This is a genomic window from Streptosporangium canum, from assembly GCF_900113865.1.
Classification (GTDB): domain Bacteria; phylum Actinomycetota; class Actinomycetes; order Streptosporangiales; family Streptosporangiaceae; genus Streptosporangium; species Streptosporangium canum.
In genome coordinates, this window is the sequence record NZ_FOQY01000002.1 from 343,233 (window position 1) to 454,939 (window position 111,707).

Below are 111,707 nucleotides of genomic sequence, written 5' to 3' on the forward strand. Positions count from 1 at the left end.
CGGCCCGCCCCAGGCGGACCCGTGAGCCGGCCACCCGGGCGGCGCCACCGAACGGCGCCGCCCGGCCCGGACCACCACACCCCTCACCGGCCGCCGGACGGCCCGCGCAACAGCGGATGAGCCCGCATCGCCACCTCCAGCTCACCGGGCAACTCATCGCGGTAGCGGCCCAACGTCGCCAGATCACTGTGCCCCAGCACCCGCCGGACCGCGTCCATGTCGACCGCGTCGGCCAGCAGATGGGTGGCGGTGGTGTGCCGCAGGCCATGCGGGGTCACCGAACGCCGCCGGTCGGGATCCACCCGCCGCTGCACCCGGTCGATCACCGCCTGCACATCCCCCCGCGCCAGCCGCCTGCCCCGCCACGACAGCAGCAGCGCCTTCTCCGGCGCGTCGGCCCGGCCCCGCTCCAGCAGATAGGCCTCCAGCACACGGGCGACGTCACCCGGCAGCGGCACATCACGCGTCTTGCCGCCCTTGCCGAAGATCCGCCAGTAACGCACCCCGTCGTTGGTGTAGAAATCCTCTACATTCGCCCGTACCAGCTCCGAGACCCGCGGCCCCATCGTCGACAGCAGCAGCACGATCAGCGCGTCGCGCAGCTCGGTACGCTGGTCACGCCGCCGGCCGCGCTGCGCACCCGCCGCACCGTCCACCGGCACGGCCCCCGCACCGCCCGCAACCCCCGCATCACCCTGCGCGCCACCCTGCGCGCCACCCGGGCCGCCGCCGTCGCCACGGTGACCACTGAGATCACGCGCCGCACCGATCAGCCCCTGAGCCTGCTCACGGGTCAGCGCCCGCCGCTCCGGACGCAACCCCCCGCGATCCTTGGCCGTCACCGTCGCCAGCGCCATCGGATTGATCTGCACCCAGCCCGTCAGCGTCGCATGCTTGAACAACGCCGAGACCGACCGGCGAAAACGCGACTGGGAGGAGGCCGACTGCAGCCCGGCACCGGGCTCGGCCCGCCGCCCATCGGGCTTACGCGCGAAAGCCAGCAAAATCGCATCCACATCCTCGCCGGTCAAATCGTCCAGGACCTTCCCCTCACCCGCCAGCCGTACGAACGTGGCCACATCCCGCGCGTAGACCTCCGCCGTCGCCGGCGACAGCGCGCCCGTCAACGTCTTGGCCCGGATCAGCTCCACATAGCGATCGGCCGACTCCTGGACAGTGAGACGATTCAGATCCGCTGGCCGCATGGTTTCAAAGACACCCTTCCTCGAATGTGCCGACCGTAGCGGCCGCCACCGACAACAACCCACCCACCCGCACCGCTACGGGCGCTCACCCGCCTGCCCGCACCGCACTCGGACTCACCCCGCGCACCCGCTTGAAGGCCGCACTGAAACCGAACGCGTCGGCATAGCCCACCTGGCGGGCCGCCGCCGCCACCGTCGTGCCCGGCCGCGCCAGCGACTCGGCCGCCAACGCCATCCGCCACTCCGTCAGATACGCCAGCGGAGGACGGCCCACCAGCGCGGTGAACCTGCGCGCGAACGCCGCCCGCGACATCCCCGCCGCCCCGGCCAGCGACGCCACCGTCCAGCCCGCCGACGGGGCATCGTGGATCATCCGCAGCACCCGCCCGATCCGCGGGTCCTCCAGCGCCGTGTACCAGCCCGGCGCGTCCGCCTCCTGCCGCGCGAACCACGCCCGCACCGTCACCACCAGCAGCATCTCCAGCAGCCGCTCCAGCACCACCTGCCGGCCCGGCGCCACCCCGGCCACCTCCGCGCCCACCAGCTCCAGCACCGGCGCCAGCCGCGCGTCCCCACTCGGCACCACCAGCAGTTCGGGCAGTACGGCCAGCAGCCGCCCCGGCAACTCCCCGCCCACCTGGCAGTCACCGGTCACCAGCAGCGCGCCTCCCCGCGCCCAGCCGCCCGCACCGAGCTCACCCCGGCACTGCTCACCGTGGACGACGAACTGCGGCGGGGTCTGCGGCGAATCGGCGATCACGAACGGCCGCCCGCCACATGCCAGCGCCACATCGCCCGGCCCGAGCGCACGCGCCCGGCCGGCGGCCGGCACCACCCATGCCCGGCCGGCGACCATCGTCGCCAGCGACAGCCGGGCCGGCGCCACGAACCGCAGCGACCACGGGGGACAGGCCGGCGGCCGGCCGAACACCCCGCCCAGCGCCCGGACCCCATCCAGAAGATCACCGATCACATCCACCCGCTCAAAGTAGACGATCACACATGCCGCCGCCCGCAGCGCCTATAGGAAAGTCTCAACAAGGGGCGGCCGGCCCGCGAAAAAGAAAAGGGGGACAGGCAGCCGACCGGCGCACCCCCCACCCAGCCGACACGAAAACAATCACCGGCAACGACCCCGCCGAGCAGGAGAATCTGATTTCATCTGATTTCAGGGGTGACTTCCGACCCCACCCACGGGCTTGGGTTCCACAGGCGGTCGCACCGGCCGACCTCAGGAGGTGGCGCCATGACCACGCCGTTTCACCGGCCCGACAAGCACAGACACGGTCGATGAGGGAAACTCCGGCGCGGCGCCGAACCAACGGCCGCGCAGCGGCATCCAACAAGATCACAGCATCGGAAGGGACTCATGTGATCGTCTGGCTGAACGGCGCCTTCAAGGCAGGCGACCATGTCACCATGGCCGGGCCTTCCCAGAGGCGACCGGGGCCGCGCATGACGCAGGCTGCCCTCGCAGCCGTGAGCGTGTCCCCGGCATGGTGACCCGAAAACGCGCCCCACGCCCTGCACAGCGAATCGACGTGACCCACCTTCCCGAAGACGTCGTGGCACTCATCGACGCCCTCGAACCCGGTGAGAACCTGGTCCTCACGCGTGACGGCGCGCCGATCGCGACGATCTCCAGCACCGTTGACGTGGTCCAAGGCGCCATCGTCGATCGCGACACGCCGCAGGAGGCCGACGACCAACCACCGATCGACTACGACAACGTGACCGTCGTCGCCACCGCGATGAAGCTGTCAAAGGCGGCCCGAATGTCGCTGTCCACCCAACTGGGAGCCGACTACATCGTGCTCGACATGCTCGCGGCCCCCGCAACGACCGATGTGCTGCTGGCACCACCAGGCAGCCCGCAGCTGATCGGCAGTCTCCGATCGATGTTCCCGAAAGCTCGTGTCATCATCACCGAAATCGAGGACCACGAGCTCGGAGTCAACTACCAAGGCCCGATCCGACGCCTGCTCAACGCCGGCGCCGACGCCTACCTGCCCGCGACGAGCGTCCCTCGTCTGGCCAGGCAGCTCGACTACACGCTCACTCATGGGCTTCAACTCACCGGCCAGATCACCACGCCACGAGAGATCGCACCGGCCACGCAACCAACGCAACCACCAGATCCCGAAGATGACTGACCTCCTCGCGGCTGCCTCCTCAGCCCCCACCCGACAGACCCCACGGCGGACGACAGCGAAGAACCGGGCAGGCCCGGCACCCTCACCCCAGCCCACCCGCACCCATCGCCACCGGACAGAAGACAGCAGCCCCCACCCGCGAAAACCCGCAGGAGCGAGAACTCATATGTAGGGGCGGGTGACCGCGACCAGCTCCGCGACGGCGTCAGCGGTCCTGACCAGCAGCGCCGACGGGGGAGTCCGCTCGCGCACATCCTCGGTCCTGATCGCCATCACCGCCGGAGGACTACCCAGATCGCCGTACCGGACGGCGACGGCCTCAGTGATCGCCCCACTGGCATCGGCGACCACCTCCTTGACCGGCCTGCGCGGACCCGAGATGGACAGATAACCGATCAGCGCGGCGAATCGCAGCTCGTCGGCCGTCGACGGCGCCGGACCGCCATCGCGGGCAGGGGAGCCGGGCCGATCCAGCCAGAACACCCCGCCGTGCAGGAACCCCGCATAACAGACCTCGCCATGCTGGAGCGTCCGCACCGTGTCGGCCAGCAACCGCCCGAACTCAGCCAGATCCGCATCCGGCGGCAGATCGGTGGTGACCAGCAGCGGCACTATCAGCGAATCCAGCATCAGCAGCATCCCTCCACGAGTCGGCTCATCGTAGGGGGTGACACCGACAATCTCGGCGCGCACGTCCGCGCCCGGCGCGTCGGGCACCACCGCAGAGCCCACCGGCCCGCCAGAGCGAGCCGGCACAGACACCTCAGGCGGGACACCCGCCATGCCCGGCGGAACACGCCCCCCGGCGCAGCTCACCGCCCAGGGGAGCGCCTTTCCCCCCTTCGGACCCGCCCATCCGAGCGGCCCGCACCCGACCTCACATCCGCCCGCCCTCGGACGTTGACCAGGTATGAGCAGAAACCACCCGCCGGCACCCGTCCACGGGACAGGGCGGGGTCCCAGTAGTCCTGTCGAAGAATCCAACAGATATAGCTCTGACCTGTGGTGATACAGGGGTCAGTGTCGGAGTCTGAGATCGTTCCCGCTACGTTCTGTTCCGGTTTATCCGGTCTAGAGCGTGGGGTGGTGCGGTGTCGGAGAAGATGTTCTCTCGCGAGCAGTTGGAGCAGTTGCGGTCGTTCCCGGATATCGGCCGTGATGAGTTGATCACGCACCTCACGTTGACGCCCGCGGATGTGGCGTTCGTGGATCCGGGGCGAGGCCGAGGCCCGGCCGATCGGCTCGGGATGGCCGTGATGGTCGCGACGTTGCCCTGGTTTCTGAGGCTTGCTCGCCGTAGTCGAAGAAAGGTGGCCACGAGCTCACCTCGGCGCATCGCCGCCGGCACCAGCGGTCACGCGGCTGGTGCCGGCGGCGATGCGCGGCTGGTGCCGGCGCGCCCGCGACGATCACGACCGGTTCAGTGGCTGCCGGTGAGTTCGCCGCTGAGCGTGTCGTGCATTTTCGCGCTGTGGGTGTTGAGGCCGATGATCTCAACGGCTTTGCCGCGGGCGGCGTATTTGGTGGTGACGGCGTCCAGGGCGGCGACGGAGGAGGCGTCCCAGATGTGGGCGCCGGTCAGGTCGATGGTCACCTGGTCGGGGTCGGCGGCGTAGTCGAACTGGGAGACCAGGTCGTTGCTGGAGGCGAAGAACAGCTCCCCGGTGACCGCGTAGACCACGTGACCACCCTCGGGGTCGGCGACGGCGGTGACGTTGACGAGGTGGGCGACGCGCCTGGCGAAGATGACCATGGCGGTGAGGGAGCCGAGGACGACGCCGATGGCCAGGTTGTGGGTGGCGATGACCGCGGCGACGGTGACGACCATGACGGTGATCTCCCCGGCGGGCATCCGCTTGAGCGTGGCGGGGGCGATGGAATGCCAGTCGAAGGTGCCGAACGCGACCAGGACCATCACCGCGACCAGCGCCGCCATCGGAATCTGCGAGACGACCGGCCCGAACACGATGCACAACACCATCAGGAACACCCCGGCCAGGAACGTCGACAGCCGGGTACGGGCCCCGTTCTTCACGTTGATCATCGTCTGACCGATCATCGCGCAGCCGCCCATGCCGCCGAACAGGCCGGTGACGACGTTGGCGATGCCTTGGCCGATCGACTCGCGGGTTTTGTTGGAATGGGTGTCGGTGAGGTCGTCGACGAGCTTGGCGGTCATCAGCGACTCCATCAGCCCGACCAACGCCATCGCCAGCGCGTAGGGGGCGATGAGCTTCAGGGTGTCCAGGGTGAAGGGCACGTCGGGCAGGCCCGGAATCGGCAGTGAAGAGGGCAGCGCACCCTTGTCGCCGACGGTCGGCACAGCGATCCCCGCGGCCACGGTGATGACGGTCAAGATCGCGATGGACACCAGCGGCGCGGGAACCGCCTTGGTGATGCGCGGGAAGAACACCATGAGGGCCAGGCCGCCGATGACGAGGGGGTAGACGGCCCAGGGGACGTTCTCCATCTCCGGGATCTGCGCGGCGAAGATGAGGATGGCCAGGGCGTTGACGAAGCCGACCATCACCGAGCGCGGCACGAACCGCATCAGCTTGGCCACCCCCAGACCGCCGAGCACGATCTGGATGAGGCCGCCGAGGATGACGGCGGCGATGAGGTGGCCCAGGCCGTGTTCGCGGTTGAGGGGGGCGATGACCAGGGCGATCGCCCCGGTCGCCGCTGAGATCATCGCGGGGCGGCCGCCGACGATGGCGATGGTGACGGCCATGGTGAAGGAGGCGAACAGCCCGACGCTCGGGTCGACCCCGGCGATGATGGAAAACGAGATCGCCTCGGGGATCAGGGCCAGGGCGACGACCAGGCCGGCCAGCACCTCGGTGCGGGCCACCTTGGGTGAGAGCCAGGACGGGCGGAAGGCGCGCAGGCGCGCGGCCGCGGGCAGTGCGGAAGTCTGCAAGGCAAGAAGAACCTGTCGTGCTCGGGCGCGCCCCGCTCACGGGCGGGATGCGCGAGGACATACAGGCAGCCAAGGCGGCTGCCCGCGGATCGCCCGCTCACGGGCGGGCGGAAGATGGGGGGAGAGGGGGCCTACACCAGTCTCAGCGCGGGCCAGGCATCACGGCGGGCCGGCAGCGGCGCCTGCCATCATGAGAGTGCGCACGCTGGTCTCCTGCTCGGCATCGGTGCTCTCGGCCGGGCCGTCATCGGCCACAGCCCGGGGCGGGGTGGTGCGGCGCGGGTTCACACCCGCACCGGTGGGCAGGCGGCGCAACGCGGGCCGCTCTCACCGTATGCTGACTCTACCCTAACGTTAGAGTAGAGATGTTCCGGGGGGTTGCCCCGGGCAGGCCGACCAGCGAAAAGGACAAGGGGCATCAGGCGTGGAGGCATCGGGCATGCAGGCCGGGCACATGCAGATCGGCGAGGTCGCCGCCCGCACCGAGCTGTCCCTGCGGACGATCCGGCACTACGAGGAAGTCGGGCTCGTCATCCCTTCGGCCCGCTCGGCGGGCGGCTTTCGCCTCTACACCGAACGCGACGTCGCCCGCCTCATGGTCATCCGCCGGATGAAGCCGCTCGGCTTCACCCTGGAACAGATGGGTGACCTGCTGGAGGCCACCGACCGGCTGGATGACCCCGACCGCCTCGAACCCGACGAGCTCGACCAGCTCATGGAACGTGTGCGGGGCTATGAGCGCATAGCCCTCGACCGGATCGCCGACCTGCGGACCCAGCTGGAACGCGCCGAGGATTTCGCCGCCACTCTCCATGCCCGCCTGGACCAAGCCGCGCCCGCCGACGGCCGCCTCCCCGCCTGACCTCGGACGTCACCCGCTTGCTGCCGGACTGTCTCCATGACGAGCAGGAGCGTTCGGCGCTCTGGCTCCTCTGGCAGAGGCCCGGCGAGGGGGCCTACCGGTAGAGGTCGGCGACGGCCGCCAGCAGGAGCTCGCGTGCCGTGCCGGCGCAGGTGAGATCGATGAGCACGTAGGAGGCGAGCCCTTCGGCCAAGGCCACAAGGGCCAGCGCCGACTGGTGCGGGTCGAGGGCGGCGGTGATGCGACCGCTTCGCCGGCCTTCACCGATGAGGTCGGCCATCTGGCGGTGAAAGTCGTCATACAGCAGGCGCAGCCTGGCCGCGATGACCTCATCGGCGAGTGCGAGGGCGTGGAAGGCCTGGCGTACGCGCATGTGGGCCCGGGTGGCGGCGTCGTAGGGGATGAGCTCGGCGAGCACGGTGGTGAGCACCAGGCGCGCATCGGCCGCCTCCAGGTCGCGGCCAACCTGTTGCCTGATGCGGGCACTACTGAGGTGGTTGCCGCGTTCGAAGGCGGCTTCGATGAGCTGCTGCTTGGCCGGGAAGTAGTGCTGGACACGGCCGGCGGAGACGCCGGCCTGGGCGGCCACAGCGCTTTGGGACACCGCGGCCAGGCCACGCTCGGCGACGATGGCCAGCACCGCGTCGGCGATCTCGGTGCGCCGCTGCTCGTGCTGGGCTCCTACGCCTCGAATTCCACGGCTCATGGGCTCCCCTTCACCTCCAGGTGGTGCGGTCGCGTCCGTTTGACCTGCTACGAGTGACCGCGTACCGTCCCAAGCATAGCAAAGCGATGTGATCACATTGTTCTAATGCGGGGAGAGACGTTCATGGCGCGACAGGAGGCAGGAAATGTGCAGCCGACAGCGGCGCCTCGCCCGCCCCAAGGCGGCGCAGGGGCGGCGCGAGTGGTGCTGGCCCTGGCCTGCGCGGCGCAGTTCATGGTGGTGCTGGACGTGTCAGTGGTGAATGTCGCGCTGCCGTCGATCCAGCGGAGCCTGGGGTTCGCGGCAGCGGACCTGCAATGGGTAGCAGGCGCCTACGCCCTGATGTTCGGCGGGTTCCTGCTGCTGGGCGGGCGGCTGGCGGACTTGTACGGGCACAAGCGCGTCTTCCTCGCCGGGCTCACCCTGTTCACGGCGGCCAGCCTGGCCGGGGGCCTGGCGAACACGGCCGGACTGCTGGTCGCCGCCCGCGCACTGCAGGGGCTGGGCGCGGCCGTGCTGGCCCCGGCCACGCTGACGATCCTCACCGTCACCTTCCCCGAAGGAACGCGCCGCACCCGGGCCCTGGCGATCTGGACGGCGGTCGGTCTGGCGGGCGGCGCGGCCGGTAATCTCCTCAGCGGCGCCCTGACCCAATATCTGACCTGGCGCTCCACTTTGCTGATCAACGTGCCGATCGGCGCAGTGGCCGTGAGCCTGGCCGCCGTCTTCCTGACCAGCGGGCGGGCCACCACCAGGACCGCTCGCCTGGATGTCGGGGGCGCGGTGCTGGTGACATTCGCTCTGCTCACGCTGACCTACGGGGTCACCACGACGCAGACCCGCGGCTGGGGCGATGCGCTCACCGTCGCCGCGCTGGCGGCGGGGCTTGCCGCGCTGGCGGCGTTCGTCGTCGTCGAGGCGCGAGTGGCCCCGATACCGCTGATCTCGCCGCGGCTGTTTCGCACCCGCGCGATCTGGCTGGGCAACGCGGCGATAATGCTGACCGGCGCCGCCTTCCAAATCCCCCTGTGGTACTTCCTGACTCTCTACATGCAACAAGTCCTGCACTTCGGCGCACTCCAGACCGGTCTGGGCTTCCTGCCGCACACCGTGGTGATGCTTACCGTCGGCCTGTGCCTGACCCCGTGGCTGATGAACCGCCTCAGCGCCCGCACGCTGATCGTCGGCGGCGCGCTCATCGCCGCCGCGGGATTCGCCTGGCAGAGCCGCATCACGGCCGACAGCACCTACCTGACCGGCGTGCTCGGGCCCGGCATCCTGCTGTCGGTCGGTGGCGGCCTGTTCAACACCCCTCTCACCACCACCGTCACCTCCGGTGTCCCCGCCCATGACGCGGGCGCCGCCTCCGGGCTGATGAACACCTCCAAACAGATCGGCGGCGCACTCGGCCTGGCCATCCTGATCGCGCTGACCGTCCGGCAAGACGACTCGGCGCACGCCCTGGCCGCCGGGTACGGCCAGGCGTTCGCGATCACGGCGGCAGCCCTGGCCGGCGTCGCGGCCCTTGCCTTCGCACTACCTCGCGGGCGATAAGAGGCAGATCTTGTAGCTGTGTGTGCTGGCCGGCAACTCTTCCTGCTCTCACAAACGCCCCATTCCCGGAGGAAGATCAATCGGGTGTCCGGTGCCCGTCTGGATCACCGATTCCTTTCTCACAACTCGTTCTCACTCAAAGAGCGGGAGCCGCCTCTTGTGAGAAATGTTTGTGACACCACGCGAGGCGTGGCCGACCTCCCCGCATTCTCCGCGCCCTCTGCCGACCACGCCGCCGACGACGTCGAGCGCCACCCGTGCCCGCGCTGCGGCGTGGCGGCGGGCTCGCCGTGCCGATCCCGTTCCGGCGCCATCGCCGGGACCTACCACACCGGTCGCTTCACCAAGGTCGGCCGGCTGGCCAAGCTACTGCGGGTGCAAACCCCGGCCGACCGCGGACCGGGGCAGCCGTGGCGACCCGGCACCCAGCCGCCGGCCCCACTCACCGCGGATGCGCCGACATCAAGGCACACGCCCCGCACTGCCGCGTCATCCTCACCGTGGGCGACCTGATCATCCCCACCGGGAAACGCAAGGGCCGTAATCCGAGCCTGGCCAGCATCTACCGCGCCCTGGCCGAGCACGACAAGGCGCAGTCCTACCCCGACGCGGTCGCCCAGGCCCGCGCAGAGTTCGCCGAGCTCACAACAGAAACCTGACAGTATCACCGCAGGTCACAGCTATATCTGTTGGATTCTTCGACAGGACTACCGGGCCCCCGGGGCAGGGAAGCACCGAACAGCTCACCGAACACCCCGCCGCCCCGCGACAAGGACAACTCTTTTGACACCACCACCTCACATCCGACCCGCCCGCAACGTTTACCCGATGTGAGACAGCATCCCTTCGAAAAGATCGTGGCTGAGCACGGGCCGACGGTGCTGCGCGTGTGCCGCGCCGTCCTCGGCCCCACCACCGCCGCCGAAGACGCCTGGTCGGAGACGTTCCTTTCCGCGATGCAGGCCTACCCGGCCCTGCGAGCGGACAGCAACGTCGAAGCATGGCTGGTCACCATCGCCCACCGCAAAGCCGTCGACCAGCTACGCGCCGAGACCCGGCGGGCGATCCCCACCGACAACCTGCCCGAACGCCCAGCCACCGACGGCCTGCCCGGCGACGGCCTGCCCGGCGACGGGCAATCACAGCTGTGGAACGCACTGCACGCACTGCCCGTCAAACAACGCCAGACCATCGCCTACCACTACCTGGCCGGCCTGCCGTACGCCGAAGTCGCCCAGATCCTGGGCGGCAGCCCGCAGGCCGCCAGAAGAGCCGCCGCCGACGGCATCGCCACACTGCGCAAGACCTACCCCAAAGGAGAGGACCGATGACGACCACACCTCCCAACCCGGTCGACGGCGACGACCTGCTCGGCAGGCTGCCCGAGGCCGACCAGGCGACCCAGACCCGCCTGCACGCCCGCCTGGCCGCGGCCGCCGAACAGGCCGGGATCCTCGACGTCGCCTACCGCACCCTCGACACCCCCGTCGGGCCACTACTGCTGGCCGCGACCGAGCACGGCCTGGTACGCGTGGCCTACGCCAGCGAGGACCACGACAAGGTCCTGGACCGACTCGCCGAGACCGTCAGCTCCCGCCTGCTGCGCGCCCCGGCCCGCCTGGACGACGCCGCCCGCCAGCTGGGGGAGTACTTCACCGGCCGGCGCAGCCTGTTCGACCTGCCCCTGGACCTGCGCCTGGCCCACGGCTTCCGCCGCGAGGTCCTGTCACACCTGCGCGACATCGGCTACGGCACCACCGCCAGCTACGCCGCCGTCGCCACCGCCGCGGGCAGCCCCCGAGCGGTACGCGCCGTCGGCACCGCCTGCGCCACCAACCCGCTGCCGGTAGTCGTACCCTGCCACCGTGTCATCCGCAGCGACGGCACCATCGGCCACTACGTCGGAGGCGCCGAGGCCAAAAAGACCCTGCTGACCCTGGAGGCCACCCCGTGAACACCCCACCTGGGCGGGGGAGCGATCTTCAACCTCCGGCCTGACGCACTGCGGCTCCGGCCGTCCACGTGGGCTCCGGTTTCCCCAGCAGGGGACTGGCTGCCACACTCGTTAAGTGGATCATCGTTCCCGCGTCTGGGCCCAGCGACGGTTACGGTCGCTGATGTGGCTGGAGTTGCTCAACATCCCGCTGCAGGCGGTGATCTGGTTCGGCAAGGCGGGGTTTCCGGTGACCGCGGCAAACAGCGTCGGCTTCGCGTTGTTCGCCCTTCTCCTGCTGGAGGGAGCCGGGTATTGGGCAGCCAAGCTCCGCCAGATCGCCACGCGAAACAGGTCCCTCCCCGGAGCCGGTGTCTTCATGGTCGCCCGCAGGGGCAACGTCGCCGTGCTGGCCGCTGGATTGCCGTTCATCATCTGGGCGGTGGTGGTCGATCCGGGGACAGGAAGCTGGCCGGGCCTGGGGTTCGGGCTGTTCGCGGTGCTGGAGCAGGTGAATTACTTCCATGTCCAGCTCATGTACGACACCGCTGAGGATCTCCGCTACCTGCGCTCGCGTGGCCTGCGCCGCGCCCATCTGGCCCGCGATCTCGCAGTCCAGGCAAGAACGCGTTGCCTATCGCGCCCCTGATGACGACCGGCGGTCACCGCTGCGACCTCGGCAAGACCATCAAGCGACAGACCACCCTTGCTGCCCGGCCCGGACAGACAGGTTGAAGATCAAGCTCAGAAGGTGTCTTCAATCCCACTGACGAACTCCGGCAGAGTCGGAGATGGGCGGTGAGCCTCGGCGGTCCGAGGCGGACGAGTCCAGTTCGTCCGCTCGCCGGAGGTCCTTGGGGCGGCCTAGGGCGCGGCGCATCCGGATCAGGTCTTTTCGGGAGACGTAGTGAACCTCCAGGCCGCCCCGGTCGACCGCGGTGATCGCGCGCTCGAGGAACCCCCGCACCCGAAGATCGCCCCAGGGGAGCGCCGGGGTGCAGCAGTCGCCGCCGGCTCCGGGGGAGGTGAACTGCACTTTGGGGCGGAGAAAGAAATCCGGGCGAGTCGCTACAGGGTTGCCCTTTTCGTCAAAAAGTTGGGCGTTGACGGAGGTGAAGGCGGCCGCCAGGGCCGGGGCATGAGCCGGGGCGCCGTCCCAGAGCAGGTCCAGATCGCCGGTCAGTTCGGCCGATCCATGCATGATGCCGGCGACCTGCCCGATCACCACGGCCCGGACGCCGTTGTGATGGAGGGCTTCGAGCAGAGGGAACGGATCGAACCCGAGGGCGGCGTCCGTGCCGATCGTGCCGACGTCGTCGTCGGCGTCCTGGTGGCCCAGGCCGGTGCCCGCCCGGCTGAGGGCCAGTTCACGGGTACGCCGGGCGGCGGCGCGGAGTCGTTGCAGCGGTTCGTCGATCATCTGATTCATGTAACACCCGGTCGAGCTCATGGCGCACTCGAATTTTTATGATCATCGAAGGGGGCGAAGGCGACCTTCCTGGAGGTCTCGCTCACGTTGAAGCGACATGGCAACAGCAACGTCCAGGTTGTCTCATGCGATGGGGTCGGAGGCGTCGCGATGGTAATTCTTATACCAAACAGAATTCACCTTCTGTCTGGTTAAGGATTTCATTGTCCCGATAGGGGTGGTTGGGGCCGGATCGGTTGCGGGATCTTCCGGTTCGGCGCGCTCGGCGCGTGGACTCCGGAGTCGCCGGCGCACCGAGGGCGCCCGGGACGATCCGGAGCCGGCGGAGCCGGTGCGATCTCGGGCCGCCGGGTGGCGCGGGCACCGGCGGATCTGACGGTGGATTCGGCGGCTGAGGGCCGCCCGGCGGCCGGCGATCTTGATTTGGGGGCTTTTGGGGGTTTTCGGGGACGAACTGTTGTCCGGCGGCCCGGGGTGGCCGTGGGTCTCGCGTCGGCGCCGGCGGGCGCGGGCTGTGGAAGCCGGGGTGCGTGTTGCGGGGTCGATGGCGCCCGATGGCGCCCGATGCCGTGATGCGCGGCGGGCTCCGGCTCCCCTGTCTTTTTGATGCATAATTTTACTTATGCAGCGCTTGTGATCCTCCCGCTTCGCGCCGGGAATTCCCGTGTGATCGCCGTCTCGCCGTACAGCCCCGTCTCTTGGCGTCTCATGGTGTGCGCGTGCGGGGGGCGGCGCTGTCGCTGTGTGGTGAGGGGGTGGAGGGGGTGTGCCGGCCGCCCGCGGCCGGTTGTCGACGTTCGGTTCGGGTGAAGGGCCGCTCACCTTCTGTGGGCGGTGGTGGTACGGCGGGCCGCTTTCCCGATGTGCCGCTCCCCCGGCCCGGCGGGCCGCTCTGTGATGGGTTTTCGCGGGGGTGGCGTGCCGCACCGGTCTCCTGCCGCACCGGTCTCCTGCCGCGCCGGTTCTTCTGCCGTCCGGCCGCCGGCGCGGGTGCCCCTCCCCTGCCCCGGTGAGGTGTGGGCGGGGTGGCCTGCGGCGTCAGCGGGGTCTTTCGGCCTGGGCGCCGCTGTGTTCGTGCTGGGATGTGCGGTTCGGGCGGGCCGCGGTGGGCCGGTGGCGGTGGTGGTTATAGTTGCCTGTGATCACGGTGTCGGCCCCTTCCCGGTAGAGCGGGGTCTGGTTCGTTCGCGCGGGAGGCTGAGTTTGGCCGGCCATGGCAGGGGGCGTCCGGGCTGGTTGCATGTGGGGCCTTTGGAGGAGCGGCTGACGCGGGGCTGGGATCCGGGGGTCTTTCCCGATGCCGGTCTGTTGCTGGGGGTCATGACGCTGGCGGCGGTTCCGCGTGGGCTCGCCGTCCGGTTGGCCGCTCATCTGAGCGGTGGTATTTGTCTGGGCCCCGGAGCTGTGCCGGATTTGCGTGGTTTTGAGTCTCTCAGGGATGTGCGGCTGCCGGTGCAGGACGGGGGGTGGGATCGCAGCCCGGGGGTGTACGACCCGGTGGCCCGGCGGATCGGCGTGGGGACCGTCCCCTCCCCCAGTGTCAGTGTCTGTGGTCATGAGCTCGGCCATGCCTGTGACCATATGGACGGGTTCCCCTCGCGGGCGCAGTTGTGGGCCGGTCTTCACCGGCAGTGCGCGGATCATCTGGCGTCGCCCTATCGGGAGGATGCCGGGGAGTTGTTCGCCGAGTGTTTCGCCTGCGTGCTGACCAGACGTGTCACCCGCCTCATCCGGCTGCTGGGAGATGAGGCGCGGGCCGAGGGGGTCTACCACTGGTTGTCGGGCCGCTACGGGATCGGTTGAGCGGGTGGCCGGCAGGGGCGTCATGGCTGGCGGGGCGGTCGCGGGGCTATGCTGGCGGCGGGTGAACGGTGTCGGCGGGAGGGGGTTGCGTTGAACGTGATCATGCTGCCGGGTGGTGTGCTCCGCGTGCCGTGGGCCGTCACGTTGGCTGACGGCACGAAGGTGGACGGGACCCGTGATGTCCGGCCGGGTGAGTGTGACTATGAGCAGTGGCTGCCGTTGGCTCGGGCCGAAGACGACCTGTGGCGGCTGCAGGCGCTGGAGGCGGCGCGGGATGCGGAGATTTTGAGCCGGTGGCGGGCCCGTAAGAGCGCCTGACCGGCGGGCTGTGGTGCGGGTGGCGGCGTGTTTGCCGTTGTTGGGTTCCTGTGGTGCGTGATGCTGGTGTGTGCATGATGTGATCGTGCTGTATGTGATCGTGCTGTTCTGCGTTGCGGCGGGAGGGCCGTCATGAGCGGCGGTGGTCGGCCGGTGGTGGGTCTGCCTGAGGCTGTCGCGGAGTTTCTGTCGGCGTTGCGTGCCAGGAAGCTGTCGGTGCACACCGTCGCCGGCTACCGGCGTGAGCTGGAGCTGGTGGCGGGGGCGGCCGCGGTCGCGGCGGGTGTGGGGGTGGCCGATCTGCAGGTGCGGCTGCTGAGCGGCCGGTTGGTCCGTACGGCGTTCGCCGAGTTCTCCGGGCCTCGTTCGGCGGCCAGTGTCAACCGGGCCTGGAGTGCCTGGAACCAGTTCTTGTCTTTTTGTGTGGCCGAGGGGCTGCTGGAGGGCAATCCGATGGCGGCGGTGCCCCGGCCCAAGCAGCCGGCCAAGGCCCCCAAGCCTCTTTTGGGTGATGGGAGCGCTTCGGTGACGTTGCTGGAGCGTGTCGCCGCCGGGGCGCGCAGGGCCCGTGATCCGTGGGTGGAGCGTGATCTGGTGGTTTTGGCGCTGGCGCTGGTTACCGGGATGCGTTCGGCGGAGTTGCTGGGCCTGACGTTGGGGTCGATCGGCGGTTCCCCCGGTGATCGGCGTATCCAGGTGCTGGGTAAGGGGGGCAGGAGCCGTTCGCTTCCGATCGAGCCTCCGCTTGAGCGGCTGGTGGAGTGTTATCTGGACAGTCGTCTGGCCCGTTTCGGGTTGAGTGCGCTTGCCCGTTCGGCGGCGTTGCTGGTCGACACCGGCAACGAGCCGTTGCGGCGGGGTGGTCTGCAGTATCTGGTCCGTCAGTGTTATCGCCATGCCGGTGTGCACGATCGGGTGCAGAGGGGCACGCTGGTGCATGCGTTGCGTCACGAGTTCGCCACGCGGCTGGCCGAGCGGGGGGCTTCGGCGCATGAGTTGATGGAGTTGCTGGGGCATTCCTCCATCGTCACGGGGCAGGCTTACGTCGCTTCGACGGCGCGTGAGGTGCGCCGGGCGGCGCAGGGCAATCCCGCCTATGGCGTGTTGGAGCGGTTGGGGCCGCAGGGGGGTCCGGCGGGTTGAGGGGGCGGCCGGTGGTGGTTTGAGGGGGTCAGTCGCTGGTGTCGGTGCGCGGCCGTATCTGGTCGGCCAGGTGTCGCAGGCTCTCGTCGAGGGTGCGGTCGATGTCGTCGTCGGCGGGGGTGTGGTCGTCGTCGTGGAAGGACAGGTGGATGGTGGCCTGGCTGGTTGCGTCGCCGTTGTCGGTCACCTGGAGCCGGCCTGCGTAGCGGCTGTCGTCGCGGGTTGCCCATTCGATGCGCAGGTGTTCGGGGTCGGTTTGCAGGAGTGCGTGGGCGTCGCGGCCGGTGCTGTCTTCGTGGACGGTGACGGCGGGCAGGACCTCGGGCCGTATGTGCAGGTCCTGGGGTAGCCAGTGGTGGGGTGCGTCGAGGTCGTTGGCCTGGTCGAAGACGGTCTGCGGTGGTGCGGGCATGGTGCGGGAACGTTCGTGCTCGCTCATGGGTGATCACTCCTCGCTGTGGTCGCGTTGGGTGATCACTTACCCCTGTGGGGGTGGTCCATTCATGAAAGTGCAGGTCACGGGGGTGGTGGTGGGGTGGGGTGGATCTTCCTGACGAGGCGTGCGGCGGCTCGGTGGCTCATTCCGGTCTCGCCGCGTACGAGGAAGACGGCCTGGTCGAACTGGTCGGAGGCTTTGAGTTGGAGGATCTGTTCGATGAGTTCGGGGCCGATGCCGCCGCCGACGAGGGCGTTGCGGGGGCGTTGCGTCATCCGTACGGCGAGCACGATGAGGGCGATGATCACTATGGCGATGACTGCCGTCAAAAGGAGGGTGACGATCAGGTTCGGCATGGGGTGAGCGTACCCTCGCGGGGGTGTGGTGGGCAGGTGGGTCGTCTTCGTCTGTGGGGTTGTCGCTTACCGCGGGTGGCGGGGGTTACGCGCGGGGAGGTCTTGCGCTCCCCCGCTGACCTGGTCGTCCGGCCGGCCGGTTCCCGGTTCGGGTCGGGGGGTGTGGGGGCGTCGTGGGGCGGGGTTCAGCCGAGGGGGAAGGCGGTGGCGGAGACGACGGCGTGCAGTGGGAGCGGCTGGTAGATGTGGGGGAAGGTCTCGGTTGAGTCGGCGGGGGTCTCCATGCGCACGTCCAGGCCGGCCGGGTCGATGGTCAGCAGCACCAGGGCCTGGCCGACGTCGCGGTAGAAGCGGTGGATGACGCCCTGTAGCTGGGTGTGGTCGGCGCAGGCGTGGATGAAGCCCTCTTGTTCGAGGGTGCGGCCGAGGGTGGAGACGCGGTACTCCCCCGCGGTTTGGGCGGCTTCCCAGTCGGTGGCCAGGGCCAGGTGCAGGATGGTCATCGGGTCGGGGCCTCCACGGCGCGGTCGACGGTGGTGTGGGGGTGGAAGGGGGTGTGGGTTTCGCAGGCGGGGCGCGGGGACGGGGGCGTGGCCGGCGGTGTCGAGCCGGCCGGGGGCGGGGTTGCGCAGGGCCTGTGCCTGGGCGAGATCCATGACTGTACTTTATGGTCGGTGCGGTGTTTGGGGTCTTTTTCTCCGTGTGGGCCGTACCGCTGCCGGGTCGGTACGGCCCGCCGGGGTGGGGGCGGTCAGTGGCGGGCGCGCCATTCCCGTTGCAGGATCGCGTAGACCAGTTCGTCGGTCCATTCGCCCTTGACCATCTCGTTCTCCACCAGGTGGGCTTCGCGGCGCATTCCCAGCCGTTCCAGCAGGCGGGCCGAGGCGGTGTTGCGGCCGTCCAGGCGGCCGGTGATCCGGTGCAGGTCCAGGCCGTCGAAGCCCAGTTCCAGCAGGGCTTGGGCCACCTCGGTGGCGTATCCCTTGCCGTGGTGGCCGGGGTGGAAGACGTAGCCGATCTCTCCGCTGCGGTGCAGGCTGCTGTGCCAGAACAGCAGTCCGTCGCCGATCAGCTCGCCGGTGGCGGCCAGTTCCACCGCCAGGGTGAGTGCCTGGCCTTCCTCCAGCAGCGCCGACTGGGTGATCTTGGTGTTCAGTGCCTCCTGGACCTCCTTCAGGTCGCGGGGTCCCCAGTACAGGTAGCGGGCGACTTCGGGCAGCGACTGGATGGCGTGCAGTCCGTCGAGGTCGTCGGGGGTGAAGGGGCGCAGGATCAGCCGGTCGGTGCGGATCGGGTAGGAAGGCTTCAGCATCGGGTCAGACTAGGTGAGGCCGCGGGTGGTGGGCCATGTGTTTTCGCGGTGGCGGGCCGGTGGCGGTGGGGTGTGGCGGGAGCGTCGGGTCGGGTGTTTGGGGGGTGGCCTTCGTTGCCGGTGTGGTCGCTTCGGCCTGCGCAGGTGTGTGATCGGCCGGGGTGGCTTGGGTGCGGCCGGTTTCTACATCTGCATCTGGCGGTCGGCTGGGCCGTGCCATTCGGTCAGCAGCACGGTGGCGTCGTTCTGTAGGTGGCCGTCGTTGTAGTCCGGCACGCTGTGCACCAGGCGGCGCAGTGTCTCGGGTACCGGCAGGCCGTCGGCGGCACGGCGGATGATGAAGTCCGCAAATCGCGCCAGTCCGAACTCCTGTCCTTGGTGTCGCTGTAGGGGCGCTTGCTGACCATCAGCAACGCCAGCAGCGAGGCCAGGTGCCGCATGGCGTCGCCGGTGCGTTCGCCGGCGCCCGGGGCGCGGACGCGCAGTACGCCCAATCGCTCGGTGCCGTCCAGCAGTGGCACCCACCACCACTGCGCGTCTTCGCCGGCGTCCTGTTTGGCCAGGATCCGTACTTCCTGGAAGGCGCGGCCGGCCAGTGTCGTGTCGATGCGCAGTTGCTGCGGGTGGTCGGGCGTGCCGGGGGCGCCGGGTCCGGTCAGCAGGCGCAGCACGTTCTGTTGCAGGTCGGCCAGGTAGATCAGTACTTCTTGAAGGCCCGCGTGTCCGGCGTAGCGGCCGGCCCATGCCGGTATCTGTTCCAGGGCCATCAGGTGGCTTTGGGTCAGCAGGCCGGTGAGCATCCGTTCGGTGCCGCTCGGCGTGGCGCCGGGGGTGTCGGCCGCCGGGCCGCTCTGCGGGGCGGGGGGTCTGCGGCCGTTACCCGTTGACGCGCTCATCACTTCATGATTCACCGCGGGGCGGGTATTAGTCGGCAATGGTGGGGTGAAAGTGCTTTTGCCTGTTCAGGGCTCTGCCGTGTGGTCCCGGGTGTGGTTCCACTTGCGGGCGGTGTCGAAAACGTGTTCCACTGATCGGCATGCGATGGGATGCGCCTGCCCTGCTCGCCGGGCCGCCCGGGCCCCGGCCGCGGATCGAGCGCAGCTCGGTGACCCGGGTTCACGGAGCGCTGACCTGCTATGAGGTGCAGGCCCGTAGCGCGTTGGAGCGCACCGCCGACGGGTGGGCGGTCAGTCCCTACCGGGGGTGTGCCCAGGCTTGCCGCTACTGCGCGGTCCGGCGTGCTCACCGTTATCTGGGGTTGGACGCCGGCGCCGGTTTCGACTCCCAGATCGTGGTGCGCACCAACATCGCGCGGCGTCTGCGCGCCGATCTGGCGGCCAAATGGGACGGCGAGCCGATCAGTGTGGGTGCGGCCGGCGACTGCTACCAGGGGGCCGAGGACATCTACCGGCTGATGCCCGGGGTGGTGGCCGCCTTGCGTGAGGCTGGGGCGCCGTTCACCGTGCACACCAAGAGCACGTTGATTCTGCGTGACGCCGCTCTGCTGGCCGCCTGCCCGGGTGCGGGTGCGGTGGTCTCGATCGCCTTCGTCGACGACCAGATCCGCCGCACTGTGGAGCCCGGTGCGCCGAGTGCGCAAAAGCGCCTGGAGTTGGTGGCCGAGCTCAACGAGCGCGGTGTGCCGTGCGGGGTGGCGATGGCGCCGGTTCTGCCGCTGCTGACCGACTCTCCCGACCAGCTCGCCGCCACTGTGCGGCGGGCCGCCGGTGCCGGAGCCGTCAGTCTGACCCCGCATGTGCTGCGCCTGCCGCCTGGCGCGCGGGAGTGGTATCTGTCCTGGCTGGGTGATCACCATCCTGGGCTGGCCGCCCGCTACGGGGAGTTGTACGGCGGGGGGCCGGAGGCTGATCCGGCCTATGTGCGGGGGGTCACCGGTCAGGTTCTGCAGTTGGCCGCCCGCTATGGGATGAGCCCGACCCGGCCCGAGCAGCCGCTGCCGCTGGCTCTGCCCTCCCACCGGCAGCTCACCCTCATCTGAGAGCTTGGGGTGGTGCCGGTGGTGGTGGTGTCGCTGTGCTGGAGCCATCTGGTCTGAGGGTTTTGCGGGCTCCGAAGAGCGAGGCGGCGGCTGGGGTGGGGCGGCATGCGGGGCGGCCGGTCCGTGCGGTCTGTTCTGCCGCCTCGCTCTTCGTCGTGGGGAGCGGCGCGGGCGCTCCCCTTTTTTTCGTCGCCGTCAGGCCAGGGCGCTGCCCTTTTTCCACTGCTTGTAGGGCATCTGCCAAAAACCCCAGCCGTTGTTCCATTCCATCTCCCGGTTGGTGCCGGTGATGGTGATCACGTCGCCGCGCTGGACCTGGTCGTAGAACCACTTGGCCTGGTCGGGGCGGGAGTTGATGCAGCCGTGGCTGACGTTTTGGCGGCCTTGTGCCCAGACGTTGTTGAGTGCGTGGACGTACTCGCCGCTGTTGGAGAAGCGCACCGCGTGGTTGATCATCAGGTCGTAGTAGCCCGGGTCGCCCTTCTTGCGGCCGGGTGAGATCATGCGCTCGGGGTTGGCCTTGCCCATCGCCAGGTGCACGCCGCTGGTGGTGGTGTATTCGCGGGTGCTGGCGTTGCCGGCGCTGATGAGCATGGTCTGTACGACCTTGCCGTCCCGTTTGACGATCATCTTGTGCTTGCGGGTGTCGATGGTGGCGATCTGGGCCGCGCCGATTCGGATGCTTTTGGTGAAGTCCTCGACCCCGTACATGTCCTTGCCGCCCTGAACGCCGTTGAGGCGGGCGGTGAAGGTCACCTTCTGGTGGGGCTGCCAGAATTTGGCGGTCCGGTAGATCACCGTGGTGTCGTTGATCCATCGCCAGGCGCCCTGGGAGGGCTTTTCCGACTCCACCTCCAGGGCCTGTTCCACGGCGGCCTTCTGGGTGACCGGCTGGTTGAAGGTGACGATGATCGGCGCCCCCACGCCGACCTTCTCCCCCTTCAGGGCCGGGGTCACGTCGGCCACCGCCAGCTCGACCTTGGGTTTGAGCGTCTTGAAGGAGCTGCTGGCGGTGGTGCCGCCTACCGCGCGCGCCGAGACGGTGTATTTGCTGGAGGGTTTCAACGGGGCCTTGGAGACCCATTTGGTGCGGTTGGCGTCGAAGTCGCCCGGCAGTGCCTTGCCGCCGCTCTCCACGGTGACCTGTTCAAGTGAGCCGTTGGCCGCGGTGACGACGACCCGCTTGTCGGGGCGTACGGTCGCGCTGCCCTCGGCTGGGCTGATCTTTATGACCGGTGCGGCCGGGGCGGTCGTCACGTCGGTGTTGGCGCCGCCGTCGGCGGCGGGGGCCGTCGAGGGCGTCCCGCCGGAGCAGGAGGTGACCAGTACGGCCGCTGCCGCCACTGCCAGCCCCGCCAGTGGCGCCCTCATGCCTCGGCGCTCCATGTTTAGCACAACTTTCTCCCCCACTACAGCAAACTGCGTTTAAAGACCCTAATAGGAGATGCGTGAGGAGTACACCTGGTTCGTGAGAGTTGAGTCACATTTAGGTCACTTCGTAGAGTCAATAACATGCCAACCCGGAGTCAAGGGGGACTCTGGTGGCCAGGCCAGGGCGCCTGGCGCGGTCACTGTGGCCTCCACCTGCGCTGACGCCTCCGCATCGGGGCGGTGCGGCGGTTGTCGGCCGCCGGGCGCATCAAAGCGCCGCGGCGGGGCACAGGCGGGGTGTGTGAGCGCCCCGCTCCGGCTGTGACGGGCCCGCCGGGCTCTCCGGCCGGGCGGCTAGGCTGGCGTGATCGGCTCGCAGCCGATGTGACCGATTCGAAACGGAAGGCCTGGGTGATGACCACGACACGGCCCGCCGGCGGCACCGATCGCATGCGGCAGAGCACTCACCACGTGGAAGGCGAGCCCTCCCCGGCGGGGCCGGGAGAGCACCTGCTGCGCGCCATCGTGGAGGCCTGCAGCGAGGGCGTGGTGCTCTGCGACAGCGACGGTGTCGTCGTCATGGTCAACGCCGCGGCGGCGCGGATGGCGCCGGAGATCCTGCCCGGACGCCCCGCGGCCTCGGGCGGCGCGGCGGCGCTGTTCGGCCCCGACCACCCCGAGGGCGACAGCAGGGAGGTCGGCTGCGGCCACCTGCGCCTGCGGGTGCGCCGGGAGGCCTTCGGCATCGCCCACCACGCCTGGTACCTGCGCGACGTCACCGCCGAGTCGGCCAGGACCGACGCGCTGCTGGCCGAGCGCCGGCGCACCGAGTTCCTGGTGGAGGCCGGCCGGCGGCTGTCGGCCTCGCTCAACACGCGCCGCTGCGCCCGCAGCGCGGTCGAGCTCGCCGTCTCCTTGCTGGCCGACGCCGCCATGGTCGTGCTGCCGCCCGCCGGGCGCCGCCAGGCGGGCTGGCTGCGCTCGGTCGCCGGGCAGCACGATCTGCAGGAGGGGGTGGTCACGTCGGCCTCCACCGCGCAGGTGCCCGGCCTGGCCGAGGCGCTGGCGGGTTTCCCGCCGGTGCCCAGCCGGTGGCTGGATCCCGGCCAGGCCCCCCAGTGGCTGCTGCCCGACGGGTTCGGCCAGGCCGGTCACCTGCTCGTCACCCCGCTGCCCGGCAACGGCGTCCCGGCCGGGGCGCTGGTGCTGGCCCGCCGTGAGGGCGGTCCGGCCTTCGATGAGGAGGCCGAGATCCTGGTGCGGGTCTTCGCCGCCCGCGCGGGCGCGGCGATCTCGGCCGCCGCCCTGTACCAGGAGCAGAGCGCCACCAACGCGATCTTGACCAGGGACCTGCTGCCGCCCGCCCTGCCGGTCCTGGCCGGGCTGGATCTGGCCGGTTCGCTGCGCTCGGCCCAGCAGGCCGGGCTGATCGGCGGCGACTTCTACGACCTCTACCTGCCCGGTCCCGGCGCCGCGGGCGAGCCGCTGGTGGTCTTGGGCGACGTCTGCGGCAAGGGGGCGCGCGCCGCTGTCCTGGCCGGGCAGGTCCGCCAGTCCCTGCGCGCGCTGCTGCTGCTGGAAAGGCGCCCCGAGCACCTGGCGTCGCTGCTCAACCGTTCCCTGCTGGCCTCCCCCTCCCCCAACCCCTACGTCACCCTCGTGCTGGCCGCGCTGCGGACCGGGCAGCGGGGACATGTGCTGCTGGACCTGGCTGTGGCCGGGCATCCCCCGCCGCTCATCCTGCGCCGGGACGGCAGCGTGCAGGAGGTCACCGCGGGCGGCTCCCTGCTCGGCGCGCTGCGGGAGAGCGTCGTGACCCCGGTCACCGTCGACCTGGCCCCCGGCGAGCTGTGCCTGTTCTACAGCGACGGCATCACCGAGGCCGTCGGCGGCCCCACCGGCCGGCAGATGTACGGCGGGCAGCGGCTGCAGAGCGCCCTGTCCACCTGCGCGGGCATGCCGGCCTCGGCGGCGGTGGAGCGGCTGGAGCAGATCAGCACCGAATGGCTGGCCGGCGACGTCCAGGACGACCGGGTGCTGCTGGCCGTACAGGCCAGGCCCGCCCGATGAGCGGCACCCGGCTGCTGTCCGGCGACCTGCTCGCCGCCGGGGAGGACTACCTGCGGCGCATCGGCCAGGCCGACGAGTTCGGCGCCATCGACCTGGTGGTCGGCCTGCTGGCCGACGGCGTTCCCGCCGAGCGCCTGCTGCTGGAGCTCATCGCGCCCGCCCAGCGGCGTGTCGGCGAGCTGTGGGCGGCCAACCGCTGGTCGGTCGCCCGTGAGCACGGGGCCACGGCCGTCAGCGAGCGCGCCGTCGCCGCGATCGCCGCCCGGGTCCGGCCCGAGCCGTCCCTGGGCCGCGTCGCCGTCGCCTGCACCGACGGCGAGTACCACGCGCTGCCCACCCGGCTGCTGGCCGAGGTTTTGCGGCTGCGCGGCTGGCGGGTCGACTTCCTGGGCGCCAACGTGCCCGGCCCGCACCTGATCACCCACCTGCACCAGAGCGGGCCCGACGCGGTCGCGCTGGGCTGCGCCCTGGCCACCCGCCTGCCCCGGGCGCACGCCACGCTCACCGCCTGCCAGGCCGTCGGCGTGCCGGTCCTGGCCGGCGGCTCCGGGTTCGGCGCCGACGGCCGCTTCGCCCGGCTGCTGGGCGCCGACGCGTGGGCTGCCGGCGCCGACGCCGCCGCCGACCGTCTGGCGGACGGGCTGCCGTCCTTCCCCGTCCCGTCGCAGGCGCCGGCCCACCTGGCCGATGAGGAGTACACCCATCTGAGGCGCCGCCGCGGTGAGCTGCTCACCGGCGCGATGGCCGCCCTCGCCGGGGCCTACCCGCCGATGGCCGCCTACACCGCCCACCAGCTCGACACCACCGCCGAGGATCTCGGTCACATCCTCGACTTCCTCGCCGCCGCCCTCTACGTCGACGACGTCGAGGTCTTCACCGGCTTCGTCACCTGGACCCGCGGCGTGCTGCGGGCACGCGGGGTCCCGGCGAGGGCGTTGGAGGCGGGATTGCGTATTTTCCATGATGAGCTGCGAGACTTCCCCCGTGCCCGCCACACGCTGGTGCGGGGGATCGAGGCGGCTCACGACCGCGGCGCCGATTTGGAGACCTGACGACAGATGCTCGAGAAGACCCCGCTCCGTACCGAGGTGCAGAGCACCGCTGAGGGCACCACCTGCCTGGTGCTCACCGGTGACCTGGACTACGACACGGCCGCTGAGCTCTTCACGCTGGCGCAGGAGCTGTTCTCGGCCGACCTGCGCCTGCTGGAGCTGGATCTGTCCGGCCTGGACTTCGTCGACTCCTCCGGTGTGGCGGCCCTGATCAACGTCTACAACACCGCCCTCGCCCGTGACTCCGCCATGCGGATCATCGCCCTGACCCCCTACCTGCGGCACCTGTTCAAGGTGACCGCCCTGGACCAGGTCTTCGAGCTGCCGCCCGCCTAGACGCGCTCGCCGCTCGCCCCGGCTGTCGCCGCCGCGACGACCGCCTACGCCCAGCGCTCCCGCCCGCCCCGGCGTGCGGGAGCGCGGTGGAGCGCGGACGGCGCCGGGCGCGGCTCAGGCCGGATCCGCTGCGGCCGGTCGGCGCCACAGCCGCTGGACCTGTTCGTAGGAGGGCAGGTCGCCGGGGACCGGGGCGCCGCCGGCCACCTGGAGCGCCGTGGTGACGGCCGCCCGCAGCGCGGCCCGAAACAGCAGGGAGCCGTAGCTGATGCGGGCCACGCCCAGCGCCGCCAGCCTCGCCACCGGCACCTCGGCCTGGATGAGCACGTTCAGCGGCACCGGGGCCGCGGCGACCAGCGCCTGTAGCTGCCGCTGCCCGATGGCCCCCGGCACGAACACCCCGTCGGCCCCCGCGTCGGCGTAGGCCCGGACGCGGTGCACGGCCGTGGCCAGGGCGTCGGGGGTGCGCAGCCAGAACGGGTCGGTGCGCGCGTTGACGAACAGCCGCGGCACCCGCTGCTTGATCGCGCCGATCAGCGCCACCTGCTCGGCCGTCTCGGCCAGTCCCTGGCCGCGCCCGTCTTCGATGTTGACGCCCGCCACTCCTGCGGCCGCCAGTTCCGCGGCCAGTTCGGCCACCCGGGCGGGCGGGCCGCCGAACCCCCCTTCGATGTCGACGGTGACCGGCACGCCCAGCGTCGCGATCCCGCGCGCCAGGCTCACGGTCTGGGCTCGTGTGGCCTGCTCGGCGTCGGGCAGGCCCGCGGCGGCCGCCACCCCCAGGCTGGTGGTGCCCACCGCCGCGAACCCGGCGGCCTCCAGCGCCGCCGCCGAGGCGTGATCCCAGGCGTTGGGCAGCAGCAACGGCTGCGTGCCGTGGTGCAGCGCCCTGAACCGCTCGAACGTCACCGCCGCACCGCCTCGACCACACCGGCCGCCAGGGCCGGCTCGACCGGCGGGGATGCGGCCGGGCGGTGTGAGGCCCGGGCGAAGGCCTCGGCGCGTAGCGCCGGCGCGTCCAGCCCGGCCGGCACCTCCACCGCCGCGGCCCGGCGCCCGGCGTGCAGGGCGCCGTCGGCGAAACGGCCGACCGCGCCGCGCAGCCAGGCGACCGTCAGGGCGAAGGGCGGCCGGGGGGCCGCCACGACGGTGAGAGCGGGGTCGGCCAGGGCGGCGCGTACCTCGTGGTGGCGGCTGAGGACCAGCGGTGGTGAAGTCATGGCCCCCACGGTAGGCACGCGAGGTTTCGGCGGGCGCCGAAGTGTGCGCAGGCCATGATGGAACGATGACAGCTACGACGCCGATCCCGCTGGCCACGCTGGCAGGGCTGCTGGCCGACGCCACCCGCGCGCGGTTCTGCCTGGCCCTGCTGGACGGGCGTGCCTGGAGTGCCGGGGAGCTGGCCAGGCACGCCGGGGTGGCGGCCTCCACGGCCAGTGAGCACCTGTCGCACCTGGTGCGGGGAGGGCTGCTGGTCGAGGAACGCCAGGGACGCCACCGGTATCTGCGGCTGGCCGGGCCGCAGGTGGCCCAGCTGATTGAGGACATGACGGCCCACGCCGAGCGCGCCGGGGCCGCCGCCCGGCCGCCGACGCTGCGCGCGGCGAGCGCGGCCGCCGCGATGGCCGCCGCGCGCACCTGCTACGACCATCTGGCCGGCCGGCTCGGCGTGGCGATCACCGACGCGTTCACCGCGCGGGGGCTGCTGCGCCAGGACGCCGGTTTCGCCCTCAGTGACGACGGGCTGGCGTGGTTCGCGGCGGAGCTGGGGGTGGCGCTGCCGGCGTCCACCGGCAGGCGCCCGCTGGCGCGGCCCTGCCTGGACTGGACCGAACGCCGCCATCACCTGGCCGGCGCCGCCGGGGCCGTGCTGTGCGCGACCGCGCTGCAACGGCGGTGGGTCAGCCGGATCGGCTCCGGGCGGGCGCTGCGCCTGACCGGGGCCGGCCGGCAGGCCCTGAGCGCGCTGCTGGGCCTGGACGACCCCACCGGCGACCTCAGTGCGAGCGCAGCCGGTGGGTGAGGCTGGTGTGACGGCGTCCGGCGCCGCGGGTGCGCACCGCCTGCGCCAGCGCCCGGCGTGAGCCGACGATGACGACGAGTTTCTTGGCCCGGGTGATCGCGGTGTAGAGCAGGTTGCGCTGCAGCATCATCCACGCGCTGGTGGCCAGCGGGATGACCACCGCCGGATACTCGCTGCCCTGGGAGCGGTGGATGGACACCGCGTAGGCGTGCGCCAGCTCGTCCAGCTCGTCGAAGGCGTATTCGACGTTCTCGTCCTCGTCGGTCAGCACGGTCAGCTTGTGGTCGTCGGGCTTGATGTCGACCACCACGCCCACGGTCCCGTTGAACACCCCCGCCGCGCCCTTGTCGTAGTTGTTGCGCAGCTGGGTCACCTTGTCGCCGACCCGGTAGACGCGGCCGCCGTAGCGGCGCTCGGGCATGCCCTCCCGGGAGGGGGTCAGCGCCTCCTGCAGCGCGTTGTTGAGGTTGCCCGCCCCGGCCGCGCCCCGGTGCATCGGCGCCAGCACCTGCACGTCCCGGCGCGGGTTGAGGCCGAACCTGCGCGGGATCCGGTTGGCCACCACGTCCACGGTCAGGGCCGCGATCTCCTCCGGCTCCTCGCACGGGAACAGGAAGAAGTCGCCCATGCCCTCCAGCGCCGGGGGCAGGCCGGTGTTGACGCGGTGGGCGTTGACGACCACGCCCGACTCCTGGGCCTGGCGGAAGATGTGGGTCAGGCGCACCCGGGGGATCTCCTGTTCGGCGGCCAGCAGGTCCCGCAGCACCTCGCCCGCGCCGACCGAGGGCAGCTGGTCCACATCCCCCACGAACAACAGGTGCGTGCCCGGCGCGATGGCCTTGACCAGCTTGTTGGCCAGCAGCAGGTCCAGCATCGAGGCCTCGTCGACCACGACCAGGTCGGCGTCCAGGGGGTTGTCGCGGTCGAAGGTGGCGTCCCCGCCGGGGCGCAGCTGCAGCAGCCGGTGCACGGTGGTGGCCTCGTGGCCGGTCAGCTCCGCGAGCCTCTTGGCCGCCCGGCCGGTGGGCGCGGCCAAGACGACCTTGGCTTTCTTGGCGCGTGCGAGGGTGACGATGGAGCGCACGGTGAAGCTCTTGCCGCAGCCCGGGCCGCCGGTCAGCACCGCGACCTTCTCGCACAATGCCAGCCGTACGGCGTGGGCCTGTTCGGGGGCGAGCTCGGCGTCGGTCTGCTTGTGCAGCCAGTCCAGCGCCACCTGCCAGTCCACCGATCGAAAGACGCCCAGCCGGTCGTGGCCGGAGGTCAGCAGGGCGCGCAGGGAGCCGGCCAGCGACAGCTCGGCGCGGTGGAAGGGGACCAGGTAGATCGCGGGCACGAGGCTGTCGCCGGCGGGGACCTCCTCGCGGACCACGCCCTCCTCGGCGACCAGCTCCTCCAGGCAGCGGACGGTCAGCTCGGCCGGGACCTGCAGGATCTTCACCGCGTCGGCGACGAGGTTGGGCGCCGGCAGGTAGCAGTGGCCGTCGTCGGCCGCCTGCGACAGGGTGTAGCGCAGGCCCGCCTTGACCCGTTCGGGGCTGTCGTGCGGGATGCCGACGGCCTGGGCGATGGTGTCGGCGGTCTTGAAGCCGATGCCCCACACGTCGTCGGCCAGCCGGTAGGGCTCGCTCTTGACGACCGTGATGGAGGTGTCGCCGTACTGTTTGAAGATCCGCACTGCGATGGAGGTCGACACGCCGACCCCCTGAAGGAAGATCATCACCTCTTTGATGATCTTCTGCTCCTCCCAGGCGACGCCGATCATCTTGGTCCGCTTGGGGCCGAGACCGGGGACCTCGACCAGCCGCTCGGGGGCGGTCTCGATGATCTGCAGGGTGTCGGCGCCGAAGTGGTCGACGATCCGCTCGGCCATCTTCGGCCCGATGCCTTTGATCAGCCCGGAGCCGAGGTAGCGCTGGATGCCCTGGACGGTGGCGGGCAGCACGGTGGCGTAGGACCACACCTCGAACTGCTTGCCGTACTTGGGGTGGGAGGTCCATCGCCCGGTCAGCCGCAGCGACTCGCCGGGCTGGGCGCCCAGCAGCGGCCCGACCACGGTCAGCAGTTCGCTGCCCGAGCGTTCGGTGGCCACCCTGGCGATGGTGTAGCCGGTCTCCTCGTTGGCGTAGGTGATGCGTTCGAGGACGGCGTCGATGGACGAGCCGGGGGGACCACCCGATCCAGGGTTCACGGAAAAAACCTCTCTGCCAACCTTCCCGGCCAGGGTAGAGCAGTGGCGGGCGGCCGTTGATCAGTCGGCGGGTTTCGGCCGTCTCGCGGACGATACGCGCACATGCCGACACTTCGCGAAACGTGTGGCCTGCCGGTCGGAGTCGCGCCCCTCTCCCCTCGCCCCTCCCCCGCCGCCGGGGAAGGCGGCCGGCGCCTTCCCGGGCCTCCTGCGGCTCCCGCCGGGCCCTCACCGGCGCAAGGGGCGGGTGAGAGCCACTCTGAAAGCCGAGGGCCCCCTGAAAGCCCCTGCCCGCCCGATCCCTGCCTCACCTCACCTGCCCGCCGATCCCCCGGGCCGCCTCACTGCAGCCGGATCGTCTGGCCGATCCGGTCGAACAGCCGCTGCTTGCCGTCCTGGTCGGTGCTGAGTGTGACGGTGCAGGTCCGGCCCGAGCCGGGCAGGTAGAACTGGGTGCCCTTGATCTCCATGCCGCCGGCCGGGAAGGTGTAGACCAGCTTGGCCGCCTCGACGCCGCCGACGGTCACCTTGACGGCCTCGGTGACCTTGGCCTTGACCTGCTGCAGGTCCTTGGTGGCCGCGCCGATCAGCTGGTCGGCGGAGATGTTTCCGCTGGTTTGGCAGTAGCCGTTGAGGTTGGTGGTGAACCTGTTCGGTGAGCTCTGGCGTGACCTGGGGTCGAAGGCCCAGACCGCCTTGTTGGTCACCAGCGGCTGCAGGTCCTCTTTGGCCTGCTCCAGTGCCTTGCCCGACAGGCCGCTGCGCTTGAGGCCCTGTTCGAGGTCGTTCTTGGTCAGGTCGAGCGCGACCCAGGGGCCGGGGACGGCCACCGACAGCCCGTTGGCGGGGCTGCCGACCTGTTCGAAGCCCTCGGGTACGGTGCCGGGGCCGCCGGTCGCGGTGGCCGGGCTCGCGGTGGGGGCCTTGGCCAGGTTGATCGAGCCGCCGCCCGCGCAGGCGGTGGCCAGTGCCAGGCACAGCACGCCCGTGCTCGTCACGATGGGATAGCGCTTACGCACCAGACTGCCCTCCTCGCGGACCTCGCCGGAGGCCCGAGCCGATTGACCTGTGAAAACTGCCGGGTGAATCGCCACCGGGGGGCCTCCCGCGCCGGAAGCGTCGTCCCGGGCGGTATGTGGCAGACCGACCATGACAAGCGGTGTGCTCATCGCGTGCAGCCACTTGACGGTGGAAGGCCGGCGGAGCGGTATATCGATTGACCTCCGCGTGATCCTATTTCTGCAGGTTAAGCGGTAAGTGTCGGTGCGGTTGGGTTCTGCCGCGGTGTGTCGCCGGAGTTTGCCGGCACCGCCTCGGGGCCCAGCCGGGCGAGGAGGCGCCCGACGGCCGGGGGGTGGGCGCGGTGGGTGGTGGAGGTGGCCGGGCGCGGGGTGGGAGGCAGGGCGCCGGCCACCGGGCGGGGGCGGCGTCCGGCGGGTTCCGGGCCGTGTCGCGCGCCAGGAGCGGGCGAAATCCGGACGGGCGGGGCGCCGGGGCTGCTAACGTGACCGTCATGGCACGAGGTATCTGGTCGCAGAAGGTCCGCTCCGCCCGCTGACGGCGGCGCCTTCTTCCTGCTGAATCCGCGCTCGCCGTCCCGGTTTCCGCCGGGCGGCCGCCTGCCGCTGCCCGGCTCCACTGCGAGCTGCGGAGCACCGTTGAACCTCACCCCGAATTCCGAAGCCATGTCCCTGCCCGTCGAGGCGGGCGGCAGCGCACACGTCCGCGCCACGGGCGCCACCGTCACCCGCGGGTCCCGGCGTGTTTTGAACGACGTCTCGATCACCGTCTCCGCCCGGTCGCGGGTCGCCGTCGTCGGCGAGAACGGCCGTGGCAAGACGACCCTGCTGCACGTCCTGGCCGGATTGATCACGCCAGACGAAGGTACCGTGCACCGGGCCGGCACGATCGGCCTGGCCCGCCAGGAGCTGTCCGCGCGAGAGGGTGAGACCGTCGCCACCCTGACGTCGGAGGCGCTGGCCGCCTCGCTGGCGGCCCTCGGCGCGCTGCAGGAGGCGACCCTCGCCATGACCGAGGGCGATCCCACCGCCGACGACCGCTACGCCGTCGCGCTCGACGCCGCCACCCGGCTCGACGCGTGGGACGCCGAACGCCGCATCGACGTCGCCCTGGAGGCCCTCGGCGCTTGCACCGACCGCGACCGTCCGTTGGCGAGGCTGTCGGTCGGCCAGCGCTACCGGGTGCGGCTGGCGTGCCTGCTAGGCGCGCGGCACGACGTGCTGCTGCTGGACGAGCCGACCAACCACCTCGACGCCGGCGGGCTGGACTTCCTGACCCGCAGGCTGCGCGAGCACGATGGCGGCCTGGCCGTCGTCAGCCACGACCGGGTGCTGCTGCGCGACGTCGCCGACCAGTTCCTCGACCTCGACCCGACCCGCGACGGGAAGCCGCGGCTGTACGCCGGCGGCTATGACGCCTGGCGGGAGGCCCGGCGTCGCGAGCGTGAGCGCTGGGAGCGCGACCACGAGGAGCAGCAGGCCGAGCACCGGCGGCTGCGGGAGGCGGTGTCGAAGGCCCGCGACCGGCTCTCCACCGGCTGGCGGCCGGACAAGGGGACGGGCAGGCACCAGCGCCAGTCCCGCGCGCCGGGCGTCGTGCAGGCCCTGAACCACCGGCAGGACGCCCTGCGGGCGCACCGGATCGACGTGCCGCAGCCGCCGCCGGCGTTGCGGTGGCCGGACCTGGGCGTCCGGCCGGGGGCGCCGCAGTTGCGTGCGCATGGCGTCGCCGTCGACGGGCGGCTGGCCGGTCCGGTCGACCTCACCCTCGACGGGGGCGACCGGCTGCTCATCACCGGACCGAACGGTGCTGGAAAGTCCACGCTGCTCGCGGTGCTGGCCGGTTCGCTCGAGCCCACCGGCGGGCACGTCCGGCCGGCGAAGGGGGCACGGATCGCCCGGGTCACCCAGGAGAGCGCCGAGCAGGACCCCGCACTCACCGCCCGCGAGGTGTACGCCCGCCATGTGGGACGGCTGGTGGCCCGCCAGGCGCTGCGCGAGGCCGACGCCCTCCCGCTCGGGGCGCTTGGGCTGCTGGACTCCGAGGCGATGGGCACGCCGGTCGGGCGGATGTCGCAGGGGCAGCGGCGGCGCCTCGGCCTGGCGCTCGCGCTGGCCGGTCGGCCCGGGCTGCTCCTGCTCGACGAGCCGACCAATCACCTGTCGTCGGCGCTGGTCGACGAGCTGACCGACGCGATCGGCGACACGAGCGCCGCCGTCGTCGTCGTCACGCACGACCGGCGGCTGCTGCGCGACCTCGCCGACTGGCCGCGTCTGGAGGTGGGCGAGACTTCAGCGCCGGCTGTCCGGCCCTGCGCGACCGGTTCGTCGGGTGAGTGATCACTGCGGTCGTCGTCATGGCGGCGACGGTCGCGGTGACGGCGCGGGTGGCCTGCGGCGCCGTCATCCTGTCGGCACATCGGCCCTACGGCTCGCCGGCGCAGATCTTCCAGGTCAACGACGGCCCGGGAATCGTCATCCACTCGGGGCGCGCACCGGTGCTGGCGGCCACCTTCCACCTGGCGAAGGGGAAAATCAAGGTGATCCACGTGGTCAGCAACCCGGAGAAGCTGACCGGCGTCGTGCTGTAACACAGATCACACGGCGACCTGTCACTTCTCGGGCCGCCGTCTCGTCCGTGAGGCGATCAACCAGACGATCGTCGTCACGGAAGAGGGAGTATCTCGATGTTCGCCGGCTATCTCACGGTCACACTTTTTGCTGCGGCGCTTTACGGTATGGCAGCCATCGCCAACCTCATCGGCCATGACTACCCCAAGAGCCAGGCGGACACGTTGGGTGTGCCCCGGTCCTGGATGCCTCTGTTGGGGGTGCTGCTGGCCGCCGGGGCGCTGGGGCTGTTGGCCGGAATCGCCGTACCGATCCTGGGCACGCTCGCCGCCAGTGGGCTCGTGCTGTACTTCCTCGGCGCATTCGCGGCACACCTACGGGCCAACGACCACCACTTCGTCCCCTGGACCTTCTTCTTCTGTACGGCGGTGGCCGCCCTGGCCGTCAACCTGACGTGCCGCTGAGCCCGGCGAGCGGGGATGCCTCGCGCCGAGGAGATCGTCACCGAGCTGACCGAACCGCTCGCTCACCCCGATCTCACCGACGCCCTCACCCGCCGGCAAGCCCGTCGCGTGGGTGAACAAGACGACCGGTCCCGGTTGGAGGCGGTGAGAGGCCGGGGTCAGCGGCACTGGCGTTGCGCCGTGTCGCCGAGACGGTGGAGTAGATGCATCCAGCCGTGGCTGGTCTCGTGTCCGAGCCGGGGTGGCAGGCCGCCGTGTCGGAGGGTGAGCATGGTGCCCTCGCCGTCCCGGGCGAGGGTGACTTCGACGCGGGAGCTGCCGGGCGGGAGGTCGGGCACCCCAGGAGCGGCCTTCCAGCCGAAAGTGAAGACAATCCTTTCATAGGGCACAAGCTCCACGAACTGACCGTGCATCACCGGGCGTGGGCCTTCTTGCATGTGCACACGCAAGGCGCCACCGGGGCGGGCGTCCAGTTCGGCCGCACCCCACCATTGGGCCAGGCGGGCCGGATCGGTGAAGAACGACCAGACCGTCTCGGGTGGGGCCTGGATACGCAACGTCTGCTCGATTGTCCCGCTCTCCCCAACGCTCATCGTGATCCCCTCACCCCGTCCTCACCGTTGCGTGCGCGCTCCTGCCGTTCGGCGGCGTCCCTGAGCCGGTCGAGCGAGGCCGACCACATCGTCTTCAGGAACGTCGCAGCCTCTGCGAGTCCCTCGGGGCGTAGCCGGTAGAAACGCCGGTTGCCGGCACGACGGATGTCGAGAAGCCCGGCTGCGACCAGGATCCGCAGGTGCTGGGAGACCGCCGGGCGGCTGATGTCGGGAAAATGCCGGGCGATGTCACCCGCCGACACTTCGCGCTCGCGTACCAGTACGAGGATCGCACGACGGGTCGGGTCGGCGACCGCTCGCAGCGCCTCATCCACCGTCCACCGCCTTTACCCGGTCCATTTGCGCACCCACCGGATTGCTTGTAAGTATTTAAGCAACATCTTACATACTTTCCGGATGAGGGGAAACACGCCATGACCGACAACACCCAAGCCTCGACACCGGAGAACGGGCGCCTGAACGCGCTGGTCGGCCGGTGGCGTTCACAAGGGCAGACGGTCGCCACCCCGACCGAACCCGCGCTCCAGATCACCGGATCCGACACATACGAGTGGCTGGAGGGTGGGTTCTTCCTCATTCACCGCGTGGACGTGCGCATCAACGACGACAAGGTCGAAGTCATCGAAATGATCGGCCCCTACGATCCGGAGACCCGGACCTACCCCATGCGATCCTTCGACAACCAGGGTGACTTCGTCACGATGCGGGCGAGCGTGAACGACAACGGCGTCTGGACATTCGCCGGCGAAACAGAACGGGCCACACTGGTGATCGCCGAAGACCACAACACCATGACGGCCAGGTGGGAACGTATCGACAACGGCCCGAATTGGCTGCACTGGATGGACATGACCTTCACAAAGGTCTCCTGACCCCCACCGCCTCCAGGTCGTCGCCAAGCCTCCGGCAGCGCCGCGAGATGAAGCCGTGGGTGGTTTGGCCGGCGAGCCGGGCGACGTCGCCAGCCGTGCCGATCCGCCCGGCTTCGCCCGTCCTTGGTGGGGACGCCGCCGGCGGTTTCGGCGGCGGCACTGGCGGCCTGGATCGTGCGGATCCGGCAGCTGCGTGCTCGGGCGGAGGAGCACGCGTGAGGATGCTGCCGGCCGGCGCGACCGGATCGACCTCCAGCCACAGATCGGCAACGTCATCGCTGGTCTCGTCACCAAACTCGTCCCCTTCGGCTCGCAGAGGGCGACAACTCTCAGGACGACACTCCGTAGCGGGTGGCGATCGCGGCGGCGCGGTTGCGCAGGCAGTTGCGCAACCACTGCGGGGCCAGGGCTTCCGCGTCCGTGGTGAGCTGCCACAGCGCCCATTCGGCGTGTCTCGGATCTTGGAAGGTCACCTCCAGTCGCAGCCAGCCGTCTGAGTCGGCTTCTTCGGCGCGGACGGCCAGCGCCGTGCCCACCAGGTCCTCCCGCCGCGCCGGGTCCACCCGTACCAGCACGGTGACCTGGTCGCCGCCGGTCCGAAACCGCGTGCTGCGTTCCTGCCAGGTCCGGTCCAGATCGACCCGGTCTGGTCGCTGTGCAGGTTCGGCGAGTTCCTTGGCGGCCAGGACCCGAGACAGCCGGTAGGTGCGGTCCGCGCCGGACCTCGTGGCCAGCAGGTAGCCCTGGTCGCGTACGGTGACCAGGCCGATCGGGTCCACCGTGCGCCATTTGGGGGTCTGGTCCACAGCCGCGTAGTGGATCTGCAGCTTGTGTCCGGCCAACACCGCGCGCAGGACCTCGGCCGCTATGGCGTCAGGCACCTCCTCAGCGACCAGCCGACGCGAGAGGAGGTCGGTCTCCGGGTCGATGAGCAATCGCTCGGCCGCGCCGGCCGCGGTGTCCCGATAGCTTTCGGGTAGCGCGTCAACCACCTTGAGCATCGCCGAAGCGAGCGCCGAGCCGAGGCCGAATGCCTGCGCGCCGCGCCGTGATCCGGCGACCAGCAGGGCAAGGGCCTCATCGTGGTTCAGTCCGGTGAGCTCGGTCCGGAAGCCGGACAACAACGCGAAACCGCCGTGCCGGCCGCGTTCGGCGTAGACCGGGACGCCGGCTGCCGACAGCGCCTCGATGTCGCGCAGCACGGTGCGGGTGGACACCTCCAGCTCGCGGGCCAGCGCGGTCGCAGACAGCCGACCCTGCTGCCGCAGCAGCAGCACCAGCGAGACCAGCCGGTCGGCGCGCATACGAAAACCTTACCGAAATACACGACACAGGATGTCGTGATTTTCCGGGAGGCTTGTCACCACGACCAAAGGACGGTGGCTACCGATCCGATGGACGTTCGTAATGTCGACCAATCACATGGAGCTGATGTGGCAATGGAGCGAACGGCGGTCAACCCGTGGGCGTGGTCGGTGGAGATGGGATACAACCAGGGTGAGATCGTCTCCGGGCACACCCGGACCCTGTACTGCGCCGGGCAGAGCGCGATGAGCGGCGACGGCAAGCCCCGGCATGCCGGTGACATGGCGGCGCAGATGGCGCTGAGCCTCGACAACCTGGAGGCCGTGCTCGGCGAGGCCGGCATGTCCCTCACGAACCTCGTCCGGCTCAACGTCTACACCACCGACGTCGACCGGCTCTTCGAGCACTACGGCGTGCTGGCGTCGCGGTTGGGCGCCGCCGGGGTGGCGCCGTCCACCACGATGCTCGGGGTGACACGGCTGGCGATCCCCGACCTGATGGTCGAGCTTGAGGGGACCGCCGTCGCGTAATGCGGCCCCGCCGCCTCCGGCAGGGCCGCCGGAGGCGGCACGAGTAGTAGGCAGGCGGGTGATCTCCGGTGCTCAGGACGGCGACAATCGACGTCCATGGCTTCGGCGGCGAGTTCTTCCTGCACCGACTGCGGCCCGCGGACGTTCGTCTGCTGCTCGACGTACGCCGGCGCCGCGGTGTCCGCGGCCCCGAGTAGGCCCGGGCGAACTCACGCCGGCTGCAGGCGGCCCTCGCCCATGTTCGGATCGCCTACGAGCACCGCCCCGAGTTCGCCCCGGCCACCGAGTTACGCCGGCTCCGGTACGCCGAGGACGACCGCCAAGGGGTCGGCAAGCGCTCGCGCCGCGAACTCGCTGCCGAGCACACCCACGGTGGATCTCCCCCACTGCCCTTTCCGGGGATCCCGGCAGTCCTGTCGAAGAATCCAACACATATTGGTTATGACGGCTTGAAGCGGCCCCACCTGGATGGTTTGACCTGGACCCACTCCAGGCCGGTGTTGTGCTCCCAGACCGACATGTCGGCTTGAAGTGGCCCCACCTTTACAACTCCTAACAAAATGATCGGCGGACGAGGCGTCGCCGGCAGATGATGGACGCGGTCAGCGTCATGAAGGCCTCGTGCATGTCGTCACGGATCTCCCAGCGGATGCGCAGAACGACCGTCCAGGCTGACGGATACGGCCAAGGCGATTTTGTTAGGAGTTGTGATTGCGGCCTCGCCCTCGAGGAACTCTCAGAAGCCGACACGGTGGAGGACGGATACGGCCTGACCGTCGGTGACCACTGAAGTAGATCTTGACGCAGGCGTGCCTTTCTGGCTTGATCAGGGAGTTTCGGCTCATCCTTACCTTTTACGAGCGGAGCTTCACGTGCGCTTCTTATCCGCGACACCTCGTAGATCCGCCCTGTCATGGCCAGGCGCGCTGGCCGGCGTCCTGGCCCTGACGGCCGGCCTACTCATCGCCCCGGTTCCCGCAGCCTCGGCCGAGGACTCCGTGACCGATCTCGGCGCCTTCTCCTACAGCACCGACCTGGTCGTCGGAGGCGACAAGGTCGCCGTTTCGATCGACGATCGCATCGTCGTCGCCGACACCACCGGTGAGGTCGAGGGCACCATCACCGGCCTGTTCGGCGCGTACGGCCTGGCCATGACACCCGACGGCACCCGCCTGTACGCCGCGCTGATGGGCTCGGGAGAGGTGGCCGAGATCGACACCGCGACGCTGGAGATCACCCGGCGCGTCGACCTCGCCGCCTACGGATGCCCATCGAGCCTGGCGCTCACCGGCGAACGGCTGTGGGTTGGCTATGGCGGCTGCGGCGGTGCGTCCGGCGCCCTCGGCCTCGATCTGTCGGTGACGACGCCGGAGCCGGCGCCGTTCGAGGTTCCTCTGAAGTCGGGCCCGTACCTCGCGGCGGCAGGGAACACGCTGGTGGTCGGCGAAGGGGGCGGCAGTCCGGCTGACCTGTTCGTCTACGACGTGAGCGGTGCCGCTCCCGTCTTCCGCGGCGAGATCGACGGGCACACCTACTTCCACGGCCGGTTGAACGATGTCGCCGTCGCCCCGGACGGCTCGCACGTGATCTCGGCGTTCGCGCTTCCGGACGCCTTCGAGATGTGGGACGCCACCACCTTGGCCCGGGTGCACAGCTACGAGAAAGGTCCCGAGGCTGAGGGATACCCGGCAACCGTCGCCATCAGCCCGGACGGCGCCTACATCGCGGGCGGGCGCAATCAGCTCTCCGCCGGTGGGATGACGCTGTACGACAGGGCCTCGGGCGCGGAGATCTATGCCGCAAGCCTCCCGGAAGGTGAGATAGTCGACGGAAGTGCTGCCTTCTCCGGCCGCGACATCTTCAGCCTGCTGAAGACGGATTCGGACCACCTCTACCTGTGGCGGCTCCATGACGTGACTCTGCCGGCCTCCACGTTGACGCTGACAGCCGAGCCTGGCGCGACCGCGCAGCAACCGCTCGCTTTGACGGGACGACTGGCATTCGACGACGGGACCGTGCCGGGCGCGCAACCGCTGGCCGTGACCCGCACCCTGCCCGACGGAACCAGCACGGAACTGCCCAGCGTGACCACCGCGGCGGACGGAACCTTCACCATCACCGACACGCCACCGATCGGGGGGGAGCTCACCTACACCGTGCTCTGGAACGGCGACGAGAGCCACCGCTGGAGCAAGGCCTCCCTCATCACGGCGGTCAGATACGTGACCACGCTCACGCTGACCGGGCCTACGAGCGCGGTCGCCGGCACGAGGCTCGTGTTCAGCGGACAGATCCAGGTGACGGGCGCCACCGCGCCGCGCAGCGGCACGATCACCGTCCGGCGCACCCGCAGCGGCGATGACGGCGAAACCGTGCAGCGGCCGGTAGGGATCAACCCCAGTGCGTCGTACATGTTCACCGACGTACTGAGCGCGGGCGAGTACACCTACACCGCGCACTGGGCCGGCGGCGGCCAGACCGGACCGGCGCAGGCGAGCCACGTCGTCACGGTTTACGAACCGACCAAGTGACCAGCGGCGCTGCCCGGTCATGCCGCCGGGCAGCGCTCAGCCAGGTACGGCGTCGAAACGCAGCCACGATGGCGTCTTCTGCGTCTCCTTCCACCATGACTGCAGGTCACGCCAGAGGATGCCGTCGGCGGTAATGGGCCGGTCGTAGATGAGGACGTCGTCGGGGTTGAGGACTTCGATGTCGTTGCCGACAGCGTTCAGGAAGCGGATGTCGGGCTTGGCGGTCGTGGCGAAGAATCTGCTTTGAGATCGGGCTTCCGAGATTCCGCCTCCCTGGGCAGCGGAGAAGCCCCGACCCACTTCCGAGATTACGGACATGATCGACTGGTGGCCGCTTCTGGCCGTACCTCGGCCGGACCCGCAATTGTCGGATGGGTCCGGCAGGATGGCTGCCATGGTTTCTTATCAGCTGGTCATTGACTGTGCGGCACCCGAGCGGATGGCCCGGTTCTGGGCGGACGCGCTGCGGTACACGGTGGAGCCGCCACCGGGTGGATTCGACACATGGCGGGATTACTGGCGCAGTCTCGGAGTGCCGGAGGACGAGCTGGGCGAGGGGGACGGCAGCGACAGCATCGTCGATCCAGAGGGGTACGGGCCGAGGATCTGGTTTCAGCAGGTGCCTGAGGGCAAGGTGGTCAAGAACCGGTTCCACCTGGATGTGAAGGTGGGCGGCAAGCGGGAGGACGTACCGCTGGAGACCCGGAAAGCGCGGGTGGATGCCGAGGTGGAGCGGCTTATCCAGGCGGGGGCGTCCATTGTGCGGGTGCTGTCGCAGCCCGGGGTTGATCACTATGCGGTGGCGATGGTGGATCCCGAGGGGAACGAGTTCGATGTGGTCTAGCGCCGTTTTCCACCCTTCACTCGGGTTCGTGTCATCAGCCGCAGTACAAATAGCTGTGAGTGACGTTGGAACTACAGTAGAAGAGGTCGGCGAACTTCTGTCCCGTCCGTCGCATCCAATCCGTACGTGAACACAATGACGAAGACGCTCACGATTGCCGCCCTGTCCGTGGCCTCCGCCGCGACGCTGTTCGCCGCGCCCTCCGCCCACGCGGCCACCGAAAGCAAGACCGCCTGCCCCACTCCGAGCAAGGCGGAGATCAAGCGTTCCCATGATTCCAAGGTCGACAAGCCCGCGAGGGGTGCCACCGCCATCAAAGGTGTACGCGTCGGCCACATCCCCAAGGGCTTCACCTACGGCGGGGTGGTGACCGGCAAGCACGACGGCGTCACCGAGTACGGCTACCAGTGGGGGGACGATCGGGCGAACGCCGACCCCGAACAGCGGAGCCTGTGGGTGCGCGTGCTGTGCTGGCCGGACGCCAAGAAGCTCGCGAACCTGAAGCGCCTCCCCGTAACCTACGGGACCTTCACCGGAGAGGTGAAGACCGCGACGATCGGCGGTCGCCAGGTGCTGACAAAGGAGGGCGACGGCGCGCTCGGCGCCGGGCGGTACGCCGGCTGGGTCGAGCGGAAGGGGGTCGTCGTCACCGTGATGGCCGGCACGCCGCTCGTCGCCGAGCTCGACAAGATCATCTCCGGTATCCGTCTGCCCTGACCGTCCCTGCCCCGTGCCGGCCGTCCGAGGGTCGGCATGAGGCAGGCGGAGGTCACTGCCACGAAGGGCGGACCGGCTTGAACGGTTACTTTGCGGCTGGTGACACGAACCCGAGCGGAGGACCCTAACCGAGTGTCGGCGGGTGCTCGGCTGGACGGCGTCCCCAGGCCGAGATCAGCGGCGCGAGTGTCAGGTCGAGTTTGCCCGCGTGGATGGCGGCCAAGTGCGCGTCGATCTCGGCGTCGTCGGCCAGGCCGGCCGCGAGCAGCTCGCCGCGCACGTGCCGGATGGTCGCCGCCTCCAGCCGGTCGCAGGCCGGCCCGCCGACCGGGAAAGAGCCCGCCGCGGCGACATCTACCAAGCCGGCCTCACGCAATGCCCGCGGCAGTGTTCGGCCGTAGCGCAGGTCCGCGCCGCGGCGCGTCAGCAGCTCCCGGACCGCCTCGCGCAGCCGGTTGGCCCGCCGCTGCGCCGGGCCGCTGTCGTCCAGGCATGCCAGTGGCTGCAGAGCGGTATCGGCGTCCTCGACCAGCAGCCAGCCGCCGGGCCGCAGCGCCGCCGCCATCGTGGCCAACGCCCGAGCCCGGTCGGGCACATGGACCAGCACGAGCCGGGCGTGCACCAGATCGAACGTCCCCGGCTCCGGGGGCGGATCAGCGGCGACGTCGTGCCGGCGCACCTCGTACCCGCCGCCTGCCTTCAGCCACGACGGGTCGATGTCGGTGGCCAGCACGTGCCCGGTCGGACCGACGGCCGCCGCGAGCGCCTCCGGGATACTGCGGCCACCGGCCCCCACCTCCCAGCAGCGCGAGCCAACCCTGACCCCCAGTCGATCGAAGTGCCCCCGCGTCACACCGTCGAACAGCTCGGCCAGCCAAACGAATCGCTCGCCCGCCTCGGCGCGCGCGTTGTCCAGCAGGTATCCGCGGGCGGGAGCGGTCTCTCCACCGAGCATCGGATTCGGTCGGCCACCGACGTGCGGCGGGCGGGGCGAGGAGGTCATCACTACATGGTCACCTCTCCAGACCACCAGCGCCACGACGACGGGAGAGGTATATCTCACTGCCGCGAGGTGGTCGAGGAGACCGCCGGCACCCGCAGGGGCCGGTCCAAGCCGACCGCGACCATCGAGCGGATGACGGCCGGCGACACCCTGGTCGTCTACATGCCCGACCGGGTCGCGCGATCGGTGAAGGAGCCGCCGGTCTTCCTCGAAGACACCCTGGCTCCCCGCGGCATCAACCTGGAGATCTCGGGGTCCCGGCAGCAATGGCGGAAAATCCAACGACTGTGGTTTCTTCACGGCAGGCCGGGCGGCCCAAGCTGAATCATCTTCCTGTATACGCAGTTCAGGCCCTACTTCGTTGGATTCACGGCCGAAACTACGAGGACCCCGACACGAGCCTGCCGCCGCGCGGGCTGCCGACACCGTAAGCGGCGCAGACGGCATGACGACACAGGTCAAGTCACCGACCCGCAACGACGTCCGGGAGTCGCTTCCCTCTCATCTGCCTGCCCGACCGCAGTGCATGTCTGATGGACCGCTGCGCGCACGTCGCCGACGGTGATCAGGCGATCCGGTAGGCGGCAGCGCCGTTGTGCAGGAAACGGGCGCGGCCATGGCCGTCGGAGCCGACCAGGGACAGCACCTGGTGGCCAGAGGACTTCGGTTCGGCGGTGATGACCGAGCTGTCGTTGAGGCGGACGACCTCCACGCGGTTCTCGGACCCGCCAAGGAAGGACTCGGCGATTTCATTGCGTGGGCGGGAGATGAGGAACGCGCGGTCGTGCTCGCTGGTAAGGGTGATGTCGTACAGGGTGGAGCGGTAGGTGCCGCACATGCGGTCCGCGTCGATCCCGGCCGGGTTCAAGGGCGGCACGGGTAGTGGTGCCGTCTTGACGCCGGCAAGATCCCTGAGCACCGCACCGAAGATCTCGTAGGCCAGGGGCTCGCCGCCCGTGCTGTTGGTCAGCACGGCCACCGCCACACCCGCCGATGGGACGACGCGAAGCCATGCCTTCTGTCCTTTGGCGACGCCGGTGTGGCCGACGACGCCGTCCTGGTAGAGCATCCAGCCAAGTCCCCAGCCGATGACGCCGCCGCCGAAGTCCGGGACGGATTCCACCTGGGGTTCGCGCAGGGCCGCCAGCGCGGGGTCGGTGAGATGCAGGCGGACGAACTCCAGCAGCTCGCGTGCGCTGATCGCAAAGTGCGAGCCGCTGGGCGCGGAGTAGTAGGAAACCGCCCACTGTTTGGCCGGAACGACCTTTCCGCCGGTCTGGACGTGGCCGACCGCGGCGCGGTGCAGGATCGCCTCGTAGGTGTCGGTAGCGGCGGTGTGCAGGCCCAGTGGTGTCACCAGGCGTTCGCGGAGCACGTCGTGGAAGGGCTTGTCGCGTAACACCTCCACCAGTCTGCCGAGCACCACGTACCCGCTGTTGGAGTAGGAGAAGACGGTGTCAGGCGGGAGGAGGTGGTCCGCCTCGGCGAGGGTGGCGACGAACTTCTCGATCGCGTCGTCGTTGCGACCGGTGTCGGTGAAGTGGTTGCCGTCGATACCGCCGGTGTGGGTGAGCAGGTGGCGGGCGGTCAGGGACGCGGTGGCGGCCGGGTCGCTCAGCCGAAAGCCGGGCAGGTAGTCGCGAACGGGACGGTCGAGATCCAGCACACCGTTGTCGACCAGTTGCTGGATCAGCGTGGCTGTCCAGATCTTGGTGATCGAGCCGATCTTGAACACCGAGTCGGTCGTGGCCTCGACCTGGGTGCGCAGACTCAGCACGCCCGCAGCCTCGTCCCGGATCTCCCCGTCGGCCAGCACGGCGACCTGTGCGCCTGGTACGTCGTATTTCGCGACAAGCTCGCCCAGATCCCATCCCATCCCGCCAGGCTAGGGGTAAGTGACCTCCACCTGATCCGGGACGAGTTCCACCCTGGACGGGCAGGCCGCCGGTGCCGCTGCGGTCGCACGCGGCAGGATGCTGGTTGTCCAACCGCGTGGCCGTTCTCCTCGTACTTCCGAGATTAGGTCAATCTCGGAAGTACGGAGAAGGCGGCGAGGCGGTCGCATCATCAGAGCCCTCCCGCCCGCGACCGTAGCGGTATCGGCGTTCTGACTGTCCAAGGTGCGCACCTGCAGCCTCTTCAGGCACGCCACTGTTACGGGGTGGCGGGTTGGGGCGGCGAATCCGAGCCGGCGTCCCTCATCGGCGTGCTGAGCGTTCTGGACGGCGACGCCCACGCAGCAGCTGGCCGCCGAGTAGGACCGCGCAGGACCCGACGGTCAGCAGCCCGCCGGCGAGGAAGGTGCTCCGTACATCGGCGAGCGGCAGAACCAGTCCTCCAAGCGCGGCACCCGCCGCGATGCCGGCATTGTAAGCACCGGAGTTCGCCGCGAAGGCAATGTCTGTGCGGCCCGGCGCGCAGTGCAGCATCGCGTTCTGCGTGGTCATGAACACCGGGCCGAGTGCGCCGCCCATCAGCGTAAGGAACATCACCGCCGCCACCGGATGAGCGCCGAACGCGTACAGGCCGAGCATGCCCACCGCCTGCGTGGCCACGGCGGTGGCCAGCGCGGACTGCGGAAAACGGTCCAGGACCACCCCGGTGATGCTCACCCCGGCCAGACACGCGACACCGAAAACCACGAACAGGACGCTGACTGCGCTGGGGGAGAACCCGCTCACGTCGCCCAGGAACGTCACGATGTAGGTGTATCCCGTGAACGCCCCGGCGGCGGACAAGGCTCCGGCCGCCAGCACCGTCCCGAACCGCCACACGTCGGGACTGGTCGCGTAGGCAGCAGGCTCTTCTTCCGGACGCGACGTCGGCAGCAGAACGGCGATCGTCACCAAAGAGACCAGCCCCAGAGCCGCCAGCATGGCGATGGGCACCTGCCAGGTGCTCTGCTGGCCCAGCCAGGTTCCAGCGGGAACACCGAGCACCAGGGCGAGCGAACCAGCCACGGACAGCGCCCCGACCACACGCCCCCGGACCTCGGGCGCGAACAGGCCCACCGCGACCGGCCCCATCACGGCCCAGAACAGCGCCTGGGCGAGCGCGGTCAGCAGCCGCGCCACGAGGAGCAGCCAGTAAGAGGGGGCCAGCGCGGCAACGAGACTGGACACCACGAGTGCGGCCAGCAGTCCTGTGAGCACATGACGTCGGGGCACGGCCCGCACGACGTGGGCGATCGGCACAGATGCGATGGCCACCGTAACGCCGTAGCCGGTGACCAGGAGACCCACCGCGGACAGGGACACCCGTAGGTCTTCGGACATGAGCCTCAGGAGGCCGACCGGCAGGTTCTCCGCAGTGTTGAAGGTGAGGGCGGCCAGCATCAGAGCCCCGAGCACCGCCGGCCTGTGCCATGGAGCCGGACGTTGCGTGATCGTGCGGTCTCTTCCTGTCCTCGCCCGTTGCGCCTGCTCAGTGGCACCATTCATGCAGATACCCCACCAAGTTCAGCAGTCCCAGTGCAACCGAGTTCATCCGCGGAATTCTCGCTTCGCGTCTTCAGCCTCGGGTGGCCCGCCGGGCACCGCGCTTGATGCGAAGAGGGGCCTGTGCGGCGGCACACAGACACAGGCAGGGCCGTTTCAGGCCGCCGCCTCCTCGAGATCGAGATGAACCTCCATGCCCTCCAGCGGCGCGTCCAGGTCGTAGATGTAGTCTCCGAAGCGGTAGACGACGTCGTGACGGCGCACCGCCACCCACGCGGTGACGGCCTGCTCGACCTTGTCGCGCGGGCGCCTCGTCGTAGCACCCGCGCGAAGATGCGGCTCTCCCAGCGCCACCTGTCCCCGCCGGGATGGGGGTCAGGCCGCCGTTGCCGGTCCCGGTGACGAACATCGACCGGGCCGCCGGACGGCAGGGCCGCGACGTGGCTGAGGGCGCGTGCGCGTGCCGTACCCGAGGTGTCTGTCGTCATCATGACCCGTCGGACGCGTGCAGGATGAAGGCCAGCACATCGGCGAGCAGTGCCTGCTCCTGGTCTCTGGTCGAGCCGGCGCCGTGCCAGCCGTGCTCCTCGACGCGCATCAGCACCGGCCGGCCGGAGGCCGTGGCCGCCTGCAGGCGGGCGGCCAGCTTCGCCGGCTGCCACGGCGGCACCCGCGCGTCGCGCAGGCCAGTGGTCAGCAGCACCGCCGGGTACGGCACGCCGTCCCGGACCCGCAGGTAGGCGTCGATGATCAGCAGGGCACGCAGGCCCTCCTCGGTGGTGATGCTGCCGAACTCGGGCACGTTGATCGGCCCGCTGTCGGTGAACTCGTTGCGCGTGGCGTTCACCGTCGGCACGTGCATCGCCATGGCCGCCCACAGATCGGGGCGGCGCACCAGCGCGCCGCCGGTGGGGATGCCGCCGCTGCTGGCGCCCTCGGCGGCCAGCCGTCCCGGACGGGTGTAGCCGAGGGCGATGAGATGTTCGGCGCAGTCGATGAAGTCCGTGATGGTGGCCTCCTTGCGCTCGCCGCGCCCGGCCTCGTGCCATTCGCGGCCGTAGGTGCCGCCGCCGCGCAGGTGCGCGACGGCGTAGACGCCGCCACGCTCATACCAGGCGAGCATCTCGGGACGGAACTCCGGCAGGTCGATGAACCCGTGGGAGCCGTAGCCGGTGAGCATGGCCGGGTTGTCGCCGTCCAGCTCCAGGTCCTTGTGGTGGATGACGGTGAGCGGGATCGGCGTCCCGTCCTGCGCGGGCGCGTACAGGGTGCGGGCGTGCACGTCGCCGAAGTCCACCGGTGAGCGGGGCGCCAGCCCGGTGTCCTGGAGGGACTGGCCGTCGTAGCGGTAGAGCCGTGGCGCGTCGGTCCAGCCGGCCACCAGGAGCAGGGCTTCGGGCCGCGCCGGGTGGGTGGTCCACTCCAGGATGGCGCCGTCCACCGGCATCGGGAGGTCGGCGGGCTCTCCGCCGGACAGGGGCACGTGCCGTACCCGGCTGATGCCGCCGTCGAGATCGCGCACCAGCAGCCGGTCGCCCACCACCCGCACCGTCTCCACCGCCCGCTCCCCCGCGGGCACGACCACCCGGGCTCGGGACAGATCGGGTGCGGCAAGCGGAACGGCCAGCACGCGCGAGCGCGGCGCGTCCCGGTGGGAGACCAGGTAGAGGGTGTCGTGGCTGGTGGCGGAGGCGGTTACGCCGTCCGCTGCGCCCGCGACCTTCCGCCACGGGCAGGCGTCCGGGTCGGCCAGCCCGGTCCGCGGCGCCACGTATATCGTGCAGTCGCTCAGCTGCTCGCTGGTCCAGGGCCAGGGACTGAGCGCGCCGTGGGAGATGATCGCCAGCATCCACTCGCCGTGCGGCGGCACCACCAGGAAGGGCCGGTCCTGCGAGGTCAGCTCGATGTGGGGGTTGAGGCCGCGGGCCAGCACCACCGTGTCCTGCGCCGGGTCGGCGCCCAGCTGATGCAGGAAGGAGCGGCTGTCCAAGCGGTTTTGCTCCACGTAGCGGTGATAGACGAACGACCGGCTGTCTTCCAGCCAGCTCAGGAAGGCGAAACGCGTCGTGGGCGGGATCGTCTCCCGCAGGGCTCCGGAGTCGGCGTCGATCACGTGGATGGAGCTGTCCTCCGACCCGGAGGCGGAGACGGCGCAGGCGACGTGGCGGCCGTCGGAGGAGGGCACGTACCAGTCGATGGCGTGGTGCCCGTCGCCGGGCACCGTGCCGGGGTCGAACAGGACCCTGCTCGCTCCGTCGGCCTCGGTCACCGTCAGCACCGGCACGCGGGCGTCCGGCTCGCGCACCAGGGCGAAGACCTTGTCGGCTGCCATCGCGAGGCCGAAGTACCGCGTGAGCGCGCTGCCCAGTTCGCCGATCCGGGTCAGCAGGCCGGCGCGGTGCGGCAGGGCGTCCAGGTGCTCGCGGGCGTGCCCGGCCTGGCCGTCCAGCCAGTGGTGGAACTCCTCGCCTTCGGCTTCCATCCACCGGTAGGGGTCTTCGAGCGTGATGCCGTGCAGGGTCTCGCGCACGACGTCCACCCGGGCGATCGGGGGTCCGGTGACTTTGCTCATAGGCGCATGATCGTATGACGGATATAAGGAATCAGGCGATCAGGATCGGCCGACGAGAGAGCACGGCCCCAGGGAATGCCACCCCGTCGCCCTGCACGGCCTTTCGCGAGCTGCGACGGAGCGGCTTACCGCCGACGGCTGTTCCGCCGTTCCTCAACCCCGTATTCCGGTGGCACCCCATCGTGGCCATCAGCTCGTCGAAAACGACCATCCAACCGTCACGGTTTACGCTGTGGCTAGGCTCGTCAGCGGCCCAGGAGTCCGGCGATCCGCCGGGCCTCGGGGAGGGCGTGCTGGGCGAGGGCCAGTTCGTGGGCGCGGCGCAGGCAGGCGGCGGCCTCACCGGCACGACCCAACGCGGTGAGGCTGTCGGCGCGCAGGCACAGTGCCTCCCGTTCCAGCACCCGATCACCGTAGAGCCCGACCTCGGTCAACAAGCGGTTCGACAGCACGTCCGCGTGTACGTGGCAGCGGGTTCGCAGCGTCACACGGAGATCGCAGAGCAGGACCATCAGCGACACCCGCCGATGACCTGCGGCGAGGTCACCGGCCCGGTCCAGGAGCGGGCGCGGATCGTCGTGGTGGAAGGCCAGGCGCGCGAGGGCGACGGCCTCGATGACCTCGTCGCCCGCCGCGCGGGCCAGCTCGGCGGCTTCCGTGAGGTGGGTGATCGCGGTCTCGGTCTGCCCCAGGGCCAGCTCGGCAATGGCGAGGTTGCTGAGTGTCAGCGCCCGGAAGGCGTCGTCGTCCAGCGACGGTAGCGCCTGGGTCAGCAGGGTGACCGCCTGGGCGTGGTGTTTCTGGAACACCGCGACCGTCCCGAGCGACATGGTCATCACCGCCGCTCCACGGTCGTCGCCGTTATCCAGGCAGGACTGCAACGCCACCCGCGAGCTCTGCACCCAGTCGAGGAAGTGGCCGTGGATCTCGTACAACCGCACGGCTGCCAGCGCCAGGCCCCAGCTGAGATTCGCCTGGCCGAGGTCGGCGGCCTGGCGGACGGCGGCCGACAAGGTGGCGCGCTCGGCGGCCATCCAGGACATCGGGTCGGCCGGCACCACCTCACCGCTGGGTTGCCACAGCGGGCTGTCGCTCTCGATGAGGCGGAACCTGCCCCGGTATTCACGCAGGTACGCCTCCCTTGACAACCAGAGCAGGCAGGACAGGAATCGCCGCACGATCGCGTCATGCCCGGGTCCGGTTCCGGCGCGCTCGCGGGCCAGCAGCCGGATCAGATCATGAAAGCGATATCGCTCCTGGCCGGCGATGTCGAAGCCCTCAGGTTGGAGCAGTTGCCGTTCGGCCAACCGTTCCAGCAGGTCCCCGCCTGTGCTGACAGGCACCCTCAGCAGGGCGGCGGCCATCCAGGCGGTGAAGGTGGGCACCCGCAGCAGCCCCAGCCGTTCGAACAGGGTGCGTTCGGTGGGCGGCAGGTCGTCGTACCCGGCCTCCAGCGTGGCCCGCACGTCCAGTTCGCCGGCGCGCAACTCGTCCAACCGATGCTCACCGGTCAGCCGCGCGGCCAGGGTCTCGACGCCCCAGCCCGGCCTGGTCAGCAGCCTGGCTCCGGCCACCCGCAGGGCCAGCGGGAGCCGGGCGCACAGCTCGGCCAGCGGCGCCGCCCTGGACACCTCGATGCGGGCGATCCGGGACAGCAGCAGCGCCGCGTCGGCCAGAGGCATCTCCTCGAGCCGCATCGGCAGGGCGCCCACGTCGGCCACCAGGCTTTCGAACCTGCTCCGCCCTGTGACCACCGTCACGCACCCGGGGGCGCCGGGCAGTAGCGGTTTGGCCCGGGCGGAATCTGGTGCGTTGTCGAGGATGACCAGCACCCTCCGGGGCGCGAGCATCTGACGATAGAGCGCGATCTGATCGGGCTGCTCGACGGGGATGACCGCGGCTCCGAGGGCGTGCAGGAATCGGCTCAGCACCTCGGCGGGAGTGTGCTCGCCAAGGTTGGCGTAGAGCTGCCCGTCGGGGAACCGGTCCCGGGAGCGATGCGCCCAGTGCAGGGCGAGACCGGATTTGCCCACCCCGCCAACCCCGCTGATCACGGCGACGCCGCAGGGGTGGTCCAGGAGGCCGTCCAGGACGGTCAGCTCCGCCGTACGGCCGGTGAAGGCGTGGATGTCCGGTGGCAGTAGCCGGGGCGCGGGATCGTGGTGGAGCAGGTCCTCGTGCAAGCGGCGCAGCGTGCCGGAGGGGTCGACGCCGAGTTCGTCCCGCAGGCGCCGGCGCGTCTGGTCGAACATTCGAAGGGCCTCTGCACGGCTTCCGGTGGCGGCCAGGGCCCGCAGCCGTAACTCGATGAGCGACTCGCGCAGCGGATGGGCGGACACGGCGGCGGTCAGGTCGCTTACGCATTCGGCCGGGCGCCCGAGCGCCATCAGGACACGCGCGCGTGCCTCGACAGCCAGCAGCCGGGCTTCCGCCAGCCGGGCGGCCTCCGCCCGGATGACCGCCAGATCGAGCAGGCCGTCGTAGGGCTCGCACCGCCACAGGGCCATGGCGCTGTCCAGCAGCGGCAACGCCCGTTCGGGCGGCTCGGCGTCGGCGCGCCGCACAAGGTCCTCGAAACGGGCAGTATCCAGTTCGCCGTCCTCAACCGCCAGCAGGTAGCTGTCGCCCCTGCGGATCAGCCGTTCTCCGACGACGCCACGCAGGCTATGCAGGTGCCAGCGGAAGGTGCTCGGCGACGGTGGCGCGAGCGGCCACGCCGCGTCCACCAAGGCGTCGCCCGTAACCTGCTCGTTGGCGTGACACAGCAGCGACGCAAGCATGATCATCTGCTTGCCCGACGATATCGGATGGCCCTGAACCGTCACTGGGCCAAGCACCCCGAAGTCCATTCATGGAGTATGTCGGAAACAGGTTAATTGTGATCAAGAAGAGAGCCGGAACGGCCCCAGCACGTCCCGGCTCCCCGCTGGTTGAGATTTTCAGCCCATCCAGCTCGGGCCGGCACACGCGCTGCGCGTCACCCACTGGTGGGACGAGATCGTGTTCTTCACCAGGGCGGCCGGCAGGTTGTCCGCCCGGTAGTAGACCAGGCCCGACAGGTCGGGGACCCAGTCGCCCATGTCGAGGCAGCGGTAGCCGTACCTATAGTCGTAGTTGATCTTGTCGTAGAACGCGACCACGGTGAGTCCGTTGGGATCGGTGCCGCCATCGTTGAGGACGGACACGGCCTGGTTGGCATCATTGACGAAGCCGCCGCCGGCCGCGTTCCAGTCGGGGTCGTTGCCCCTCGTGTAGCCGAGCATGGTCCCGCCGCAGTTGGGCTGGTTGAAGGCGAAGACGTTGCCGTTGCTCCACCCGTTCTTGACGTCGGAACAGCCCGCGAGCTTCGATGTGCTCGCCTCCGAGGCCCAGGCGGGACCGGTCATCGACAGAGCGGCGGTAAGGGTCACGGCGGCTGCCGCCAGACGCGTCAAGCGCATCGATTTCTCCTCGTGTCGTGCCTACCGCGGCCCAGCGCCGCGGAGTCCTGATGGTGATCACCGCTCGGCGCGGGTGATCTCCCTGGCGCGTTCGAGCGCCTCACCGCGCATGCGGTCGTAGAGGTCCAGATCCGCGGCGTACTGCGCGCCGATCTTGGGCCGATACTCCTGGCCGAGGGCGCGCATGGTGGCCCGCAGATCGATACGGCGCGCGCAGGTCGCCTCGTCGACCGCCAGCGCGACCTCGGTCTCGTGGGCGCGCTCGGCCGTCATGCCAACGCTCAGCCCGGGAGCGGCCATGTGCGCGGCGGGCGGTTCGGCGTAGTCGTGCCCTCGCTCGCGCATGCACGCCGACCAGGCCTTCACCCCCGCCGTGTACCGCGCGTCCTTCACCAGTTGCCCCATCACCAGAGGCGTGATGTTCATGGCCAGCCGGTCGACGCGGAACCAGGTGGCCCGGTCCCCGTAGAGCCTCTCGACGCCGGAGGTGGAGCATCCGCCGAGCGAGTTGTTGATCGTGCGGCCGTCGGGCAGCTTCACGCTGAGCACCTCGTTCCCTGCTCCGCCGTTCAGGGCCTCCCGATAGGCGGTTCGGCGAGCGGCGGGCAAGCTGTTGACGTAGGCGACGTTTCGGCTGTTCTTCCGCGCCGCGACGGCGGCGTTCCGCGCCCGCGTGCCGTACCCGTTGCGTCGCGCCCACTCCACGTCATCGAGCACGAACCCGACCGGGAGCAGCCCGTCCTGGTCGGCCGGCCGCTCCACCCAGTACTCGAATCCCGCGTCCCGCATGCAGTCGCGGACGAGCAGGGCCTCGGCCCAGCTCAGCGTCAGCTCGTCCGCAGGGGTGATCGGCGCCGTCGGGGCCCCCGGCTTGGCGACCGGCCATGCGTCCGCCCCCCGCACCCGGCGAGGCCGGCGATCACCGCCACCGCGGCCGCGGCACGCCATGACGTTGTCCGGGCCGGACCCCGTCGATGTGCGGCGGCCTTCGCTGCAGGCATGCTGTCCCCTCCTGATCGTCTCGGAGACAGACGCTAGGGAGAGGGTGTTGGGCGGGAGTTGGGGGCGCGTTGGGGGCGGGTGTCGCGCTACCTCCGCGTCACAGCGAAAAGTGCCCGCCGAGCTGGACTTTAAGGCGACTCAAAGATCCATTTTTAACGTTGTCCTCAGTCCCGAACAACGAGGAGAAAATCGTGAGACTAATTCCAGCTCTGCTCGCGGCGAGCGCCGGCGCCCTCCTGCTCACCGCCCCAGCCACCGCCACGACGAAGGCCGTGACGGAGCCCACAGCGGAGGAACTGAGGGCGGCGCCGATCGCCGAAGAGGCGGAGGCCGAGGTCAAGCTCGCGCTGCTGCGCTACAGCAACGGACTGACCGTGGAGTTCAACGACAGCCAGCCCTCCGGCGACGTGGGCATCGTCCAGACCGCCTACATCGGCCGCGCCAGCCTGTTCGCCCGCGACCGTGGCGACAGCTTTCTGGAGACCTACCTGAAGATCACCCCGGTCTCGGTCGCGGTCCCGCAGCGGCTTGTGGAGGCCCATGGCACCAAGCCCCTGCCGGTTGATCTGCAGCGCCGGACAGTCACCAAGGAACTGGTGGAGGTCGACGGCCTCGCCACACCCGCGGTCCCGACCATGTCCGGCGCGGTCAACTGCAACAAGACCTACTACCCCTGGTACCACTGGCGTGACGTGGGCCACCCCGGCATGCTGCCCAGGGACGCCTACTCCTCCAGTTATGGCGGCAAGTACGTGAAGGCCGACAGCTGGCTCATCAATTGTCTTTCGGCCGGCAACCCGCCCCAGATCGCCGCTCGCCATCGGCTCTTCTACTTCAACAACTTCCTGAGCAAGTGGGCGGAGCAGAGCGACACCTTCGTGTACCCGGGGCAGGAGCAGCACATCGAAAAGGGCATCGTCAACCGCTACCGCAGGATCATCCAGAGCGACAGCTGGGGCTCCGACCCTGACTGCACCTCTTGCACGTACACGCGTGAAGGCCGCTTTCACGACTAGGCCCTCCGCTCGGGTCCGTGCGACCACGTGCGAAGTAGCTCTGTGTAGTTGCTGTGTTCGTGGAGTGACCCTTGGTTCGAGTCTGTGAAGTGTCGACAAACGATGGTTTACCGACGGTCCGGTCGGTCACCCTCATTTCCCGGGGACTGGTTCAGGTGGCGTCGTGCGGCAGGAGCCTCAGGGTGGTGGCCTTGGCCTGGTCGGCGGTCATGGGGTCGACGTAGGCGGCCCCGTACCGCTGGTACTTGGTGCGGTAGGCGGTGTCGATCCGCTGGTTGCGGTCCGGGTCGGTCTCGGGAAGGAGGTCGACGTCGGCGTGGACGCCGCCGGAATCGATGCGGGCCCGATGGCTTCGGCTCGCGGCCCGGTACCAGGCGCCGCCGTCGCCGCGGTAGGAGCGGACGTACAGGTCGTCGCCGTCACGGACGACCCAGATCGGCACGGGTGCGTGGCGGGTGCCGTCGCCGCGCAGTGGCGTGATGCGCAGTTCATCGGCGCCGCCGATGGCGGTGAGCGCGTCGCTGGTCCAGGTCGTCATGGTCGTTCTCCTGTCTTGTGGATCGTGACCTGCCGGGTGTCGGCGGAGCCTCTGGGCGAAGGGACCGGAGGCCGGGGCGGGCGGAGGGCCATGGCGGCCAGGCCGGCGGTACCGGCGATCGCGGCGGCGATCAGCAGGCCCGTGCGCAGGCCGGGCAGGAACCTCGCGCGGTCGGCGATGAGGGTGCCGAAGACGGCGACGGCCAGGGCGCCGCCGAGCTGGCGGCTGGTGTTGAAGACTCCGCCGGCGGTGCCGGCCTGGTGGGCGGGCCCGCGTCTCCGGCCTCGATCGCGGCGAAGGTGAGAGCGCCCATCGCCACCACCGCGGTGATCTGCCCGATCACGTCGAAGGGCACGGGCCGGTGCGGAGAGCGGGCGGTGCGGGCCAGCAGGGCGAGGGCGACTACCCCGACGGGCAGGTTGATGATGAAGATCAGCCGCCAGCCGGCCAGGGTCGCGGCGCCGCCGACCACAGGGCCGGTGGCCGAGGCCACCGCCCCGCCGGCCGCCCACACCGCGGCGGCCCTGCCACGTCGGGTCGGGTCGGTGTAGGCCTCGCGGATCAGGGCGAGAGAGGAAGGCATCATCCCAGATCGGCCCGGATGTCGGGCAGGGCGACGTTCACGACCGGGGCGTCCAGGGTGATGACGAAGAACCCCAGCAGTGCCGCCGCCGGCGCCGCCGCGGGACGGCTGTGGCGGCCGGTGGCGCAGGGCCGACCGATGGCCGTGGTGAGAGTCATGACGGGTGAGTCCTCAGGGGGTGAGCAGGGTCTTGATGGCGCGGCGTTCGTCCATCGCCTTGTAGCCTTCGGCGGCGTCCTCCAAGGGCAGGGCGAGGTCGAACACCTTGCCGGGGTCGATGGTCCGGTTCCAGATCAGGTCGATCAGCTCGGGCAGGAAGCGGCGGACGGGTGCGGGGCCGCCGTGCAGGTGGACGGCGGAGAAGAACAGCTCATCGCCCGGCAGGACGACGCCATGGGAGACGCCGACGTAGCCGACGTGCCCGCCGGGCCGGGTGGCGCGGATGGCCTGCATCATCGACTCCTGGGTGCCGACCGCCTCGATCACCGAGTGGGCGCCGAGCCCGCCGGTCAGCTCCTTGAGCTTCGCGACTCCCTCATCGCCGCGTTCGGCGACGATGTCGGTCGCGCCGAACTCGGCGGCGAGCCGCTGCCGGTCGGCGTGCCGGCTGAACACCACGATCCGCCTCGCGCCCAGCTGCCGGGCCGCCAGCACGCCGAGCAGGCCGACGGCGCCGTCACCGACGACCGCGACCGTCTTACCCGGTCCGGCCTCGGCGGCGACCGCGGCGAACCAGCCGGTGCCCAGCACGTCCGAGGCCGCCAGCAGGGACGGGACCAGGTCGGCGTCGGGCATGCCGGGGGTGGCGACCAGGGTGCCGTCCGCCAGCGGGATGCGGGCGTAGGTGGCCTGGGTGCCGATCGCGCCCATCAGCTCCGCGTGGACGCAGCGGGACTGGTAGCCCGCCTGGCAGATCTCGCAGGTGTTGTCGGAGGCGAAGAACGACCCGACGACGAAGTCACCGACCTTGACGTTCTTCACCTGGTCGCCGACCTGCTCGACCACACCGACGTACTCATGACCCATCGGCGCCGGGCCCTCGCTCTTCTCGATGCCCCGGTAGGGCCACAGGTCCGACCCGCACACACACGCCGCCGTCACCTTGATGATCGCGTCGGTCGGCTTGACGATCTTCGGGTTGTCGCGGTCCACCACGGCGACGTCGCCGGGACCGTTGAGCACTACTCCACGCATGACAAAGTCTCCTCGTTCGTCGTCTTCGATGCTCGTCGCCGGGGATGCCGGTCAGGTGCGGGCGCTGACGGGGACGGCGCCGTACTCGGCGTCGGTGACGTGCTCCAGCCAGGTCGTGTCGTCGCCCTCCCACAACGCCAGGTGTGTCATGAACCGGCCTGGGGCGGCACCGTGCCAGTGCTCCTCATCCGGCGGAGTCCAGACGACGTCGCCGGGGCGGGCCTCGATCAGCTTCCCGCCCCGGGCCTGGATGAGGGCGATCCCTTCGACGATGAGCAAGGTCTGGCCCAGCCCGTGGGAGTGCCAGGCCGTGCGGGCGCCGGGCGCGAACCTCACCGTGTTCGCCCGCGCCTTGGACGCGTCCCGGCCCCGGTAGATCACGTCGAACCAGACGTCCCCGGCGAACCATTCGGCCGGACCCTTGGCCGTCGGCGGCTGCTGCAACAACTCCATGATCAGCTCCCCCTCTCCCCGGCGATCCGCTTGAGCACGCTCATCGCGGTCATCGCGTTCGGCCACCCGGCATAGAACGCCAAATGGGTGATCGCCTGCTTCAGCTCCTCGGCGGTCAATCCGTTGTCGAGTGCGGTCTTCAGATGGAACGGCAGCTCGTTGCCCCGATATAGCGCGACCAGCGCCGCCACCGTCACCAGGCTCCGATCCCGCCGCGCCAGGCCCTCATCCGGCCAGACCTGCCCGAACAGCACCTCATCGGTGAAATGGACCAGCTCGGGAGCGAAATCCCCGAACATCGCCTGCGCGCCCGAAGGCTTGTCTTCAGACATCGGCACATCCTTCCCAAAAGCCCTATTTCCACCAGCAGGCCCGCCTCCCGACCCGAAGCCGGAACTTCACCGTCGACAGGCTCCGGCTTTACCCGAACCTGGCTTTCCGGCCTCGGCCGGGTCCGCCGGGAAGGGCGGTACCACCCATACAACCTGCGGAAATGGCCCGGTGGGAGAGTCTGCTGTTCCAGGGGCTGACAGCACCCCCCTCACCGAAACGGCGGCTCGTAGGGTGGAAGGCATGGACAACAGGAACGACATCCGGGAGTTCCTGGTCTCACGCCGGGCCAGGATCACCCCGCAGCAGGCCGGGCTGCCCGTCTACGGAAGCAACAGGCGCGTCCCCGGCCTGCGCCGTGAAGAGGCCGCGCTGCTGGCCGGCGTCAGCGTCGACTACTACACCCAGCTGGAACGCGGGAAACTCGCCGGAGCCTCCGAAGCCGTCCTGGACGCCGTCGCCAAAGCCCTCCAGCTGGATGAGGCCGAACGCTCCCACCTGTTCGACCTGGCCCGCACCGCCAACTCCAGCCCCCGCCGGCGACGCCGCCTGGCCCACAAGATCCGGCCCGGCCTCCAGCAGGTCCTCGACGCCCTCACCGACGCACCCGCCTTCATCCGCAACGGCCGCCTGGACATCCTCGCGATCAACCGCCTCGGTCGCGCCCTGTACGCACCGCAGTTCGACACCCCGCACCGGCCCGTCAACATCGCCCGGTTCAACTTCCTCGACCCCCGCGCCCACGACTTCTTCCCCGACTGGGAGGCCGCCGCCGACACCTCCGTGGCCATCCTGCGCACCGAGGCCGGTCGCGACCCCTACGACCGCAACCTCTCCGACCTCATCGGCGAACTGTCCACCCGCAGCGACGACTTCCGCACCCGCTGGGCCGCCCACGACGTCCGCCTCCACCACACCGGCGGCAAAAGCTTCCACCACCCCGCCATCGGCGGCCTCAGCCTCGACTTCGAAGCCTTCGCCCTCCCCACCGACCCCGGCCTCACCCTCACCATCTACACCGCCGCCACAGGCACCCCCGCCCACGACAACCTCAAGCTCCTCGCCAGCTGGGCCGCCACCCATCTCAGTGCTGACCAGCCCCACCCCGCCGACGACCCCACCCACACCTGACGCACACCCGGGCCGCGCGCCCACCGGGCCGGTCGCTGCTCAACCCCTGCTGCCCGACCAGAGTGTCCCGCCTCGTTTGTCCACCGACAACCGGGCGTGCCCGTCGGCGGGGGTCACCACCCGGACCAGCGCGTCGTCGCCGGCTTCGGACAGGCGCCCGGCCATCTGCCGCCACGCCGCGTCCAGCGCCAGGATCTTGCCGTCCAGGTGGGCCTGGATCGGGTCGGTGAGCGACAGCGACGCCAGCACGTCCTCGCTGATCGCCTCCTACGCGCGGCCGTCCAGCAGATGGGCGCGCGGGTCGGCCCACCGCAGCACGGCTGTCCGCGGGCTCCTCAACCCCGGGATCGGACAGTGCTCGAAGTTCTGTCCGGTCAGCGCCCTGGCGCGGTGTCTTTCTGTCGTATTCCGGCCGCACCTGTACCGAGCCCTGCGCCCTGGGGGCCATTGGGGAACCGTCTCACGCAGGGGCTTCGCCCCAGCGTCACAGGCCGCTGACCGCCTCCTCGGTGGTTCCGGCGATGGCGTAGGCGCGCTCGAGGCGCACCGATCCGGTGGCGACGTCGATGCCGTAGACCTTCACCCGCACCAGCTTGAACCCGACCTTCCTAACCATCCGCAGGGTGGAGTCGCCCGTCCAGTCGAGCCTGACGTCCATGTCGACCTCCGTGATCCTGTCGTCCGCGGGGTCCCGCTCCACCTTCTGGCCCGACGCCGGTACGGGGAACGTGGCGGTGACCAGCCCGGTCTCCAGGTCGTACAGGGCGATCCTGGGTTTGCGCCCGGTGACGTAGACGGCCACGGTGTGCCCGTCGGCGTTCAGCGCGGCGGTGGCCGCGTTGTCGCCGATGAGCCGAGGCGGCACGACGCTGGCGGTCCGTCCGCCGTCCAGGTCGTGGACACTGAGCGTGCCGGACTTGTCGTCGTCCGTCCTGACGAGGATCTGGTCACCGTCGCCGCTGAAGCTCAGGGCGTCGTCATGCACCGACACCCCCGGCACCCTGCCCAGCAGGGCGCCGGTGGCGGCGTCGTAGACCCGCGCCGGGTGGTCGGTGAAGCCGGCCCAGCAGCAATCCACCGCCACGAGGGAGCCGTCATACGACATCGTCACGCGGGTGACATCGAGCTCCGTCGTCGACGGCCACGCCTTGGCCCGCGAGACCCGGGTCCGGCCGTCGAGGTCGCGGATGACGAGCCGGGCGTCCTTGGCCCTGATGTAGGCAAGGCGGCGGCCGTCCCCGCTGACGGCGACCGCCTCCGTCCACCGGGCCACTCCGTTGAGCGGGTGGCGCCTGCCGTCGGTCGTCCGATACCACCAGGGACCGCACCACTCGGCGTTGTACGGGTCCTTGGCGCAGTCGGAGGCGGCGGCGTACCGGATCGGGGCGGACCTCTCGCCTGCGGGGGCGGCCGCGCGGGCCGTACCCGGGACGGCCACGAGGGCCGAGAGGACGGCGAGCGCCCCGCAAAGAATCTTCATACGGGGTTGGACTTCTCATCCCTGAACAAGGTTGATTGCGATCCGATGTCAGAGATCATCGCTCTACGTGTCGGATCCGCGACGTGGAGTGCCTGAGGTGTCGCGACCGCAGCACGGCCCTCCACCTGAGATCTCCGGCGCCGGCGCCGTGGCGCACCTGGACGAGGGTTGCCGGATGCGGGCCTGGCCACCACGGACCGGCACCGAGAACTGACCTGATGGCCCGTGTTCCCGGCCGCCGTGCGGTGATCTACTGGCGGCACAATCGAGGGAAGGGGATGCCATGAATCACCGTGGTGTCGACGTCGATGTTGACGTCGATGTCGGAGTCATCGTCCGGGGCCAAGGCAACTGAACGAGACCCCGCCAAGATCCAATGAGGCTTTTCTTCACGGTTTGAAGGCGGCCCGCCACGGCGGGCCGCTCCTGCCCGCGTACGGCCGGCCGAGAAGGCCGGTGTCGAGCGCGTGGGAGCTGTGGCGTCCGTGTGCTCGGCACGTCGTTGAGCGGCCACCCGGTCTCAACGCTCAGGGGACACGGCAAGACCCCGAGCCAGGCACCGTTGGGCACGTGGACAGCCAGACGAAGATCGAAAACCACGAACCCGATTCGGTCTCCGATGTGCCCTCCAACTCACGCCTCCGGTCGCCACAACGGCGTGACAACGTCATTGAGAGTCCCTGTCTCCCTCAAGGAAGGGGTTGCTGACGCTTACGGGCTTCCACCGACGCAGGAGTGGCGGCGGATGGCCCGCGTACTGCTGCGCGGCCGTGGTATCCGGCGTTTCTCCCCGGTCAACCGTCTTTACCGCGCGGCGTTCCGGTTCAGCACCTCAACTAACGCCCCACCTCCGATTTGGTGTGCGCTCGCATGGTCAGGAAGGTCTGCAAGAACGGAGGCCGAGAACCTCGTCGACAATCGTGTCCCACACGGGCTCGGGCAGTTCGTGACCGACGCCTGGGAGGATCCGCAGGCGCGCACCTGGGACGCGACCCGCGATCCGGCGGGCCGCGCTGGGGCGGATCAAGGGGTCGCCCTCCCCGTGCAGCACCAGCGTGGGCGCCTTGATCATGCTGATCGGCGGGCCGTGCCATTGGGCGCCGATCTGACGACTCTGGCTTCGCGCGTCCCGGACGCCCGCGTCGGCGATGCGCGTGATCGCCTCGCGAGAGGATCGCTCGTCGAACGGGTAACCAGGCGAGGAGATGAGCCGGGCGACGGCGACACCGGATTCGATGTCGCCTTCGACCGTGTCGGGGAATTTCAGGCGCGAAAGCTTGACGAGCGTGCTCAGCCGGACGTACCGGATGGTCTCCAGGCCCGCCGCGTCGCCGGGAACGGCCGACATCGTCGTCAGCGTTCGGACACGACCGGGGTGCCGTATGGCGATGCGCTGGGCGATGGCGCCGCCGAGCGAGACGCCGAACAGGTGCGCGGACTCCCAGCCCAGCGCGTCCAGTACGGCGATCGCGTCGTCGGTCATCTCCTCTGCGGTGTAGGCCGCACCGCGCCTGCCGAACAGCGCTGCGATGGGGCCGCGTGCCGCCGCGGTGTCCGGCAGGCGGGTTGACTGCCCCGCGTCCCGCTGGTCGTAGCGGGCCACGGCGAAGCCGCCTGCGCCGAAGGCCTCGCTCAGTCCCTGGGGCCACCACAGCCGGGAGACGCCGAGGCCGGTGATCAGCAGCAGAGGTTCTCCCTGATCGTTGCCGGCCAGCCGGTCGAAGGCCAGGCGGACGTCGGCGTGTGCGGCCCAGCGGACCGGAGTCCACGCCTGGGGTGTGTTCACGACTGCCTCCCAATACTGCGATCGATGTTCGCAGTATTCTACGATAGTAGGCATACCCAGGCAGAAGGAGAGCGGGTGCCCGAAGAACCGACGAGCATATGGATGAGACCCGAACGGGGCGCGCGCGGTCCCGCACCCGAACACAGCCGGGCGCAGATCGCCGCGGTCGCCATCGACCTGGCCATTGCGGGCGGGCTGGCGGCGGTGTCCACACGGCAGATCGCCAAGGCGCTCGGCACCGGCCCGGCCTCCCTCTATCGGTATGTCGCCACGCGTGACGACCTCATCGACCTGATGCACGACGCCGTGACCGGCGAGGTCGACCTCAGCGTCCCGCTCACCGGCGATCCGGTCGAAGACCTCCTCTCGCTGGCCGTTCGCACCAAAGACCTGTACCTGCGATATCCCTGGCTTCTGGACGTCCCCGTCGAGCGAAACCGGCTGGGCCCTCGCGCCGCCGACTACCTGGAGTACGCGTTGCGTGCCCTCCAGCACGTACCGATGACGGGACGCCAGAAGCTCGAAGCCATCAGCCTGTTGAACGGCCTGGTGGCGCTGTTCGCGCACATCGAGATTCAGGAACGGCGAACGCCCACGGCCCGCCAAGCCGCCCAGACGGCCTATCAAGCCCAGCTCGCCGCCGACGGGCGCCACCCTCTGATCGCGGACGCCATGGCGCACTCGCCCCTCGACCCGCCCGACAATGCCCGGCAATCATTCGAGCGCATGACACGGCGGCTTCTCACCGGGCTGGGGTTGCCGGGGTGACGCGGCGATGGACACGTTCGGGAGGAAGAGGCCGAGACGGTCCGTTGTGGCCGCTTGCGGCCACCCGCACGCTCTTGCCAGCAGTGGGGCACGGCCGGATACTCAAGGCCGCTGACGATCTTCACGGTGGATCCTCCTACGGAATAGGACGTGATCGCATGCCCGATGAAAGCACCAGCCAGGACCAGGCCGGAGCCGAGGCCGACGCCCCCGCCGCTTGGCAGGCCATCCCGTACTCCGTCTCCCACGAGGAGGCGCAGCGGATCTCCCAGGAGTATCTGGACAAGGCCCGCAAGGAATTCGAGGAGCAGACCAGCCGGCTCCCCCAAGCCGACCAAGACAGGGCTCGCCAGATCGAGACGCAGCTGAACGCCAACGGTATGCAGGTGTACGCCAACGCGAGATGGTGGGGCTTTGAGATCGTCCTCAACGCCGCAGCCGCCGAAGCCGCCGCCGAGATCTCGGAGCTGGTCGGGGAGATCGTGGCCATGGCCGTCCGCCCCAGGCTACTCGGCCGGTTGATCGAGCTCTCCTTCCAGATCCGTGCTCTTATCATCCAGGCCATCGGCAGGCACCACGGTTGTCGGCTGGTGTCGCCCTGGTTCGCCCCGGGGATGCTCCTCCCCATCTCTCTGGCCCCCCGGCAGGACACCTCGCTGTGGTGGACGGCCATGAACACCTCCCACACCTGGAGCGACAACGAGAGATTCCCCGGTCACCTGTCCAGGTCCAATCCGGCGCTGGCGGAGTTCCGCGGCCGGCTGTACGTCGTGCACCGCGGGGACCGGGACGAATCGCTCTGGTGGACCGCCTACGACCCCGGCAGCAATGAGGGCTGGAGCGACAATGTCGCCTTCCCCGCCCATCGCAGCGCCGACGGCCCTGCCCTGGCCGTTTACAACAACTTCCTGTACTGCGTGCACCGCGGCGGCGGCAACGACAGGAGCCTGTGGTGGACCCGCTTCGACGGCAACCGCTGGAGCCCCGACACCCGCATGAACGGCGCGTCCAGCCGAGGCCCGGCCCTGGCGACCTTCAACGGCATGCTGTACTGCGCTTACCGGGACGCCAACAGCGATCAGATGTGGTGGACCCGCTTCAACGGCACCAGCTGGAGCAACGACCAGCCGTTCGGCAGCCACTTCACGGCCTCCAACCCCGCTCTGGCCGTCTACGCCGGCGTGCTGTATTGCGTGTTCCGCGGCGGCGGCTCTGACCAGCACCTGTGGTGGACCAGTTTCGACGGCGCGCGCTGGAGCGCCGCCCGCCGGCTGCCCGCCCACCGGAGTGCGGAGGGCCCTGCCCTGGCCGTCTTCAACAACAGGCTGTACTGCGTGCACCGCGGCTCCGGCGACCAGAGCCTGTGGTGGACCAGCTTCAACGGCTCCAGTTGGAGCCTCGACACCCGGCTGCCCGGCCACCTGAGCGCTCAAGGCCCCGCCATCGTCTCCTACCGCGAACCCTACGGCACCGAAGACCAGCTCTTCTGCGTCCACCGCGGTCATGGGTAGAAGCCGCCACTGCCGCCCGCGAAAAGGCGTGTTGCGCGTTCTTCGCCTTCCGCATCACCAGCGACGGCGAGCAGGTGATCTGGGACTGCGCCGTCAGCGACAACGACGCCGCACGCGCCCTGCTGGAGGTGTCGATGGCCATGCCCGCCCCGAGCCGCCGTCCGTCGATCCGGCCGTGATGGTCGCAGACGCGGCGGCGTTCAGCGCCGAATCGCCCAGCCAGGCACCCAGGTCCCGGCGGCGTCGTGGCCGGCCGCTGCGGCGGCGAGGTGGGCGCGGAGGGCGGCCAGCCCTGGGTGGGGGTTGTCGCGGTGCCACAGGAGCGAGTGCGGGTAGACGGGCATCGGGTCGGTCACCGGGATGCGGCGCAGGCCGTGGTCGGCGGGCCAGACCAGGCGGGTCTGCTCGCCCATGAAAGTGGCCAGGGCCGGGGTGTCGGCGATGGTGTCGAGGAGCGCGTCGGAGCCGAAGTTGGGGCCCGTCGCCTCGATGGTGAGGTCGAACTCGGCGACGAGATCGTCGTAGTAGGCGGCCCACTCGGTACCGGGGACGATGCCGGGCATCCAGATCCGGTGCCCGGCGAGCTGAGCGACGGTCACCGACCGGGCGCCCGCCAGCGCGTGGGCGGGTCCGGTGAGGAGCTGGAGCGTCTCGTCGAGCACCCAGACGGACTCGATGTCCTCGGGAAGGGGGCGGCCGGGTACGGCTACGGCGCGGAAGGACGCGTCGATCGCACCGGATCGAATGGCGGCGACGGCCGTCTCGACATCGAACAGCATCACCACGTCGAGCTCGATCTCGGGGTGCGCACGGTGGAAGCCGCGCATCAGGCCCGAGGCAGCGCTGCGTGAGGCGATCACGTCGACGCGCAGCGGACGGCTGCCGGGGAGCACGGAGGCGACCGCGCGCTCGGCGACGCGCAGCAGCTCGCGCGCGTGGGGCAGGAACGCCTGCCCGTCGATGGTGAGCCGGGCCCCGCGCGCGGTGCGGGTGAACAGCCGCACGGCGAGGTTCTTCTCCAGCCCGGCGATGCGCTTGGAGACGGCCTGCTGGGTGATCGACAGATCTGCGGCGGCCTCCTGGAACTGGCCGGTGTCCACGACGACGACGAACGTGCGCACAGCATCGAGATCCACACCAACCGACCTTAGTGCACAACCTGCAGTTGTTTATCTTCGGTCAGCCGGTTGTTTGACGAGCTCACTGGCTGCGCGTTTTGATCTCCCGAGTCAACGGATGGTTGTTTCCTGGAGATGGCGGGGTGCGCGTTGGGAAGGTCGTTGGGGCGGCGGTTCAGGTGGTTCTGGGCCGCATATACGGTCAGCGCGTTCGGCACATGGCTCGCGTTCGACGCGTTCGCCCTGATCGCGATCCTCGCTCTGGACGCAGGCCCTGCCGAGGTGTCGGTTCTGGCCGCCGCGGGGCTCGCGGTCGGGGCGGTGGTCGCGGTGCCGCTCGGGCCATGGGTGGAGTTCCGGCGCAAACGGCCGGTGATGATCGCGATGGACCTGATCCGGTTCGCGGCGTTGATGAGCGTTCCCGCCGCCTACGTGCTCGGCGGGCTGAGCTTCGCGCAGCTCCTGGTCGTGGCGGTCGTCGTCGGCGCGGCCGACATCGCCTTCACCGCTGCGAGCGGAGCATGTCTGAAGGCGCTCGTCGGGCCCGAGGACCTGCTCGTCGCGAACGGGCGGTTCGAGGCCACGACCTGGACCGCCACCGCGCTCGGGCCGCCGCTCGGTACCGCCGCGATCGGGCTGGTGGGCCCGGTGACAAGCGTGGCGGCCAACGCGGTCAGCTTCCTCCTGTCGGCCGCGGGGATCCGCGCCATCGGCGGGCGGGAGCCACATCCCGCGCCAACCGCCGCACCGCCCCGGCCCGGAGCCGGCGGCCTGCTGGAGGGCTGGCGGTACATCCTCGCCAGCCCGGCGCTGCGCCCGTTGTTCTTCAACACTGTCCTGGTCAGCGGCCTGATCATGGCAACCTCGCCGTTGCTCGCCGTCCTCATGCTCGGCGAGCTCGGGTTCGCACCCTGGCAGTACGGCCTCGCCTTCGGCGTCCCCTGCATCGGCGGCCTCATCGGCTCGCGACTGGCCCGCCCGCTCCTGGCACGGTTCGGACAGCACAAGGTCATGCTCACCGCCGGGACGTTGCGCGCGTGCTGGCCCCTTGGATTGGCCTTCATCGGCCCCGGCCCCACCGGACTCCTCCTCGTCATCGCCGTCGAACTCGGGCTGATCACCTGCATGGGTGTGTTCAACCCGGTATTCGCCACCTACCGGCTCGAACAGCTCCCGTCGGACCGGGTCGCCCGCACGCTGTCCGCCTGGTCGATCACCAGTAAAGCCACCATCGCGGCCATGACCGGCGTGTGGGGCCTGCTGGCCGGTCTCACCAGTCCCCGCACCGCGATCGCGATCGCCGGTCTCCTCCTCCTGTCGACCTCGCTCCTCCTCCCCCGACACGACCGCACGCCCCAACTCAAGAACGCAGACCAGGCACCGGAAAGGCAACCACTCGCATGAGCACCGCCCCCGCGCTCGACCCCGCACACACCGCCCTGCTCGTCATGGACTATCAGCCCGCGATCCTCGCGCTGCTCCCCGAAAGCGACAGTGAAGCCCTGCTGGGACGCATGGAAAAGGTAATCGCCGACGTTCGCGGCAGGGGCGGCACCGTCGCCTATGTCCGGGTCGGCTTCACCGAGGCCGACTGGGCCGCGATCCCGCCCACCAACAGGTCTTTCGCGCCGATCGCCCAGCACCGTCTCATGCACCACGCAGACCTTGACACCGCCATCCACGGACGTCTCGCTCCTCAGGACGGAGACATCATCGTGCGTAAGATCCGGTACGGAGGCCTGTCCACCACCGACCTCGATCAGCGGCTGCGCGAACACGGCATCACCACTCTGATCATCGCGGGCATCAGTACCAGCGGCGTCGTCCTGTCCACCGTCCTCGACGCGGCCGACCGCGACTACCGGCTCTACGTCCTGGCCGACGGCGTCGCCGACCCTGACCCCGAAGCGCACGACATCCTGCTCCGTCAGGTCTTTCCCTCACGGGCCCACGTCCTCGAAACCGCCGAGGTGCACACCCTCCTGCGGGCTGACTGACGCCGGCCGCGCCCGCCCGCCCAGCGTGGAGGCCGGCTCAGCGTAGCTCGCCCGTGATGATCCACAGGTGGCCGAACGGGTCACGGATGCGGCCCGAGCGCTTGCCGTAGGGCCGGTTCTCGATCGGCACAACCACCTCGGCGCCGTGGGCGATCATGCGTTCGCCGACCGCGTCCGGATCGTTGACCTCGACCTCGAGGAGGACCGCGGACCCGCCGAGATCATCGGGTGACAGCCACCCCCACGATGAGACGGCCGGCGAGACCCGGAAGGACGACCCGCCGACACGGTGATCAACGACGCTGGGCCGGCCATCGTCGCTCCGGGGAGCGCTGAACACCTGCTCAGCGCCAAGGGCGACCTGGTAGAACGCCGACGCGCGGTCCGGGTCGGGCACGATGAGACGGGGAGAAAGTTGAATATCAGGCGTCATGAACCCATCGTCGGGCCGGACGGAGGCAGGGGTCTTGAAGATTTGGGAACGCCCCATGCGTCCGCCGTCATCTGGACGCACCCCCATGGCCCGGTGGCCTGTCGCGGGCTCATGGACCCTGCGCGGCCAGGCCTTCGGCGCGTAGCCACCGGGTCGGCGTGCACCCGGCCATGGCCCGCCATTCCCGGGTGAGGTGCGCCTGGTCGGCGAATCCCGACGCCGCGGCCACTGCCGCCAGGCTGACCGTCCCGGCACGGGCGGCGGCCACGAGCCCGCCACGTGCGGCCTCGAACCGAAGGAGCCGCTGGTACTCCTTCGGTGTCACCCCCAACCCGGTGCGAACCGTACCGCTCACGTGACGCCGGGAGCGCCCGAGAAGCCGCGCCGCCTCCTGCACCCGGGCGGTCCCGGACAGTGCCGCCAGCGTGGCCCGCAGTTCTCGGCCGGCGGTGTTCTCCTCGTGCCGGGCCCGTCCGGCGATCAGAGTGTTTTCGACGAGGGCTCGGCGTTGCGGCCAGGACCGGCAGGCCGCCAGCCGCTCCGGCAGGTGCGCCATCGCTGGGGCCACGTCGGCGAGATCGGCGACGTGGCCGGCCAGCGCCGACGCCGGGATCCCCAGCAGCGCGCCGGCACCCAGCGGGCTGAGTGTCAACCACACGCCGCGTGTGCCGCCCTCCTGCCTCAGCTCGGCTGCGTCCAGGTGAAGTCCGGCGACGACGGCCCGGAACCGTTCCGGCGAGCCGGGCCGCCCGAGCCACGCGATCTCCAACGAGTCCGCTTCCGGGATCGTGATCGACATCGTGGACGAGGGCAGCCCGCGATGAACGCCGACCGGGCCCGGGCCGAGATCGTAGGCGCTCAGTGTCGCCACGAACGGCGCCAGAGCCGCGGACCTCTGATGAGCAGGCACGATGGTCACCCCTTCACAGTAGATGCGACCTGTCGTCAACGACGCTGCCATGAAGGAGACCCGAGGGTCGTCAGCCCTGCTCAATCCGCCTTTGGCGGGGACGCCGGATCTTTCGCTGCTTCCGAGGCGTGTCCACTTTCGTGCGATAAGTATTGGTCTGGATCGTGGCGGCGGACGAGAGTCCGAACAGCGCGGGCAGCAGGCGGCCGAGCGACGGCCGGGCGGAGGTGCGGTGGCCGTCCAGGAAGGCCTCGGTCCCGGCGGGGTCGCGCAGCTTGAGGTCTAGGGCCAAGGTCACCGGGAGATCCTGGGACGACGCCGGTGTCCGGGCATCCGACCTGAGGCGAGTGCTCGCAACGCACGCCGTGGCTGGGGAGTTTTCCGACTTTTCGGACAGGGTGCCGCGCGCAGGGGTGCGCCGCACGGCGAGCGGCCTGAGGATTGCACGCCGTTGTTCGCCGCCTACGTCCGGCTGCGGACGATGACCGACTACGTCAACACGCCGGCCGGGACCGAGATCGACCGGTCTCCGGCCGTCTGAGGTTCCCGGCCCAGCCGCCTGACCGGCTTGATCAACAGCAGCGCCGCCACCACGCCGACCGTCACCAGGGCCGACCCCAGCATGAAGGCGCGCGGTTCGACCAGCGCGGTGACCGGACCGGCCAGCGCCTGCCCGACCGCCATGCCCGCGACCGACCCGGCCACCTGGTAGGCGTTGACCCGGTTCACCACGTCCGGCGCGACCTGCGTCTGCACGCTGGTCGACCACATCACCGACCAGAACGCCAACGCGCACCCCCCGAGCAGGTGCCCGGCCATCAGCAGCGGCAGCGGCAGCCCGAGCGCGACCGTCAGCGGCACCGCCACGTACCCGCTCAGCGCCACCGCCCCGGCCGCCAGCGGCCTGCGCGGCCTGAGCCTGATCGCCACCAGCCCGCCCAGCACGGTGCCGAGGCCGAGCGCCGCCATCACCCAGCCGTAGTCGGCTCCGATGACCTGCGACGACAGTGGCACGTACGGCCCGACCACCAGAACGCCCCAGAACACCCAGACCAGGATGACCGACCACATCCAGCTCCTGGCTTTGAACTCCTCCCAGCCCCTGCGCAGGTCGCTCAGCACGTCGGAGGGCTCCGGCCTGGGTGCGGCGACCCGGACCAGCAGCAGGCACACCCCGCTGACCAGGAACGTCGCGGCGTCCACCGTGTAGACGACGACCGGCCCGGCGACGACGATGAGGACTCCGGCCAGTGCGGGACCCGCCAGGTGGGTGACCGCCTCGGCGATCTTCAGCGTCGCGTTGGCCCGCTGCGGATCTTTGGCGACCAGGGAGACCATGCCGTTGACGCCCGGTTCGAACATCCCGGCCGCCATGCCCGACAAGAACGCCATCACCAGCAACAGGGCGTACGGCGGAGCACCATCCAGGAAGGCGACAGCCACGACCCCCTGGGTGACGACCCTGATCACGTCCGCGCCGATCATCAAGCGCCGGGCGCCGATCCGGTCGGCGACAACCCCGCCGAACAACATGACCAGCACAGCCGACGCGGTCCAGAGCGCGAGCACGTAGCCGACGCCCGCGATCCCATAGACTTTCCCGATCGCCAGCGCCGAGGCGACGGGCATCATCGCGTCACCGAGCAGCGAGATCGTGCGGGCCACGAAGTAGAGGGTGAAGCTTCTTGTCCACATGAGCCCCAATTCTGGATTTTTCCAGATCAGAGCACTGGTGTCCCAAATGACATCATTGGGTACATTTGCGCCATGCCCCTGGATTGTTCGGAAACACTCCCGACACCCCCCAGCCCGCATCGCGTGGTCGCCTTGGTCGCCCCGAACCAGGAGCTCTACCCGGTCACCTCCGCCTCGGCCGTCTTCGGCTACCACGGCCCCGACATCCCTCAGCACTACAGCTTCAGCCTGGGCGCCGAACACCCCGGCTCCCTCCCCACCACCCTCGGCGTCCCCATCCAGGTGGACAGGGGCCTCGAAGCCCTCGACGACGCCGACACCGTGGTCATCGCGGGCTGGACCCTCGCCCCCTCGCCCGCCGTACTCCACGCGGTGTCCCAAGCCCATGCCCGAGGCGCCCGCATCGTCGCCGTCTGCGCCGGAATCTTCATCCCCGCCGCCCTTGGCCTCCTGGACGGCCGCCGCGCCTCCGTCCACTGGGAACTCTCCGGCGAACTCGCCGCCCGCCACCCCCGCGTCATCCTCGACGACACCGTCATCTACGTCGATCACGGCGACGTCGCCACCGCCGGAGCCTCGGCCGCCACCCCCGACCTCTGCCTTCACCAGGTCCTCCAGGAGTACGGCGCGGCCCACGCCATGCGCATCGGCCGCCAGCTCGCCGCCGGTCCGCACCGCGAGGGCTGCCAGCGCCAGTACCCTCCCCTGCCCACCACCGGCCCCATGCCGGACTCCCTGGCCCCCCTGCTCGAATGGCTCCTCTCACGCCTGCCCGACCAGATCACCGTCGAGGACATGGCCGCCTACTCGCGCGTCTCCCCTCGCACCCTCACCCGCCAGTTCGCCGACCAGCTCGGCGTCCCACCCGCCCGCTGGCTGCTGGAGCGCCGCCTGGCCGCCACCCGCGCCCTGCTGGAGGAGACCGACCTGCCCGTCGAGACCATCGCCACCCGCGTCGGCCTCTCCTCGGCGGTCAACCTCCGCCGCCGCTTCCACACCGCCCTGCGCACCACCCCGGCCGCCTACCGCCGCTCCTTCCGCTGAAGGTTCCAGGCGGTTCCGCCGTCCCGCCCGCCGACGCCCGGAGGCTGATCGCGGGGGCCGCCACGGCGCTCGGGCACGAGCCGGACGAAGGGGCGCGGTTCCGGGCCGGCGTGTTCGACCCGGTCGCCAACCGGGGAGTCGAGCTGCGCGGCACCCTGGACCGGCCCGACCATCCCCAGCCGGTGCCCATCGTGCGGTTCGCGGCTGCCCCGGTCTTACGCGGCTCACCCGGGCGGGAGACGGCCCGTTTCCCGCCCCGTCACGCTCAGACGGTCAGCGGACCGGAGGCGGCCGGCAGGTTGTTCAGGGCCTTGACCAGCGGTGCGAGCTCCGGGGTCTGCTCCGCCTCGCCCAGCGCCCTGGCCAGGACCTCGTCGTGGGTCGGCCGGGCCTGCGTCAGCAGCGCCCACCCCTGCCCGGTGAGCTCGGTGTAGATGCCGCGCCGGTCGTCCTGGCACAGGATGCGGGTCAGCAGCCCGCGGTCTTCGAGCCGGTTGACCAGCCGGGTGGTGGCGCTGCCGGACAGCGCCGCGGCACGGGCCAGCTGCTGCATGCGCATGTGCCAGCCGTCCTGGCGCGACAATGCGTCCAGGACGGTGTATTCGACCACCGACAGCTCGTGGCCCGCCTGCAGCGCCCGCTCCATCGCGGCGTCGATCAGCCCGTGTAGCGCGGCCAGCGTCCGCCAGCCCTGTGTGCGGATCTGCACCGCGTCGTCTCCGATTGCCACGGCCGCCTCCTTTTCGTGTCCTCCCCCGTCCAGGCGGGCAGTCCTCGCGGCCCAGCCTACCAATGGTTCGAAATAAAACGCGCGTGCAAGTATATTTTCCGCGCGGGTGCCCGGCGGGCCCGCCCCTCGCGCGGTGGCGCGGCACGCCGGCGGTATCCGCGCGAGGTCACCGGGATCGGCCGGCGCCCGCGGACCGGTTCAGGAGGCGGTGAAGGCCAGGGAGGCGTTGTGGCCGCCGAAGCCGAAGGAGTTGGTCATCGCCGCCGCCCACCGGCCGTGGCGCGGCCGCCCGGTGACGATGTCGAGCTTGACCTGAGGATCCAGCTCCTGCAGGTTGCGGGTGGCGGGGATCACCCCGTCGCGGAGGGCGAGGATCGCGCCGATCGCGCCCACCGCCCCGGCGGCCCCGCACAGGTGCCCGGTCATCGACTTGGTGGCGGTGATCGCGGGATGCGTCCCCAGCGCCTCGGTGATCGAACGGGTCTCGGTCAGGTCGCCGGTCGGGGTCGAGGTGGCGTGGGCGTTCACGTGCCCGACGTCGAGGGCCTGCAGCCCCGCCGAGGCCAGGGCCAGCCGCATCGCGCGCACCTGCCCGCCCGCGTCGGCGCCGGTGATGTGGTGGGCGTCGGAGGTGGCGGCCGCGCCGGCCAGCGTGGCGTGCACCCGGGCTCCGCGGGCCGCGGCGAACCCCTCGCGTTCCAGGACCACCACGGCGGCCCCCTCGCCGAGGACGAAGCCGTCGCGCCCGGCGTCGAAAGGCCGGGAGGCCTCCTGCGGGGCGTCGTTGCGCGTGGACAGGGCTCTGGCCTGGGCGAATCCGGCGAGGGTGAGAGGGTGCACGCACGCCTCGGCGCCGCCGGCGATCACCACGTCGGCGCGGCCGAGGCGGATGAGGTCCAGCCCCATCGCGATCGCCTCGGATCCGGAGGCGCACGCGCTCACCGGCGTGTGGGCACCGCCCCGGGCGCCGAACTCGATGCTGACCACCGCCGCGGGCCCGTTGGGCATCAGCATGGGGACCGTGTACGGCGAGACCTTCCGCGCTCCGGAGGTCTCAAGAAGGTCGTCCTGGGCGAGCGTGGTCAGCACCCCGCCGACCCCCGTGCCGATGACCACCGCCAGGCGTTCGGGTTCGACGTCGGGGGCCCCGGCGTCCGCCCACGCCTCCCGCGCGGCGACGAGGGCGGCCTGCTGGCAGCGGTCCAGCCGCCGGGCCGTCACCCGGCCCAGCACCTCGGCGGGCTCCACCCGCATCCGCCCGGCGATCCGCACCGGCAGGCCTTCGGCCCACTCCTCCCGGATCAGGGCGACGCCGGATCGCCCTTCCAGCATGCCGGCCCAGGTGGAGGCCACGTCCCCGCCCAGCGGTGTGGTGGCACCGAGCCCGGTGACCCGGGCACCCGCCTTCGTCCCGTCTCCCATCAACGCCCCCTTCGTCCCCCGGCCGCCGTCCCATGCGCGGCGCCGCCGGGGTGTTCGGGCACAACGCTGCCAGGGCGGGCCCGCTCCCGCAGGTGACCCGGCCGACGAAAATGCCGCGGGAGATTTGTCGGCGACGTCGTGATCACGGCCGTGCCGTCCGGGGTACCGCCCGGGCCGTGCGGTAGGCGGCCCGGTCCGGAAGACATCTCCGGGGTGATCCGGCGAAGGCCGGCGACCTTGTGCCGGCGGCGCGGGCTCCGTCGAGTGGGAATCTCCAGCCGTGGCATGTGTACGTCGTGACCGGCGAGCCCTTGGCCGAACTCAAGAGGCGCGCGACGGCCAGGGCTCGGGCGGGCGACTCGGGTGATGAGCGGGAGTATCCGATGTACCCCACCGAACTGACCTCGCCGTATCTGGACCGCTTTTCCGCCGCAGCAGCCCAGCGGTACGAAGCGCTGGGAATCGAGCGTGATGACCCCGACAGGCCCAAGAAGATCGCCGCCTTGAACTCGGAGGCGTTCGGGGCGCCGGTCGTACTGTTCTGCTACCTCGACCGGACGATGGGGCCCGGACAGTGGGGGGGACGCAGGGATGTACTTGCAGACGGTCATGCTGTTGCTGAGAGCGGCGGACCCGCCGGCCTGGACTGCTCTCCCGAAGAGGGGGGCGGCGGTTTCCGCCGGACCTCATCCCGCGCCCATCATCCGGCTCTCCCAGGCCCAGGCCGCGATCTCGACCCGGCTGCGTACGCCCAGCTTGACCAGGATGCCCGACACGTATCCCTTGACCGTGCTCAGCGAGAGGAACAGCTCGTCGGCGATCTCCTGGTTGGTGCGGCCCCTGGCGACCGCCCGCACGATCTCGGTCTCCCGCGCGCTCAGGGGCTGCGCGGGCGGGCGGGCCCTGGCTCGGACGCCGCGGTCGGCGAGGTGGCGCAGCAACCGCAACGTGATCGACGGCGAGATGAGCGCGTCCCCCGCGTAGGCGGCCCGCACGGCCTCGACCAGCAGGCTCGGACCCGCGTCCTTCAGCACGAACCCGACCGCGCCGCCGCGCAACGCGCCGTAGACGTACTCGTCCAGGTCGAAGGTGGTGACCATGACCACCCGGGTCGGCGCGTCGGCCAGCGCGCGGGCGACGTCGATCCCGTCGAGGCGGGGCATCTGGACGTCCACCAGGCACACGTCCGGGGCCGTCTCGCGGGCCTGTTCGATGGCCTGGACTCCGTCGCACGCCTCGGCGACCACGGTGATGTCGGGCTGGTCCTCGAGGATGATCCGCAGGCTGGCCCGGATCATCGCCTGGTCGTCGGCCAGCAGCACCCGGATGGTCATCGCCGCCCCCGCACGGGCACGGGCGGCGTCATCGGCGCTCGCCGGTGGGGATGGTGGCGCGCACCGACCAGCCGGAGCCGGGGCGGGGGCCGGCGCTCAGGGTGCCGCCGAGGGCGTCGAGGCGTTCGCGCATGCCGACGAGGCCGTATCCGGCGCGGCGGTGACGGCGGGAGGGCGCCTGCGGGGCGTCGTCCTCGATGACGACCGTGACGGCCTCCTCGTCCTGGGTGACGTCGATGGTGACCGCGCGGGCCCGACGGGCGTGCCGGGAGACGTTGGTCAGCGACTCGCGCACGACGCGGTACACGGTGCTGCGCACCTCGGGCGGCCAGCTGTCCGGCTCGGCGGCCAGGCGCAGACGCGCCCGCCGGCCGTGGCTTTCGAAGCCCTCGATCAGCTCGGCGAGCCGTTCGCAGCCCGCCGAACCGGCACCGGTGTCGCGCAGGAGGCCGACCACGCGGCGGGTGGCGGCCAGGGCCTCGGAACCCGCGGTCTCGATGCCGGCCAGGGAGCCGGCTGTCCTGTCCGGGTGCTTGGCGGTGAGGAGCTGGGCGGCCTGGGCCTGGAGCACGATGCTGGTGATGTGGTGGGCGACGACGTCGTGCAGTTCTCTGGCCAGCTCCAGGCGCTCGGCACGCCGTACCCGCTCGGCGGTGGCCTGGCGGCGGGCGGCCAGCAGCCGCAGGCCGAGCCCGCTCACCAGGGCGGCGAGCCAGGCCAGGCCGCCCAGCACCGGCACGGCCGAGCGAGGGCTGGCCAGGAGTCCGCCCGTCATCACGGCCAGCCCCGCGGCGGCGACGGCGCAGGCCGGGCGGGCGGGCAGTGTCCTGACCGCGGAGCCGACGAGCACCGCCAGGGCCAGGGACGCGGCCGGGCCGGGTTCGGCGGGCAGGTGGAGGAGGCGGGCGGCGAGTACGGCGAGCGCCGCCACGGCCGCGCCCGCGACGGCGGTCCAGAGCCGATCGCGGCGGCGCGCCAGGGCGAGCACGCACACCGACGCGCCGACGGCCGCGCCGAACGGCCAGTAGCCGTCGCCCCAGCTGCCGGCGACCTGGTATGCCTGGAAGGCGACGGCCGCCGCGAACACGACGCCGAGCCCGGCGTCGACCGCCACCTCGAGCCGATCGGGAAAACCCACGGAATCCAGGCTAGGACAAGGGTTCCGCCGGCCTGTACCGGCCGAAAGTACTGTTGCGTTCCCTGCTTTCTGTCGATGTGGGCAGCCGGTCCCGGTCTGCAGGATGAGGCCCCATGCCACCTGAAACGCTCCCCCCGACGCCGGCGCCGACGGGACCGGGGCAGTCCGCTACGACCGTCTCCGGCCGGCCGCGTATCGCCGCGCTCGATGTGCTGCGCGGCTTCGCCCTGTGCGGAATCCTGCTGGCCAACGTCAAGCCGATCGCCCACATGGTCCGCACCGGAGAGGTCACCCAGCCTGTGGTGGTGGCCAGTCAGGACGGCGCCTGGCTGGGGCTGTTCGTCGACCAGCGCTTCTTCCCGATCTTCTCCCTGTTGTTCGGCATCGGCTTCTCGTTGCTGCTGGACTCCGTGCGAGGCCGGGTCCCCCGCCCGCGGGTGCTCCTGCTGCGCCGGATCCTGGTGCTGCTGGCGATGGGCCTGGCTCACATGTTCCTGCTGTGGCGGGGCGACATCCTGACCGTCTACGCCGTCGTCGGCCTGCTGGTGCTGCTTCCCTCGACCTGGCTGCCGCGCTGGGCCGTCGCGGGGCTCGCCGCCTGCCTCGTCGCGACGCCGCTCATCCTCGGCAGCAACGGCGTGGCGCTGGTGCCCGGGCTGTTCCTGCTGGGCTCGGCGCTGACCCGGTATGGCGTGATCGACCGGATCGAGCGTTCGGCCCGCGTGCCGGCCGTGCTGGGCCTGGTCTTCGCGGCGGGGGCGGTGCCCGCCACGTGGCTGCAGATCCGGTCCGGGGCCGCCGGTACGGACGATCTCTCCTCCTGGTTCGCCCTCGCCGGGTTGCTGGTTGCAGGCGCGTACGTGTGCGCGCTGCTGCTCCTGCTGAGAACGCCGCTCCGGCCGGTGCTCCAGGGGGTTTTCGCGCCGCTGGGCCGGATGGCGCTGACCAACTACCTGTCCGCCACGGTCCTCGTCCTGGTGGCCGCACGCCTCCTCGGCGGCTCGCCGGACGACTGGTCCCAGACGACGGTGCTCCTCATCGCCGGGGTCATCCTCCTCCCTCAGTGGCTGGTGTCCACGCTCTGGCTGCGCCGCTTCCGTCAGGGGCCCCTGGAATGGCTCTGGCGCTGGGCCACCTGGGCCCGCCGTCCCCCCTTGCGCCGCGCCTCCTGACGGCCGCCGAGTGCAGGTCCCGGACCTGCCGGGCATGGTCCCCGGCAGGCCCGGCCGCGGGCGGACGTGCCGACGCGGCGCCCGCACCCTAAAGTCATGGATCATTCATTGTCCGGATCCTGTGGAGGTCAGCGGTGGCCGAGGTAGTGCTGTTTCATCACGCTCAGGGCCTCACCCCGGGCGTGCGCGCGTTCGCCGACGAGCTACGCGGCGAGGGGCACACCGTGCACACGCCCGACCTGTACGACGGCCACATCTTTGACTCCCTGGAGGCGGGACTGGCGTATTCGGATCGGATCGGGGTCGAGGAGATCATCGAACGGGGCGCCCGGGCGGTGACGGACGCGCCGGCGGAGCTGGTCTACGTCGGGTTCTCCCTCGGTGTGCTTCCAGCGCAGAAGCTGGCCCAGACGCGGCCGGGCGCGCGCGGCGCCGTGTTCGTCCACTCGTGCGTGCCGAGCTCCTACTTCGGGTCGTGGCCGTCGCCGGTCCCGGTCCGCGTCCACGCCATGGAGGCGGACCGCCTGTTCACCGACGAAGGCGACGCCGACGCCGCCCGGGCGCTGGTGGACGAGGCCGCCGACGGCGAGCTGTACCTCTATCCCGGCGACCAGCACCTGTTCGCCGACAGCTCGCTGCCCTCCTACGACGCCGGGGGCGCCGCGCTGCTGCTCGACCGGACGCTGGCGTTTCTCGGCTCCCGGTGAGGTGATCGCTTTCCCCGCGCCCGGCGCCCGCGCGGCGCCGGGCCGCGCAGGGCGGGGCGGGGCGGACATCACGCCAGCGCGGCCGCCTTGCGCAGCAGCACCGACCGCTCGCGGACGTTGCGGCACAGCCGGGCGGCGAGCTCCAGTTCGGCCCGTGCCTCGGCGGTCCGGCCGAGCCGGGCGAGCAGCTCGCCGCGCACGCCGGCAAGCAGGTAGGACCCCGACAGGCCGTCTGAGGCGACCAGCCCGTCCACGATGGACAGCGCCTGCTGCGGTCCGTCCGCCATCGCGACGGCGACGGCCCGGTTGAGTTCGACGACGGGTGACGGAGCCACCCGGCCCAGCGCCTCGTACAGCAGCACGACACGCTCCCAGTCGGTCTCCGGCACCGAGGACGCCGACGCGTGGCAGGCGGCGATCGCCGCCTGCAGGCCGTAGGGTCCGAGGCCGCGTCCGATGGCCGCGGCCCGGCCGATCGCGGCCAGGCCGCGGCGGATCGCCGAGCGGTCCCACAGGCGCCGGTCCTGATCCTCCAGGAGCACCGCTTCGCCGTCGGGCCCGGTGCGTGCGGGAAAGCGCGCGGCCGTGAGCTCGAACAGGGCGAGCAGCCCGTACACCTCCGGCTCGTCGGGCAGCAACGCGGCCAGCGTCCTGGCCAGCCGGATCGCCTCGTACGCGAGGTCGGGGCGGAGCAGGCGGTCACCGGCCGTCGCCGTCGAACCCTCCGTGAAGATCACATACAGCACGCTCAGGACACCGCCGAGCCGCTGGCGCCGTTCCTCGGGCGGCGGCAGCTCGAACGGCACGCGCGCCGCGGCGATCGTCTTCTTGCCGCGCGTGATCCGCGCCTGGAGGGTCGGCACGGGCACGAGGAACGCCCGGGCGATCTCCTCGCTCGACAGGCCGCCGACCGCGCGCAGCGTCAGGGCCACGCGAGCCTCGGGCGAGAGCACCGGATGGCAGGCCACGAACATCAGCGCGAGAACGTCGTCGTCGATCCGGTCGGGATCCCACGGCAGGTCGTCCGGCCGGTCCCGCGGGGGCAGCGCACCCGAGCTCGTCTCCCCCTCGGCCAGCCGGCCGGCGAGCATGGCGTACCGCTCGTCGAGTGCCGACCGGCGGCGGAAGGAGTCGATGGCGCGCCGCCGCGCGGTCGCCAGCAGCCAGCCCACCGGGTTCGCCGGCGCACCCTCGCGCGACCAGGTGACGAGCGCCTCCGCCACCGCCTCCTGCGCGACGTCCTCGGCGAGCTCGAAGTCCCCGGTGTAGCGGGCCAGCGCCCCGACGATCCGCGCGGACTCGATCCGCCAGACGGCCTCGACGGCCCGCCGCGCCGACTCGGTGCTCGGCGGGCCGCCGGTGGCCGCGGGCGTCAAAGCTGGCCGGTCCGCTCGCGCCACGCCCGCTCCCTGATGATCCACTCGTTGTCCTGCGGGAACTCCTCGATGCCCGGCACCCGGCGGATCTCGCACTTCGTGCCGGTGACCATGGGCAGTCGCCTGGCCCACTCGACCGCCTCCTCCTTCGAAGCCACATCGAGCACGTAGAAGCCGCCGAACAGCTCCTTCGTCTCGCCGTACGGACCGTCGGTGACCACCGGCGTCTCGCCGCTGAAGTCGACCACCACACCCTGGGCCGCGTCCTCCAGGCCCTCGGCGGCGACGAGCACGCCGGCCCGGATCAACTCGTCGTTGAAGCGGCCCATCGTCTCGAGCATCTGCTCGAAGGGCGTCTCCATCATCTTCGCGACGGATTCGTCGGTGCCCCGCAGGATCAGCATGTACTTCGCCATCTTCGAACTCCTTGCCATCGGGGTCGCCACTCGACCCTCTCACTTCAAGGTCGAACGGGGCGACCGCGGATCGACACGACAGACGACCGCAGACCATTTCGCATCCGGTCACCCCGGCGGTGTGTCGCCCCCTCCCCGCCGGGACTGCCGCCACTGCCGATCGGGCCGTGGCCGCGGCGCCGCCGATCCCCGAACGGGGCCGCAGGGAGCGTTCGCTAACGCCGGATCGAGTTCCCCGTCCCTTCGGGCCCCGCAACTGACTGTCCCGGGTGATGGCGGGCGCGCCTGGTGCGGTTGTCGCCGTCGTCGGCGAGCACGGCCGCGGTGTTGATGACCGAGACGTGGCTGTAGGCCTGGGGGAAGTTGCCGACCTGCCGGTGGCGGGTGACGTCGTACTCCTCGGACAGAAGGCCGACGTCGTTACGGAGAGCGAGCAGCCGTTCGAACAGCCGTCGGGCCTCCTGGCGGCGGCCGAGCAGGGCCAGCGCGTCGGCCAGCCAGAAGGAGCAGGCCAGGAAGGCGCCCTCCGTTCCCGGCAGCGCGTCCACGTCTTCGACATCGGGGCGGTAGCGCAGGACGAAGCCGTCCTCGACCAGTTCGCGCTGCACGGCCTCGACGGTTCCGGCGACGCGGGGATCGTCGAGCGGAAGGAATCCGAGCCGGGGAATGAGCAGCAGCGCGGCGTCCAGGCCCTTCGACCCGTAGTACTGGGTGAAGGTGTTACGGCCGGGATCGTAGCCGCGGGTACAGACGTCCCGGTGGATCTCGGCGCGTAGCGCCCGCCAGCGCTGTACGGGCCCGTCGCGGCCGTGGTTTTCGACAGCGGAGATCATACGGTCCGCCGCGACCCACGCGAGGATCTTGGAGTGGACGAAGTCGTGTCGTGGTCCGCGCATCTCCCACAGCCCGTTGTCGGGTTTCTTCCAGGCCCCCTCCAGGTAGTCCATGAGCACGCGTTGCAGATCCCATGCGTCATCGTCGGGGGCCAGACCAGCCTCCCTCGCCAATTCCAGGCAGTCGAGGACCTCGCCGTAGACGTCGATCTGGAACTGCCCGCAAGCGGCGTTGCCGATCCGCACCGGTTGTGAGCGCTCGTAACCCGACAGCCAGTCGACGGTCCATTCGGGGATCCGGCGGCAGCCGTCGAGGGTGTACATGATCTGGAGATCGGCCGGGCTGCCGGCGACGGCTCGCAGCAGCCAGTCACGCCAGGCGGTGGCCTCGGCGTCGTAGCCGGCGCGCATCAGAGCTTGCAGGGTGAAGGTCGCATCCCGTAACCAGCTGTAGCGGTAATCCCAGTTGCGGGGGCCGCCGAGCTGTTCGGGCAGGGAGGCGGTGGGGGCGGCGACGATGCCTCCGGTGGGCGCGTAGGTCAGCGCCTTGAGGGTGAGAAGGCTGCGCCGTACGGCTTCGCCGTATCTTCCGTCGTAGCGGCAGCACTCCAGCCACTGTTTCCACAGTAGCTCCGTGCTGTTCAGGGACTCGATGGCGTCGACCGGGTCGGGACGCGGCAGCCAGGAGGACTGCCAGGTCAGCACGGACGGCACACGTTCTCCCGCGCAGACGGTGAAGGTGGCGGTAGTGCGGTGAGCCTCCTCATCCGGACACAACTCGGCGGGACCCTGCAACCAGGCGGCGTCCGGACCCGCCACGACGGCCAGTTGGCCGCCGTCGTGGTGAACCCACGGTATGACGTGGCCGTAGTCGAAGCGCAGCATCAGCTCGGTGCGCATTTCGACCCGGCCGCGGACGCCCTCGACGATCCGGATCATGTCGGGCGCCTGACCTCGGGGCGGCATGAAGTCCAGGACGCGCACGCATCCGTCGGCGGAGTCCCACGTCGTCTCCAGGATCAGGGTGTCATCGTGGTAGCGGCGGCCGGTGCAGACCTGCCGGCCGGCCGGGGCCAGCAGCCAGCGCCCGGCGCGCGGACCGTCCAGCAGCGCGGCGAAGCAGGCCCCGGAGTCGAAGCGGGGCAGGCACAGCCAGTCCACCGAGCCGTCGCGCCCCACCAGGGCGGCGGTGTGCATGTCGCCGATCAGCGCGTAGTCCTCGATCCGCATGTGATGGCTCCTGTCGGGTTCGGTGGTTGCCCGCTTCAGGCGACGCGGTAACCGGCGGCGGCGCCGGGGCGCAGGGTCAGGCCGTGGCCTGGCGCGTCCACCCGGGGGTGGACGGCCCCGCCGGTGGGATCGGCCGCGCCGTCGAACAGCTCGGTTTCGATGCGCACGTGGTCGTGGAACCACTCGATGTGGCGCAGGTTCGCCGTGGCGGTGGCCGCGGGCACGTGCAGGTTGGGGGCGCAGTGCGCCGACACCTGCAGGTGGTGGGCGGCGGCGATCACGGCGGCGCCGAACCAGCCGGTGTAGCCGCCGCAGCGGGTGGCGTCGATCTGGAGGCAGTCCACGGCGCCCGCCTGGCACATCCGGGTGAAGTAGGTCAGGTCGCCGCCATACTCGCCGGCGGCGACGTCGGCGTCGATCCGCATACGCACCAGGCGCAGCCCCGCCAGGTCGTCGGAGGAGACCGGCTCTTCGAACCAGCGCACGTCCTGCTCGTCCATGCGTGTGGCCAGGCGGACGGCCTGCTTGGCGGTGTAGCCGCCGTTGGCGTCGACGTAGAGTTCGGCGTCGGCGCCGATGACGCGGCGGGCGAGGGCGACGCGGTGCAGATCACGGTCGGCGGCCGTGCCACCGGACTCGCCGATCTTGATCTTCACGCGGGGGATTCCCTGTCCGTGCACCCATTGTCGTAGCTGCGCGCCGGTGGTGGCGTCGCCGTAGGTGGTGAACCCTCCCGATCCGTAGACGGGCACGTCCGGGCGGGCGGCGCCGAACAGGCGCACCAGCGGCATTCCCAGCAGCCGCGCCTTGAGGTCCCACAGGGCGACGTCCAGCGCGGAGATCGCGTATCCGGCGATTCCCGTCCGCCCGGCGTTGCGCACCTGGCGGACCATCGCCGTCCAGGTCGCGGGGATGTCAAACGCGTCGGCGCCGGTCACCACCGCGGCGAGGGTTTCGGTGATGAAGGACACTGCGGCGGCGGGCGCGTAGGTCCACCCGGTGCCGACGATCTCCTCGGCGTCGACCTCGGCCACCACCAAGGTCGTCGCGTCCCAGACCAGGGTGCCGTCGGCCTCCGGCTGGTCGGTCGGCACGCGGTAGGCCGCGGCGCGCACCGCGCGGATCGCCGTCATCGCGCCCTCCTGACGTCGAGCCTCCTGACGTGAGTAAACCCACCCATACCCGACAAATCATCACCTAATGGTTAAAGTCATTAAAGGTTGAAAGTTTCCACTTGTTGAATATTTAGTGCTGTAAAGCGGGGCACGCCAGCAGGTATGACTGACATCGCCTCCGAAGTGCTCATCGAACGGCTGGCCGCCTGGGGTGTCGACACGGTCTTCGGGCTGCCCGGTGACGGCATCAACGGGATCATGGAGGGTCTGCGCCGCCACGCCGACCGGGTCAGATTCGTCCTGGTCCACCACGAGGAGGCGGCCGCGTTCATGGCGACCGCCCACGCCAAGGCGACCGGCCGCATCGGGGTCTGTCTGGCGACCTCGGGGCCCGGCGGCATCCATCTGCTCAACGGCCTCTACGACGCCAAGCTTGACCATCAGCCTGTGCTGGCCATCACCGGCATGCAGGAGACCAGCGTGCTGGGCACCGGCTACCAGCAGGAGGTCCACCTGGATCGGTTGTACGCCGACGTCGCCGACTACAACCTCGTCGTCGACAACCCGGCGCAGTTGCCCGGCGTGGTGGACATCGCGATCCGCACCGCTTACGCCCGGCGCGGCGTGGCTCACCTGTGCATCCCGAACGACGTGCAGGTGGCACCCGCCGATGCCGATCCCTACCAGCACGTCGCCCCGGCGCGGCCCCCGGCGACCGCGCCGATCTACCTGCCTGCGCCGGGGGTGCCGCGCCGGGAGGATCTGCAGGCCGCCGCCGAGGTGCTCAACGCCGGTGAGAGGGTGGCGATCCTGGCCGGGGCCGGCGCGTTGCACGCGCGGGAAGAGGTTCTGGCCGTCGCCGACGTTCTGGGCGCACCGGTGATCAAAACGCTGCCCGGCAAGGCCGTCATCCCCGACGACTCACCGTACGCGGTCGGCGGGATCGGCCTGCTGGGCACCAAGCCGGGTGAGGAGCTCGTCGAGGACTGCGACACGCTGCTCATGATCGGTACCAACTTCCCCTACACCAAGCACCTGCCCGAGCCGGGCAAGGTCCGCGTGGTGCAGATCGAGGCCGACCCGGCGCGCGCCGGTGTGCGCATGCCCACGCAGGTGCCGATGATCGGCGATGCGAAGGAGGGGCTGGCCGCGCTGCTGCCCCTGCTGCGGCGCAACGAGGACCGGGCGCACCTGGACAAATACCTCAAGGCGATGCAGCGGTGGCGGAAGAACATGGCCGACCTGGAGTCGCCGAAACGCGACCCGATCGCCCCGCAGTATCTGATGAGCTGCATCGACCGGGCGGCGACCGATGAGGCGATCCTCACCTGCGACTCCGGCACGATCGCCACCTGGGCGGCGCGGCACTGGACGATCCGCGGGGAGCGGCGCTTCTACCTGTCGGGAAACCTCGCCACGATGGCGCCCGGGCTGCCGTATGCGATCGCGATGCAGCACGCCTTCCCCGGCCGGCAGGTGATCGCGTTCGTCGGCGACGGCGGTTTCGCGATGCTGATGGCCGAGTTCCTCACCGCCGCCCAGCACCGGCTGCCGATCAAGGTGGTGATCAACAACAACAACTCCCTCGGCCAGATCCTGTGGGAGCAGATGGTGCTCGGCTACCCCGAGCACGGCGTGCGGTTCGCCGAACCGGCCTCGGACTTCTCCGCCTGGGCCCGCTCCTGCGGCGCCTACGGCCGCAAGGTCACCGACCCCGGACAGGTCGACGAGGCCGTACGCCAGGCGCTGGCGCACGACGGGCCCGCGCTGGTGGACGTCGACGTCAACCCCAACGAGCCGCCGATGCCCGGCAAGGTCAGCCACGACCAGGCGATCAAGTTCGCCCAGGCCTTCCTCAAGGGGCAGCCGCACAAGGCGGCGATCGCCACCACCCTGTTCAAAGACAAGATCTCCCAGCTTGGACGGTGATCGCGATGAGCCGCAGCGTCTCCCTGCCCGCCCCGGTCACCACCCGGCCGGACCAGCCGTACATCCGGCTGCGCGACCTGGAGCATGATCTGGCCGCGCGGGTGGACGGCGAGGTCCGCTTCGACCCCGGCAGTCGCGGCGCCTACTCCACCGACGGATCCAACTACCGGCAGGTGCCGCTGGGCGTGGTCGTTCCCCGCACCCCCGACGCGGCCGTCGAGGCGATCGCCGTCTGCCGTGCACACCGGGCCCCGGTCACCTCGCGGGGCGGCGGCACCAGCCTGGCCGGGCAGACGTGCAACGCCGCGGTGGTGATCGACTGGTCGAAGTACTGCGACCATCTGGTGTCGGTGGACGCCGCGGCCAGGACCTGCGTCGTCGAGCCGGGAATCGTGCTCGACGTGCTCAACGAGAAGCTGGCGGGCACGGGGCTGATGTTCGGGCCACGTCCGTCCACGCACTCCCAGTGCACCCTGGGCGGGATGATCGGCAACAACTCCTGCGGGTCCACCGCGCAGGCGTACGGCAAGACGGCCGACAACGTCTCCCGCCTGGAGATCCTCACCTATGACGGCGTCCGGATGTGGGTCGGCGCCACCGACGAGCAGGAGTACGCGCGCATCCTCGCCGCAGGCGGCCGGGACGCACGGATCTACCGCGAGCTGCGCGAGATCGTCGACACCCACGCCGAGCAGATCCGCCGCCGCTTCCCCGACATCCCGCGACGGGTGTCGGGCTACAACCTCGACCAGCTCCTGCCGGGCGGCGCCTTCCACCTGGCCAGAGCACTGGTCGGCTCCGAGGGCACCCTGGTCACCGTGCTGCGGGCCGAATTGCGCCTGGTGCCGGCGCCCAAGGCCGAGAGCCTCGTCCTGCTCGGCTACCACGACATCGCCGCGGCCGCCGACGCGGTGCCCCCCATCGCCGAGCACCACCCGCTCCAGCTCGAAGGTGTGGACGACAAGCTGGTCAGCTTCGAGCGGCGCAAGGGCATGCACCCCGAGGCCCTGGCCAAGTTGCCCGAAGGCGGCGGCTGGCTGATGGTGTCCTTCGGCGCCGACTCCCAGCGCGAGGCCGACGACCGGGCACGGGCCCTGACCGACGCCCTGAACGGCACCGAGCACGCGCCGCACATCGCCTTCTTCGACGACGAGAAGACCGAAAAACACCTGTGGGAGGTCCGCGAATCCGGTCTGGGAGCCACCGCACGTGTGCCGGGCATGCGCGAGACCTGGGAGGGCTGGGAGGACTCGGCGGTACCGCCGGAACGACTCGGCGACTACCTGCGCGACCTGCGCGCACTCTTCGAGGAGTTCGACTACGGCGACGCCGCGCTGTACGGGCACTTCGGGCAGGGCTGCGTGCACACCCGGATCCCGTTCGACCTCCTCACCGCCGACGGCATCGCCTCCTTCCTGGCCTTCCTGGAGCGGGCCTCCGACCTGGTCATCGCCTACGGGGGATCCCTGTCGGGCGAGCACGGTGACGGCCAATCACGCGGCCGGCTGCTGCCCAAGATGTTCGGAGCCGATGTCATGACCGCCTTCGAACAGGTCAAAGCCGTTTTCGACCCCGCGGACCGGATGAACCCCGGGAAGATCGTCGCCCCTTACCGGATCGAGGAGAACCTCCGCCTGGGTACCGGCTGGACCCCGGCCGACCCGAGCGTCCACTTCGGCTACCCCGACGACGAGGGCAGCTTCCAGCGCGCCGTCATGCGCTGCGTCGGCGTCGGCCAGTGCCGCCGGCACACCGGCGGCGTCATGTGCCCCTCCTACCGCGCCACTGGCGAGGAGGAGCACTCCACGCGAGGCCGGGCCCGGCTGCTGTTCGAGATGCTGGGCGGCCACGCCGACTCCACGGTGCGCGACGGCTGGCGGTCGGCGGCCGTCAGGGACGCCCTCGATCTGTGCCTGGCGTGCAAGGGCTGCAAGCACGACTGCCCGATGGACGTCGACATGGCCACCTACAAGGCCGAGTTCCTCTCCCACCACTACGCGGGGCGGCCCCGGCCCGCCGCCCACTACGCCATGGGCTGGCTCCCCCTGTGGGCGCGACCTGCTGGCCCGCGCCGGAATCCACCTGGAGGCGGTCGGCGGCTGCTGCGGCCTGGCCGGAGACTTCGGCTTCACCGCCGGTCACCTGAAGGTGTCGATGGCCTGTGCCGAGCAGGAACTGCTTCCCGCCGTGCGCGCGGCCGACCCGGACACCCTGATCCTGGCCGACGGGTTCAGCTGCCGTACCCAGATCGAACAGGCCGGCGTCGGCCGCCAGGCACTCCACCTGGCGGAGATTCTCGCCGCCGCCCAGCGGGGCGACAACCTCGGCGCCTACCCCGAACGCCGGATCGGGCGACGGCCGGGCCCGCCACAGACCCTCCGCGACAGGAGTTGACCACCATGGACCATCTGGGACGCACCACCTGGGTGATCGCCGAAGGCTGCATCCCGCCCGACAGCACCGGCGACGAGCGCGCGTTCACCAGCATCGCCTTCCCCGCATGACCTCAACACCGCAACCGCCGCCGACCGACCCGACAGGAGCGTGGATGAACACCGACGAGGTCCACGAGGCCGCGGCCGGCCCGCTGGACGACCCGGCCGACGCGGCCTGGCGAGTGGAGGCGGCCTCGCTCGTCCTGGTCGAGATGACGCTCAACGCGGCCGCCGAATACAGCGGCCTGTCCGTCATACAGTTGCGCGTACTGCTGGCAGTCGACCGGCATGGCCCCCTCAACCTCAGTGCCCTCGCCACCCACCTCACCATGTCGATCTCCGCGACCGGTCGTCTGGTCACCCGGCTCGACGCCGCGGGACTGCTCACCCGCCTTCTCGCATCACACAGCCGCCGCGAGGTCAGCATCGACGTCACCCCGCTCGGCCACCAGGCCATCGAACGTCTACGCGCCGCCCGCCGCCGTCACATCGCCGCCGCGCTGACCCGCCTGCCGCCCGCCACCCAGCAGACGCTCGCCCGCACCCTGCTGGAGTTCACCGCCGCCGTGCAGGCCGGCGACAGCTGTGGCGGCATCGGCCCGGCCGTGACCTGACTGCCTCCGCATCGCTCATACACATCGCCCATCGGAAGGAAGCACCGGCCATGCGCGCACTGACCGTCGTCCCACAGCGCAAGAACTCCCTGGCGGTGACCGACGTCCCCGATCCGGAACCCGGCGAGAACGACCTCCTCGTCGACGCGCTCGCCGTCGGCGTGTGCGGAACCGACAAGGAGATCGCCGCCGGTGACTACGGCTGGGCGCCGCCCGGCCGTGACAGGCTCGTGATCGGGCACGAGTCGCTGGGCCGCGTACGGCGGGCACCGGACGGCAGCGGCTTCTCCCCGGGCGATCTCGTCGTCGGCGTGGTACGGCGCCCGGACCCCGTGCCCTGCGGTGCGTGCGCGCACGGGCAGTTCGACATGTGCCGCAACGGCCGTTACACCGAACGCGGTATCAAGGAACTCGACGGCTATGCCAGCCAGTCCTGGCGCGTCGAGGCCGACTACGCGGTCAGGATCGACCCGGCCCTCGTCACGATCGGCATGCTGATGGAGCCCACCAGCGTGGTCGCCAAGGCGTGGGAACAGGTCGAGAGAGTCGGCGCACGGGCATGGTTTCAGCCGCGCACGGCCCTGGTCGCCGGCGCGGGCCCGATCGGGCTGCTGGCCGCGCTACTCGGCATGCAACACGGCCTGGACATCCACGTTCTGGACCGCGTCACCGGCGGCCCCAAACCGAAACTCGTCACCGACCTCGGCGCCACCTACCATTGCGGCGGCATCGCCGACGTGGTCGCCGCCACCAAGCCCGACATCGTGATCGAAGCAACCGGTGTGGGACAGCTGGTGTTCGATGCGATCACCGCCACGGCCGCCTACGGCATCGTCTGCCTGACCGGCGTCTCCCCCGCCGGACGCCGGCTCACCATCGACGCGGGCAGCCTGAATCGAGAGATCGTCCTGGAGAACGACGTGGTGGTCGGATCCGTCAACGCCAACCTCAGCCATTACAGCGCGGCGGCGGATGCCCTGGCCAGAGCGGACCTGGACTGGCTCGGCCGGCTGATCTCCCGGCGCGTACCGCTCGAGCGATATACCGAGGCCTTCACCACCCAGCCGGACGACGTCAAAGTGGCCATCACCTTCGGGTGATCCTTCCCGTCGCCCAGCAGCGGCCGGAAATCCGACGAACACCGCTGCCCGGCGTCGACATGAGGCACCCGGGCACTCCGGCCGCCTCGCGGTACCGCGCGACGAACGCGGCGGCTGACCGTGACACACCGGAGGGATCGGCCGGGGATGCTGGCGAAGCTCGTACGGCACTAGCCTTGGGCCATGTCATCGTGTCGGGGAGAGGTCATCTGATGTCGCCGGTTCTGGAGAGTACGGCCCGCGCGCTGCTGCGCAGGATCGCGGTGGAGCAGGCCGGGTCACGGCTGCCGTCCCTGACGGCGGCCGTGGTGCGCGACGGGCGGATCGCCTGGTTCGGCTCGCGCGGCCGGGTGGAGGGCGCCGCCCCCACCGAGACCACCCAGTACCGCATCGGCTCCATCACCAAGAGCATGGTCGCCACCGTGGTCATGCGGCTGCGCGACGAGGACCGCCTGGACCTGCTCGACCCGATCGGCAAGCACGTCCCCGGCACGCCGGTCGGCGAGGTGACCGTCGCCCAGCTGCTGTCGCACACCGCCGGGCTGACCGCCGAGCCGCCCGGCCAGTGGTGGGAGCGGACCCCGGGCATGCCGGTGGAGGAGCTGATCGGGCTGCTCGGCCCGGAGACCGCCCGGCACCGGCCCGGCCGCCGCTTCCACTACTCCAACCTGGGCTTCGCCCTGCTGGGCGAGCTGGTCGCCCGGCACCGGGGCGTCGACTGGGCGCAGGCCGTACGGGCGGAGGTGCTGGAGCCGCTGGGCATGAGCCAGACCACATCCCGGCCGCGCGCCCCGCACGCCACCGGCTACGCCGTGCACCCGTGGGCCGACGTGCTGCTGCCCGAGCCCGAGCACGACGCGCTGGCCATGGCCCCGGCCGGGCAGCTGTGGTCCACCCCCGCCGACCTCGCCCGGTGGGCGGCGTTCCTGGCCGGTGAGACCGCGGGCGTGCTCGACCCGGCCACGCTGGCCGAGATGCGCGAGCCGGCGATCGTCGACGACGGCGATGCCTGGACCGGCGGCTTCGGCCTGGGCCTGCAACTGACCCGGGCGGGCGGCCGCCGCCTGGCCGGCCACAGCGGCTCCATGCCCGGCTTCCTGTCCACGGTCTGGGCCGACCCGTCCGACCGGGTGGGTGTGCTGTTCATGGCCAACGCCACCTCGGGGGCCAGCCGCACCCTGCTGACGGAGCTGCTGGCCATCCTCGACGAGCACGAGCCGCACCTGCCCGCGGAGTGGGAGCCCACCGCGGCCGACGCCGACCTGCTGGAGCTGACCGGCCCGTGGTACTGGGGGCCGAGCGCCTACGCGCTGCGGCTGCTGCCGGAGCGCGGCCTGTCCCTCGAACCGATCGGCGGCGGCGGCCGGGCCTCGCGCTTCGTCGCCCAGGCCGACGGGACCTGGCTGGGCCTGGACGGCTACTACGCCGGTGAGCGGCTGAGCCTGGTCCGCCGGGCCGACGGCTCGCCCGGCCACCTCGACCTCAACACCTTCGTCTTCACCCGCACCCCCTACGACCCCACGGCCGAGGTGCCGGGCGGGGTGGACGGCGACGGCTGGCGCGGCTGAGCGGCGAGCGCCCGGCAGGTCCGGGGCGGGCCTCTGCCCGCCCCGGGCGGCAGCGGGAGGCTAGCGTGCCCACATGGGGCCGAGGTACGCGCCGCCGGTGGCGTCGAGCACGTTGCCGGTGATCCAGCGGGCGTCGTCCGAGGCGAGGAAGGCGACGGCGTCGGCGATGTCCGCCGGCCGGCCGATCCTGCCGAGCGCGGTCAGGCCCGTCAGGACGGCCCGGATCTCGGGGTTGTGCAGGGTGTCGGTCACATCGGTGTCGGTGCTGCCGGGGCTCACCGTGTTCACCGTGATGCCGCGTTCGCCGAGCGCGTTCGCCAGCGTCCGGCTCATGACCTCCAGGGCGCCCTTGGTCATCGCGTAGGCGATCTGGCCGGGCAGGGCGACCCGCGTGGCGAGCGAGGAGATGTTGACGATGCGCCCGCCGTCGGGCATCAGCGGCAGTGTCGCCTGGATGAGGAACAGCGGCGCCTTCACGTTGATCGCGAAGACCTCGTCGAACTGGCCGGGGGTCAGCCGATCGACCGACCCGGCCCGCACCGTGTCCTGGTTTCCGCAGGCCGCGTTGTTGACCAGGATGTCCAGCGGTCGCCCGTGCAGGCCCGCGGTCAGGCCGGTGAGCAACGTCCGCACGTCGCCGTCCGTGCCGAATTCCGCCTGGACCGGGAAGGCTTCACCGCCGGCCTGTTCGATCGTGACCACCGTCTCCTTGGCGGCGTCGGCGTTGCGGCTGTAGTGCACCGCCACCAGCGCGCCGTCCGCGGCCAGTCGCTGGGCGATGGCTCGGCCCATTCCCCGTGAGGCGCCGGTCACCAGCGCGGTCTTGCCCTTCAGGTCCGTCATGTCGGTCTCCTGTCAGTGATAGGCGATGACCACGAGGCTGGCAGGGCCCGCTCACCACGCATTCACCACCCGCACACCGCCCCCTCACCGCCCGGCGGCGTTGAACGCGGCCACCGCGGCCAGAGCCTCAGCCGAGTCGGCGGCGGCCGGACGATCTCCGTACGCGCGCGCGGCGGCGAGGGCCTGCCGGTAGCGGAGGCGGGCCTGGCCGACGTCCTGCTCGGCCTCCGCGATCCGGCCGAGGCCGATGAGGATCCGCCAGCGCGTCAACGCGCCGCCCATCGATGCCCGGCCGCAGCCTCGCAGCGCCCGGTCGTACAGCTCGCGGGCGGCCGGCAGATCGCCGCGCAGGCGCGCGACGTCCGCGAGCCCGCGCTGGGCGCCCGCCCGGGTCTCGGGCGTTCCGGCGCGGCGGGCGAATTCGATGGCGCGCTCGTACTCCGCGCGCGCGGCGAGCAGCCGGCCGGCGTCGGCCAGCCCGTCGGCGTTCCTGACGAGCAGCCTGGTCAGGTCCTCCACCGCGCCCAGCCGTCCCGCCAGGTCAATGGCCTCCGCCATCAGCGCGGCGAACCCCGGCCCGTCCGCGAACCCGGCCAGCTGCTCCAGGGCGGTGAGGACTCCCCAGCGGTCCCCCGTCCCGCGAAACCCCTCCAGCGCGGCGCGGAACGCCTCCTCGGCGGTGTCCCGCTCGCCGGCGAGGAGGCTCTTGACCCCTGATTCCAGGCGGGTGAACGCTCGGGACCACGGATCGGCGGGGACCTCCCCGTCCGCGTGGCAGGGGCCGTTCACCATGAACCGCAGGACGCGCAGGAACGGGTATCGCAGACGCCGATCGGCAAGGCGCTCCAGATGGTCGCGCAGTCGCCGATCGTGCACGTTGTCGGCGGCCGCGGCGTGCGCCAGGCACAGGGTGTACTCCTCTTCGAGGCCGGCGGGCGGCTCGTCGCCGACCGTCATGAGCAGGCCTGCGGCCACCGCGGCTCGCTCGCCGGGCAGGCCCCGCAACTGCCCCTGCCATGACAGGGCGGCGAGCAGGCGGAGCCCGAGCACGGGGTCGGCCCCCGCCGCCCAGTGGAGCGCCGCGTGGAAGTTGCCGCGTTCGGCGTCGAGGCGGTCCAGCCACTCCAGCTGGTCAGGACCGCGCAGGTGCGGCTCGGCGGCCCGGGCCGATTCGAGGAAGTACGCCGCGTGGGCCGCTCTCAGCCGTTCCCGCTCGCCGTCGTCGGCCAGCCGCTCGGCGCAGAACTCACGGACGGTCTCCAGCATCCGGTACCGGCCCCCGCCGGCCTCCACCAGGGATTTGTCGACGAGGTCGGCGAGCAGTTCGACGACCTCGCCCTCGGACGGCCCGCAGACCCGGGCGGCCGCGTGGAGCGGCGCGCCGCCGCTGAAGACCGTCAGCCGCGCGGCCAGCGCCTGTTCGGGGCGGCTCAGCAGGTCCCAGCTCCACCCGACGACCGAGCGGAGCGTCCGGTGCCGGGGCACCGCCGAGCGATCGCCACGCGACAGGAGCCGGAACCGGTCGTCCAGCCGGGCCTCGACCTCCTCGAGCGTCAGCGACCGCATCCGCGCGGCCGCGAGCTCGATCGCCAGCGGCAGTCCGTCGAGCGCCCGGCAGAGCCGCAGCACCGCGTCGACGTTGGCGTCGTCGATCAGGAAGCCGGGCCGTACGGCGGCGGCCCGGTCGGCGAACAGCCGCACCGCCGGATGGCCGAGGGCCTCCGGGGCGCCGCCGTCCAGGGGCAGCGGCGGGACCGAGTGCAGCGTCTCCCCGGTGATGCCCAGCCTCTCCCTGCTGGTGACCAGGATCCGCAGGTCGCGGCAGGCCGCCAGCAGCCGCCGGGCGAGCGCGGCGACCTCGGCGGCGACGTGCTCGCAGTTGTCCAGGACGAGCAGCACCCGCCGATCGGCCAGCCCCGCGATCAGCCGTTCCACGGGGTCGAGCGGACCGGACAGCGCGGGCACCAGCCCGGCCTCGCGCAAGCCCAGCGCGTTGATCAGGGCCTGCGGGGCGGCCGCGCCGTCGGCGAGCGGGGCCAGGTCGACGAAGCGGACCTCATCCCGCTCCCGCCCGGCGGCCTCGATCGCCAGCCGGGTCTTGCCGACCCCGCCCGGCCCGGTGAGCGTGACCAGGCGTCGCTCGCCGAGCAGCGCGCGGACGCGTTCGAGGTCGCCGTCGCGCCCCACGAAACTGGTGAACTGGGCCGGAACGCCGCCTCCCGCCGCCTCGGGGGGCGAGGAGCCGGCGCGCAGCACCGCCACGTGCACGCCGCCGAGCTCAGGGGAGGGATCGACACCGAGCTCCTCCGCCAGCGTCCGCCGCGCTTCTTCGAACACCTGGAGCGCCTCGGCCTTCCGGCCGCTCCCGTACAGGGCCCGCATGAGCTGTCCGCGCAGACGTTCCCGCAGCGGATGCGCCGCCACGGACTCCGGCAGCTCCGCCGCCAGGTCGCGGTGCTCACCGCGCGCCAACCGCGCCTCGACCAGGTCTTCGAGCACGGAGATCCGCAACTCCTCCAGCCTGGCGGCCTGCTCCCCGGCGAACGGCGCGTCGATGACGTCGGCCAGCGCCGGCCCCCGCCACAGTCCCAGGGCCTCGCCCAGGAGCCGGGCGGCGCCGGCGTGGTCTTCGGCGGCCAGCACGTGCCGCCCTTCGCCGGCGAGCCTCTCGAATCGGTGCACGTCGACGTCGTCGGGATCGACGAGCAGCCGGTATCCGGCGGGACCATGCTGGAGCAGCTCCCCTGTCTCGCCCGCGGCCCCGAGCCGGCGGCGCAGCCGGGACACCTGGGACTGCAGGGCGTGCGCCGCGCCGCTCGGCGCCTGCGGGCCGTACAGCCCCTCGACGAGCCGCCGCACGCCCACCGTCCGGCCCACGTTCAGCAGCAACATCGCCAGCAGCGCACGCAGCTGCGGTCCGCCGGCGGCGACCGTCTCGCCGTCGGCGGACCACACCTCCAAGGCCCCCAGGACACCGAATCGCACGGCAGGCAGGATGGTCAGGAGCCGGTGACGGCGTAGGCGCGCCGGTCGTCGGGGTTGCGTTCACGGCGCACGTGGCCGGCCCGCTCCAGGTCGTCGCAGAGGTTGACCATGACGCTGCGGTCGATGCGCAGCTCCTCGCTGAGCGTCTGCTGCGAGCAGGGGCCGACGGCCACGAGCATCTTCAGCACCAGGTGCTGGCCGACGCCGAGGCCGTTGTCGTCCGCCTGCCCCTCGGCCGCGCGCGCGACGGCGGCCGAGGCCCGGCACAGGGCGATGTCCAGGCGTTCGGCCGCCAGCTGCGGAAAGTAGGTCAGCCGCGGGCGGCCGGCGGTCTTGGGTGGCATCCGACTCCCCCTCTCGATGCCGATGACCGTAACACCAATCATCTTAATTCCAATTGTTTGACAGCAGATCAATACGGCCGTACGGGGTCCCCGTAGTACTCGGGAAAAATCGGGCGGATATGGCCCTGGCCTGGTCTCTGGTAGCCCGGCTGCGGCGTCGGCTTGGGTGAGCACGGCGAAACCGGCGGCGGCGATAACCAGCCCGGCTCCGAAGATGTGAGCACGGTGGATCTTCCCCTGCTGCTCACTCTCGACCGGCCGCCGGTTCAACCGCCGGCGGGGCCGGCCACGCCCTTCATCGCTCGCAACTCGCCGAGCAGATCGCGGATGATCGCCGATCCGGCCAGCTCCGGCGTGGTCACATACCCCACGTGGCGCTGCGGCGCACCGTCGCCGAGCTCGGCCGTCGCGACCTTGGCAGGCGCATCCACCGTGGACAGCCTGGGCACGATCGCCGCACCGAGTCCGTGCCCCACCATCGACATCACCACCCCGTCGTCCTCGACGGTGATGTCGCCGGGTGGAATCCACTCCTGCCGCGCCAGCCAGCGCCGGGTCTCACCCGCGCAGTTCTCGTGCCAATCGATCATGGGCAGCGACCGCGGATCCGGATGCCCTTCCGGATAAGCCAGCAGGTACGGCTCCGCGTACAGCTCCTTCGTCACCAGCCCGTCCACATACACCGGCAGTGAGACCATCCCCACATCGGCGCGCCCGTCCGCCACCTCCCCCGCGATCCCCCGCCCCAGATCAGGCACGATTCGCACGGTCACCGTCACCTTCGGATACCGCTGCCCGAACCGCACCAGCACCCTGGGCAGCAGGTGGAAGGCCGCACTGCGAAAGGCGGCCACCCGGATCGTCCCCGTGACCTCGCCCCGCGCGGCAGTACGGGTGTCGACCTTCATGATCTCGATCAGCCGCAAGATGCGCCGTGCGTGCCCGACCGCGGCATTACCGGCGGGCGTGGCCCGGGCACCGCCCCGCCCTCGCTGGAAGAGCACCGCGCCCATCTTCTTCTCCGCCGCGCGCAGAGCATGCGAGACCGCCGACTGCGTCAGCCCCAGCCGTACCCCCGCCGCCGATACGCTGCCTTCGCCGTCCACCGCCACCAGCACGCGCAGCTCGGCCACACTCAGGTCATCCACGAGAGCGACAACGTATGAAAAATCCTCATACATTCCGTCTCATCCACAAATCCCACCCGCTACCTGCGGAACCGTGTGGCTCCTAGCGTCTACGGCATGAGAGCAATGGTTGCAGAGCGCCTGGGCGAACCCGATGTCCTGACCCCCGCCGACCTTCCCGACCCGGCGCCGGGCCCCGGCCAAACCCTCCTCGACGTCGAGGCCGCCGGTCTCAACTTCGCCGACGCCGAACGCCTGCGCGGCACCTACTTGCCGCCACGACTGCCGTTCATCCCCGGCGGCGAGGTCGTCGGCCGCGCCCCGGACGGTCGCCGCATGCTCGCCTTCGCCAGCAGTGCCTTCGCCACCAAGGCGCTGGTGAAGGATCCGGTCGAGATCCCCGAAGACCTCCCCGCGGGCGCCGCGCTCGCCCTCCTGGTCCAGGGCTTGACCGCCTGGCACCTGCTGCGGACGGCTGCGCGGATCCTCCCCGGCGAAACCGTCGTCGTCAACGCCGCAGCCGGAGGCGTCGGCCACCTGGCGATCCAGCTGGCCAAGGAGTTCGGCGCCGGACGGGTCATCGGCACCGCCTCCACCCCCGACAAACGTGCCCTGGTCCTCCGGCTCGGCGCCGACGCCGCCATCCCCGGCGAGGCCGACGGCTACGCCGAGCGCATCCGCGAAGCCAACGGCGGCGCCCTCGCCGACGTGATCCTCGACGCCGTCGGCGGCCCCGTCTTCGAGGCGGCCCCTCATGCGCTGGCCCCCTTCGGCCGCCTGATCACCTACGGCACTTCCGGCGGGATCGACCCCGCCCCCATCGACCCCGGGATCCTCAGCGAGCGCAACATCACCGTCGGCGGCTACTGGCTGGGCGCCCACCTGCGCCTCCCCGACAGCCGTGCCGCCGTGCCGCTCCACGACCTGCTCGCCCTGACCGCCTCGGGACGCGTCCACCCCTTGGTGGGCGCCGAGTACCCCCTCGACCAGGCCGCGACCGCCCTCACCGCCCTGACCACCCGCCGCACCACCGGCAAGGTCATCCTCCGCATGGCGTGAAGCCCTTCTGCGGCAGAAGCCCGCTGTCCGGGCCGGGGCTTGCGGGCGACGATCGCAACCTGTAGGTTGCCATTAATGGCAACCTACAGGTTGCGAAGGAGGGTGGGCATGGGTTCGGGCACGATCGAACGTGTGGTGGTGCTGCGGCACCCCGTCGAGCGGGTGTGGGCCGCGCTGACCACCGCGCGAGGACTCTCGCAGTGGTTCGGCTCGGTGGCGGAGATAGATCTGCGGCCCGGCGGGCGCGCGTTCTTCCGTTGGGACGACCTGGACGAGGAATCCGTCGCCACGATCGCGGTGGTCGACCCACCACACCGTTTCGCGTTCAGGTGGGCGATCGAGGGCCTGCCGGAGGCCGACGCACCCCAGACACTTGTGGACTTCACTCTGGAGCCGGTGCCGGGCGGCACCCGGCTGCGCCTGGTGGAGAGCGGGTTCGCCCAGGCCGCCGCCGACGTGGCCCACTCCGCTCACAAGGCCAACAGTCAGGGATGGGACGCCGAGCTCGTCGATCTGGAGACCTACCTCGATGCGGCCGCCTGACGCGGAAGGGCAGGCCATCGCGGTGTTCGCGGCGCTCACCGATCCGACGCGGCGGGCGCTGCTGGAGGAGCTCGGCCGCGCCGGGCCCGCAACCGTCACGGATCTGGCGCGACGGTTGCCGATCAGCCGCCAGGCGATCGCCAAGCACCTCGGCCAGCTCGCCGAAGCGGGCCTGATCAGCGTCGGCGAACCGGTCGGCCGCCGCCATCCCTACCGGTTGGAACCAGCCGCCATCCGCACCGCCCAACTGTGGCTGGCCAGGCTCGCCAGCAGGTGGGATGACCGGCTGGCCGCGCTGGAAGGCGCGCTGGAGGCCACTGACACCGACGCCACCGACACGAACCAAGGAGTCACGCGACCATGAGCAAGCCTGAATTCACGGCCGGTCTGAACCTCGCCATGAAGATCCCCAAGGCACAGTACGAGGCCACCGTGGCCTTCTACCGCGACACTCTGGGCTTCGACGTCAAAGAAGACGACGTCTCCTACGCCCCGACCGTCTCGAGAACTCATTCGGTGCGGTTCGGACCCAATACGCTGTGGCTCGACTGCGTCGACAACTACAGCCAGCCCGACCTGTGGCTGCAGCTGCACACCGATGACCTGGACGCGGCAGTGGGCAAACTGGCCGACAGCGGTATCCACCCGTGTGACGAGGTCGAGCCCCTGGAGAACCTCGATTCCAGAACCCACTGGATCAAGAACCCGGCCGGTGTCGTGCATCTGCTCGCGGAGTCCGGCTGATCCCGGTGTCGCGATGAGGCATCCCAGCGCCGCCGGGCCGCCATCCGAGCCGATCGGCGACGGCTCTGACCGGACCGGAGGCGTGGGGGCCGTGCAGCATCTCCACCCGGTGCACCACGCGCGGCGCGATCAGGGGCACCCCGGCCGCCACCGAGGAGGGCAGCAGGGTCAGGCCGTGCCCGGCGGCGGCGAGGTTCAGCACGGTGTGCAGGTCCTCGCCGCCGTAGCGGAATCCCACCCGGAACCCGCCCACGCCCGCCACCTCGCGCAGCCGCTCGACCGAGACGGCGGCCGGGGCCTGCAACCACAGCGCGTCGGCCAGGTCGGCCAGCGCCAGCCCGCGCCTGCCGGACAGCGGATGGCCGCCGGGCAGGATCACCACCAGCTCCTCCTCGGCCACGCCGACACCGGGCGGCGATCCGACGTCCGGCAGGCGCAACGGGTCGCTGGGCGCGGCGATGCCGTCGACGAAGCCCAGGTCGGCGGTTCCTGAGGCGACCTGCTCGGCGACGCTCTCGCGTCCGGCCGTGCGCAGCGTCACCGTCAGCCGCTCCAGCAGCAGGCTCCGGGCGACCGCCGGGGTGCACGCCAGCGGGGAGGCCACCACCGTCAGCCGTTCGATCGGACCGGCGGCCGCACGCAGGACGTCCGCGCGGGCGGCCCGGTGGCGCAGCAGCAGCGGGCCGGCGTGCTCCAGCAGGCGTTCCCCGGCGCGGGTGGGCGTCACCGGGCGCCGGTGCAGCAGGGCCAGGCCGAGGTCGGCCTCCAGCGTGGCGATCTGCTGGGAGACCGCCGACTGGGTGTAGCCGAGCTCCTCGGCGGCCGCGGAGAAGGAGCGCCGGTGGGCGACGGTCACGAACGTGCGCAACAGGTGAGGATCCACGGTGCATCAGTATCGCTTATCGATCTAGCAGGGATCATCGTTGGCGCTTACCTCGGAGTTCCGGTGAGGATGAGGGACATGACCACCGCGAGAATCGCCCTGGTGGGCGACAGATCTCCCAGCGTCCAGGCCCACATGCGCGTCCCGTCCCTCCTTGAGGCGCTGCGCGAGCGCGACGGGCTGACCCTGGACGCCTACTGGATCCCCACGACCGAGACCGAGGGCCTGGAGGGGTTCGACGGCATCTGGATGCTGCCCGGCAGCCCCTACCGCAGCGAGGCCGGCGCGGTGGAGGCCGCCCGCACCGCCCGCGAGCACGGCATCCCCTTCCTGGGCACCTGCGGCGGTTTCCAGCACGCCCTGCTGGAGTACGCGCGCAACGTCCTGGGCCTGCCGGTCGCGCACGCCGAGAACGACCCGGACGCCGACGAGTTCCTGCTGCTGCCGCTGGCCTGCTCTCTGGTGGGTCGCGAGGAGGAGGTACGGCTGGCGCCCGGTTCGCTGGTCGAGAAGATCATCGGTGCCGAGAGGAGCAGGGAGAAATACCTCTGCGGCTTCGGGCTCAACTCCGGCTACCTGCCCGTTCTGGAGGCGGGCGGCCTGAGCTTCACCGGCCGCGACGGGACGGGCGCCGTACGGGCGCTTGAGCTGCCCGCCCATCCGTTCTTCCTGGCCACGCTCTTCCAGCCCGAACTGGCCGGAGACGGCACCCGGCCGCACCCGATCATCACCGCGTTCGCCTCGGCCGCCGTCGCCCGCGCCGGCTCGGGCGACGGCGGCCGCGTGGGTGCCGGCCTGGCGGCCGGCGGGCAGCCGACCGGCGGCGGTGCCTGACGGCCGCCGATGCACCGGTCGCCGAGCCGGGCCGTACTCCAGGCCGGTGAGGCCCGGTCGCGCGGCGTCCACCGCCGGGCCCGGCAGGACCGGATGGGCTCCGGGCCGGATGCCCGGCGCCGGAGCCGCCCGGAAGAGCGGTTACGACAGGCCTTTCTGTCTTTTGTAATCGTTCCAGACCCTGACGCAGTAGCCGTGGCGCCAGTCGCTCTGCTCGAGATTCCGGCAGGCGTAGGCGGCGCTGAGCCGGTCGCCGGGGCTGTCGGGGATGACGGAGGTGTCGGGAATGGGGGAAGTCCTCGGAGTCCGGGGGGCGGCGGGGTTCGTGGGGGTGCCGGTGTTCGTGGGGGTGCCGGTGTTCGCGGGAGTGCCGGTGTTCGCGGGAGTGCCGGTCTCACCGGCAGGCTCGGGCGGCCGTGTCCTCGGGGACGTGGAGGCCTTCGGCGCCTTCGGCCTGACGCTCCTGGGCGCCTGCTTCCTGGCGGTCTTCGGCGCGGCGGACTCCCGGTGGCGCCGGTGATCCTGCCCGCCGTGAACGGTCTGGGCGTCGAGGGCCGCGTGGCGCCGGGGCCGCTCGACCGTACGCGGCGGCGCCGTTCTCCGGCTCCGGGCGGCCTTGGCCGGGGCGCCGGAGGTGGCCGAGGGGGTGGCCACGGGCACGTGACCGGCGTCCGGCGTGGTCGCCTCCGCGGGAGCGACCGTCGCGTCGTGACCGGCCATCCGTGACGGGGCGGGGGCCGCGGCGACCTCGACGGTGGACGGTTCGGACACCGGCGACCATCCGGACGACCACATGCCGATCCCGGCGGCCGCGAGGAATCCGCAGACCAGCGCGGGCCGCAGAAGCCGGTCGCGCGGGATCCGCGGCCAGGGCCGCGGACGGTGCGACCGGATCGGCCGGGGCGGTGGCGGCCAGGCCGGCCGGATGTCGACGCTGACCCGTGATCCGTAGACGAACGGGTCGCCGGCGCTGCTGTAGGGCCGCCCGGGGGGATCGGCCCCCGGCTCCTCCGGGGGCACCGCCGGCTGAGGCGGTGAGTCCGCCGGAGCGGCGTACGGCCTGCGCCCACGCGGGCCTGTACTCGGGCCGCGCCGGTGAGCCGAGTCGTGATCATCGTGCATCTCGCCTCCCATGTCACGTCTGATCTGCCCCAGCGTGCCGAAAATCACGCACCGTATGTGGCCTGTAGCAGTCCGCTCTTACAGACCTGTTATCAGGACCACGGGGCGAACCCATGCGAATGCCCGCAAAGGTCCAGCGAGGGGCTGGACTCCGGGGTTAAGAAACCCGGGAACAGCCGTTGGCGCTGAGAACGATCTTGTGCGGCGTGCGACGTCCGGCTTCGGTGTGTGATCGGGCCGGCTTCGAGATCCAGACAGCTGGTGTGATCGTCGCTTTGATGGTGATCAGTGACATGTCTGCCGTTGTCGCCCATGCCTGCGGGTTTTTGTCTGATGACCAGGTCAGGGCGTATACGGCGTTCGAGGAGCCGCCGTCACTGCCGGATCTGGAGAAGTCCTTCTTCCTGGATGCCCTCGACCTGTTCGCGCTGCTGGCGCAATCCCCGGGCACGGCGAATCATCCGCTGTGCCCGGCCTGACTGCGCCGGTTGCGGGTCGGCGCGCTTCAGCGCGGCTGATTGGTGGGGTGTGTTGGCTGGGTGGCTGCCAGGCTGGCCAGGAGTTTGAGCCGCTCTTCGGAGGTGCTGCCCGGTTCGGCGGTGTAGATGGTGAGGTCGCACACCGTCCGGTTGGACATGGGCAGGTTGAGGGACTGGTAAATCAGCTCCAGGTCGCCGACCTGGGGGTGCCATAGCCGCTTGCTGCCCTCGTGGTGGATGCGGACGTCGTGGGCGGCCCACTGGCTGCGGAACTCGGTGCTGAGCGTGGACAACTCGCCGACGAGGTCGCGCAGGGCCCGGTCGTGGGGCTCGCGTCCGGCTTCGGCGCGCAGCAGCGCGGCGGTGGCGACGGCGGCCGCGTCCCAGTCGACGAAGAACTGCTGGGAGCCCGGGTCGAGGAAGATGTAGCGGGCGATGTTGGCGCGGCCGTGCTGCGCGGTGGTGGGGCTGTCGAAGACCGGCGCGTGCAAGGCCCGGGCCAGCGCATTGCCGGCGACGATGTCCTGGCGGCCGTTGCGCACGAACGCCGCGGACATGGTCATGGAGTCCAGCAGCCACTGGACCCGGGGCGGGACCTGGACGTCCTTGCGGCGCGAGGGTGCGCGGCGGGCGGGCCGGGCGGCGCGGGCCAGGTCGAACAGGTAGGTGCGTTCGTCCTGGTCCAGCCGCAGGGCCTGGGCGACCGCGTCGAGCACGTCTTCGGACACGCCGCTGATGTGGCCCTTCTCCAGCCGGGTGTACCACTCGGTGCTCACACCGGCCAGCACCGCGACCTCTTCGCGGCGCAACCCGGGGACCCGGCGCCGACCACTGGTGGGCAGCCCGACCTGCTCCGAGGTGAGCTTGGCGCGCCGGGTGGCGAGGAAGTCCCGGATCTGGTCGCGGTGGTCGGGCCGGTGGTCCATGCCCTCCACGGTAGTCGCAGGGTTCGCGCAGGTGGCGGGGGTAAGGGGGTTGAGCTTGTCCCCCCTATAAACGCGCTCTGCCTCGCGCGCGGCCAGGCAGGTTTCCTGGGATCAGCACGTTGAACGCGACCTGCGATACGGAGATGGACATGAGTACGCGCGAAGAAGTCGTCGAGCGGGCCGCCGGCGCGGGTGACGCCGGGGCGCTCGGCGAGCGCGGGCAGTCGCCCGTGCGGCTCCCGCTGGTGGTCTATGTGCTGGCGGTGGGCACCTTCTTGATGCTCACGACCGAGTTCGTGGTCGCGGGCTTGCTGCCGGAGATCGCCGGCGACCTGCGGGTGAGCGTGCCTCAGGCGGGACTGCTGATCACGGTGTTCGCGGCCGGGATGATCATCGGCGCGCCGGTGATGGCGATGCTGACGCTGCGGCTGCCCAGGCGGCTGACGCTGATGCTGACCCTGGGCGTGTTCGCGGCCGGGCATCTCATCGTCGCGGTCGGCTCCAGCTTCGCGCTGCTGCTGGCGGCGCGGTTTGTGACGGCGCTGGCGACCGGCGCGTTCTGGGCGGTGGCCAACGTGGCCGCCAGCCGCGCCGCGGGTCCTGCCGCGAGCACCCGCGCCTTGGGCCTGGTGGGTGCCGGAGGCATGCTCGCCAACGTCGTCGGGGTGCCGATCGGCGCGTTCGCCGGGCAACTGATGGGCTGGCGGGGCCCGTTCTGGGCGCTGGCGGTCCTGGCGGTGGCGGCCGCCTTCCTGATCGCCCGCACCCTCCCGCACGACGGCGGCGATCATCGGGCGGTGTCGGTGTGGTCGGAGGTGGCGGCCCTGCGCTCGGGGCGGCTGTGGCTGGTGCTGGCCGCCTGCGCGACCACGACCGGCGGGGTGCTGTCGGCCTACTCCTACATCGCGCCGCTGCTGACCGGCCGGGCCGGTATCGCGGCCGGGCTCGTGCCGCTGGTGCTTGTCGGCTTCGGCGTCGGAGCCCTGGCGGGCTCGCTGGCCGGGGGCCGGCTCGGGGACGCCCGCCCGCACACCACGACGATCGCGGCGGCCGCGGGCGCCACCGTCTTGCTGCCGGCGATCTGCCTGCTGTCGACGCACGCCGGGGCCACGGTCGTTCTGGTCGCGCTGCTGGGATTCTTCGGGCTCGGCGCCAACCCGGTGCTGATCTCCCTGTCGGTCCGCTTCGCCGGTGACGCGCCCACCCTGGCCTCCGCCTTGAGCGTCTCGGCGTTCAATGTCGGCACCGCGGCCGGGTCCTGGATCGCCGGGCGCGCCCTCGACTCCACGCTCGGCGCCACCGGCCCCGCCGTGGTGGGAGCCGCCATCGCCGTGCTGACCCTGATCCCCACGATCACCATCGCCGTCATCCAGCGCCGCCGCTCTGCGTCACCCGCGCACCAGCTCCCCGCTACCGGGTGTATGGCCAGGTCAGCCGGGGATGGGGTGGGGAGCCAAGACGCTCGAACGAGCCCGCGTGATGGTCCGGGGCTCCTGCCCCGTCGCCACCACCTGAGACACACAACCATCTGAAACGGAGAACTTCTGATGCGTGCAACCATGATGTACGGCGCCGGCGATGTCCGGGTCGAGCAGGTGCCGGATTCGGTCGTCAAGCTGCCCACCGACGCGCTGGTCCGCGTCACCGCGTCCTGCGTCTGCGGCAGCGACCTGTGGCCCTACAGCTCGATGAAGCCGGAAGACGGCCCCGCCCGGATGGGGCACGAGTTCATCGGCATCGTCGAGGACACCGGCCCGGAGGTGACCACCCTCAAGCGGGGCGACCTGGTCGTGGCACCGTTCGCCATCTCCGACAACACCTGCCAGTTCTGCCGCGAGGGCCTGCACACCTCCTGCGCCCACCCGCAGGCCAACTTCTGGGACGGCGAACCGGACGAGGGCGGCCAGGCCGAAGCGGTCCGCGTCCCGCTCGCCGACGGCACCCTGGTCAAGCTGCCCGTCGAAGCGGACTCGGCCCTCATGCCGTCCTTACTGACGCTCTCGGACGTGTTCGGCACTGGCCACCACGCCGCCGTGGCCGGCGGCGTCAACCCGCGCACCCGCGTCACCGTGATCGGTGACGGAGCCGTGGGCCTGCTGGCGGTCCTGTCGGCCAAGAGACTGGGCGCCGAGCAGATCATCCTGATGGGACGCCACCAGGCCCGCATCGACCTCGGCCGCGAGTTCGGCGCCACCGACATCGTCTCCGCCCGTGGTGAGGAAGGCATCGCGCAGGTGCGCGAACTCACCGGCGGGCACGGCACCCACGTGGTCCTGGAGGCCGTCGGCACCATGCCCGCCTACCGGCAGGCCCTCGGCGTCGTCCGTCCGGGCGGCGTCATCAGCCGCGTCGGCGTCCCGCAGTACGAAGACGCGCCGATCGGCATGGGCAGCCTGTTCCGCCCCAACCTGCGCCTGGCCGGCGGACCCGCCCCGGTCCGCGCCTACATCGAAGAACTGATGCCCGACATCCTCAACGGCAGCATCGAACCGGGCAAGGTCTTCGACGCCACCACCGACCTCGACGGCGTCCCGGCCGGCTACCAGGACATGGCCGACCGCAAGAGCCTCAAGGTCCTCATCAAGCCCTGATCTCCCGGGCACGACAGGACGGGGCAGGCCTGGCCCGCACCCCCGTCCTGGGCGGACCTGACGCCTTCCCGGGTCCGGGAGGCGCTCGCGGGCCTGCGCGCAACCGTCGCCGGTCCGCTGATGCCGGAGTGTTCCGCAGATGTGCCCGAGGGGGCTGGGGCCTGATCACCTACCCACAGATCGCCGGCCATGTCGCAGAGGTCGGTTCCGCCGTCACCGACGAGGCCATGCTGTCCATAGCCCTGCACCTGCGCGACATCGCCGCCGTCATCACCAAGGGGAGGAAGAAGGGCCGGCCCCTCTCCGGATTGAGTGGCTGGAGGAGAGCTGCTCCCGAAGCGGGAAGGTCTTCCCCGCAGGGCAGGAGAGGTCGGGCGGCTCACGACGGGGCCGGCACCGTCACGGCTTCAGCTTGTCGGCCTCCCGGACATCATGAAGGTGGATGAGGACGTCGAAGGAGCGGGCGGCCGCGAGGTCGGCGAGCGGGTGGGGGTACTGCGTGCCGATGTTGCGCGTGGGGCGGGCGACGTCCAGCCAGGCGCGCGCCGCGGCCGGGGCGTTGCGGATGTCGAGGTAGTAGTCCCGGTAACGGATCTTGTCGAGGGTGTACTCGTTCATGCCGGGCTCGGCCGCGCCCACGGTGAACTTCTTCCAGTCGCCACCGAGAGCGGTGTCCTTCGACAGGAAGGAGCCCTGGTTGAAGGTGAAGCCGACCGGGAGATACTTCTTGCCCAGTGCGTCGCGCAGGAACGACCCCTGCGTCTTGGGATACAGCTTGGGATCGCCGGCCGCGTATCCGACGTGGTCGTTCTGCGCCGACAGAAGGATCTTGTCGCCGGTGCGCCGCTGCCACCAGGTGATGTTCTGGGCCATCACCTGGTCACGGAAGCGCTGGAAGGTGGCAAGCGAGCCCGGGTCTTTGACGTCTATGGTGAGGAATTTGGCGGTCTGGGCGATGGATCGGGCGTTCTGCTCGGCCCATTCGAACTCGTCTCCGCCGGGGCCCTTCTGGCTGCTGATCAGTTCCAGAGCCTGCTGTGCCTTGGCGGCGAGCTGCTGTCGTTCCGTGAGCGGCTTGCCCAGGTAGGCGAAGACGTCGTCGATCGGGCGCAGGCCGGTATAGAGCTCGTTGAGCTGCGGCAGCGACTCCGGGTGGTGCTTTCGCACGTAGCCGGTCACCCGGCCGAAGAACTCGTCGCTCAGTGTGGGGGCGCCGAGGTCGTCGCCCATGAAGTGGACGGTGCGGCCGGGGTGGCGGCGGTTGTAGTCCCGCATCCACTCGATGAGGCTCACGAACTCCTCGCGGTCCCACGGCGAGTTGGCCAGTGCCTCCTTCGCGATCTTGCGTGCGTCCCCCTTGCCGGTCTGGAGGTAGTCGTCGATCTGGAGTCCCGCCGACCAGCTCAGCTCCAGGGCAAAGGTGGTGAAGCCCTTCTCCTCGACGAGGTAGCGGAAGACCCGCTCCTTCATGGTGAAAAACTCGTGCGAGCCGTGGGTGGCCTCGCCGAGACCGACCACCTTGGCGTCGCCGATCATCACGCCCAGAGCTCGTAGGTCGGCCGTGTTCCTCCCGGGCTCGGTCGAGCGCAGCGGGTGCGCCGCCCGCTCCAGTGCATGGACCGGGTTCTGCTTCCCGCCGACCGTGTCGGCCAGGGCCGCCTGGGCCATAACGGGGGCGAGGACCGCTCCCATCACGATCACCGCCGTCGCCGGCAGCCGCCGTCGGCTGACACGCTTTCGGTCCATAGCCATGCTGTTTTACTCCTTAACCTGCCTATTGCCACGTGAGAAGGATCAGACCTCACGGTGAGATCCATACGTCGACGAGATTATGGCCACGCGAGTGCGCCTCCCATGCCGCTGACCAGCGTCTTTCGGATGAGGCGGGCTGGTGTGTCCGGGTAGGGCGGGCCCTACCCGGCGGGCCGCTACGAGCCGGCCCGGCGAGCCGCCTGGGCGGCGACGAGGTTCACGTCGAAGGCATGCGGAGTGGCGGTTTCTGTCCTCGCCCTCGTTCGGCGAGTTCGACTGAATCCTCCAACGACTTGACGACGAATGATCGGCTCGGCTGGATTCCGAAACGATCGGCAAGAGAGGCCGGGCGAGAATCCTCAGAGCGCTGACCTGGGTGAACAGGGCTTAGTGCACGATCCGGTTCCGATGTTCCCCAGACCGCGAGAGGAGGTGGGACGGAGTCGCCGCTCGGCCGGAGCAGCCCGACAGTTTCAATAATCTTGACAAAAGAGATTGTCGGTGAGACGGTGATGGCATGTTCGAAGTGGCGGTGATCGAGGACCCGGCCGCGGCCGAGGTCTCGCTGGACCCGGTCCGCACCCGGCTCCTGGCCGAGCTGGCCGGAGGGGCCGCCTCGGCCACGATGCTGGCGGCGAAGGTCGGCCTGCCCAGACAGAAGGTGAACTACCACCTCAAGGCACTGGAGCGGCACGGCCTGGTCGAGCTGGTCGAAGAGCGCAAAAAGGGCAACGTCACCGAGCGGGTGATGCGGGCCACGGCCGCGTCCTTCGTGATCTCGCCGACCGCGCTGGCCGCGGTCGCGCCCGACCCGGCGCGTTCGCCGGACCAGCTGTCGGCGCGCTGGCTGCTGGCCCTGGCCTCCCGGATGGTGCGCGACGTGGGCGAGCTGATCACCGGCGCCGCCAAGGCCCGCAAGAGGGTCGCGACCTTCGCGATCGACGGCCAGGTGCGTTTCGCCTCGGCGGCCGATCGCGCCGCCTTCGCCGAGGAGCTCGCGGGCGCCGTCACCGCGCTGGTGGCCAAATACCACGACGAGACGGCCGAGGGCGGGCGCGATCACCGGGTGGTCGTCGCGGTGCATCCGAGCGTCGCCGCCCGCCCGGCCTCCAGCGGGCCGGTGCACGCCCATGCCGCCGCGGACGGCCCGGTTCAGGGCGATCCGGTCCACGACGGGCCGCTTCAGGGCGGGGCGCAGGGGCTGTAACCCGCCGCGAGGGTGGCAACCCCGCAGGGACGGGCCCGGCGACCGATCTGAGACTGCCGCCGGCAGGCGCCGTCTGCGGTGGTAATCCCGCCGGAGCGATCCCTTGGGGCACGGGGTCACCGCCGGTGCGCGGGCCCTGCGGGTGTGGTCATCCAGGTGGTGTGCCGCGCGGCCGGCAGGAGGGCCGGGAGGTGGACCACCGCCTGGGGCCGGCCGTTCAGGTGGAGCGCGTCGAGCACGAGCAGCTCGCTCCGCCGCTGCGCGTCGTTCTGCGTGAGGACCACGAGCCAGCCGTCCCCCTCGGCGCGGCCCCGGGGGACGAAGACCGGCTGACCGGCGCGCCGGCCCGGCTCCAGCTCCCGCACCTGCGTGCCGCCGGCCGCGAGGTCGTGGCCGACCAGTGCCCGCCCGCCGGGGGCGCAGCCGAACATCAGCTGGTGCCTGCGGCCTGCCCGCCGGGAGTCGACCGACGCCAGTGTCATGGAGTCGACCAGCGGCCGCTCCTCCGCCGCGCCGCTCCCCAGGTCGAGCGTCCACCGGTGCACCCGCGATCCGGCGGCGCCCTCGCCGCCCCGCGACGGGCCGTCGAAGGCCCGTTCGCGGCGGACGGCATCCACGACGACGCGGCCGCCGTCGTCGTAGGCGTTGACCGAATGGGACACGTAGCAGGGGTCGATCGGGAACCAGCGCGGCTCCGTCGCGTCGCCGGGCCGCCGTGAGAGCAGCCCGATGCGCGCCGGCCGGTCCCGCCGCCAGCGGTAGGGGAAGCGGGTGCCGACCATCGCCGCCGCCCGGTGGTAGGTCACGGGCAGGTCGAACACCACGACGAACCGGTCGGTGAGCGCGACCGCGTGCATGAGCGGCGCGCCGTCGAGGGCGAAGGACCGGGCGTCGCGGATGCCGCCGTCCGTCCCGATGGTCAGGTGCTCCGCGCAGCCCAGACCGGGATAGGTGGCGATCGTGTGCCATTCGGCCGTGACCCGGTCCTGGACCGGCAGTGCGAGGCTCACGCTCCACGGCCCGTCCGGCGGCGGAGCGGCGGGTCCGGCGGGCCGGATCCAGGCCGCGAGGTCCGGCATCCGCTCCAGCGGGTGGCCGCCGAACTCCCCGGCCGTCGTGAGGCGCCGAGCGGTGCCGCCGCCGAGCCGCACGCCGGAGAAGAGGACGGGCCCGGCGGCGGCATGCGACTGCCGCGATCCCCCGGGATACCTGCTCGCCTGCACGAACGCGCCGTCCAGGCTGGAAGGTATGACGCCGTCGACCGGCAGCGGCTCGTCGTGCGTCCGGCGGCGGGGGGCCGCGGACATGAGCGCCATGATCGGGTCGACGTGCTCCGTGACCGTCATATCGGGCACCTCCTCGTGAGGCTCGGCAGTTAGCATAACGCTGTTATGTTAAAAATAACGATGTTATGCAATACTGTCAAGGTGAGCCCACGCCGATCGAATCCTCAGACGCGCCCCGCTCTTGTCGACATCGCCGCGCGGCTGCTCGCCGACGAGGGCCCCCAGGCGTTGTCGGCCCGCCGCATCGCCACGGAGGCGGGCAGCTCGACGATGGCGGTCTACACCAACTTCGGCGGGATGAGCGGGCTGGTGCGCGAGATGGTCTACGAGGGGTTCGCCCGCCTGCAGGACTACTTCTCGCACGTCTCCCGGACCGCCGATCCCGTCGCCGACATCGCGCTGTTCGGCCGGGCCTACCGGCACAACGCCCTGACGAACCCGCACCTGTACGCGGTCATGTTCGGCGGAGCGTCGCTGGCCGGGTTCTCCCTGACCGCCGAGGACCGCCAGTACGGCCGATACACCCTGAGCACCGTGGTGGAGTGCGCCACCCGGTGCATCACGGCGGAACGGTTCCGGGCCGGTGACGCCGAGCTCGTCGCCCACCAGCTGTGGACCGCGATCCACGGGCTGGTCACGCTCGAACTCGGCGAGTATCTCATCGAGCCCTTCGACGCCGACCGGGTCTTCGAGGCCCAGCTGACCGGCCTGATGATCGGCGCGGGCGACATCTTGGAGGAGGCCACCCGGTCGGTGGCCTCCTCCAAGAGACGGCTGAGGAAGGTGATCGAGGGCGTGCGGCCGGATCCGGTGGACGACCGGCCCGCGGGCGACCGGAGACGGCGTCCCCGGCAGGCCGCGCCGGCGGGATGAGCGGCGGGCCGCCCGTCCCGCCGGCGGACCGGGCCGCTCACTCCCAGGGCGCCACCGGGAACCAGCCGTAACCGAACCGCGCGGGCAGTCGCAGGTCCCAGTAGAGGAAGGTGAAGGCGCCGACGACGATGAAGGCCACCGCCGTGATCGTCGCGACCCGTGACGGGCCGGCGGTCATCCAGCGGGTGAAGCGGCCCCTGGTGGCGTGTACGAGCACGACGAAGAGCACGGCCATCAGCGTGATGTTGCCGAGCGACTGCAGGATGAAGACGGCGGCCCCGTAGAGCGGGTTGCGGGTCTCGGCCGCGTACTCGAACAGCTTGTGGAACAGCGGGAACGGCCGCCCGATGAGAAATCCGCCGATCAGCGCGCCGATCACGACCAGGCGCGCGTTGGGGAAGCGGCTCGACAGGCGCGCGAAGGGGTCGGGCACCACGCGCAGCGCCGCCAGGCCGAGGTAGACGAAGGCCAGGCCGATCACGCCGAAGACGATCGAGGCCTGCAGCAGTCGCGGCGGAAGGCTGGAGCCGGCCGTCGCGGTCGACAGCTGGGGCAGCCGTTCGCCGAGGGCGGCGCCGACGGCCCCGTAGGCTCCGGAGACCACGATCATGCCGAGCGCGAGCCAGCCGATGGGCCGCAGGGTCGCCCCGATCCGGAGCCGGCCGGAGGTGTCCGAGGAGTCGGCCCGGTGAGCGCCCCCCGCGTTCGTCATCGGTGCGATCGCGCCGAACGCGGCGATGTTGCACGCGGTGAAGGTGCCGGCCAGACCGGAGACGAAGGCGAAGACGGTCCCCGCGATCAGGCCTCCGATCTCGGTGTGCTTGGCGTCGTAGCCGAGCAGCGTGTTCGCGACGTTGTCGCCGATCACGCTGTCGACGAGCCGGAAGGACCACAGCGAGGCGATCAGCGCTCCGGCCAGCACGCTGAGGACGATGATCAGCCCTCGGCGCCGGGGCAGATCCGCGGCGTGAGCGTCAGGTGACGGGGCGGAGACGGGGATGATCCGAGCCATGAGGTGCCTCTCTTGTCGAGCCGGACACGCTTGTGAGCCGCGGAGGCCGGCACGGACGCGCCCTGCCCGCGAGGACGAGGACACCTCTCACGCGACTTCGGCGAACAGATCCACCCGATAGACGCTCATGATCGCTATTTCGGTGCGTCGCTGTCAACGGCCGGTCTCGCCTGCCCGCCGTGCGGCATCGGCGTGTCCTCCCGCGGAGCCGCCTCCCCCGCTTCACCGCCCCGGCCGCCGGTGTCCGCGCTTCCGCCCCTCCCCCGCCCGCCGGGTACGGTGAACGCGCTCGGCGGCCGGGGCCGGTCGGAGCTGGGCGCCCGCGAAGGAATCGATCGCTCAGGGGCGCCCGTCGCCGGAGAGCGGGGACGTGTACTGGTCGGCGAAGGCCGCGGTCGGCGCCGTCGGCGTGATGACGTCGACGAGGACGCCGTTCGGGTCGGCGACGATGAAGTGCCGCTGGCCGAAGTCCTCGCTCCGCAGGGAAAGCCTCGGCTCCAGGCCGGCCCGGCGCACGAGCCGGTCGTACTCGGCGTCGACGTCTGCGACCTCGAAGTTGAGGATCAGCCCCTGGACGGGTGAGCGGTAGCCCTCGGGGATCGTCTCGTGGGTGTGGTCGAGGAGCGCCAGCTCGTAGTGGGGCGGTTCCGGCCGCCTGAGGCTCACGTACCAGTCCGACTCGAAGGTCGTCTCGAAGCCGAACAGGCCGGTGTAGAAGTCGCGCGTCTCGGCGATCAGCCGCGTGCAGACGACCGGGTAGAAGCTGGTCAAACTCATAAGGGCACTCCGATCCGAAAAACACATACCGTCGGTATGTTCGGCTAACCTAGATGCGTACCATCGGTATGTCAATCGTCCGACGACGGAGGCGCGAGGGTGAACCGAGCACCGCGGAGCAAGGCGCAGCAGCGGCTGGAGACCAGGCGCGCACTGGTGGCGGAGGGCAGGCGGCTGTTCGCGCGCCGCGGCTACGGCGCGGTGAGCCTCGCCGAGATCGTCGAGAGCGCCGAGATGACGAAGGGGGCGCTCTACCACCACTTCGACAGCAAGGCCGATCTCTTCCGCACCGTGGTCGAGCAGGTGCAGCAGGAGGTCGCGGACAGGGTGACCGCCGCCGCCGAGGCCCGGGAGGATCCATGGGAACAGCTGATCGCCGGCTGCCACGCGTTCCTCACCGCGAGCTCCGATCCCGAGGTGCAGCAGATCATGCTCATCGACGGCCCCGCCGTGCTGGGCTGGGAGGAGTGGCGGGCGATGGACGAGGCCTCGTCGGCCAGGCATCTCACCGAGGCGCTCACGACGCTGGTGGAGGCCGGGGTCATCGTCCGGCAGCCCGTCGCGCCGCTGGCCCGCCTCCTGTCCGGCGCCATGAACGAGGCGGCCCTGTGGCTCGCACGCTCGGCGGACCCCGCCGGCCTCGCGGACACGACCGCGGCGCTGTCACGGCTGATGGCGTCCCTGCGCCACCACGACCGGCCGGATGCCGTCCCCCGCTGACCCCCTCAGGCTCCGGCCCCGTACCTCGCGCGGAGGCGACGGGCCGGAGATCTCCCGCCGGGCGGTCTCGCCGTCCCGGCACCGCTCAGCCGGCCGCCAGGCGCTCGCCTCGCGCTCCATTCGCGCGGTGGCCGGCCCTCCGTCAAGGGCGTGGTTGTTGGGATTGGTGCGACAGGAAATGAGGTGAGCAGGCGGGTGGTCACGGCAGCGCCGCTTCCACCATGACGCGGTCGTATTCGTAGCCCAACCAGCCGGATCCCGCCACCTCCGGGATCACCCCGTCCGGAGGTGAGGCCCGGCACGCGCCCCCGCGACGGCGGGTCCGCGCACCGGGCGCATCCATGGAGTCCCGCCGCTCAGCTGCCGCCGGGCGCGCGGGTGAGACGGCGCCGGAACACCCA

General features: G+C 70.8%; 112 protein-coding genes and 2 pseudogenes (1 of these 114 only partly in view). 52 read left to right on the plus strand and 62 right to left on the minus strand.

Annotation, left to right across the window (positions count from 1 at the left end):
- Positions 1–83 precede the first annotated feature (83 nt).
- Positions 84–1,205, minus strand: coding sequence for a tyrosine-type recombinase/integrase (locus BM085_RS03815; protein WP_093885617.1), 1,122 nt, complete (start codon positions 1,203–1,205; stop codon positions 84–86).
- An 85-nt stretch (positions 1,206–1,290) separates the two neighbouring features.
- Complete coding sequence (locus BM085_RS03820) at positions 1,291–2,205, minus strand: AraC family transcriptional regulator (protein WP_245789105.1); 915 nt, start codon at positions 2,203–2,205, stop codon at positions 1,291–1,293.
- A 541-nt stretch (positions 2,206–2,746) separates the two neighbouring features.
- Between BM085_RS03820 and BM085_RS03825 the strand changes: the two genes are divergently transcribed.
- Positions 2,747–3,358 carry a hypothetical protein gene (locus BM085_RS03825; RefSeq protein ID WP_245789106.1) on the plus strand — a complete coding sequence of 204 codons (612 nt, stop codon included), beginning with the start codon at positions 2,747–2,749 and terminating at the stop codon, positions 3,356–3,358.
- A gap of 162 nt (positions 3,359–3,520) precedes the next feature.
- Here BM085_RS03825 and BM085_RS03830 read toward each other — a convergent pair whose 3' ends face one another.
- The gene (locus tag BM085_RS03830; protein ID WP_245789107.1) at positions 3,521–4,078 is read right to left on the minus strand and encodes a hypothetical protein; all 558 of its coding nucleotides are present in this window, start codon (positions 4,076–4,078) and stop codon (positions 3,521–3,523) included.
- Between the two features lie 383 nt (positions 4,079–4,461).
- Here BM085_RS03830 and BM085_RS45680 point away from each other — a divergent pair.
- A pseudogene (locus BM085_RS45680) lies at positions 4,462–4,623 on the plus strand (DUF4158 domain-containing protein); the annotation flags it as partial.
- A gap of 155 nt (positions 4,624–4,778) precedes the next feature.
- Here BM085_RS45680 and BM085_RS03840 read toward each other — a convergent pair.
- Positions 4,779–6,263, minus strand: coding sequence for a SulP family inorganic anion transporter (locus tag BM085_RS03840; RefSeq protein WP_218158604.1), 1,485 nt, complete (start codon positions 6,261–6,263; stop codon positions 4,779–4,781).
- 454 nt (positions 6,264–6,717) lie between these two features.
- Here BM085_RS03840 and BM085_RS03845 point away from each other — a divergent pair, with 454 nt between their 5' ends.
- Positions 6,718–7,140: a MerR family transcriptional regulator gene (locus tag BM085_RS03845; RefSeq protein WP_093885619.1), complete on the plus strand. Its 423-nt coding sequence runs from the start codon at positions 6,718–6,720 to the stop codon at positions 7,138–7,140.
- Between the two features lie 94 nt (positions 7,141–7,234).
- Here BM085_RS03845 and BM085_RS03850 read toward each other — a convergent pair whose 3' ends face one another.
- On the minus strand, positions 7,235–7,846 hold the full coding sequence (locus tag BM085_RS03850; RefSeq protein WP_093885620.1) for a TetR/AcrR family transcriptional regulator: 612 nt from the start codon (positions 7,844–7,846) through the stop codon (positions 7,235–7,237).
- A gap of 201 nt (positions 7,847–8,047) precedes the next feature.
- On the opposite strand from BM085_RS03850, the gene BM085_RS03855 reads away from it, so the two are divergent.
- From BM085_RS03855 to BM085_RS03875, 6 genes are all read left to right on the plus strand, one after another.
- On the plus strand, positions 8,048–9,400 hold the full coding sequence (locus BM085_RS03855; RefSeq protein ID WP_342742848.1) for an MFS transporter: 1,353 nt from the start codon (positions 8,048–8,050) through the stop codon (positions 9,398–9,400).
- A 189-nt stretch (positions 9,401–9,589) separates the two neighbouring features.
- On the plus strand, positions 9,590–9,913 hold the full coding sequence (locus tag BM085_RS47315) for a zinc finger domain-containing protein (RefSeq protein WP_425443256.1): 324 nt from the start codon (positions 9,590–9,592) through the stop codon (positions 9,911–9,913).
- Positions 9,811–10,059, plus strand: coding sequence for a hypothetical protein (locus BM085_RS45150; RefSeq protein ID WP_218158589.1), 249 nt, complete (start codon positions 9,811–9,813; stop codon positions 10,057–10,059). The genes BM085_RS47315 and BM085_RS45150 overlap by 103 nt, the downstream gene beginning before the upstream one ends.
- A 171-nt stretch (positions 10,060–10,230) precedes the next feature.
- Positions 10,231–10,731 carry an RNA polymerase sigma factor gene (locus tag BM085_RS03865; RefSeq protein ID WP_093885621.1) on the plus strand — a complete coding sequence of 167 codons (501 nt, stop codon included), beginning with the start codon at positions 10,231–10,233 and terminating at the stop codon, positions 10,729–10,731.
- Positions 10,728–11,354, plus strand: a complete 627-nt coding sequence (locus BM085_RS03870) for a methylated-DNA--[protein]-cysteine S-methyltransferase (RefSeq protein WP_218158590.1) — start codon at positions 10,728–10,730, stop codon at positions 11,352–11,354. Before BM085_RS03865 ends, BM085_RS03870 begins: the two co-directional genes overlap by 4 nt.
- 115 nt (positions 11,355–11,469) lie before the next feature.
- Complete coding sequence (locus BM085_RS03875) at positions 11,470–11,982, plus strand: hypothetical protein (protein ID WP_245789108.1); 513 nt, start codon at positions 11,470–11,472, stop codon at positions 11,980–11,982.
- A gap of 108 nt (positions 11,983–12,090) precedes the next feature.
- Here BM085_RS03875 and BM085_RS03880 read toward each other — a convergent pair whose 3' ends face one another.
- On the minus strand, positions 12,091–12,753 hold the full coding sequence (locus tag BM085_RS03880; protein WP_245789109.1) for a hypothetical protein: 663 nt from the start codon (positions 12,751–12,753) through the stop codon (positions 12,091–12,093).
- A gap of 1,260 nt (positions 12,754–14,013) precedes the next feature.
- Between BM085_RS03880 and BM085_RS03885 the strand changes: the two genes are divergently transcribed.
- The 3 genes from BM085_RS03885 to BM085_RS03895 all read left to right on the plus strand — a co-directional run bounded on the left by BM085_RS03885 (position 14,014) and on the right by BM085_RS03895 (position 16,026).
- The gene (locus tag BM085_RS03885) at positions 14,014–14,565 is read left to right on the plus strand and encodes a hypothetical protein (RefSeq protein ID WP_093885623.1); all 552 of its coding nucleotides are present in this window, start codon (positions 14,014–14,016) and stop codon (positions 14,563–14,565) included.
- 90 nt (positions 14,566–14,655) lie between these two features.
- Positions 14,656–14,883, plus strand: a complete 228-nt coding sequence (locus tag BM085_RS03890) for a hypothetical protein (RefSeq protein ID WP_093885624.1) — start codon at positions 14,656–14,658, stop codon at positions 14,881–14,883.
- A 132-nt stretch (positions 14,884–15,015) separates the two neighbouring features.
- A complete protein-coding gene (locus BM085_RS03895; protein ID WP_093885625.1) occupies positions 15,016–16,026 on the plus strand; it encodes a tyrosine-type recombinase/integrase in 1,011 nt (336 codons plus the stop codon).
- A gap of 28 nt (positions 16,027–16,054) precedes the next feature.
- Here BM085_RS03895 and BM085_RS03900 read toward each other — a convergent pair whose 3' ends face one another.
- The 5 genes from BM085_RS03900 to BM085_RS03920 form a co-directional block, all read right to left on the minus strand.
- On the minus strand, positions 16,055–16,465 hold the full coding sequence (locus BM085_RS03900) for an SRPBCC family protein (protein WP_093885626.1): 411 nt from the start codon (positions 16,463–16,465) through the stop codon (positions 16,055–16,057).
- A gap of 77 nt (positions 16,466–16,542) precedes the next feature.
- Complete coding sequence (locus BM085_RS03905; protein WP_093885627.1) at positions 16,543–16,818, minus strand: hypothetical protein; 276 nt, start codon at positions 16,816–16,818, stop codon at positions 16,543–16,545.
- A 185-nt stretch (positions 16,819–17,003) separates the two neighbouring features.
- Positions 17,004–17,474, minus strand: coding sequence for a DUF952 domain-containing protein (locus BM085_RS03910; protein WP_245789110.1), 471 nt, complete (start codon positions 17,472–17,474; stop codon positions 17,004–17,006).
- Between the two features lie 95 nt (positions 17,475–17,569).
- The gene (locus BM085_RS03915; protein WP_093885629.1) at positions 17,570–18,130 is read right to left on the minus strand and encodes a GNAT family N-acetyltransferase; all 561 of its coding nucleotides are present in this window, start codon (positions 18,128–18,130) and stop codon (positions 17,570–17,572) included.
- Positions 18,131–18,354: 224 nt separating this feature from the next.
- Positions 18,355–19,026 carry a hypothetical protein gene (locus tag BM085_RS03920; protein WP_245789111.1) on the minus strand — a complete coding sequence of 224 codons (672 nt, stop codon included), beginning with the start codon at positions 19,024–19,026 and terminating at the stop codon, positions 18,355–18,357.
- A gap of 140 nt (positions 19,027–19,166) precedes the next feature.
- On the opposite strand from BM085_RS03920, the gene BM085_RS03925 reads away from it, so the two are divergent.
- Positions 19,167–20,129: a radical SAM protein gene (locus BM085_RS03925; RefSeq protein ID WP_093885630.1), complete on the plus strand. Its 963-nt coding sequence runs from the start codon at positions 19,167–19,169 to the stop codon at positions 20,127–20,129.
- 195 nt (positions 20,130–20,324) lie between these two features.
- Here BM085_RS03925 and BM085_RS03930 read toward each other — a convergent pair whose 3' ends face one another.
- Positions 20,325–21,500: a L,D-transpeptidase gene (locus BM085_RS03930; RefSeq protein ID WP_093885631.1), complete on the minus strand. Its 1,176-nt coding sequence runs from the start codon at positions 21,498–21,500 to the stop codon at positions 20,325–20,327.
- A gap of 414 nt (positions 21,501–21,914) precedes the next feature.
- On the opposite strand from BM085_RS03930, the gene BM085_RS03935 reads away from it, so the two are divergent.
- Genes BM085_RS03935 through BM085_RS03945 form a run of 3 tightly spaced genes read left to right on the plus strand, consistent with a single transcriptional unit; the run spans position 21,915 to position 24,958 of the window.
- Positions 21,915–23,570: a PP2C family protein-serine/threonine phosphatase gene (locus tag BM085_RS03935; RefSeq protein WP_143120792.1), complete on the plus strand. Its 1,656-nt coding sequence runs from the start codon at positions 21,915–21,917 to the stop codon at positions 23,568–23,570.
- Positions 23,567–24,622, plus strand: coding sequence for a cobalamin B12-binding domain-containing protein (locus BM085_RS03940; RefSeq protein ID WP_093885633.1), 1,056 nt, complete (start codon positions 23,567–23,569; stop codon positions 24,620–24,622). The genes BM085_RS03935 and BM085_RS03940 overlap by 4 nt, the downstream gene beginning before the upstream one ends.
- Before the next feature lie 6 nt (positions 24,623–24,628).
- Positions 24,629–24,958, plus strand: coding sequence for an STAS domain-containing protein (locus BM085_RS03945; RefSeq protein WP_093885634.1), 330 nt, complete (start codon positions 24,629–24,631; stop codon positions 24,956–24,958).
- 114 nt (positions 24,959–25,072) lie between these two features.
- On the opposite strand, the gene BM085_RS03950 is transcribed toward BM085_RS03945, so the two are convergent.
- The gene (locus tag BM085_RS03950; RefSeq protein WP_093885635.1) at positions 25,073–25,867 is read right to left on the minus strand and encodes an isocitrate lyase/PEP mutase family protein; all 795 of its coding nucleotides are present in this window, start codon (positions 25,865–25,867) and stop codon (positions 25,073–25,075) included.
- Entirely contained in the window at positions 25,864–26,178 is a 315-nt protein-coding gene (locus BM085_RS44165) for a hypothetical protein (protein ID WP_093885636.1), read from the minus strand. The genes BM085_RS03950 and BM085_RS44165 overlap by 4 nt, the downstream gene beginning before the upstream one ends.
- Before the next feature lie 65 nt (positions 26,179–26,243).
- On the opposite strand from BM085_RS44165, the gene BM085_RS03960 reads away from it, so the two are divergent.
- A complete protein-coding gene (locus BM085_RS03960) occupies positions 26,244–26,981 on the plus strand; it encodes an ArsR/SmtB family transcription factor (RefSeq protein WP_093885637.1) in 738 nt (245 codons plus the stop codon).
- Here the strand turns inward: BM085_RS03960 and recD2 are convergent.
- Together recD2 and BM085_RS03970 are read right to left on the minus strand one after the other, a co-directional pair.
- On the minus strand, positions 26,956–29,172 hold the full coding sequence (gene recD2 / locus BM085_RS03965; protein WP_093885638.1) for an SF1B family DNA helicase RecD2: 2,217 nt from the start codon (positions 29,170–29,172) through the stop codon (positions 26,956–26,958). The two genes, BM085_RS03960 and recD2, sit on opposite strands and share 26 nt — an antisense overlap.
- A 341-nt stretch (positions 29,173–29,513) precedes the next feature.
- Positions 29,514–30,191, minus strand: coding sequence for a hypothetical protein (locus BM085_RS03970; protein WP_093885639.1), 678 nt, complete (start codon positions 30,189–30,191; stop codon positions 29,514–29,516).
- A gap of 666 nt (positions 30,192–30,857) precedes the next feature.
- On the opposite strand from BM085_RS03970, the gene BM085_RS03980 reads away from it, so the two are divergent.
- The 3 genes from BM085_RS03980 (at position 30,858) to BM085_RS03990 (ending at position 33,226) form a co-directional block, all read left to right on the plus strand.
- Positions 30,858–32,531: an ABC-F family ATP-binding cassette domain-containing protein gene (locus BM085_RS03980; protein WP_218158605.1), complete on the plus strand. Its 1,674-nt coding sequence runs from the start codon at positions 30,858–30,860 to the stop codon at positions 32,529–32,531.
- Positions 32,528–32,782, plus strand: coding sequence for a hypothetical protein (locus tag BM085_RS03985; RefSeq protein ID WP_143120794.1), 255 nt, complete (start codon positions 32,528–32,530; stop codon positions 32,780–32,782). Before BM085_RS03980 ends, BM085_RS03985 begins: the two co-directional genes overlap by 4 nt.
- Positions 32,783–32,878: 96 nt before the next feature.
- A complete protein-coding gene (locus BM085_RS03990; protein WP_093885643.1) occupies positions 32,879–33,226 on the plus strand; it encodes a DoxX family protein in 348 nt (115 codons plus the stop codon).
- A 158-nt stretch (positions 33,227–33,384) separates the two neighbouring features.
- Here the strand turns inward: BM085_RS03990 and BM085_RS03995 are convergent, their stop codons facing one another.
- Together BM085_RS03995 and BM085_RS04000 are read right to left on the minus strand one after the other, a co-directional pair.
- Positions 33,385–33,819 carry an SRPBCC family protein gene (locus BM085_RS03995; RefSeq protein ID WP_093885644.1) on the minus strand — a complete coding sequence of 145 codons (435 nt, stop codon included), beginning with the start codon at positions 33,817–33,819 and terminating at the stop codon, positions 33,385–33,387.
- Positions 33,816–34,154 carry an ArsR/SmtB family transcription factor gene (locus BM085_RS04000; protein ID WP_093885645.1) on the minus strand — a complete coding sequence of 113 codons (339 nt, stop codon included), beginning with the start codon at positions 34,152–34,154 and terminating at the stop codon, positions 33,816–33,818. Before BM085_RS04000 ends, BM085_RS03995 begins: the two co-directional genes overlap by 4 nt.
- Positions 34,155–34,253: 99 nt before the next feature.
- Here BM085_RS04000 and BM085_RS04005 point away from each other — a divergent pair, with 99 nt between their 5' ends.
- On the plus strand, positions 34,254–34,712 hold the full coding sequence (locus tag BM085_RS04005; protein ID WP_093885646.1) for a DUF1579 family protein: 459 nt from the start codon (positions 34,254–34,256) through the stop codon (positions 34,710–34,712).
- 329 nt (positions 34,713–35,041) lie between these two features.
- On the opposite strand, the gene BM085_RS04010 is transcribed toward BM085_RS04005, so the two are convergent.
- On the minus strand, positions 35,042–36,016 hold the full coding sequence (locus BM085_RS04010) for a helix-turn-helix transcriptional regulator (protein ID WP_093885647.1): 975 nt from the start codon (positions 36,014–36,016) through the stop codon (positions 35,042–35,044).
- Positions 36,017–36,151: 135 nt separating this feature from the next.
- Here BM085_RS04010 and BM085_RS04015 point away from each other — a divergent pair, with 135 nt between their 5' ends.
- A complete protein-coding gene (locus tag BM085_RS04015) occupies positions 36,152–36,547 on the plus strand; it encodes a RidA family protein (protein ID WP_093885648.1) in 396 nt (131 codons plus the stop codon).
- A 998-nt stretch (positions 36,548–37,545) separates the two neighbouring features.
- Complete coding sequence (locus tag BM085_RS04030; protein ID WP_093885650.1) at positions 37,546–39,078, plus strand: YncE family protein; 1,533 nt, start codon at positions 37,546–37,548, stop codon at positions 39,076–39,078.
- A gap of 36 nt (positions 39,079–39,114) precedes the next feature.
- Here the strand turns inward: BM085_RS04030 and BM085_RS04035 are convergent, their stop codons facing one another.
- Positions 39,115–39,396, minus strand: coding sequence for a hypothetical protein (locus BM085_RS04035; protein WP_143120795.1), 282 nt, complete (start codon positions 39,394–39,396; stop codon positions 39,115–39,117).
- Between BM085_RS04035 and BM085_RS04040 the strand changes: the two genes are divergently transcribed.
- Positions 39,395–39,922, plus strand: coding sequence for a VOC family protein (locus tag BM085_RS04040; protein WP_245789112.1), 528 nt, complete (start codon positions 39,395–39,397; stop codon positions 39,920–39,922). The genes BM085_RS04035 and BM085_RS04040 overlap by 2 nt on opposite strands.
- 135 nt (positions 39,923–40,057) lie before the next feature.
- Positions 40,058–40,639 (plus strand): hypothetical protein, encoded by a 582-nt coding sequence (locus tag BM085_RS04045; RefSeq protein ID WP_093885653.1) that lies wholly within the window; start codon positions 40,058–40,060, stop codon positions 40,637–40,639.
- Between the two features lie 124 nt (positions 40,640–40,763).
- On the opposite strand, the gene BM085_RS04050 is transcribed toward BM085_RS04045, so the two are convergent.
- Positions 40,764–41,642, minus strand: coding sequence for a methyltransferase domain-containing protein (locus tag BM085_RS04050; RefSeq protein WP_093885654.1), 879 nt, complete (start codon positions 41,640–41,642; stop codon positions 40,764–40,766).
- Positions 41,643–41,648: 6 nt separating this feature from the next.
- On the opposite strand from BM085_RS04050, the gene BM085_RS04055 reads away from it, so the two are divergent.
- On the plus strand, positions 41,649–41,966 hold the full coding sequence (locus BM085_RS04055; RefSeq protein WP_143120796.1) for a recombinase family protein: 318 nt from the start codon (positions 41,649–41,651) through the stop codon (positions 41,964–41,966).
- A 241-nt stretch (positions 41,967–42,207) separates the two neighbouring features.
- Here BM085_RS04055 and BM085_RS04060 read toward each other — a convergent pair whose 3' ends face one another.
- The 7 genes from BM085_RS04060 to BM085_RS04090 form a co-directional block, all read right to left on the minus strand.
- Positions 42,208–43,518, minus strand: coding sequence for a serine hydrolase domain-containing protein (locus BM085_RS04060; protein ID WP_093885656.1), 1,311 nt, complete (start codon positions 43,516–43,518; stop codon positions 42,208–42,210).
- 322 nt (positions 43,519–43,840) lie between these two features.
- Positions 43,841–44,977, minus strand: a complete 1,137-nt coding sequence (locus BM085_RS04065) for an MFS transporter (RefSeq protein WP_177244943.1) — start codon at positions 44,975–44,977, stop codon at positions 43,841–43,843.
- Positions 44,978–45,235: 258 nt separating this feature from the next.
- Positions 45,236–45,433, minus strand: coding sequence for a hypothetical protein (locus BM085_RS44170; protein WP_093885658.1), 198 nt, complete (start codon positions 45,431–45,433; stop codon positions 45,236–45,238).
- 133 nt (positions 45,434–45,566) lie between these two features.
- Complete coding sequence (locus tag BM085_RS04075; protein ID WP_093885659.1) at positions 45,567–47,651, minus strand: prolyl oligopeptidase family serine peptidase; 2,085 nt, start codon at positions 47,649–47,651, stop codon at positions 45,567–45,569.
- A gap of 245 nt (positions 47,652–47,896) precedes the next feature.
- The gene (locus tag BM085_RS04080; RefSeq protein ID WP_177244944.1) at positions 47,897–50,431 is read right to left on the minus strand and encodes an AfsR/SARP family transcriptional regulator; all 2,535 of its coding nucleotides are present in this window, start codon (positions 50,429–50,431) and stop codon (positions 47,897–47,899) included.
- A gap of 159 nt (positions 50,432–50,590) precedes the next feature.
- Entirely contained in the window at positions 50,591–51,091 is a 501-nt protein-coding gene (locus BM085_RS04085) for a hypothetical protein (RefSeq protein WP_093885661.1), read from the minus strand.
- Between the two features lie 57 nt (positions 51,092–51,148).
- Positions 51,149–51,994: a hypothetical protein gene (locus BM085_RS04090; RefSeq protein ID WP_093885662.1), complete on the minus strand. Its 846-nt coding sequence runs from the start codon at positions 51,992–51,994 to the stop codon at positions 51,149–51,151.
- A 290-nt stretch (positions 51,995–52,284) separates the two neighbouring features.
- Between BM085_RS04090 and BM085_RS04095 the strand changes: the two genes are divergently transcribed.
- A complete protein-coding gene (locus tag BM085_RS04095; RefSeq protein ID WP_143120797.1) occupies positions 52,285–53,109 on the plus strand; it encodes a hypothetical protein in 825 nt (274 codons plus the stop codon).
- A gap of 151 nt (positions 53,110–53,260) precedes the next feature.
- On the opposite strand, the gene BM085_RS04100 is transcribed toward BM085_RS04095, so the two are convergent.
- From BM085_RS04100 to BM085_RS04120, 6 genes are all read right to left on the minus strand, one after another.
- Positions 53,261–53,647 carry a DUF2255 family protein gene (locus BM085_RS04100; protein ID WP_093885664.1) on the minus strand — a complete coding sequence of 129 codons (387 nt, stop codon included), beginning with the start codon at positions 53,645–53,647 and terminating at the stop codon, positions 53,261–53,263.
- A gap of 130 nt (positions 53,648–53,777) precedes the next feature.
- Entirely contained in the window at positions 53,778–54,230 is a 453-nt protein-coding gene (locus BM085_RS45155; protein WP_218158592.1) for an MFS transporter, read from the minus strand.
- A complete protein-coding gene (locus BM085_RS45160) occupies positions 54,230–54,388 on the minus strand; it encodes a hypothetical protein (protein WP_218158593.1) in 159 nt (52 codons plus the stop codon). Before BM085_RS45160 ends, BM085_RS45155 begins: the two co-directional genes overlap by 1 nt.
- A 13-nt stretch (positions 54,389–54,401) precedes the next feature.
- Positions 54,402–55,424, minus strand: coding sequence for a zinc-dependent alcohol dehydrogenase family protein (locus BM085_RS04110; protein ID WP_093885665.1), 1,023 nt, complete (start codon positions 55,422–55,424; stop codon positions 54,402–54,404).
- A gap of 51 nt (positions 55,425–55,475) precedes the next feature.
- The gene (locus BM085_RS04115; protein ID WP_093885666.1) at positions 55,476–55,877 is read right to left on the minus strand and encodes a (R)-mandelonitrile lyase; all 402 of its coding nucleotides are present in this window, start codon (positions 55,875–55,877) and stop codon (positions 55,476–55,478) included.
- 2 nt (positions 55,878–55,879) lie between these two features.
- Positions 55,880–56,209, minus strand: a complete 330-nt coding sequence (locus BM085_RS04120) for a carboxymuconolactone decarboxylase family protein (protein WP_093885667.1) — start codon at positions 56,207–56,209, stop codon at positions 55,880–55,882.
- Positions 56,210–56,450: 241 nt separating this feature from the next.
- On the opposite strand from BM085_RS04120, the gene BM085_RS04125 reads away from it, so the two are divergent.
- Positions 56,451–57,338 (plus strand): helix-turn-helix transcriptional regulator, encoded by an 888-nt coding sequence (locus BM085_RS04125; RefSeq protein WP_093885668.1) that lies wholly within the window; start codon positions 56,451–56,453, stop codon positions 57,336–57,338.
- A gap of 39 nt (positions 57,339–57,377) precedes the next feature.
- On the opposite strand, the gene BM085_RS04130 is transcribed toward BM085_RS04125, so the two are convergent.
- The 3 genes from BM085_RS04130 to BM085_RS04140 all read right to left on the minus strand — a co-directional run bounded on the left by BM085_RS04130 (position 57,378) and on the right by BM085_RS04140 (position 60,604).
- Positions 57,378–57,587: a hypothetical protein gene (locus BM085_RS04130; protein ID WP_143120798.1), complete on the minus strand. Its 210-nt coding sequence runs from the start codon at positions 57,585–57,587 to the stop codon at positions 57,378–57,380.
- A 235-nt stretch (positions 57,588–57,822) separates the two neighbouring features.
- A complete protein-coding gene (locus tag BM085_RS04135) occupies positions 57,823–58,818 on the minus strand; it encodes a WD40 repeat domain-containing protein (RefSeq protein WP_093885669.1) in 996 nt (331 codons plus the stop codon).
- Between the two features lie 874 nt (positions 58,819–59,692).
- Positions 59,693–60,604, minus strand: a complete 912-nt coding sequence (locus BM085_RS04140) for an alpha/beta fold hydrolase (protein WP_245789113.1) — start codon at positions 60,602–60,604, stop codon at positions 59,693–59,695.
- A gap of 75 nt (positions 60,605–60,679) precedes the next feature.
- On the opposite strand from BM085_RS04140, the gene BM085_RS04145 reads away from it, so the two are divergent.
- Together BM085_RS04145 and BM085_RS04150 are read left to right on the plus strand one after the other, a co-directional pair.
- Positions 60,680–61,372 carry a TetR/AcrR family transcriptional regulator gene (locus BM085_RS04145; protein WP_093885671.1) on the plus strand — a complete coding sequence of 231 codons (693 nt, stop codon included), beginning with the start codon at positions 60,680–60,682 and terminating at the stop codon, positions 61,370–61,372.
- A gap of 158 nt (positions 61,373–61,530) precedes the next feature.
- Positions 61,531–62,883, plus strand: a complete 1,353-nt coding sequence (locus BM085_RS04150; RefSeq protein ID WP_093885672.1) for a PLL family lectin — start codon at positions 61,531–61,533, stop codon at positions 62,881–62,883.
- A 200-nt stretch (positions 62,884–63,083) separates the two neighbouring features.
- Here BM085_RS04150 and BM085_RS04155 read toward each other — a convergent pair whose 3' ends face one another.
- A complete protein-coding gene (locus BM085_RS04155) occupies positions 63,084–64,019 on the minus strand; it encodes a LysR family transcriptional regulator (RefSeq protein ID WP_093885673.1) in 936 nt (311 codons plus the stop codon).
- Positions 64,020–64,163: 144 nt separating this feature from the next.
- Here BM085_RS04155 and BM085_RS04160 point away from each other — a divergent pair, with 144 nt between their 5' ends.
- Together BM085_RS04160 and BM085_RS04165 are read left to right on the plus strand one after the other, a co-directional pair.
- Positions 64,164–65,405: an MFS transporter gene (locus BM085_RS04160; RefSeq protein ID WP_245789114.1), complete on the plus strand. Its 1,242-nt coding sequence runs from the start codon at positions 64,164–64,166 to the stop codon at positions 65,403–65,405.
- Positions 65,402–65,998 (plus strand): cysteine hydrolase family protein, encoded by a 597-nt coding sequence (locus tag BM085_RS04165; protein ID WP_093885675.1) that lies wholly within the window; start codon positions 65,402–65,404, stop codon positions 65,996–65,998. The genes BM085_RS04160 and BM085_RS04165 overlap by 4 nt, the downstream gene beginning before the upstream one ends.
- Positions 65,999–66,035: 37 nt before the next feature.
- Here the strand turns inward: BM085_RS04165 and BM085_RS04170 are convergent, their stop codons facing one another.
- The 4 genes from BM085_RS04170 to BM085_RS04185 form a co-directional block, all read right to left on the minus strand.
- Positions 66,036–66,518, minus strand: coding sequence for a VOC family protein (locus tag BM085_RS04170; RefSeq protein ID WP_245789115.1), 483 nt, complete (start codon positions 66,516–66,518; stop codon positions 66,036–66,038).
- A gap of 22 nt (positions 66,519–66,540) precedes the next feature.
- Complete coding sequence (locus tag BM085_RS04175; protein WP_245789116.1) at positions 66,541–67,350, minus strand: helix-turn-helix domain-containing protein; 810 nt, start codon at positions 67,348–67,350, stop codon at positions 66,541–66,543.
- Positions 67,351–67,411: 61 nt separating this feature from the next.
- Positions 67,412–67,639: a hypothetical protein gene (locus tag BM085_RS04180; protein WP_093885677.1), complete on the minus strand. Its 228-nt coding sequence runs from the start codon at positions 67,637–67,639 to the stop codon at positions 67,412–67,414.
- A gap of 191 nt (positions 67,640–67,830) precedes the next feature.
- Positions 67,831–69,036, minus strand: coding sequence for an MFS transporter (locus BM085_RS04185; protein ID WP_093885678.1), 1,206 nt, complete (start codon positions 69,034–69,036; stop codon positions 67,831–67,833).
- Positions 69,037–69,159: 123 nt separating this feature from the next.
- Between BM085_RS04185 and BM085_RS04190 the strand changes: the two genes are divergently transcribed.
- Positions 69,160–70,080, plus strand: a complete 921-nt coding sequence (locus BM085_RS04190; RefSeq protein WP_342742849.1) for a GlxA family transcriptional regulator — start codon at positions 69,160–69,162, stop codon at positions 70,078–70,080.
- 265 nt (positions 70,081–70,345) lie between these two features.
- Here BM085_RS04190 and BM085_RS04200 read toward each other — a convergent pair whose 3' ends face one another.
- A complete protein-coding gene (locus BM085_RS04200) occupies positions 70,346–70,810 on the minus strand; it encodes a MarR family winged helix-turn-helix transcriptional regulator (protein ID WP_093885681.1) in 465 nt (154 codons plus the stop codon).
- A gap of 198 nt (positions 70,811–71,008) precedes the next feature.
- Entirely contained in the window at positions 71,009–72,232 is a 1,224-nt protein-coding gene (locus BM085_RS04205; protein WP_093885682.1) for a beta-ketoacyl-[acyl-carrier-protein] synthase family protein, read from the minus strand.
- 239 nt (positions 72,233–72,471) lie between these two features.
- Here BM085_RS04205 and BM085_RS47320 point away from each other — a divergent pair.
- Positions 72,472–72,582: pseudogene (locus BM085_RS47320) on the plus strand (nitroreductase family protein); the annotation flags it as partial.
- A gap of 336 nt (positions 72,583–72,918) precedes the next feature.
- Here BM085_RS47320 and BM085_RS04215 read toward each other — a convergent pair.
- Positions 72,919–73,566, minus strand: coding sequence for a response regulator (locus BM085_RS04215; RefSeq protein ID WP_093885683.1), 648 nt, complete (start codon positions 73,564–73,566; stop codon positions 72,919–72,921).
- A 28-nt stretch (positions 73,567–73,594) separates the two neighbouring features.
- Positions 73,595–74,704, minus strand: a complete 1,110-nt coding sequence (locus BM085_RS04220; RefSeq protein WP_245789117.1) for a sensor histidine kinase — start codon at positions 74,702–74,704, stop codon at positions 73,595–73,597.
- A 113-nt stretch (positions 74,705–74,817) separates the two neighbouring features.
- Here BM085_RS04220 and BM085_RS04225 point away from each other — a divergent pair, with 113 nt between their 5' ends.
- Both BM085_RS04225 and BM085_RS04230 read left to right on the plus strand, forming a co-directional pair.
- Positions 74,818–75,876: a DUF418 domain-containing protein gene (locus BM085_RS04225; RefSeq protein ID WP_093885684.1), complete on the plus strand. Its 1,059-nt coding sequence runs from the start codon at positions 74,818–74,820 to the stop codon at positions 75,874–75,876.
- A 134-nt stretch (positions 75,877–76,010) separates the two neighbouring features.
- Positions 76,011–76,583 (plus strand): dienelactone hydrolase family protein, encoded by a 573-nt coding sequence (locus BM085_RS04230; RefSeq protein WP_093885685.1) that lies wholly within the window; start codon positions 76,011–76,013, stop codon positions 76,581–76,583.
- 68 nt (positions 76,584–76,651) lie between these two features.
- Here the strand turns inward: BM085_RS04230 and BM085_RS04235 are convergent, their stop codons facing one another.
- From BM085_RS04235 to BM085_RS04250, 4 genes are all read right to left on the minus strand, one after another.
- On the minus strand, positions 76,652–77,959 hold the full coding sequence (locus tag BM085_RS04235) for an RNA polymerase sigma factor (protein ID WP_218158610.1): 1,308 nt from the start codon (positions 77,957–77,959) through the stop codon (positions 76,652–76,654).
- Positions 77,956–78,375, minus strand: a complete 420-nt coding sequence (locus BM085_RS04240) for a YciI family protein (protein ID WP_093885687.1) — start codon at positions 78,373–78,375, stop codon at positions 77,956–77,958. Before BM085_RS04240 ends, BM085_RS04235 begins: the two co-directional genes overlap by 4 nt.
- Before the next feature lie 215 nt (positions 78,376–78,590).
- Entirely contained in the window at positions 78,591–80,438 is a 1,848-nt protein-coding gene (locus tag BM085_RS04245; protein WP_093885688.1) for a glycoside hydrolase family 15 protein, read from the minus strand.
- Positions 80,439–80,473: 35 nt separating this feature from the next.
- Positions 80,474–81,571, minus strand: coding sequence for an enolase C-terminal domain-like protein (locus BM085_RS04250; RefSeq protein WP_093885689.1), 1,098 nt, complete (start codon positions 81,569–81,571; stop codon positions 80,474–80,476).
- Between the two features lie 144 nt (positions 81,572–81,715).
- On the opposite strand from BM085_RS04250, the gene BM085_RS04255 reads away from it, so the two are divergent.
- From BM085_RS04255 to BM085_RS04275, 5 genes are all read left to right on the plus strand, one after another.
- Entirely contained in the window at positions 81,716–83,482 is a 1,767-nt protein-coding gene (locus tag BM085_RS04255; RefSeq protein WP_093885690.1) for a thiamine pyrophosphate-dependent enzyme, read from the plus strand.
- A 5-nt stretch (positions 83,483–83,487) separates the two neighbouring features.
- Complete coding sequence (locus tag BM085_RS04260) at positions 83,488–85,986, plus strand: FAD-binding and (Fe-S)-binding domain-containing protein (RefSeq protein WP_342742850.1); 2,499 nt, start codon at positions 83,488–83,490, stop codon at positions 85,984–85,986.
- 44 nt (positions 85,987–86,030) lie between these two features.
- Positions 86,031–86,531, plus strand: coding sequence for a MarR family winged helix-turn-helix transcriptional regulator (locus BM085_RS04265; protein WP_177244945.1), 501 nt, complete (start codon positions 86,031–86,033; stop codon positions 86,529–86,531).
- A gap of 50 nt (positions 86,532–86,581) precedes the next feature.
- A complete protein-coding gene (locus BM085_RS04270; RefSeq protein ID WP_093885692.1) occupies positions 86,582–87,631 on the plus strand; it encodes a glucose 1-dehydrogenase in 1,050 nt (349 codons plus the stop codon).
- Between the two features lie 212 nt (positions 87,632–87,843).
- The gene (locus tag BM085_RS04275; RefSeq protein ID WP_093885693.1) at positions 87,844–89,199 is read left to right on the plus strand and encodes a serine hydrolase domain-containing protein; all 1,356 of its coding nucleotides are present in this window, start codon (positions 87,844–87,846) and stop codon (positions 89,197–89,199) included.
- A gap of 60 nt (positions 89,200–89,259) precedes the next feature.
- Here BM085_RS04275 and BM085_RS04280 read toward each other — a convergent pair whose 3' ends face one another.
- The 4 genes from BM085_RS04280 to BM085_RS04295 all read right to left on the minus strand — a co-directional run bounded on the left by BM085_RS04280 (position 89,260) and on the right by BM085_RS04295 (position 94,552).
- Positions 89,260–90,042 (minus strand): SDR family NAD(P)-dependent oxidoreductase, encoded by a 783-nt coding sequence (locus tag BM085_RS04280; RefSeq protein ID WP_093885694.1) that lies wholly within the window; start codon positions 90,040–90,042, stop codon positions 89,260–89,262.
- An 84-nt stretch (positions 90,043–90,126) separates the two neighbouring features.
- On the minus strand, positions 90,127–93,027 hold the full coding sequence (locus tag BM085_RS04285) for an AfsR/SARP family transcriptional regulator (protein ID WP_218158594.1): 2,901 nt from the start codon (positions 93,025–93,027) through the stop codon (positions 90,127–90,129).
- Between the two features lie 14 nt (positions 93,028–93,041).
- Positions 93,042–93,371, minus strand: coding sequence for a MarR family winged helix-turn-helix transcriptional regulator (locus tag BM085_RS04290; protein ID WP_245789118.1), 330 nt, complete (start codon positions 93,369–93,371; stop codon positions 93,042–93,044).
- Between the two features lie 266 nt (positions 93,372–93,637).
- The gene (locus BM085_RS04295; RefSeq protein WP_093885696.1) at positions 93,638–94,552 is read right to left on the minus strand and encodes a LysR family transcriptional regulator; all 915 of its coding nucleotides are present in this window, start codon (positions 94,550–94,552) and stop codon (positions 93,638–93,640) included.
- A 63-nt stretch (positions 94,553–94,615) separates the two neighbouring features.
- Between BM085_RS04295 and BM085_RS04300 the strand changes: the two genes are divergently transcribed.
- From BM085_RS04300 to BM085_RS04315, 4 genes are all read left to right on the plus strand, one after another.
- The gene (locus BM085_RS04300; protein ID WP_093885697.1) at positions 94,616–95,557 is read left to right on the plus strand and encodes a quinone oxidoreductase family protein; all 942 of its coding nucleotides are present in this window, start codon (positions 94,616–94,618) and stop codon (positions 95,555–95,557) included.
- 108 nt (positions 95,558–95,665) lie between these two features.
- Positions 95,666–96,100, plus strand: coding sequence for an SRPBCC domain-containing protein (locus BM085_RS04305; RefSeq protein ID WP_093885698.1), 435 nt, complete (start codon positions 95,666–95,668; stop codon positions 96,098–96,100).
- On the plus strand, positions 96,087–96,464 hold the full coding sequence (locus BM085_RS04310; protein WP_093885699.1) for an ArsR/SmtB family transcription factor: 378 nt from the start codon (positions 96,087–96,089) through the stop codon (positions 96,462–96,464). Before BM085_RS04305 ends, BM085_RS04310 begins: the two co-directional genes overlap by 14 nt.
- On the plus strand, positions 96,461–96,844 hold the full coding sequence (locus BM085_RS04315) for a VOC family protein (protein ID WP_093885700.1): 384 nt from the start codon (positions 96,461–96,463) through the stop codon (positions 96,842–96,844). The genes BM085_RS04310 and BM085_RS04315 overlap by 4 nt, the downstream gene beginning before the upstream one ends.
- Here the strand turns inward: BM085_RS04315 and BM085_RS04320 are convergent.
- Positions 96,798–97,712: a LysR family transcriptional regulator gene (locus BM085_RS04320; RefSeq protein ID WP_281249814.1), complete on the minus strand. Its 915-nt coding sequence runs from the start codon at positions 97,710–97,712 to the stop codon at positions 96,798–96,800. The two genes, BM085_RS04315 and BM085_RS04320, sit on opposite strands and share 47 nt — an antisense overlap.
- Before the next feature lie 93 nt (positions 97,713–97,805).
- Here BM085_RS04320 and BM085_RS04325 point away from each other — a divergent pair, with 93 nt between their 5' ends.
- Positions 97,806–98,561 carry a CTP synthase C-terminal region-related (seleno)protein gene (locus BM085_RS04325; protein WP_093885701.1) on the plus strand — a complete coding sequence of 252 codons (756 nt, stop codon included), beginning with the start codon at positions 97,806–97,808 and terminating at the stop codon, positions 98,559–98,561.
- A gap of 141 nt (positions 98,562–98,702) precedes the next feature.
- On the opposite strand, the gene BM085_RS04330 is transcribed toward BM085_RS04325, so the two are convergent.
- Positions 98,703–99,683, minus strand: a complete 981-nt coding sequence (locus tag BM085_RS04330; RefSeq protein WP_143120799.1) for a hypothetical protein — start codon at positions 99,681–99,683, stop codon at positions 98,703–98,705.
- A 179-nt stretch (positions 99,684–99,862) separates the two neighbouring features.
- On the opposite strand from BM085_RS04330, the gene BM085_RS04335 reads away from it, so the two are divergent.
- On the plus strand, positions 99,863–100,162 hold the full coding sequence (locus tag BM085_RS04335; RefSeq protein ID WP_143120800.1) for a hypothetical protein: 300 nt from the start codon (positions 99,863–99,865) through the stop codon (positions 100,160–100,162).
- A 26-nt stretch (positions 100,163–100,188) separates the two neighbouring features.
- Here the strand turns inward: BM085_RS04335 and BM085_RS04340 are convergent, their stop codons facing one another.
- Positions 100,189–101,088 (minus strand): helix-turn-helix transcriptional regulator, encoded by a 900-nt coding sequence (locus BM085_RS04340; RefSeq protein ID WP_093885704.1) that lies wholly within the window; start codon positions 101,086–101,088, stop codon positions 100,189–100,191.
- Between the two features lie 149 nt (positions 101,089–101,237).
- Between BM085_RS04340 and BM085_RS04345 the strand changes: the two genes are divergently transcribed.
- The gene (locus tag BM085_RS04345) at positions 101,238–102,620 is read left to right on the plus strand and encodes an MFS transporter (protein WP_093885777.1); all 1,383 of its coding nucleotides are present in this window, start codon (positions 101,238–101,240) and stop codon (positions 102,618–102,620) included.
- A 15-nt stretch (positions 102,621–102,635) separates the two neighbouring features.
- Complete coding sequence (locus tag BM085_RS04350) at positions 102,636–103,679, plus strand: zinc-dependent alcohol dehydrogenase family protein (protein WP_093885705.1); 1,044 nt, start codon at positions 102,636–102,638, stop codon at positions 103,677–103,679.
- A gap of 399 nt (positions 103,680–104,078) precedes the next feature.
- Here BM085_RS04350 and BM085_RS04355 read toward each other — a convergent pair whose 3' ends face one another.
- Complete coding sequence (locus tag BM085_RS04355) at positions 104,079–105,431, minus strand: erythromycin esterase family protein (protein WP_093885706.1); 1,353 nt, start codon at positions 105,429–105,431, stop codon at positions 104,079–104,081.
- A 517-nt stretch (positions 105,432–105,948) separates the two neighbouring features.
- Between BM085_RS04355 and BM085_RS04360 the strand changes: the two genes are divergently transcribed.
- Entirely contained in the window at positions 105,949–106,638 is a 690-nt protein-coding gene (locus tag BM085_RS04360) for an ArsR/SmtB family transcription factor (protein WP_093885707.1), read from the plus strand.
- Between the two features lie 116 nt (positions 106,639–106,754).
- Here the strand turns inward: BM085_RS04360 and BM085_RS04365 are convergent, their stop codons facing one another.
- The gene (locus BM085_RS04365) at positions 106,755–107,984 is read right to left on the minus strand and encodes a carotenoid oxygenase family protein (RefSeq protein WP_177244946.1); all 1,230 of its coding nucleotides are present in this window, start codon (positions 107,982–107,984) and stop codon (positions 106,755–106,757) included.
- 81 nt (positions 107,985–108,065) lie between these two features.
- Between BM085_RS04365 and BM085_RS04370 the strand changes: the two genes are divergently transcribed.
- Positions 108,066–108,797, plus strand: a complete 732-nt coding sequence (locus BM085_RS04370; protein WP_093885709.1) for a TetR/AcrR family transcriptional regulator — start codon at positions 108,066–108,068, stop codon at positions 108,795–108,797.
- Positions 108,798–108,834: 37 nt separating this feature from the next.
- Here the strand turns inward: BM085_RS04370 and BM085_RS04375 are convergent, their stop codons facing one another.
- Entirely contained in the window at positions 108,835–109,809 is a 975-nt protein-coding gene (locus BM085_RS04375) for a hypothetical protein (RefSeq protein WP_093885710.1), read from the minus strand.
- Positions 109,810–110,148: 339 nt separating this feature from the next.
- Complete coding sequence (locus BM085_RS04380) at positions 110,149–110,586, minus strand: VOC family protein (RefSeq protein ID WP_093885711.1); 438 nt, start codon at positions 110,584–110,586, stop codon at positions 110,149–110,151.
- A 99-nt stretch (positions 110,587–110,685) separates the two neighbouring features.
- Between BM085_RS04380 and BM085_RS04385 the strand changes: the two genes are divergently transcribed.
- Complete coding sequence (locus tag BM085_RS04385; protein WP_093885712.1) at positions 110,686–111,306, plus strand: TetR/AcrR family transcriptional regulator; 621 nt, start codon at positions 110,686–110,688, stop codon at positions 111,304–111,306.
- Positions 111,307–111,662: 356 nt separating this feature from the next.
- Here the strand turns inward: BM085_RS04385 and cydB are convergent, their stop codons facing one another.
- Positions 111,663–111,707: the 3' end of a cytochrome d ubiquinol oxidase subunit II gene (gene cydB, locus BM085_RS04390; RefSeq protein WP_093885713.1), read on the minus strand. The gene runs 939 nt beyond the window's last position; only the last 45 of its 984 coding nucleotides appear in the window; its start codon lies beyond the right edge, outside the window — the gene reads right to left on this strand; its stop codon occupies positions 111,663–111,665.

Coding starts and splice junctions, on each gene's coding strand:
- BM085_RS04225 (WP_093885684.1), top strand. CDS start 74,818: ATGCCACCTGAAACGCTCCCCCCGACGCCGGCGCCGACGGGACCGGGG.
- BM085_RS04290 (WP_245789118.1), bottom strand. CDS start 93,371: ATGCCACCCAAGACCGCCGGCCGCCCGCGGCTGACCTACTTTCCGCAG.
- BM085_RS04005 (WP_093885646.1), top strand. CDS start 34,254: ATGACCGACAACACCCAAGCCTCGACACCGGAGAACGGGCGCCTGAAC.
- BM085_RS03960 (WP_093885637.1), top strand. CDS start 26,244: ATGACAGCTACGACGCCGATCCCGCTGGCCACGCTGGCAGGGCTGCTG.
- BM085_RS03940 (WP_093885633.1), top strand. CDS start 23,567: ATGAGCGGCACCCGGCTGCTGTCCGGCGACCTGCTCGCCGCCGGGGAG.
- BM085_RS03850 (WP_093885620.1), bottom strand. CDS start 7,846: ATGAGCCGTGGAATTCGAGGCGTAGGAGCCCAGCACGAGCAGCGGCGC.
- BM085_RS03900 (WP_093885626.1), bottom strand. CDS start 16,465: ATGAGCGAGCACGAACGTTCCCGCACCATGCCCGCACCACCGCAGACC.
- BM085_RS04330 (WP_143120799.1), bottom strand. CDS start 99,683: ATGCACGATGATCACGACTCGGCTCACCGGCGCGGCCCGAGTACAGGC.
- BM085_RS03845 (WP_093885619.1), top strand. CDS start 6,718: ATGCAGGCCGGGCACATGCAGATCGGCGAGGTCGCCGCCCGCACCGAG.
- BM085_RS03925 (WP_093885630.1), top strand. CDS start 19,167: ATGCGATGGGATGCGCCTGCCCTGCTCGCCGGGCCGCCCGGGCCCCGG.
- BM085_RS03905 (WP_093885627.1), bottom strand. CDS start 16,818: ATGCCGAACCTGATCGTCACCCTCCTTTTGACGGCAGTCATCGCCATA.
- BM085_RS04350 (WP_093885705.1), top strand. CDS start 102,636: ATGCGTGCAACCATGATGTACGGCGCCGGCGATGTCCGGGTCGAGCAG.
- BM085_RS04080 (WP_177244944.1), bottom strand. CDS start 50,431: ATGCTTGCGTCGCTGCTGTGTCACGCCAACGAGCAGGTTACGGGCGAC.
- BM085_RS04275 (WP_093885693.1), top strand. CDS start 87,844: ATGTCGCCGGTTCTGGAGAGTACGGCCCGCGCGCTGCTGCGCAGGATC.
- BM085_RS04185 (WP_093885678.1), bottom strand. CDS start 69,036: ATGTGGACAAGAAGCTTCACCCTCTACTTCGTGGCCCGCACGATCTCG.
- BM085_RS45160 (WP_218158593.1), bottom strand. CDS start 54,388: ATGACTCTCACCACGGCCATCGGTCGGCCCTGCGCCACCGGCCGCCAC.
- BM085_RS04135 (WP_093885669.1), bottom strand. CDS start 58,818: ATGAAGATTCTTTGCGGGGCGCTCGCCGTCCTCTCGGCCCTCGTGGCC.
- BM085_RS04060 (WP_093885656.1), bottom strand. CDS start 43,518: ATGGGATGGGATCTGGGCGAGCTTGTCGCGAAATACGACGTACCAGGC.
- BM085_RS04260 (WP_342742850.1), top strand. CDS start 83,488: ATGAGCCGCAGCGTCTCCCTGCCCGCCCCGGTCACCACCCGGCCGGAC.
- BM085_RS04300 (WP_093885697.1), top strand. CDS start 94,616: ATGAGAGCAATGGTTGCAGAGCGCCTGGGCGAACCCGATGTCCTGACC.
- BM085_RS04170 (WP_245789115.1), bottom strand. CDS start 66,518: ATGGGGGTGCGTCCAGATGACGGCGGACGCATGGGGCGTTCCCAAATC.
- BM085_RS03995 (WP_093885644.1), bottom strand. CDS start 33,819: ATGAGCGTTGGGGAGAGCGGGACAATCGAGCAGACGTTGCGTATCCAG.
- BM085_RS04295 (WP_093885696.1), bottom strand. CDS start 94,552: ATGTATGAGGATTTTTCATACGTTGTCGCTCTCGTGGATGACCTGAGT.
- BM085_RS04085 (WP_093885661.1), bottom strand. CDS start 51,091: ATGCGCTTGACGCGTCTGGCGGCAGCCGCCGTGACCCTTACCGCCGCT.
- BM085_RS04125 (WP_093885668.1), top strand. CDS start 56,451: ATGGACAACAGGAACGACATCCGGGAGTTCCTGGTCTCACGCCGGGCC.
- BM085_RS04315 (WP_093885700.1), top strand. CDS start 96,461: ATGAGCAAGCCTGAATTCACGGCCGGTCTGAACCTCGCCATGAAGATC.
- BM085_RS03980 (WP_218158605.1), top strand. CDS start 30,858: ATGTCCCTGCCCGTCGAGGCGGGCGGCAGCGCACACGTCCGCGCCACG.
- BM085_RS04165 (WP_093885675.1), top strand. CDS start 65,402: ATGAGCACCGCCCCCGCGCTCGACCCCGCACACACCGCCCTGCTCGTC.
- BM085_RS04265 (WP_177244945.1), top strand. CDS start 86,031: ATGAACACCGACGAGGTCCACGAGGCCGCGGCCGGCCCGCTGGACGAC.
- BM085_RS04015 (WP_093885648.1), top strand. CDS start 36,152: ATGGAGCGAACGGCGGTCAACCCGTGGGCGTGGTCGGTGGAGATGGGA.
- BM085_RS03870 (WP_218158590.1), top strand. CDS start 10,728: ATGACGACCACACCTCCCAACCCGGTCGACGGCGACGACCTGCTCGGC.
- BM085_RS04205 (WP_093885682.1), bottom strand. CDS start 72,232: ATGGGAGACGGGACGAAGGCGGGTGCCCGGGTCACCGGGCTCGGTGCC.
- BM085_RS03920 (WP_245789111.1), bottom strand. CDS start 19,026: ATGAGCGCGTCAACGGGTAACGGCCGCAGACCCCCCGCCCCGCAGAGC.
- BM085_RS04270 (WP_093885692.1), top strand. CDS start 86,582: ATGCGCGCACTGACCGTCGTCCCACAGCGCAAGAACTCCCTGGCGGTG.
- BM085_RS04310 (WP_093885699.1), top strand. CDS start 96,087: ATGCGGCCGCCTGACGCGGAAGGGCAGGCCATCGCGGTGTTCGCGGCG.
- BM085_RS04245 (WP_093885688.1), bottom strand. CDS start 80,438: ATGCGGATCGAGGACTACGCGCTGATCGGCGACATGCACACCGCCGCC.
- BM085_RS04040 (WP_245789112.1), top strand. CDS start 39,395: ATGATCGACTGGTGGCCGCTTCTGGCCGTACCTCGGCCGGACCCGCAA.
- BM085_RS04110 (WP_093885665.1), bottom strand. CDS start 55,424: ATGCGTGGAGTAGTGCTCAACGGTCCCGGCGACGTCGCCGTGGTGGAC.
- BM085_RS04380 (WP_093885711.1), bottom strand. CDS start 110,586: ATGAGTTTGACCAGCTTCTACCCGGTCGTCTGCACGCGGCTGATCGCC.
- BM085_RS04325 (WP_093885701.1), top strand. CDS start 97,806: ATGACCACCGCGAGAATCGCCCTGGTGGGCGACAGATCTCCCAGCGTC.
- BM085_RS04150 (WP_093885672.1), top strand. CDS start 61,531: ATGCCCGATGAAAGCACCAGCCAGGACCAGGCCGGAGCCGAGGCCGAC.
- BM085_RS04340 (WP_093885704.1), bottom strand. CDS start 101,088: ATGGACCACCGGCCCGACCACCGCGACCAGATCCGGGACTTCCTCGCC.
- BM085_RS04100 (WP_093885664.1), bottom strand. CDS start 53,647: ATGACGACCTGGACCAGCGACGCGCTCACCGCCATCGGCGGCGCCGAT.
- BM085_RS03880 (WP_245789109.1), bottom strand. CDS start 12,753: ATGATCGACGAACCGCTGCAACGACTCCGCGCCGCCGCCCGGCGTACC.
- BM085_RS04045 (WP_093885653.1), top strand. CDS start 40,058: ATGACGAAGACGCTCACGATTGCCGCCCTGTCCGTGGCCTCCGCCGCG.
- BM085_RS03990 (WP_093885643.1), top strand. CDS start 32,879: ATGTTCGCCGGCTATCTCACGGTCACACTTTTTGCTGCGGCGCTTTAC.
- BM085_RS04355 (WP_093885706.1), bottom strand. CDS start 105,431: ATGGCTATGGACCGAAAGCGTGTCAGCCGACGGCGGCTGCCGGCGACG.
- BM085_RS44165 (WP_093885636.1), bottom strand. CDS start 26,178: ATGACTTCACCACCGCTGGTCCTCAGCCGCCACCACGAGGTACGCGCC.
- BM085_RS03945 (WP_093885634.1), top strand. CDS start 24,629: ATGCTCGAGAAGACCCCGCTCCGTACCGAGGTGCAGAGCACCGCTGAG.
- BM085_RS03895 (WP_093885625.1), top strand. CDS start 15,016: ATGAGCGGCGGTGGTCGGCCGGTGGTGGGTCTGCCTGAGGCTGTCGCG.
- BM085_RS03815 (WP_093885617.1), bottom strand. CDS start 1,205: ATGCGGCCAGCGGATCTGAATCGTCTCACTGTCCAGGAGTCGGCCGAT.
- BM085_RS04115 (WP_093885666.1), bottom strand. CDS start 55,877: ATGGAGTTGTTGCAGCAGCCGCCGACGGCCAAGGGTCCGGCCGAATGG.
- BM085_RS04035 (WP_143120795.1), bottom strand. CDS start 39,396: ATGTCCGTAATCTCGGAAGTGGGTCGGGGCTTCTCCGCTGCCCAGGGA.
- BM085_RS03915 (WP_093885629.1), bottom strand. CDS start 18,130: ATGCTGAAGCCTTCCTACCCGATCCGCACCGACCGGCTGATCCTGCGC.
- BM085_RS04240 (WP_093885687.1), bottom strand. CDS start 78,375: ATGGCGAAGTACATGCTGATCCTGCGGGGCACCGACGAATCCGTCGCG.
- BM085_RS04280 (WP_093885694.1), bottom strand. CDS start 90,042: ATGACGGACCTGAAGGGCAAGACCGCGCTGGTGACCGGCGCCTCACGG.
- BM085_RS04255 (WP_093885690.1), top strand. CDS start 81,716: ATGACTGACATCGCCTCCGAAGTGCTCATCGAACGGCTGGCCGCCTGG.
- BM085_RS04065 (WP_177244943.1), bottom strand. CDS start 44,977: ATGCTGGCCGCCCTCACCTTCAACACTGCGGAGAACCTGCCGGTCGGC.
- BM085_RS04360 (WP_093885707.1), top strand. CDS start 105,949: ATGTTCGAAGTGGCGGTGATCGAGGACCCGGCCGCGGCCGAGGTCTCG.
- BM085_RS04055 (WP_143120796.1), top strand. CDS start 41,649: ATGGTCACCTCTCCAGACCACCAGCGCCACGACGACGGGAGAGGTATA.
- BM085_RS04120 (WP_093885667.1), bottom strand. CDS start 56,209: ATGTCTGAAGACAAGCCTTCGGGCGCGCAGGCGATGTTCGGGGATTTC.
- BM085_RS04305 (WP_093885698.1), top strand. CDS start 95,666: ATGGGTTCGGGCACGATCGAACGTGTGGTGGTGCTGCGGCACCCCGTC.
- BM085_RS45155 (WP_218158592.1), bottom strand. CDS start 54,230: ATGCCTTCCTCTCTCGCCCTGATCCGCGAGGCCTACACCGACCCGACC.
- BM085_RS04075 (WP_093885659.1), bottom strand. CDS start 47,651: ATGAGCAAAGTCACCGGACCCCCGATCGCCCGGGTGGACGTCGTGCGC.
- BM085_RS03930 (WP_093885631.1), bottom strand. CDS start 21,500: ATGAGGGCGCCACTGGCGGGGCTGGCAGTGGCGGCAGCGGCCGTACTG.
- BM085_RS04345 (WP_093885777.1), top strand. CDS start 101,238: ATGAGTACGCGCGAAGAAGTCGTCGAGCGGGCCGCCGGCGCGGGTGAC.
- BM085_RS04215 (WP_093885683.1), bottom strand. CDS start 73,566: ATGACCATCCGGGTGCTGCTGGCCGACGACCAGGCGATGATCCGGGCC.
- BM085_RS04010 (WP_093885647.1), bottom strand. CDS start 36,016: ATGCGCGCCGACCGGCTGGTCTCGCTGGTGCTGCTGCTGCGGCAGCAG.
- BM085_RS04050 (WP_093885654.1), bottom strand. CDS start 41,642: ATGACCTCCTCGCCCCGCCCGCCGCACGTCGGTGGCCGACCGAATCCG.
- BM085_RS04375 (WP_093885710.1), bottom strand. CDS start 109,809: ATGGCTCGGATCATCCCCGTCTCCGCCCCGTCACCTGACGCTCACGCC.
- BM085_RS04365 (WP_177244946.1), bottom strand. CDS start 107,984: ATGACGGTCACGGAGCACGTCGACCCGATCATGGCGCTCATGTCCGCG.
- BM085_RS03910 (WP_245789110.1), bottom strand. CDS start 17,474: ATGGATCTCGCCCAGGCACAGGCCCTGCGCAACCCCGCCCCCGGCCGG.
- BM085_RS03935 (WP_143120792.1), top strand. CDS start 21,915: ATGACCACGACACGGCCCGCCGGCGGCACCGATCGCATGCGGCAGAGC.
- BM085_RS04250 (WP_093885689.1), bottom strand. CDS start 81,571: ATGACGGCGATCCGCGCGGTGCGCGCCGCGGCCTACCGCGTGCCGACC.